The following is a 115,343-nucleotide window of genomic DNA, read 5'->3' as shown; positions in this document are numbered from 1 at the left end:
GCGGCAGCTCTCGGCGGTGAACAACACGCGCATCGGCGTGTTCTACATCGCCACCGCCATGCTCTTCTTCGTGCTGGCCGGCATCCTCGCGCTGATGATGCGCACGCAGCTCGCGGTGCCCGACAACCACCTGATCGACGCGGGCACCTACAACCAGCTCTTCACGATGCACGGCACCGTGATGATGTTCCTGTTCGCGGTACCCATCGTCGAGGCCGTGGCCATCTACCTGCTGCCGGGCATGCTGGGTGCGCGCGACCTGCCCTTTCCGCTGCTCTCGGCCTATGCGTTCTGGGCCTATGCCATCGGCGGCATCGCCTTCTTCTGCACGCTGTTCTTCGGCGTATCGCCCGATGGCGGCTGGTTCATGTATCCGCCGCTGACCGGCAAGGAGTTCTCGCCGGGGCGCGGCGCCGACTGGTGGCTGCTGGGCATCGGGTTCATCGAGATCTCGGCCATTGCGGGCGCCATCGAGCTGATCGTGGGCGTGCTGTTCACGCGCGCGCCCGGCATGACGCTGATGCGCATGCCGATCTTCGCCTGGGCCATGCTGGTCACCGCGCTGATGATCGTCATCGCGTTTCCCGCCGTGATCGCGGCCACCATGCTGCTGGAGCTGGAGCGCGCGTTCGACTGGCCCTTCTTCATTCCCGCGCGCGGCGGCGATCCGCTGCTGTGGCAGCACCTGTTCTGGTTCTTCGGCCACCCGGAGGTCTACATCATCTTCCTGCCCGCGGCCGGCATGGTGTCGATGATGGTCGCCACGCTCGCGGGCACCCCGCTGGTGGGCCACCGCGCGGTGGTGCTGGCGCTCATCGGCGTGGGGGTGGTGAGCTTCGCGCTGTGGGTGCACCACATGTTCACCGCGGGCCTTGGCAACCTCTCGCTGCTGGTGGTGTCGGCCGCGAGCTTCATCGTGGCCATACCGAGCGGCGTGCAGGTGTTCGCATGGATTGCCACCTTCTGGCGCGGCCGCGTCGCGCTCAATGCGCCGACGCTGTTCCTGCTCGGCTTTCATTTCATCTTCGTGCTGGGCGGCCTCACCGGCGTGATGGTGGCGGTGCTGCCCTTCGACTGGCAGGCGCACGACAGCTACTTCATCGTCGCGCACCTGCACTACGTGCTCATCGGCGGCATGGTGTTTCCGGTGTTCGCGGGCTTCTACTACTGGGCGCCGGTCTTCAACGGCCATCGGCTTTCCGAGCGCTGGGGCCGCTGGGTTTTCGGGCTGATGTTCGGCGGCTTCAATCTGGCGTTCTTCCCGATGCACATCGCGGGCATGCTCGGCATGCCGCGGCGCGTGTACACCTATGCCGGCGATCTGGGCTGGAACGCGCTCAACATGCTGTCGACCGTTGGCGCCTACACGCTCGCGGCCGGCGTGCTGCTCTTCATGGTGGACGCGGCGCGCATGCTGCGCCGGCCCCGGCAGGACCACGGCAATCCCTGGCGCGCGGGCACGCTCGAATGGCTGCCGCCGCGTGAATACGCCGTGCGCAGCATTCCGCAGGTGGATTCACGCTATCCGCTGTGGCGGCAACCCGCGCTGCCGCAAGAAGTGGAGGCCGGTCGCCACTGGCTGCCGGGCACGGTGTTCGGCGGCCGCGAGACGCTGGTGACCAGCCCGCGCGACGCGCGGCCGATGCACCTGCTGCGCCTTCCGACCGACAGCTGGTGGCCGCTGGCGGCGGCGGCCGGCACCGCAGGCTTCTTCCTGCTCCTCACGGTGTCGCAGACGCTGCCTGCGTTGACCTGCGGCGTGATCGCGGTCGCATGCATCCTGCGCTGGCTGTGGGACTCCGACCGTCCGCCGCCGGTGGCCACGGTCGACGTCGGCCATGGCGTGCACCTGCCGGTCGGTGCACATGGCCAGGCATCGCACTCGTGGTGGGCCATGGTCGTGCTCATTGCAGTGGACATGACGATCTTCGTGTCGCTGCTCTACACCCACGTGCACCTGTCGATGGCCAGCGACGTGTGCCCGCCGCCCGGCGCCGCGCTGCCGCCCCTGCGCTGGCCGCTGGGCGCGGCGCTCCTGCTTGCGGCCGGCTCGACCGCCATGGCACTGGCCGCACGCAGGCTGCACGCGGCCGATGTGCGCTGCCAGCGCGGGCTGCGCCTGCTTGCTGCGCTGGCCATGGCCTGCGCTGCCGGCGCGGCGGCGCTCGACATCGGCGGCCATCAGCTCGCCGGGCTCGATCCGCGCGCGCAGGGCTGGAGCGCATCGGTCGGCATGCTGCTGGGCTACCAGGCCTTCCACATCGCGGTGCTGATGCTGATGGGCGGCTATGTGCTGGTGCGTTCGTGGTCGGGCCGGCTGCAGCCTGCGGCTCGCGCGACCATCGACAACACCGCGCTGATGTGGCACTGCGTGACTGCGCAGGGAATCATCGGGGCGCTTGCGGTGCAGGGCGTGCCGCGGCTTTTGGGCTGAGCTGCCGCTACGCAGCCGGCGCCCGGGCACCGATCATCCAGCAGGCGGCGGTGAAGCGAACTTCGCTGCCGTGCACATAAGGCTCGAACGCCGCGCGCACGGCCTCGATGACCCGTGTGCGCGTTCGCTCGTCTGCATCCTGCAGAACCAGGCCGACCGGCCCGAGCCGCGTGAGATAGCCATGCAGCGCCTTCTCGGGCAATGTGCACGCCACATCGATCGGCCGGATGTCGATGCCGGCCCAGCCGCTCTCCTCCAGGATGGACACAACCCGATCGCGGTCCGCAAGGGAGAACTGTCCCGGCGCGCCCGGCTTGCGTGCCGGCAGGTTCGGCAGCAGCGGCGCGGCGGCGCGCTCGGCCGTGGTCATGAACGGGTTCTCCGCGGCGCTGCGCCATGCGATGGCCCGGAGCGCGGCGCCGTCCTTCGCGGCATGCCGCAGGTTGGCGAAAGCCTGCACCGGGCTGTCGAAGAACATCACGCCGAAGCGCGAAACGATCAGGTCGAAGCTTGCGGGCTCGAAGGCCTGCCTCTGCACGTCGCCGCAGATGAAGCTTGCCGGCGCGCCCGCCTGTTCGGCACGCGCGCGGGCCGCGGCGATCATCGGCTCGGAGATGTCGGCACCGACGCAATGCCCTGCCGCGCCGAGCACCCGTGCAATGGCCAGCGTGGTGGCGCCCGTACCGCAGCCGACGTCGAGCACCCGGCGCGCGGACGCGGCGCGCGCCTCGTCCACGAGCAGGTTCTCGAACGGCGCGAACAGCTGGTCGAGCGACTCCTGCGCGTCGACCCAGGCGCGGCCGCCGCGGCCATTCCAGAGGGCGGCTTGTTCGTTGTGTTGCTGTTGCGTGATGTCCATGATGGTTTGTCCTTGGCTTGTCTGTCCGGCGAAAGCTAGACTGTGCAACTTCAAGTCGACTTGAGGTCAAGAGGTGGCGGCACAACATTTGGACATCGCCCAAGTGGCACGGCAATCGGGCGTTCCCGCATCGACGCTGCGGTTCTACGAAGACAAGGGACTGATCGCCTCGAGCGGCCGGCGCGGCCTGCGCCGCCTGTTCGATGCCGGCGTGCTGGAACGCCTGGCGCTGATCGCCGTGGGACGCGCCGCGGGCTTCTCGCTCGACGAGATCGCGCGCATGTTCGCGCCCGAGGGCGGGCCGCGCATCGACCGGCAGATGCTCGCGGCCAAGGCGGACGAGCTCGACCGCACCATCCGCAAACTGAGCGCCATGCGCGACGGCCTGCGGCACGCGGCCGCCTGCCCCGCGCCCAGCCACATGGAATGCCCGACCTTCAGGCGCATCGTGCGCGCCGCGGCCTCCGGGGCCATTGGCGCACGCGAAAAGAAGGCGCGGCAGTTGCCGAATTAGGCGGCGCCTCACGCCGTGCGAGGTGCCAGACAGCCTCCTACAACACGACGGTCTCCCGGCCGATGCGGCAGAAATTTTCTAGATCGAAAGTTGCAATCCTGGGCACTGCAATCTATGCCGCCATTGCCCAGAAATGGCGGCCGGAGACTTTTCCATGGTGAGCGCCAATCCAGTTATTTCGTCAGAGCGTGTCGAGGGGACATCCGTCTACAACACATCGGGAGACAAGCTCGGCAGCATCGATGAACTCATGATCGACAAGATCTCGGGCCAGGTCCGCTATGCCGTGCTGGAGTTCGGCGGCTTCCTGGGCATGGGCACGGACCGCTATCCGATCCCCTGGTCCATGCTGAAGTACGACACCTCGCAGGACGGCTACGTGGTGCCGTTGACCAAGGCGCAGATCGAGGGTGCGCCGAAGTACGCGAGCGACCGCGTGCCCGAGTACGACGATGCGTACAGCGGGACGGTGGACAAGTACTACGGGCTTTGAAAGCACACGGCCGCAGGCGCCGGGCACGGCGGCCGCGGCCATCGCCGCCGCGCGATGATCATTCGCCGAACCAGAACACGAGCCAGGACGACAGTGCCGTCAAGGTGGTCATCAGGAGGAGCGCATCCTTCTGCCGCAACAGGCCGCGGCGGCACAGTTGGCTCAAGCGGAACATCATCTTGGTCTCCTCGCGGGTTTGGCCCTTTCCGGCAGTGTCGATCGCTGGGTTGATATTCGTCAATTAGGGCGATAGTTCAAAGGCCCGCGCTCGAAGGGCGAGGCGGCGGCCGGCCTAGCGAATCGGATTCGCAGGTCTCAATGCCGCCCAAGGTACGCGGCCGAACGCCTCTTCGAGCGGCACGGCGCCGCCCTGGATCCTGAGGGATTCTCCGCTCAGCAGGTTCTCCCACTCCGTGTCAGCGACACCCTCAGGCAGCACCACCCTCGACCCCCGCCACGCATCCGCATCGGGGAGCGCCGGCACACCATTCGCCCCGGCGCGCGCCACCCTGGCAAACAACCGCCCCGCCATCACCACCAGCGTCCCCCCTTCGTGCCTGCGCGCAAAGGCCACCACGTGCCGCGCCAGCGGCCCTTCGACCGCGAGCCCTTCATAGCTGCCTTCGCGGAACAGCTCCGCATGCTCGCGCCGCATCGACAGCAGCCGCCAGATGAACCAGAGCTTCGCGCGGCCATCGTGCGGCGCCTCGGCAAGCGCCTGCACACGCGTGGCCAGGTCAGGCCCATCGACCATCGCGTGGAGTTCGTCGAGCCGCCGGCTGCGCAGTTCATAGTCCACCGGGCGCCGGTTGTCGGGATCGACCAGGCTCAGGTCGATGAGCTCGCTGCCCTGATAGAGATCGGGCACGCCCGGCGAGGCGTACTTCAGCAGCGTGAGCGTCAAGCCGTTCCACGCGCCGAACCATGAGAGGCGATTGGCCATGCGCTGGATGTCCGCAAGGCAGGCGCCCTCCGACGAGTCCGACAGGATCCGTTGCACCAGGCCCTCGAGCGCCGCCTCGTACGGTGCGTCGGGCTGGGTCCAGCGCGTGTGGAGCTTGGCTTCGCGCGCGGCCTTCTGCATGTACTGCCACACGCGCGCGGCGTAGGCCGGCGCGGAGGCGGCATCCAGGCCGCCGAAGGGCAAGGTGCCGAGCAGGGTCTGGTAGAGCAGGTATTCGTCGGCGCGCGAAGGCGCCGCGTCCGCCGGCTCGCCGCCGCGGCACAGCGCGTGCCAGCGCGCGAGCGCATCGCGCCACTCGCCCGGCATTTCGGAGAGCACGTCGATGCGGTTGCGTACTTCCTCCGAACGCTTGTTGTCGTGCGTGGAGGTCGCGAGCATGGTGTGCGGCCAGTGCCGTGCACGGTCGGCGCTCAATGCATGGAACTCTGGCACGTCGAAACCGAATTGGTCGGGCTCGCCGCCGACCTCGTTGAGTGAACTGAGCGGAAAGTAGCGGTAGAACGAAGTGTCCTCCACGCCCTTGGCCGCGACCGGCGCGCTGAACTGCTGGAAGCGCATCGCGAACCGGCGCACGCGCTCGGCCAGCGCCGGTGGCGCATGCGCGGCCGCGGCCTCGCCGCGCAGCGAGCGGCGCACGAAGGCGAAGACGGAGCGGTCGGCATCGACGCTCTGGCGCTCGGCGGCCTCGGTGGCGGCGTCGATGAAATGCGCATCCTGCGCGGAAGGCCCGTCGACGATGTAGGTGCGGTAGACCGGCATGCAGGCCGCCACTTCCGCAAGCGCACGGCGCAGCGCGTTGAGCGTGTAGTCGCGCGTGCCGCGGTCGGCCCGCGCGATGCGCAGCAGTTCGGCGGAGAGCACGTTGAGTTCCGACGACAGCGCATTGCGCATGACCTCGCGCTTGCCCGAGCGGGCCACGGCGTCGAAGTCCTGCGTCTCGCCCGTGAAGCCGTGCCAGGCCTGCCGCAAGGCGTCGGCTGCGGCGGTGTCCACGAGCACGCCGTTGGCCACGTTGGCAAATCGGTAGCCGGTGGTGCCGTGCACATGCCATTCGACCGGCACCTCTTCTTCCGAGCCCGCGATCTTCTCGGCCACCACATACAGCGGGCGCGGCGGCCGGCCGTCGGGTCCGGCGGCCGGCAGCACAATGCCCGCGCGGCGCGCATAGCCCTCCTGCAGCTGCCGGAAGTAGCGTGCGGGGTCGTACAGGCCGTCGGGATGGTCGATGCGCAAGCCGTCCACCACGCCGGCCGCGGCAAGGTCGAGCGCGAAGGACTGCGTGGCCTCGAACACCTCGTCGCGCTCCATGCGCACCGCCGCCAGGTCGTTGATGTCGAAGAAGCGCCGGTAGTTGATTTCGTCGGCCGCCACGCGCCAGTAGGCGAGCCGGTAGGCCTGCAGGTCGATGAGCCGGTGCAGCCGGTCGCGCGCCTCGTCCGAGGCCAGGTTGAACTCCGCCACCGCTGCCAGCACGGCGCGTGCGAGCGACGGATGCGCCTCTGCCAGATGCGCGAGGCGGGCCTTGAACAGCTCCTTGTCGCGCACGCGCTCGGTGCATTCCGAAGGCGTCTGCGCGCGGCGGCCCGGCAGATGGCCGAAGGCCGCCGACAAGCTGGCGAGCTGCGCCGCGAGCGCGGGGTCCTTCAGATGCTGCAGCGCTTGCCCGAGAACCACGGGATAGCTTTCGGGCGCGAGCGGAAACCGGTGGTCGAAGTAGCGCAGCGCGAAGCTGCCCTGCACCGCTTCGAAGTGCAGCACCAGTTCTCCGCCAGTGAGCACCTCGCCGTAATGGCCGCCGAGCACCGGCAGCAGCACCTTGCCGGCCAGCTCCTTGTTGAGCGGCTGCCAGTCGATGTCGAAGTGATGCGCGAACAGCGAAGCCGGGCCGTTCTCCAGCACGTCCATCCACCAGGCGTTGTCGGCCCCGAGCACGCCCATGTGGTTGGGCACCATGTCGAGCAGCTGCCCGAGCCCGTGCGCCTGCAGCGCGGCGACGAAGCGCGCAAAGCCTTCGGCGCCGCCGAGCTCGGGGTTGACCTCGGCATGGGCCACCACGTCGTAGCCGTGTGTGCTGCCGGCGCGGGCGCGCTGGATCGGCGAGCAATACACGTGGCTCACGCCGAGCTGCGCGAGGTAGGGCAGCACGCGGATGGCATCGTCGAAGCCGAAGCCCTGGTGGAACTGCAGCCGGTAGGTGGCCCGCGGCACGCGCGCCTGCAGCAGCGTTGACGGCGCCGCTTCGGCGCCGAGGCTGCGACGCGGGCGAATCGCGCGCAGCTGTTCCGTGAGCCCCTGCATCGCCTCGCCCGCCGCCAGCTCCTGCACGGTGGGCGCCAGCTTGCGCCGCCAGTTGGGATGCGTGTCGGTGGTGCCGGGCATGTTGGCTTGCTCCACCTCGCCGGCCACGTCCTCGAGCTGGAACGCCATCAGGGCCGACGGGGCCGCGGCCAGGAACGCGTGGACCGCCTGCATGACGCGCGGCGAAGGCGTTGCGAGCGACAGCGCCTGTGCCGCCTCGTCCGGCGACAGCAGGCCCGCCTCGCGCACCGCCAGCATCAGCCGGATGCGTTCCTGCGCGCGGTCCAGCAGCTGCGCATCGAACAACCGGGGTTCGGGGAAGAGCCCGAGCGCCAGCCGCAGCCGCAGGTCGTGGCCCGACCACCAGCCCGCGAGCGTGGCGAGATCGTGCGTGCTGATGGCCACCAGCGCGGCCGCCGGATAGTCCGCGGGCGGCGTGAACCCGCCGCCCTGCCGCTTCTCGAAATAGAGCAGCCGGTAGGAGAGCACGTCGGCGCGTGCGAGCGCTTCGCGCATGGCGTCTTCCACCGTACCCAGGTCTTCGCCCACCACCATGCAGCGATGCCGGTGGCTCTCGACCGCCACGATGGCCAGCATCTCCTCGACCGGGTAGCGCACGTAGGCGCCGTCGTGCGGCGAGCGGCCCGGCGGAATCCAGAACAGGCGCATCAGCCCCATCACGTGGTCGATGCGCAGCGCGCCGGCGTGCCGCATGTTGGCGCGCAGCATCTGCACGAAGGGCTGGTAGTGGTGCGTGCGCAGGTGGTCGGGCCGCAGCGGCGGCAGGCCCCAGTTCTGCCCGGCCGGGTTGAACTCGTCGGGCGGCGCGCCGATGCTCGCGCCGACCGCAAAGCAGTGCCGCGCGGCCCAGGCGTCGGAGCCGCCGCGGTCCACCGAAACGGCCAGGTCCAGATAGAGCCCGATGCCCATGCCCAGGGCCTTGCAGCGTTCGCCCGCGCGCGCAAGCTGGCGTTCGGCCACCCATTGCAGGTACTGGTGGTATTGCAGCCGCTCGGCCTGCTCGGCCGCGAAGGCCTGCACCGCGGGCGAATCCGCCTGTCTGTAGGCTTCGGGCCAGGCGAGCCAGCCCCAGCATTGCGGATCGGCGGCGGCGAAGTGGGCTTGCAGTGTCTCGAACAAGGCGTGCTGGTGCAACGGCTCGCCCTGCGCCGAGACAAAGGCCAGGAAGGCCTCGCCGCGCGCATCGGGAGCGCCGGCCGGCGAAAGATGCCGCGCGCGGAAGTGCTCGAACAGCAGCTCCAGCACCTCGAACTTGGCGGCGGCCACGCCGGCATGGTCGACCAGCGGCGCGGCCCGCAGCGCCGCGAGCCGGCCCTGGAACCCGGGCGATTCGACGTGCCGGCGCGCGGCCTCGCAGGCCGCGAAGTCTTCGACCGCCTCGACGTCGACGTACAGCACGTTGATCCATTGCCGCGACGAGGGGCTGTAGGGGCTGGCGCGCGGCGGATCGGTCGGGAACAGCGCATGCAGCGGATTCAGGCCGATCAGGTCGGCGCCCTGCCCGGCCATGCGGTCGACGAGCGCCTCCAGGTCGCCGAAATCGCCGATGCCCCAGTTGCGTGCCGAGCGCAGCGCATAGAGCTGCAGCGCCGGCCCCCAGACGCGGCCGCCATCCTGCACGGCGGATGGGCGGTAGCAGCGGCCGGGGGAAGCGATGAGCATGGTCTCGCCGGCCAGCCCGTCGACCTGCAGCCAGTGATAGCCGGGCGCGAGCGGCTCGGCCAGCTGCAGCGTGCAGCTGCCGTGCGGCCACGGCTGCGCATCGGCTTCGCCCTGGCGCACAAGCCCCCGCTCGTCACGCAGCCGCCAGCGCAGGCTGCCTGAGCGCTGCGGCAGCTGCAGCGACCAGTGCGATGCATGCGCCTGCACCACCTGCGCCGGCGGCATGGCGGACGTGGAGGACGCATCGGCCTCTTCGCCGACTGCGGCACCGGGCTGCACGCCGAACTCGGCCAGCAGCGCGGCCAGGTTCTCGGGCGTTGCATGGCGCAGCGTTCCGAAGGCGTCGTGGTAGGCCGCCGAGATGCCGTAGTGCCGGCACAGGCGCTCCAGCGCATCGTGAGCCCAATGACCCGGATCAGCCACCGGCCATGTCCTCCAGCGTGGCATGCACGGCGCCGCGCTCGAGCCGCAGGCCCGCGGCAACGGCCGCGGCGCCCCGGCTGTGGAGCACCATGCCCGCAGGCGCGGCGGCTTCCACCGCAGGCTGCGCGCCAAGGTTCGCAAGCAGATGAAGACGCTTGCCCGAGAGCTTCCACTGAACCCGGATCAGCCCCTCTTCGCAGCCATGGCTTGCCGCGCCGTGCGTGCCGGCCAGGTGCGGCACCAGCAGGCGATGGCGCGCATCGAGCAATTGCTGCACCTCGCACAGCTGCGCGAAATGCGCCCGCGTGCCGCGCTCGCGCCAGCGCAGCTTCGAGGCCTGGAAGGTCTGCTCCGCATTGGGGTCGGGAATGCGCGCGCGTGCGGCTTCGTCGGCAAAGGCCGCGAAGCGACCGAACTCCGCGCGGCGCCCTTCGGCCACGGCCGAGGCCAGCTCGGGGCCGAAATCGCAGAAGTACAGGAATGGCGACGACGCCGCGAATTCGTCGCCCATGAAGAACATGGGCACATGCGGCGACAGCAGCACGCAGGCCAGCGCGGCGCGCACCAGCGCCGGATCGCCCAGCGCATGGATGCGCTCGCCGAACGCGCGGTTGCCGACCTGGTCGTGGGTCTGCAGGTAGGACACGAACGCCACCGGCGGCAGCTGCGTGCTGGGCTCGCCGCGCGGCTCCCCGCCGCGGAAGGCCGAGGGCTGCCCCTGGTAGATGAAGCCTTCGGCCAGCGCGCGCGCGAAGCGGGCCGCGGCGTCGTCTGCATAGTCGGCGTAGTAGCCGTCGCGCTCGCCGGTGGCCAGCACGTGCGCGGCGTGGTGCAGGTCGTCGTTCCACTGCGCCGTGCCCGCCACGGGCAGGCCGTTGCCGTCGCGCGCCAGCAGCGAGGCCTGGTTGGCGTCGTTCTCCAGCACCAGGTGCACCTGGCGCTCGCGTGCCGGCCCGGCGTTCAGCGCCTCGCGGATCTCCTGCACGATGTGCCTGGGCGATGAATCGCGAATGGCATGGATCGCATCCATGCGCAGGCCGTCGAAGTGGAACTCTTCCACCCAGTACAGCGCGTTGTGGATGAAGAAGTCGCGCACGGTGCGCGAGCCCGGTCCGTCGAAGTTGATGGCCGCGCCCCATGGCGTGTGCTCGCTCGCATCGAAGAACTCGGGACAGCATGCATGCAGGTAGTTGCCCTCCGGCCCGAAGTGGTTGTAGACCACGTCGAGCAGCATCATCAGGCCCAGCGCATGCGCAGCGTCGACAAGGGCCTTGAGCTCGTCGGGCGTGCCGTAGCTGGCATCGGGCGCGAACTGCAGCACGCCGTCGTAGCCCCAGTTGCGCGCACCGGGAAAATCCGCGAGCGGCATGAGCTCGACCGCGGTGATGCCCAGCTCCGCCAGCTCGCCGAGCCGTTCGCGCGCGGCCCGGAACGTGCCTTCCTCGGTGAAGGTGCCCACGTGCAGTTCGTAGACCACGGCCTCGTGCCACGGGCGGCCGCGCCAGGCGGTGTCGGCCCATGCGTAGCGGGCCGGATCGACCACCTGGCTCGGGCCGTGCACGTCCTGCGGATTGAAGCGCGAGGCCGGGTCGGGCATGGTGGTGCCGTCGGGCAGCCGATAGGCGTAGAGGTCGCCAGCGCGCGCTTCGGCGAGCGTGAGGCGGTGCCAGCCGTCCGCGTCCTGCGCCATGGCGTGCAGGGCCTCCTTCCCGCCGGCCGGCGTGTGCACCAGCGTGACGCCGTGCATGGCCGGCGCCCACAGCGCAAAGTCCACGCCGCCATCGGCGCGCAGCGTGGCGCCGAACGGCATGCGGTGGATGCGGCTGCACGTCATGGCCGCACGTCCGGCCGGCTCAGCACCACCAGCGAGCGGCACTGCAGCGGATAGGCGGGCTCGGACCAGGCGGGCGCGAGCGCGGCCACGTCCTCCGTGGCGGGCGGCGGGGTGCCGCTGGCGGTGTCGAGCAGCAGCCGCCATGCGCCGTAGGGTGCGGGCGGCAGGGTGAATGAAATCTCGTCGTGGTGCGCGTTGAACAGCACCAGGAAATCATCGTCGTGCAGCGCCTCGCCGCGCGGCCCGCGGTCGGCAATGCCGCCGCCGGACATGTACATCGCCAGGCAGCGCGCGTTGGCGTCGCTCCAGTCCTCGGGGCGCATTTCGGCGCCGTCGGGCCGGAGCCAGACCACGTCGGTCACGCTCTCGGCCTCCGAGGGCTTGCCGGCAAAGAAGCTGCGGCGCCGGAACGAAGGATGGGCGCGCCGGAGCGCGATGGTGCGCTCCACGAAGGTGATCAGCGCCTGCCGCTCGGGCGTGGGCGTCCAGTCGATCCAGCTGATGTCGTTGTCCTGGCAGTAGGCGTTGTTGTTGCCGTTCTGCGTGTGGCCGCGCTCGTCGCCGGCCAGGAGCATCGGCACGCCCTGCGAAAGCAGCAGCGTGGCCAGCAGGTTGCGCTTCTGGCGCTCGCGCAGCGCCGCGATCTCGGGGTCCTCCGCCGGCCCTTCGGCGCCGCAGTTCCAGGAGATGTTGTGGTTGCTGCCGTCGCGGTTGTCCTCGCCGTTGGCCTCGTTGTGCTTGTCGTTGTAGGAGACCAGGTCGTTGAGCGTGAAGCCGTCGTGCGCGGTGATGAAGTTGATGCTCGCGTTGGGCCGCTTGCCCGACCAGCCGTAGAGGTCTTCCGAGCCGGTGAGCCGCTTGCCGACCTCGCCGATCACGCCCGGATCGCCTTTCCAGAACCCGCGCATGCCGTCGCGGTACCGGTCGTTCCATTCGGCCCAGCCGAGCGGGAAGTTGCCCACCTGGTAGCCGCCGTGGCCCAGGTCCCAGGGCTCGGCGATCAGCTTGACGCGGTTGAGGGTCGGGTCCTGGCGGATGGCGTCGAAGAAGCCGCCCAGGTTCTCGACCTTGCCGGCCTCGCGCGCCAGCGCCGAGGCCAGGTCGAAGCGGAAGCCGTCGACATGCATTTCCTCGGCCCAGTAGCGCAGCGAATCCATCACCAGCTGCAGCGCATGCGGATGCTCCAGGTTGACGGTGTTGCCGCAGCCGGTGAAGTCGTCGTAGTAGCGCCGGTGCTCGGCGTTGATGATGTAGTAGGAGGCGTTGTCCACGCCGCGCATCGAGAGCGTGGGCCCGAGCTGGTTGCCCTCGCAGGTGTGGTTGTAGACCACGTCCAGGATCACCTCGATGCCGGCCGAGTGCAGCGTCTTCACCATGGTCTTGAATTCCTTCACCTTGCCCGAGGCGCTGTAGCGCGTCTCGGGGGCGAAGTAGGCCAGCGAGTTGTAGCCCCAGTAGTTCTGCAGGCCCTTCTCCGCCAGGTGCCGGTCGTTGAGGAAGCTGTGCACGGGCAGCAGCTCGATGGTGGTCACGCCCAGGCGCTTGAGGTAGTCGACCACGGGCGCGCAGCACAGGCCGCCGTAGGTGCCGCGCAGCTCGGCCGGCACGTCGGGGTGGCGCATGGTGAAGCCGCGCACGTGCAGTTCGTAGATCACCATGTCCTGCCAGGCCACCGAGGGCCGGCGGTCGTCGCCCCAGGTGAAGGCGGGCTCCAGCACGCGGCCCTTGGGCACGAGCGGCGCGCTGTCGCGGCGGTCGAAGGAGAGGTCTTCGCGCTTGCTGCCGACGGTGTAGCCGTAGAGCGCATCGCCCCAGCGCAACTCGCCCACCAGGTCTTTCGCGTAGGGATCGACCAGCAGCTTGTGCGGATTGAAGCGATGGCCCTCTTCCGGCTTGTAGGGGCCGTGCACGCGGTAGCCGTAGGCCTGGCCAGGGCGGGCCTCGGGCAGGTAGCAGTGCCACACGCCGTCGGTGCGCTCCCGGATCGGGATGCGCTGGATTTCATGGCGGCCCTTGTCGTCGAACAGGCACAGGTCCACCCCTTGTGCATGCTGGGAGAAAAGCGCGAAGTTCACGCCCTCCCCGTCCCAGTTGGCGCCCCTCGGATAGGGGCGCCCCGGCCAGACGGCAGAGATCGGATTGCGTTGGCTGCTGCGTGTCATCAAATGGGATGTGGGAGATAAAAATTTCAGCGCGGCGGGCGCTCGTCGAGCGGATTCGGTTTGGGCCTGGCCGCGCCGCTGTTGTTGTTGTCCTTCGGCAGGCGCGGCCACCAGCGCTCGATCTGCTCGGCCGCCCAGTCCTTGCCGGCCAGGCCGAAGGCCAGCGCCAGCGCGAACACCACGCCCGCCAGGATCACCAGGAAGCTTTCGCGCACGATGTCGCCGCCCACCTTGACCTGGTCCAGCGCGATCAGGATGACGAAGGCCATGACCGCATAGCGCGCGATCTGCCCCAGCAGCATGGCGTCGCGCATCTGCGCGCCCCGGAAGTAGCTCGACACCGCCTCTCCCACGAAGCGGGCAAAGTAAGAACCGAAGGCCAGCACCAGGAGGGCCACGAAGAGGTTCGGCACGAACCACACCACGCGCCCGAGCAGGTCGGCGATGTAGCTCAGGCCCATGCCGTTGAAGGCCAGCAGCAGCGCCGCAAAGATCACAAGCCAATAGGCCAGCACGCCGAAGAGGCTGCAGGTGTCGCCCGGCCATCCGCCCTGGCGCAGGAAGTTGTCCAGGCCCGCGCGCTCGGTCAGCACGTTGAAGTTGATCGCGCGCAGCGCCTTGGTGACCGCAAAGCGCGCGGTCTTGGCGATGAGCCAGCCGGCAAGCACCACCACCAATGCAATTGCGAGGCGGGGCACGAAGGCCCCGACCTGGTAAAGCATTGCGTTCAGCGGCTCCAGGTGAATGCCAAATCGGTCCATGTGTCTCTCCGGTAGGTGGTTGCGGTGGCGGACGAAGGCGGTGGATGCGGTGCAAGCATCAACCGGGCCGCTCCACCTGCAGCAGGGCGAGCACGCCGTTCAGCGGCACCTGCGCCCAGTCGATGCGGTTGTTAAGCTCGTAGCGCAGTTCGTACAGCGCCTTCTCGGTCTCGAACAGCGCGAGCAGGTCGGCGTCGATGCGGATGGCCTGCTCTCCCGCGCCGGCCTCCATGTAGCCGTCCAGGAAGGCCTGGCGTGCCGACTGCTCCCAGGCGGCCGCCGGCGGCCCCAGGTAGGTGGCCTCCTCCACGCTCTGCGCCACGCGCCGCAGCGCGGCCCAGCGCGCATAGTTGAACGAGCGCAGCATGCCGGCCACGTCGCGCAGCGGCGAGCCCTTGGCGCGGCGCTCATCGAAGCTGCGCGCGGGCTCGCCTTCGAAGTCGATGATGACAAAGTCGTTGTCCCGCAGCAGCACCTGCCCGAGGTGGAAGTCGCCATGGTAGCGGCTCTTGATGCCGCCCTGGGCCTGCGGCCGGCGCGCCGCGATGGCGCCCTGCAGCGCGTCCTCCATGGCGAGCAGGGCCTGGGCGTCGGGCTGCGCCGGTGTCGGCAGCTGGGCCAGCCTTTCGCGCAGCAGTGCCAGTGTGGCGGCGGCGTCGGCGCGGGCTTGCTCCGCGTAGCGCGCGATGTCGCTGTCCAGCAGCGGCTCGGGGTCGAAGGCGGCCGCGCCGGTGCGCAGCGCCAGCGCCTTGTGCAGCTCGGCGGTGCGCCGGCCCAGCGTGGCCATGAGCGCGAGAAAGCCGCCGTGCACGGCCATCGGGTCCGGCAGCGCGCCGTCGGTGGTGGCGAAGTCGCGCAGGAAGCGCTCCAGGTAGCCCAGCGTGTGGTCCCAGCCGTCGCCCTGGTTCGACACATAGGACTGCACCATGGCGAGCGTCATGGTGCGTCCGTCGTTGCCGGTGTATTCGAGCGCGCCCAGCACCGGAACGCAGTGCGGATATCTGGCCACCTCGGTCAGGAAGCGGCCCATCTCCAGTTCGGGGTTCAGGCCCTCGCGCAGGTGGCGGTAGCCCTTGAGGAACAGGGTCTCGTCGAGCGTGACCACGGTGTTGCTGCTCACGCCGCTGGGCCGGCCGACCGGCAGGCTCGCGATGTCGGCCTCCACCTCGGCGAAAGCGGCCGTCGCGCGGAACCTGAGCCGTCCCTGCGCGGTTTCCAGATCCAGGCCGCTGCGGATGGCCAGCACCAGCTCGCGGCAGAAGGCCTCGTCATAGAACGCATCGCCCATCAGGCCCACCTGCGCCTGCTGCCGCACCTTGGCGAGCGCGGCCTGCGCGACGCCGGCCATGCGCTCCTCGTCGCGTTCTTCCCAGGCCAATGCCAGCGGCATGAAGTAGGTGGCGCCGCCGGGCGGGCCGTCGAGCTCGAGCAACGGCAGCATCCAGCTGAGCGGGCCTGCCTCCCAGATGACGTGATCGGCCAGACGCGCGCGCTCGATAGCGGTGCCCTTCGATGCATACCAGCGCTGGATCTCGATGTGGCGCGGCAGCGTCTCCAGTTCGAACTGGTTGCGCATGCGCTCCGACATGCCGATGCGCCAGGGCATCACGCGGTCGCGGAAGAAGCTGGTCCAGCCGTCGAACAGCACCAGCGTGGGCCATTCCTGCAGCGCCACGCCCTCCTGGTGCCAGCTGGGCATCTCGGCATCGGAGGTGAGCCTGAACCAGTAGAAGCCATACGAGGCCAGCGTGAGCAGGTAGGGAAGCTCGCCGATCGGCGGGAACGGCGCGCGGCCCAGCATCTCGATGGGCACGCGGCCCTTGAAGGCCGAGAGGTCCAGCTCCACCGGCTGCGCGGCGCGCGACAGGTTGAACACCGTGAGGATGATGTCCTCGTCGTATTCGCTCAGGTAGGCCAGGATCTTGCGGTTGCCCGGCTTCAGGAAGCGCCGCTTGCCGCGGCCGAAGGCATGGCTGGTCTTGCGCACGGCCAGCATGCGCTTGGTCCAGTTGAGCAGCGAGCTGCTGTCGCGCGCCTGCGCCTCCACGTTGAGCGCCTCGTAGCCGAACATCGGGTCCATGATGGGCTGCAGGTACAGCCGCTGCGGGTCGGCGCGCGAGAAGCCGGCATTGCGGTCGGGGCTCCACTGCATGGGCGTGCGCACGCCGTTGCGGTCGCCCACGAACACGTTGTCGCCCATGCCGATCTCGTCGCCGTAGTAGATGATGGGCGAGCCCGGCATCGACAGCAGCATGCCGTTCATGAGCTTCACGCGGTCGATGTCGTTCTCCATCAGCGGCGCGAGGCGCCGGCGGATGCCCAGGTTGATGCGCGCGCGCAGGTCGGCCGCGTACATGGTGTACATGTAGTCGCGCTCCTTGCTGGTCACCATCTCGAGCGTGAGCTCGTCGTGGTTGCGCAGGAAAATGGCCCACTGGCAGCCCTCCGGGATGTCTGGCGTCTGCGCCATGATCTCGACGATGGGGTGCCGGTCCTCCTGCGCGATGGCCATGTACATGCGCGGCATCAGCGGAAAGTGGTACGCCATGTGGCACTCGTCGCCATCGCCGAAATACTCGCGCACGTCCTCGGGCCACATGTTGGCCTCGGCCAGCAGGAAGCGGTTCTTGTACTGCGCATCGATGGCGGCGCGCACCTTCTTGATCACCGCATGGGTCTCGGGCAGGTTCTCGTTGCTGGTGCCGTCGCGCTCCACCAGGTAGGGAATGGCGTCGAGCCGGAAGCCGTCCACGCCCATGTCGAGCCAGAAGCGCATCACCTTGAAGATGGCTTCGAGCACGGCCGGGTTGTCGAAGTTGAGGTCCGGCTGGTGGCTGAAGAAGCGGTGCCAGTAGTAGGCCTTGGCCACCGGGTCCCAGGCCCAGTTGGAAGTCTCGGTGTCGGTGAAGATGATGCGCGTGCCCTGGTAGAGCTGGTCGGTGTCGCTCCACACGTAGAAGTCGCGTTCGGGCGAGCCGGGCGGTGCGCGGCGCGCGGCCTGGAACCAGGGGTGGTCGCTCGAGGTGTGGTTGATGACCAGCTCGGTGATCACCCGCAGCCCGCGCTCGTGCGCGGCGTCGAGCATTTCGCGGAAGTCGTCCAGCGTGCCGTACTGCGGGTTCACGTCCTCGTAGGCCGAGATGTCGTAGCCGTCGTCGCGCAGCGGCGACGGATAGAAGGGCATCAGCCAGATGGTGTTGACGCCCAGCTCCTTCACGTAGTCGAGCTTGGCCGTCACGCCCTTGAAGTCCCCCATGCCGTCGTTGTTGGAGTCGAAGAACGCCTTGACGTTGAGCTGGTAGATCACCGCGTCGCGGTACCACAGCGGGTCGTCGCTGATGTCGATCTCTACCGTTTCGAGCGCGATGTGGGAGACAGGGGCGTTCATCGTTGCGGCCTCACAGGAAGTAGTCGAAGTCGCGCTCGTCGCCGTGGCGCCGCCGTACGACGAAGATGTGCGCGGGCACGCTGTGCGGATCGAGCTTGACGTAGTGCCAGCCGCCCTGCCAGATGAAGCGCTGCCCGCTCAGCAGGTCGTGCATCTGGAACGGGCGCGAACGGTCGACGCCCACGCTCTGGGGGTCGAGCTCGAGCCAGCCTGACTGCACGTTGTGCGGATCGAGATTGACCACCGTCACGACCACGTTGTCGCCGCCCTCCGAGACCTTGGCATAGGCCAGCAGCTGGTCGTTGTCGATGCGCAGGAAGCGCAGGCCGCGGTCCCGGTGCAGCGCCGGGTTCTCGCGGCGGATGTGGTTCACGCGGGTGATGAACGGCGCCAGGCTGCCCGGGTCGTCGTGGTTCCAGTGGCGCAGCTGGTATTTTTCGGAGTCCAGGTATTCCTCGCTGCCGGGCGAGCGCGGCCGGTGGTCGCGCAGTTCGTAGGCCGGCCCGTAGATGCCGTAGTTGGCCGCGAGCGTGGCGGCAAGCACCAGCCGCGCCATGTAGACCGAGGCCTCGCCGCCCTGCAGCTGCTCGTGCAGGATGTCGGGCGTGTTGGGCCACACGTTGGGCCGGAAGTAGTCCACGCCGGGCGGCGTGGAAAGCTCGGTGAAGTATTCGACCAGCTCCTGCTTGGTGTTGCGCCAGGTGAAGTAGGTGTAGGACTGCGAGAAGCCCAGCTTCGCAAGCCGGTGCATCACCTTGGGCCGCGTGAAGGCCTCGGCCAGGAAGATCACTTCCGGATGCTCGCGCCGGATCTCGCCGATCACCCACTCCCAGAATGCGAAGGCCTTGGTGTGCGGGTTGTCGACGCGGAAGATGCGCACGCCCTCGCCGATCCAGTGCTCGATCACGCTGCGCAGCTCGGCCCACAGGCCGCGCCAGTCCTCGCTCTCGAAATTGAAGGGATAGATGTCCTGGTACTTCTTGGGCGGGTTCTCCGCGTACTGCACGCTGCCGTCGGGGCGCCAGCGGAACCAGTCGGGATGCGCCTTCACGTAGGGATGGTCGGGCGCGCACTGAAAGGCGATGTCCAGCGCGATCTCCAGCCCGTGCGAGGCGGCCTCTGCGCAGAGGTGGCGAAAGTCTTCCGCCGTGCCCAGCGCCGGAAGAATGGACTTGTGGCCGCCCTCGGCCGCGCCAATGGCCCAGGGGCTGCCGACATCGTCGGGGCCGCTGGCCAGCGCGTTGTTGGGGCCCTTGCGCTGCAGGCGGCCGATCGGGTGGATCGGCGGAAAGTACAGCACGTCGAAGCCCATGGCCGCGATGGCGGGCAGCCGCGCCTCCACGTCCTTGAAGGTGCCGTGCACGCCGGGCGTGGTGCCGGCCGAGCGCGGGAACAGCTCGTACCAGGTGCTGAAGCGCGCACGCTCGCGCTCGGCCTCCAGCGGCAGCTCGAGGGAAAAGCGCACCTCGTGCCGGCGGTCGGGGTGCCGGCGCGCCAGCATGGCCAGCTCTTCGTCCAGCGCCAGCGCCTTGAGCGCCGACACGTCCGCGCCGGGGTCGGCTGCCACGGCATCGAGCTCGGTGGCCCAGTTGGCCAGCGCCTGCCGGTCCGCGCCCTCGGCCCGCTCGGCCGCGCCCGCCACCTCCAGCGCGCCCACCTGCGAGGCGATGCGCACGTCGTCGGGGTCCACGCGGCGCGTCATTTCATGGCGCCACGACTCGAAGGGATCGACCCAGGCCACCACGGTGTAGAAGTAGCGTCCGAGCGCGGGCGGCGCAAAGGACGCCTCCCACACGTCGTTGACGAGCGGCTTCATCGGCACCTCGCGGAACTCGGCCTTGCCCTGCGGACGCCAGCACAGTTGCACGCGCAGCACGTCGTGGCCATCGGTGAAGCAGTGCGCCTTCACCTGCACCCTTTCGCCGACGATGCACTTCACGGCGAAGCGGCCGTGGTCCACCGACGGCAGCACGGCATCGATGACCGCGCGGCGGTTGCCGTCGCGCACATCGGGCGCCACGGAAGCCGCGGGCGCCTGCGGGTTTGCGAACAGTTTCATCATGATGGCCGGTGTTCGAGAATCAGCGTGGACAGCGGCGGCAGGGTCATGCACACCGAGTGCATGCGGCCATGCGAACGCACGGGGGCGGCCTCGACGCCGCCAAGGTTGCCCCACCCCGAGCCGCCGAACTCGACGGCGTCGGTGTTGATGAGCTCGCTCCAGAAGCCGGGCAGCGGCACGCCCAGCAGGTAGTTGGTGCGCGGCACCGGCGTCATGTTGCTGACGACCAGCAGCGGCGGATGGCCGTCGCGCGGCTTGCGCAGGAAGGCGAACACGCTGGCGTCGGCATCGTCGGCCGCCACCCATTCGAAACCCGATGCGGAGAAATCCTGCTGGTAGAGCGCGGGCGCGCCGCGGTACACGCGGTTGAGCTGCGCCAACAGCCGCTGCAGGCCGCCATGGTCTTCGAGCTCGCAGACCCACCATTCGAGCTCGCCGTCGTGCGTCCACTCGCGCCGCTGCCCGAACTCGCCCCCCATGAACAGCAGCTTCTTGCCAGGATGCGCCCACATGAAGCCGAACAGCGCGCGCAGGTTGGCGAACTGCTGCCATTGGTCGCCGGGCATCTTGCCGAGCAGCGAACCCTTGCCGTGCACCACCTCGTCGTGCGACAGCGGCAGCACGAAGTTCTCGTGGAACGCATACACCAGCGAGAAGGTCATCTTGTGGTGGTGGTACTTGCGGTGGATGGGCTCTTGCTTCATGTAGGCGAGCACGTCGTGCATCCAGCCCATGTTCCATTTCTCGCCGAAGCCCAGCCCGTCCATGTCGGTCGGCCGCGAGACGCGAGGCCAGGCGGTGGATTCCTCGGCCACCGTGATCGCGTCGGGGAACTCGCGGTAGACCGCGCGGTTCAGCGTCCGCAGGAAGTCGATCGCCTCCAGATTCTCGCGGCCGCCATGGCGGTTGGGAATCCATTCGCCGTGCTGGCGCGCGTAGTCCAGGTAGAGCATGGACGCGACCGCATCGACGCGCAGCCCATCCACGTGGTACCGGTCGAGCCAGAACAGGCCCGACGACACCAGGAAGCTGCGCACCTCCGCGCGGCCGTAGTTGAAGATGCTGGAGTTCCACTCCGGGTGGAAGCCCTGGCGCGGATCGGCATGCTCGTAGAGGTGCGTGCCGTCGAAGAACGCAAGGCCGTGCTCGTCGGTCGGAAAGTGCGAAGGCACCCAGTCCAGCAGCACGCCGATGCCGTTCTGGTGCAGGTGATCGACCAGGTACATGAAGTCCTGCGGCGAGCCGTAGCGCGCCGTGGGCGCGAAGTAGCCGGTGGTCTGGTAGCCCCAGGAGCCGTAGAACGGATGCTCCGTCACGGGCATGAGCTCCACGTGCGTGAAGCCCATCTCCTTCACGTAGGCCGCGAGTTCATGCGCGATCTCGCGGTAGCCCATGAAGCGGCCTTCGCGGCGGCGCCACGAGCCCAGGTGCACCTCGTAGACCGACATCGGCGCATCGAGCGCATTGCGCGCGCCCCGCGTGGCCATCCAGTCGGCGTCCTTCCAGTCATAAGAAAGTTCGCAGATGCGCGAGGCCGTGGCGGGCGGCAGCTCTGCGCAGAACGCGACCGGGTCGGCCTTGTCGACCGTGTAGCCGCCGAAGCGCGAACGGATGCGGTACTTGTAGGCCTGCCCCGGCGCGGCATGGGGCGCGCGGCCCAGCCAGATGCCGGTGCCGTCCGCGGACGGCGCCAGCGGATCGGCGTCGCCGGACCAATGGTTCCAGTCGCCGACCACCGCCACCGATTCCGCGTTGGGCGCCCACACCGCGAAGCGCGCGCCGCCCTCCTTCAGAAGATGGCAACCCAGGAGGTCGTACAGGCGGGAATGCGTTCCTTCGCGGAACAGGTAGGCGTCTTGCGCCTCAGGCTCTGAAAGCAGTTGCGTCACTGGCACCGGTGTTCCTTGCTTGCATGAAGGCCAGCGACCGGGTGTCCAACGGAACACGCTTTCGGCATCTACAAGGCCTGATCACACAATTTGCAAAGAATCCGGGCGCAGCGGGTAAGGCTGAAACCTCCTTGCCGTGTCGGAGAGTTGCCCATCGCGCGATGGGGGTGAAAACCGGCCGCACAGCGGGCGCGGCGTTTTTCAGGCAGCGAGCGGCGTGGCCTGCGGTGCGGTTTGCGAGCCCCCGGACCGGGGAGAAAGGCGCCGCGGAAAATCGTCCACGGTCAGCACGATCGGCTGGTTCGGGTTGGCGCGGTAGCGCTTGAGCGCCGCGGCGCCAATGACATCGAAGTGCGCCTTGCAGGTTTCCAGCAGGCGGTCGCCCAGGTCCCTGGTGCCGAACACGTCGTGCAGGGTTTCCTCCGAAATCTGCCCGATGATGCGTGCACCATCATGGCCGTCCGGGTAGATCGCGAAGCGGACGGCCGCCGTGTCAAAGCAGTAGATGCCTTCGAAGTCCATGTCTGTCTCCTGATGAATTTCTCGCTTGCATGAGCGAATCGGATTCAGCGCGGAACCAGGCAGACGGCGGCATGGTTTTGCGCGCATGTTCAGGAAGGATGCGGCCTACAAACCCTGCGAGGGGCGCGAATCGCGGCTTCGCACCGGTAAGACTTGCTGCAATGCATGTCCGAAGCGCCTTGCGGCGAGCCAGTTCCTCCGGCCCCGGGAGCCGGTTTCATGCTGCGGCAGCTCGCCCGGGTAGCGGATCCGCGCGAGCTCCTCGCGTCCTTTCTCGGCGAGGGCCAGCACCTGCGCCGCGGGCTCGCTGCCCGCGAGCTTCAGAGGGTCGGCTGGCGCCGGAATCAGTGCAATCACGAGCCCCGCCTGGCGCAGGATCCTGACCTCGTCGATCTCCTTGGGCGTGCGGAAAGACACGGGCAGGCGGGATGCGGCAATCTGCTTGAGCAGGTCCATCGGCATGGCAAATCTCCTTCAGGTTTGGAATGACGATTGACGATTTCGACGAGGATCGATTTAGGTCCGCGCGGCGCACGTTCAAGAGGCCTCGGACCGGTTTTTTTCAATGGCGGCACCAGCCTTCATAGCACCCGGGCGATCGGGGTACCACCCCCCGGACATCCCCTCTTGAAAACCTGCCGCCAGCGCCTATTTCGCTGATCGGAAGCGCCTGGAGACACACGCTCCGGCGCGCCGTTCAACCTGTTCTTGAATGGAGGTTTTCGCCATGTACCGATCCTTGTTTCCGCGCGACATGTTCGCAGAGATGGATCGCCTGCAGCGCGAGATGCAGCAGGCCTTCGATCTGTCCCCCACCATCCGGGGCTTCGGCCGCAACGGCTTCCCGGCCCTGAACATCGGCGGCACGCCGAAGACCGTGGAGATCTACGCGTTCGCGCCCGGCGTCGACCCGTCCAGCCTCGAGGTGAACCTGGAGCGCGGCCTGCTCACCATTGCCGGCCAGCGCGCCAACAACCTGCCCGAATCCGATGCCAAGGCAGCCGTGCACATCAACGAGCGCTTCGAGGGTTCGTTCCGCCGCGTGCTCACCCTGCCCGACGATGCCGACCCCGACGCCGTGAGCGCCAAGTACCGCGACGGCGTGCTGCACATCACCGTGCAGCGCCAGGCCTCGTCGCAGCCGCGGCGCATCACCGTCCAGTGATGACGGTGAAGCAACCATGAAATGAAGAAAGGAGAGACGATCATGGACAACAGCAACACCCCCACCACTTCGTCCCGCGCGGCTGGATCGAAGGAGCTCGCGCGCAAGGAAGACAGCACGCGCTACAGCGACGCGGCGCTGACGCCGCCGGTGGACGTGGTCGAGGACAGCGGCGGCATCACGCTCTTTGCCGACCTGCCGGGCGTCTCGCGCGACAAGCTCAGCCTGCAGGTCGCGTCCGACACGCTGACCATCGAGGCCGAGTCGGGGCTCTCGGTGCCCGAGGGGCTGGAATCGAGCCATACGGAGGTGGGCCTGGGCCGCTTCCGCCGCGTCTTCACGCTCAGCAAGGAGCTCGACACCAACGCCATCTCGGCCGAGCTTTCGCAGGGCGTGCTGAAGCTGCGCATTCCCAAGGCCCAGCATGCGCAGCCGCGGCGCATCGAGATCCAGACGGCCTGAGCGAGGGGTGCCGCATGCCATGCTCCGGAGGTGAGAGAAAAGAGACGGCGAGCGGCACCGAGTGCCTGGCGCGCCTGCGCGCCGACGCCGCAGCCCTGAGCCCGCGCGCCGCGCACATCGCGCTGGCGCTCCTGCCCGCTGTCGATCACCTGCCGGATGCATGGAAGGCGGGCCTGCGCAAGACGCTGACCCACCGCGCCAGCGCGGCCGCGCCGCTCTCCCCCATCGAGTTCGACGCGATCCGCGTGACCGCGGCCAGCCTTCCGCATGCGTATCCGGAATGGGTGGTTAGCGACCCCGAGCATCCGAAGGCGCGGGCGCTGATCGTGAATGCATGGCGGGAGGCGCAGCGACATCGGCGGGGTGGGTTGGGGGCCGGCGCCTAACTGTGATGTTTCAGTAGGTTGTTCATAGCCGGGATGCGGCTCATGGGCGGCTGGTGGTTCAAGGCCAGCCTCCATTGCCGCCAATGGACACATAGGCCGAGCTGCATTGCGTCCTGTAGGGCGCCGATCTGCCGTCGCACTCGGCGGCGAACACCACGCGCGTCCAGCGTGGCGCGTTGCGGATCGCTTCGAGGGTGCGCACGCGGTCCAGCACGCCCACCGGCGGCGCAAAGACCATCAGCGACTCAGGTGCAAGGCCCTGCGCATAGGCAGGCTGCCATCCACCCAGAAGGTACGTTCGAGTTCCCACCGTTCTTTCTCTTGCTTCGGCGGCTCCGCCGCACGCCCCGGTGGCAGTGCACACCTACGCCAATGTGGGCATCGCCCTACAACATCCATGCGCCGGCAAAAATAAGGTGGCCGCAAGGACATTCGAGAAATGGCGTTCCAGTCTTTCAGAAACCGGCAGCAGGCGGGCCGGGCGCTCGCCCGGAGCTTGGCAAGCTATGCCAACCGGCCGGATGTGATCGTGCTGGCCCTGCCGCGCGGCGGGACGCCGGTGGCCTACGAAGTGGCCAAGGCATTGAACGCGCCGCTCGACGTGCTCGTGGTGCGCAAGCTCGGCGTGCCGGGGCACGAGGAGTACGCGATGGGTGCCATCGCGGGCGGCGGCGAGCGGGTGCTGGATGAAGACCTCGTGCGCGAACTCGGCATCGGCGCAAAGGAGGTCGACGAAGTCGTGCGCAACGAGCAATACGAACTCGAGCGGCGCGAGCGCGCCTACCGCGGCGACCGGCCCGCGCCCGACCTGCATGGCCGCACCGCCATCCTGGTGGACGATGGCCTGGCCACCGGCTCGACCATGCGCGTGGCCATTCGCGCGGTGCGCCGGCAGGCGCCGGCCCGCGTGGTGGTTGCAGCGCCCGTGGCGTCGCGCGAAGCCTGCGCGCTGCTGCTCGGCGAAGCGGATGACGTGGTCTGCGCCGAGACGCCGGAGCCCTTCCTCGGCGTGGGGCGCTGGTACCTCGACTTCTCGCAGACCAGCGACGAGGAGGTCTGCCACCTGATCGAAGACGCCAACCCTCATGGCGCGCTTCCTGCCTGAGGACCGTGGACGATGAATCCCTCACGCATTTCGGACGAGGCGCAGGCGCTGCGTGCCGTGGCGCACCCGATGGATGGATCTTCCAGCGACCATGACGCGCTGCTCGAACTGATCGGCGATGCGCACTACGTGCTGCTCGGCGAGGCTTCGCACGGCACGCACGAGTTCTATGCGGCGCGCGCGGACATCACGCGGCGCCTGCTGGCCGAAAAAGGCTTCAACGCCGTGGCCATCGAAGGCGACTGGCCCGATGCCTATCGCGTGAACCGCTACGTGAGGGGCGCCAGCGACGACGCCAATGCGCGCGATGCGCTCGCGGGCTTCCGGCGCTTTCCGACCTGGATGTGGCGCAACGAGGACGTCGCAAGCTTCGTCGAATGGCAGCGCGCCTTCAACGACGCAGGCCCGCCGCAGGGAAAGACCGGCTTCTACGGCCTGGACCTCTACAGCCTGCACGCCTCCATCGAAGCCGTGCTCGACTATTTCGACCGCACCGATCCGGTGGCGGCGCGCAGCGCCCGCGAACGCTACGGTTGCTTCGACCGCTTCGGCGACGGCGGACAGGTCTACGGCCTGATGGCCGGGCTCGGCAACACGCCCTCGTGCCAGCGCGAAGTGGTCGAGATGCTCGTCGAGATGCGCCGCGCCGCCGGCGACGCATGGCGCAGCGGCGGCGCAGCCAATGAGGAAGAAGCATTCGACGCCGAGCAGAACGCGCGCCTGATCAAGAACGCCGAGGCCTACTACCGCTCGATGTACCTGAGCGACGTGTCCTCCTGGAACCTGCGCGACCGGCACATGGTGGAGACGCTGGGCGAGATCGAGCGTCACCTGTGGCGCGCGAGCGATCGGCCGAAGCTCGTGGTGTGGGCGCACAACTCGCACCTGGGCGATGCGCGCGCCACCGAGATGGGCGAACGCCGCGGCGAGCTCAACGTCGGCCAGCTGGTGCGCGAACGCCAGGGCCGCGATGCGGTGCTGGTGGGCTTCACCACGCACGCCGGCAGCGTGATGGCAGCCTCCGACTGGGGCGCAGCGGCCGAGCGCAAGCAGGTACTTCCATCACGCGCGGACAGCTACGAGGGCCTCATGCACGAGACCGGGCTCGAGCGCTTCATGCTGCCGCTGCGCGGCGAGGGAAGCCATTTCTTCGCGCTGCGCGAGGCGCGGCTCGAACGCGCCATCGGCGTGATCTACCGGCCCGAGACCGAACGGCAGAGCCACTATTTCTTCGCGCGGCTGCCGGTGCAGTTCGATGCGCTGCTGCACTTCGACCGCAGCCGCGCGGTCGCGCCGCTGGAACGCGATGCGGTGGCCATGGACGCGGAAGTTCCCGAGACCTATCCCTCGGGCCAGTAGCCGCGCCTTTCATGCACCGTTTTTCGCGCACCGATCAGTGCGTGACGATCACGCCTTCGAGCGGCTGCAGCACCAGCTCGCCGGCCACCGCGCCGGTGCGGTCCGCTTGGGTGGAAGCCAGCACGACCACCTCCGCCGGCAGCAGGTCGGCGGCCACCCGGGTTTCGGTGGTGGCGAAGTTCAGCAGCACCACCAACCGCCTGTCCCCGGAGGTTCTGGCATAGGCCAGCACGTCGGCGCCGGCATCGAGCTGCTCATGGCTTCCTTCGTGCAGCGCGGGCTCGTTGCGCCGCAGCGCGATGAGCCGCTTGTAGAGCTGCAGCATCGAGGCCGGATCGGCCAGCTGCGACTCCACGTTGCGCATGCCCCAGTCACCGCCAAGGCGCAGCCATGGCGTGCCATCGGTGAAGCCGGCCGCATGTGCCCGGCTCCACTGCATGGGCGTGCGCTGCGGATCGCGCCCGAGGCCCTTGCCCGGCTCGTTCTTCTCGAACGGGTCCTGCACCTCATCGGGCGGAATGGGAACGTCGGTCAGGCCGATCTCGTCGCCGTAGTAGAGCGTGGGCGTGCCGCGCAGCGTCAGCAGCAGCATTGCCGCGAGCCGCGCCCGCTCCTGCCCCACGCGGCTCGCGATGCGCGGCTTGTCGTGGTTGCCGAGCACCCAGTTGGGCGCCGCGCCGTGCGGCAACGCCGCCTCGTAGTTGCGCACGATGCGGTCGATTTCGGCCGCATGCCAAGGCGCCGCGATGAGCTGGAAATTGAACGGCAGCTGCACGCCCTGCAACAGGCCTTCGGAGGTGCGCCCGTAGTAGGCCATGAGCCGCTCGAGCGGAAGATAGAGCTCGCCGATCAGCACCCGCGCCGAAGCCTCGTCGCTGAACGCGTCGACCACGCGGCGCATCTCGACCACGATGTCCTGCATCTCCGGCCGGTCCGTCGTGTAGAGCGCCAGCAGCCGGTGCGAGGGGTCCTGCCCCGGCTGGAACGACGGGTTGGGCGGGTTGTCGCGGAACTGGTCGTCCTTGACGAGGTGGTAGAGCACGTCGACGCGGAAACCGTCCACCCCGCGCCGCAGCCAGAAGCGCAGCACCTCGTACATCGCCTCGCGCACCTCGCGGTTGCGCCAGTTGAGGTCGGGCTGTTGCTTCAGGAAGGAGTGGCAGTAGTACTGGCCGCTGGCTTCGTCGAAGGTCCATGCCGGACCGCCGAAATTGCTGAGCCAGTTGTTGGGTGGGCCGCCATCAGGCGCAGGATCGCGCCACAGGTACCAGTCGCGCCTGGGGCTCGTTCGCGAGGCGCGGCTCTGCACGAACCAGGGGTGCTGATCGGAGGTGTGGTTGGGCACGAAGTCCAGCACCAGCTTGAGGCCGCGCGCCCTGCATTCCGCCGCGAGCGCATCGAAGTCCTCGAGCGTGCCGAAGCGCGGATCGATGTTGCAGTAGTCGGATATGTCGTACCCGAAGTCGGCCATTGGTGAGGGGTAGATCGGCGATATCCAGATGGCATCCACGCCGAGCTCGACCAGATAATCGAGCCGCTTGCGGATGCCTCGCAGGTCGCCGATGCCGTCTCCATCGCTGTCCTGGAATGAACGCGGATAAATCTGGTAGACGATTCCGTTCTTCCACCAAGCATCGGCCGACATCGGGTTTCCTTTCGTGTGTTCCGGGTTTGCGAGGTTCCGATCTTCAGGAGGTTCCCCGCCATGATCAACGACCTTTGGTACAAAAACGCCGTGGTGTATTGCCTCTCCGTGGGAACCTTCATGGACTCCAACGGCGATGGCTGCGGCGACTTCGAGGGGCTGACACGGCGGCTGGAGTACCTCCACGGCCTGGGTGTCACGACCCTGTGGCTGATGCCCTTCCATCCGTCGCCGAGGCAGGACGATGGCTACGATGTTTCTGACTTTTACAACGTCGATCCCCGGTTCGGCACGCTCGGCGATTTCGTCGAATTCACGCATTCGGCTTCGCGCCTCGGCATGCGCGTGCTGATGGACCTGGTGGTGAACCACACCTCGGACCAGCACCCGTGGTTCCAGCAGGCGCGCAGGGACCGCAAGTCAAAGTATCACAACTGGTATGTGTGGTCCGACAAGAAACCGCCTCGCTACACCGATGGTGTGGTCTTCGCCGGCGTGCAGAAATCGACCTGGACCTTCGACAAGCTCGCAAGGCGCTGGTACTTCCACCGCTTCTATGAATTCCAGCCCGACCTGAACACCGCCAACCCCGAGGTGCAGGCCGAGATCCTGAAGATCATGGGCTTCTGGACCCAGATGGGCGTGTCCGGCTTCCGCATGGACGCCGTGCCCTTCGTGATCGGCGCAAAGGGCCCGAGGGTCGTGCGCCCGACCGAGAAATTCGACATGCTGCGGCAGTTCCGCGAACTGCTCCAGTGGCGCCGGGGCGATGCGATCATCCTTGCCGAGGCCAACGTGCTGCCCAGCACCAACATGGCCTACTTCGGCGAGGAAGGCGAGCGGCTGCACATGATGTTCAACTTCCAGGTCAACCAGCACCTCTTCTATGCAATGGCCGCGGGCGACTCGCGGCCGCTGGCCAAGGCGCTGGAGGCGACCCGGGCGCGTCCCGCCACCTCGCAATGGGGCATCTTCCTGCGCAATCACGACGAGCTCGACCTGGGCCGCCTGCGGCCCGCGCAGCGCCAGCGCGTGTTCGCCGCCTTCGGCCCCGAAAAAGACATGCAGCTGTACGACCGCGGCATACGCCGCAGGCTGGCACCGATGCTCGGCGGCAACCGGCGGCGCCTCGAGCTGGCCTACAGCCTGATGCTCACCCTGCCCGGCACGCCGGTGATCCGCTACGGCGACGAGATCGGCATGGGCGACGACCTGAGCCTGCCGGAGCGCAACTGCGCGCGCACGCCGATGCAGTGGTCCACCGAACGCCAGGGCGGATTCACCACCTCCTCGAAGCCGGTGCTGCCCGTGATCACGGGCGGTGCCTATGGCTTCGAGCACGTGAACGTGGCGGCGCAGCGGCGCGATCCCGAGTCGCTGCTCAACTGGATGGAGCGCGTGTTCCGCATGCGAAAGGAAGTGCCCGAGATCGGCTGGGGCGATTTCGAGGTGATTCCGAACGAGGAGCGGGCGGTGCTCGTCATGCGCTACGAATGGCGCGGCAACGCGGCGGTCTTCGTGCACAACCTCAGCGAAAGCCCGCTGGAAATAAAGCTCGCAGCCACGGCGCTCGGCAGGCATGGCGGGCAGCTGGTCAACCTGCTCTCCAACGCGCACAGCCGCGCCGATTCGAGGGGAAAGCACTGCATGCTGCTGGAGCCCTACGGCTACCGCTGGTTCCGCGTCGGCCCGCTCGACTATCTTCTCAAGCGCGAGGAAATGTGAGGGTGCGGCGTGGGCGAGCGGCGTATGGGGGATTGCGCGCAGCGGCCCGGTTCCCGGTTCTGACACACTACGTGCAGGCGCAGCGCGGACCTCATCGCGGTGCACGTCCATGCCAATGAACTTACCCGGTCTTCGGAACATCCGCATCAGCCTGAACACACGCCTCGGCCTGGGCATTGCCGCGGTCGTCCTGGCGGCCACCCTCGCCATTGCGACGGTCGCCCTGCAGCTGGTCAAAACCAGCATAAAGGCCTCCATCGAAAGCGAAGCCTTCGCCCGCCTCTCGGCCATTGCGAACACCATCGACCAAAAGTTCATGAGCCGCCGCACGCTGCTGGAGACCTTCGCCGACAGCGTGGCACTCAGCGAGTTCCCCGACACGCCGGCGCTGCAGGCCTTCCTCGAAAAGCACCCGTCGCTTCGCAAGGCGTTCAGCAACGTCGCCTTCTTCACGGCCGAAGGCGCCCTGGTCGCGAGCCTGAGCGGCCCGCAGCAGCCCGGCAAGGTCAACATCAAGGACCGTGCGTACTTCCAGCAAACGCTCGCGGCCCGCGCCGGCGTGATCTCCGAGCCCTACCTCAACCGGCTCACCGGCCTGGCGCAGATCGCCATGACCGAGCCGGTGCTCGACGCCGCCGGCAACGTCAGATACGTGATCTCGGGCGCCATCAACCTGAAGGACCGGAACATCCTGGGCGAGCTCGCCGACGTGAAATTCGGCGAAACGGGCTACCTGTTCATCACCAGCACGGAAGGCGTGGTGATCGACCATCCGCGCACCGAGCGCATCATCAACCAGACAGGCCTGAAGGGGGTCGGCAATCCCGAGATCGAGCGCCCGGTCGAAGGCTACGAAGGCGCGACCGAAGGCTTCAACCATGCAGGCGTGCACGGCCTCTACGCCTTCAAGCGCATCCCGCAGACCAACTGGGTGCTCGGGTCTATGTACCCGAGCACGGAAGCCTTCGCCCGGGTCGACGCCATCGAGCGCTCGGCATGGATCGGCGCGGTGGTGCTCGCCATGCTCGCGGGTGCCGCGGTGCTGGGCTTCGTGCGCCAGCAGCTCACGCCGCTCAGGCACCTGCACCGGCACATGCTGGATGTGGACAACCCGGCCCTGCAGACGGCCGTGCCGCGCACCTACCGGCACGACGAGATCGGCGATCTCGCGCGCACCTTCGACACGCTGATGCAGCAGCGCAAATCGAGCGAGAAGTTCCTGCGCGACATCACCGACAACCTTCCCGCGCTGGTGTCGCACGTGGATGCGCAGGGCCGCTACACCTTCGTGAACGCCCCGCTGTGCAGGAAGTTCGACCGCGGCGCGGCCCAGCTGATCGGGCGCACGGCGCAGAACATCGGCGAGGACGAGACGGTGGATGCCGCCGTGCGGCGCGTGCTGGCCGGCGAGGCCGTCAGCTTCGAAAGCCGGGGCGAGGCGAAGCGCGGCGAGGAAGACCGCTACTTCCAGACCGAACTCATCCCCGACCGCGACCAGGCCGGCCAGGTCCGCGGCTACTACGCCATGACCTCCGACGTGACCGAGCGCAAGCGCATCGAATTCAGCCTTGCCCACAGCGAAGCGCAGGTCCGCGTCATTGCGGACAACATCCCCGCGCTGGTCTCGCACGTCGATTCCTCGCTGAGATACACCTTCGTCAATGCCCAGGTGAAGGCCCTGCACCAGGACCGAGCCATGGTGGGGCAATCGATGCCGGAGGTTCGCGGCCCGTCGGACTTTGCCATCGTGGCGCCGGCCTACGAGCGCGCGCTGGCCGGTGAAACGGTGGTGGTCGAGAAATCCGGCGATCCGGCGCTGGGCATCGGCGACCGCACCTTCAAGGCCCACTACATTCCCGACCGCGACGCGAGCGGCGTGGTGCAGGGCGTGTTCGCGATGACCTTCGACATCACCGACGAGGTGAACATACGCAAGGCCCTGACCGAACAGCAGAAGCGGCTGCGCGACGTGACCGACAGCATCCCGGCGCTGGTGGGCTATTTCGACAGCGCGGAGAACTGCCTCTTCGCCAACAGCCGCGCGCGGCAGATGGCGGGGCTGGGCAGCGGCCCGCTCGAGAACGTCACGCTGCGCTCGGCGCTGGGCAAGGCGGTGCACCGGCAGATCCGGCCCTACCTTCCGCTGGTGCGCGAGGGCAAGTCGGTGCGCTTTCCGGTGCAGGCGCCGCTGGGCGGGAAGGATGGCTTTTTCCAGGTCAACCTGGTGGCCGACATGGACCCGCAGGGCGGGCTCGTGGGTTTCTATCTCATGACTTTCAACATCACCGCGCTCAAGCGCGCGGAGCTGCGGCAAGCCGAAAGCGAAAGGCGCCTGCGCACCATCACCGACAACCTGCCGGCACTCATCACCTACATCGACCGCGAGGAGAAGATCACCTTCGCCAATGCCACCTACCGCGAATGGTTCGGCGTGGAGCCCGACGCCGTCCTGGGCCGCCACGTGAGCGACGTCGTGGGGCCCGACGTGTATCTTTCGCGCAAGCCCATGATCGCGCGCGCGCTGGCGGGCGAGCGCGTGGAGTTCGAGGCGCAGACCAGGACCACCGGCGCCGAGCGCACCACGCGCGTGAGCTACGTGCCCGACATCGGCCCCGACGGCTTCACGCGCGGCATCTTCTCGCTGAGCCTGGACATCAGTGCCCTGAAGGCGGTGGAGCGCAAGCTGATCGACCTGGCGCGCATCGACACGCTCACCGGCCTGGCGAACCGGCTCGCCTTCAACGAGTTCCTGCCCGGCGCCATCGCGCGCGCGCAGCGTTCGGGCAACGCGCTGGCGGTGCTGTTTCTCGACATCGACTACTTCAAGACCATCAACGACACGCTCGGCCATGCGACCGGCGACGGCGTGCTGGTGGAATATGCGCAGCGCCTGCTGGCCAGCGTGCGAAGCACCGACACCGTGGCGCGCCTGGCGGGCGACGAGTTCGTGGTCGTGCTGGAGAACGTGCACACGCGGGAAGCCGCGGTGGCGGTCGCGCGAAAGATCGTCGAGCGGGTAGGCACCGTCCCCTTCGAACTGGACGGCCGCAGCCTGAACGTCACGACCAGCATCGGCATCGCCTTCCACCAGGCCGCGGACGCCTCGGCCGGTGCCGCCGACCTGCTGGCACGCGCCGATGCCGCGCTCTATCGCGCCAAGGCCGCGGGACGCAACACCTTCGGCTTCTCCGATTGAGAACTTTGGTAGTGGTTGCGCATCACCCTTGCCGCTGGCGGGGGGCGCATTCCTGCTGACAAGCCCGCCCTGGCGGCCTCAGAATCCCCTTCACAGGAGAAACCATTTCATGTCCCCCACCGAAGTCGTCACGCCCGAGCAATTGCTGCACGCACTGGAAGTCCAGAGCCGCATGCCCATCCTGCGCATTGGCCAGGCCCTGATGGCGCTGGGCATGCTCACGGAAGAGCAGCTGCGCGCCGGCCTTGCGCAGCAGCAGCTCGACCGCAGCGTGCCGCTGGGCGAGACCCTGGTGCGCATGGGCGTGGTGACGCGGGCCCAGCTGCAGGCCGCGCTGGTGCGCAAGATGGGCTATCCGCTCGTGAACCTGCACGAGTTCCCGGTGGCCGTGGACGCCCTGCGCACCATCAGCCATGCCGTGGCCCGCCGCCTGCAGGTGATGCCGCTCATGATCCACGAGGGGCGCCTCATCCTGGCGCTCGACGATCCGGCCAGCCGCCACTCGGCCATCGACGAGGTGGAGTTCATCTCCCAGAGGAAGGTGGTGCCGGTGATCGGCGAATGCCTGGTGCTGGACACCGTGCTCTACAAGGCCTACGGCAAGATCGGCACCGATTCGGCCGACCCGACCATCGTGCACGATCCCTCGCGGCCGCTGGACTTCGACATGGGCGGCAGCGCGGGCCCCGGCAGCAGCGCCGGTCCCGGCACCAGCCTGGGCACCAGCGACCTCCTGGTCACGCTCGAGAAGGAGGGTCCCGCGCCGGCCGTCGAGGAGACGGCCATCGAGCAATCGGACAACTCGCTGGTGCGGATGATCAACAGCATGATCGTGGACGCGCACCGCGAAGGCGTGTCGGACATCCACATCGAGAGCTATCCGGGCAAGGAAAAGACCCGCATCCGGTTCCGCCGCGACGGCCGGCTGCACACGCACCTGGAGCTGCCGGCCAGCTACCGCAACGCGGTGGTCGCGCGCGTGAAGATCATGTGCGACCTGGACATCAGCGAAAAGCGCAAGCCCCAGGACGGCAAGATCAATTTCGCCAAGTACTCGCCGCAGCACCGCATCGAGCTGCGCGTGGCCACCATCCCCACGGCCAACGGCCTGGAAGACGTGGTGATGCGCATCCTGGCCTCGGCCAGGCCGATTGCGCTGGACAAGCTCGGGCTCTCGCCGCGCAACCTCTCCGAGCTCACCAAGGCGGTGGAGCGCCCCTACGGCATGGTGCTGTGCGTGGGGCCCACGGGCTCGGGCAAGACCACCACGCTGCACTCGGCCCTGATGCACATCAACACGCCGGAGCGAAAGATCTGGACCGCCGAAGACCCGATCGAGATCACCCAGCCCGGCCTGCGCCAGGTGCAGGTGAATCCGCGCATCGACTGGACCTTTGCCAAGGCGCTGCGGGCCTTCGTGCGCGCCGATCCGGACGTGATCATGGTCGGCGAGATCCGCGACGAGGAAACGGCCAAGACGGCGATCGAGGCCTCGCTCACGGGCCATCTGGTGCTTTCCACGCTGCACACCAACAGCGCGCCCGAAACCGTGACGCGGCTGCTGGACATGGGCATGGACCCCTTCAACTTCGCGGACTCGCTGCTCGCGGTGCTGGCGCAGCGCCTGGTGCGGCGCCTGTGCAGCCACTGCATCCAGAGCCGCCCCATGCGCCCCGATGAAACCGAGGAGCTGCTGGCCGACTACATGCACGCGTTCGCGGGAAAGGAGACACCGGACGAACGCGAAGCCGTACGCAGCGGCTGGCTCGGCCAGCACGGCCGCGACGGCCAGCTGCAGGCCTTTTCGAGCCCCGGATGCGTGCATTGCGACAACACCGGCTTCAGCGGCCGCGTCGGCATCCACGAGCTGATGGTGATCTCCAGGACGCTGCGCCGCCTGGTGCAAGGCGGCGCGCGCGCCGAGGAACTGCAGGAAGCCGCCCTGCGCGAGGGCATGCGCACGCTGCGCCAGGACGGCATCGGCAAGGTCCTGTCGGGGCAGACCACCATCGAGGAGGTCCGCGCCACCAGCAACGCCTGAGCTGGCTCTTCAGGCGGCGTCCCACGCCACGGCCGGCAACGTGGCGATGCCGGGCCTGGCGAACAGGTAGCCCTGGAACAGGTCCACGCCCAGCGCCCGCAGCGCGTGCACCTCTTGCGAAGCCTCGACGCCTTCGGCCACCACCCGGATGCCGAGTTCGCTGCAGGTGCCCACGAAGCCCTTCACGATGCTGAGCCGGACCGCGTCGTTGTGGATGTTGCGCACCAGGCCCATGTCGATCTTCACCACGTCGGGCTGGAAGCCCGCCAGCAGCTCGAAGCCCGCATAGGCGGCGCCGAAGTCGTCGATGGCGGAGGTGAAGCCATAGCCCTTGTAGGTGCGGAAGGTCGCCGCCAGCGCCGGCAGGTCCGCCACGCGTTCGCCTTCGGTGATCTCGAACATCAGGTGGTCCACCGGAAAATTGCAGCGCTGCGCGGCCACCATGGCGGTATGGAAGCACTCGTCCTGATGTCCCGCCACGTCGTTGGGCAGGATGTTGAGGCTCAGCCGCGTTTCCATGCCCAGCGCCGAGGCGGTCTCGATGGCCTTCACGCGGCAGGCCTCGTGGAACGCGAAGCGGTGCCGCGGGTTCACGCGCGAGAGCACTTCGAAGGCGCCCTCTCCCGAGATGCCGCGCACCAGGGCTTCGTGCGCGAACACTTCGCGCCGCTGGAAATCCACGATCGGCTGGAAAGCCATGACGAACCCGTCATCGAAGCCGGGAAAGCAGGCATCCGCCGTTGTTCCGATGGTCACTGGAGTGGATCTCGCGGGAAAGGGGACGCGTCGTTCAGGCGGCTTGATAGGTAGTTAAATGTAACCTCTTTGTTCACGGCCCCTCCTTCGATCAACCCGCGGGCAGGTCCAGCAGGGCCCAGACCGGCGCGTGGTCGCTCGCTCCGGGCCGCCCGCGCACCTCGCGGTCCACGTTCGCATCGGCCAGCAAGGGTGCGAGTTCGCGGTTGAGCAACAGGTGGTCGATGCGCAGGCCCGCATTGCGCGGCCAGCGGTTGCGCCAGTAATCCCAATAGGTGTAGATCGCCTCATCGGGATGGCGCGCGCGGATCGCGTCGGTCCATCCCTGCTTCAGCAGGCGGGCGAAGGCCGCGCGGCTTTCGGGCTGCAGCAGCGCATCGTCCTGCCAGGAAGCCGGGTTGTAGATGTCCGCATCGGTGGGCACCACATTGAAGTCGCCGGCCAGCACGGCCGGCATGCCGCAGCCATAGAGAAGGCGCGCATGGGCGTTGAGCCGCTCGAACCATTCGAGCTTGTAGTCGAACTTGGGGCCGGGCTGCGGATTGCCGTTGGGCAGGTACAGGCAGCCGACGATCACGCCGTTCACCACCGCTTCGAGATAGCGGCTCTGGCTGTCCTCGGCGTTGCCGTCGAGCCCGCGGCCGGTTTCGATCGGCTCCCTGCCGCGCGCCAGAATGGCCACGCCGTTCCACGCGCGCTGGCCATGGAACAGCACGCCGTAGCCCGCGTCGCGGATCGCCGCCGCCGGAAAATTCTCGTCCGGGGATTTCAGCTCCTGCAGGCAGGCCACGTCCGGACGGGCCTCGGCCAGCCATGCGAGCAGCAGCGCAAGCCGGCTGTTGATGCCATTGACGTTGAAGGTCGCGATCTTCATGGGCGCTGCGTCGAACACAAGCAGATGCGCCGGATCATGGCCCCAAAGCCCACCGGCCCATGTCGGAGAACACGCCCTGCGGACCGTCAGGCGGCCCGCACGCCTTTTTCGTACCAGCCCTGCGACCGGTTGACCACCGCCACCACCAGCAGCATCACCGGCACCTCGATCAGCACGCCCACCACCGTGGCCAGCGCGGCGCCCGACTGGAAGCCGAACAGGCTGATCGCCGTGGCCACCGCGAGCTCGAAGAAATTGCTCGCGCCGATCAGCGCCGACGGCCCGGCCACGCAGTGCGCCACGCCCAGTTTGCGATTGAGCACATAGGCCAGGCCCGAATTCAGGAACACCTGGATCAGGATCGGCACCGCGAGCAGCGCGATCACCAGCGGCTGCCGCAGGATGGCTTCGCCCTGGAAGGCGAACAGCAGCACCAGCGTCAGCAGCAGCGCCGAGATCGACCAGGGCCCGAGCCGCGCCGCCACCGCCTGGAAGTGCGCCGTTCCGCGCTTGAGCAGCTGCCTGCGCAGCAGTTGCGCAATGGCCACCGGCACCACGATGTACAGGCCCACCGAGGTCAAGAGCGTGTCCCAGGGCACCGTGATCGACGACAGCCCGAGCAGCAGCGCGACCACGGGCGCGAAGGCCACCACCATGATCGCGTCGTTCAGCGCCACCTGCGACAGCGTGAAGTACGGGTCGCCCCTGCACAGCTGGCTCCACACGAACACCATCGCCGTGCAGGGCGCCGCGGCCAAGAGGATCAAGCCCGCGATGTAGCTGTCGAGCTGCGAGGGCGGAAGCAGCGGCGCGAACACGTGGCGGATGAAGATCCAGCCCAAGAGCGCCATCGAGAACGGCTTCACGGCCCAGTTGATGAAGAGCGTGACGCCGATGCCGCGCCAGTGCGCCTTCACCTGCCCGAGCGCCGCGAAGTCGATCTTCAGCAGCATCGGGATGATCATCACCCAGATCAGCACGCCGACCGGCACGTTGACCCTGGCCACCTCCAGCGAGGCAATGCCGCGGAACACGCCCGGCAGCCACTGGCCCAGCGCAATGCCCGCCACGATGCACAGCGCGACCCACACCGTGAGGTAGCGCTCGAAGAAGCCGATGGCGGGCGGCGGTGCGGAAGACGCCACGGCGGCGGCGGTGTTGGAGCTCATGGAAAGATCAGCTTTCGGAAATCGCGGCCAGCGCCGCCTGGAGTTCGGCGTCCGCCATCGATTCGATCGGCAGCGCCAGCAGTTGCAGGAGACGGTAGGCCAGGGCCTGGCGCGTCAGCTCGAAGGCCACCCGCCGGCCTTCGTCGCCGCCGGGCGCGTTCGACGGGTCGGGGTAGCCCCAATGCACCTGCACCGGGCTGCCGGGCCAGTAGGGGCAGGCTTCCTGCGCGGCACTGTCGCACACGGTGATGACGATGCGCATGGCCGGCTTGCCTTCGCCCACGAACTCGTCCCAGCTCTTGCTGCGGAAGGCCGACACGTCGACGCCCGCATTGGCGAGCGCCTCGAGCGCGAAAGGGTTCAGCCGGCCGCTCGGCGCGCTGCCGGCGCTGTAGGCCAGCACGTCCCTGCCCGCCTTTTGCGCCAGGTGGTTGAGCATGCCTTCGGCGAGCACGCTGCGCGCCGAGTTGTGCGTGCACAGGATCAGCACGTTGACCGTCATCGCGCGGCCTGCTGGACCTTGCCGATGTCGTGGAGTCGCGGATGAATGGTCACGGCTTCGCTGCGCGGTGCGCAGCATGCGGTGCCCTGGCTCGCAACCGCCCTCGTCTCCCCATACACCGGCACATTGCCCAGCGTGTGGAAGTGCTCCCAGGCAATGCCCTGCGGATCGGTGATCCAGTGCTTTTCGCTGCGCGCGTAGCAGCAGGTGGTGGCGCCCTCGTCGAAGGTCTCGATCTCGGCCATCGCGGCGCGGGCCTTGAGTTCCGCGAGTTCTTCCTCGTTCTCGGCCTGCAGCCCCAGATGGTCGATGCCCGTCGCGCCGGCGCGCGTGGACACCGCAAAATTCACCGGCGGATCGTCGAGCATCCACTTGGCGTAGTCGCTTTCCACCCGCGCCGGCTCCGAGGCGAAAAGCCTGGAGTAGAAGGCGATGCTCGCCGGCAGATCCTGGACGTTCAGATGCACATGGAATCGCTTCATGGTTGTTTCTCCTTCAGCATGGACAAGCCTGCGCCGCCTGGGGCAGGCAAGCCTCGCCCTGGCAGCAGTTTTCGGTGAGGTAGCCGATGAGCGCGTTCATTTGCCCGAAGGCCGCGCGGTAGATCAGGTTGCGGCCGCTGCGCTCCTGCGTCACCAGCCCCGAATGGGTCAGCTCCTTCAGGTGGAACGAGAGGCTGGTGGCCGGCACGTCGAGCGCCTCCACCAGCGCACCGGGCGTGAGCCCCGCCGGGCCCGCCACCACCAGCGCGCGGAACACCTGCAGGCGCACCGGCTGGGCCAGCGCGGCCAGGGATCTGACGATGTCTTGTTCTTCCATATTTCAATAATAGTTGCATAATCGCAAGAATGCAATCGACCAGCCCCTCCATCACCATCTTTCACAACCCCGCGTGCGGCACCTCGCGCAACACGCTGGCGCTGATCCGCAACAGCGGCGAAGAGCCCCGCGTCATTGAATACCTGAAGACCCCGCCCACCAGGGAAACGCTGCGCGAGCTGCTCGCCGCCATGGCCATGGCGCCGCGCGCGCTGCTGCGCCGCAAGGGCACGCCCTGCGACGAACTCGGGCTCGACGATCCGAAGTGGTCGGACGAACAGCTGCTCGATTTCATGCTCGCGCATCCGATCCTCATCAACCGCCCGATCGTCGTCACGCCGCTCGGCACTCGGCTGTGCCGGCCTTCGGAAGAGGTGCTCGACATCCTGCCCTCGCCGCAAAAAGGCCCGTTCACCAAGGAAGACGGCGAGCAGGTCATCGATGCGGAGGGCCGCCGTGTCAGTCGCGCTGCCTGAGCTTCCGAACATCGACGCCGAGCTGTTCGACCGGCCCTCGCCCGAGCGTTTCTCCAGCGCCGCGCCGGCGCGCCACGCACCGCGCTTCCTGCTGCTGTACGGCTCGCTGCGCGAGCGCTCCTACAGCCGCCTGCTGACCGAGGAGGCCGCGCGGCTGCTGCAGGCCATGGGCGGCGAAACGCGCATCTTCGATCCGGCCGGCCTGCCGCTGCCCGACAGCGCGCCGGACGATCATCCGAAGGTGCAGGAACTGCGCGAACTCGCGCAATGGGCCGAAGGCATGGTGTGGTGCTCGCCCGAGCGCCACGGCGCCATGACCGGCATCATGAAGGCGCAGATCGACTGGATTCCGCTCAGCGTGGGCGCCGTGCGGCCCACGCAGGGCAAGACGCTGGCCGTCATGCAGGTGTCGGGCGGATCGCAGTCGTTCAACGCCGTGAACCAGCTGCGCGTGCTCGGGCGCTGGATGCGCATGCTGACCATTCCCAACCAGTCGTCGGTCGCCAAGGCCTTCCTGGAGTTCGACGAGGCCGGTCGGATGAAGCCCTCCGCCTATTACGAGCGGGTGGTCGACGTGATGGAGGAACTGATGAAGTTCACCCTGCTCACGCGCGATGCGGCCGCCTACCTGGTCGACCGCTACAGCGAGCGCAGGGAAAACGCCGAGCAGCTTTCCAGGCGCGTGAACCAGCGCGCGATCTGAAGCATTGCCGCGCGGCGTCCTACGCCCGCATGCAGGCTGTCCGACATCGGTGCGACGCGGCCGCGATAAGGTGATTCACGCAAGGAGATCAGCATGAGCCCATCCAGGTCGAAAGAAGGCCGCGCCCCGCGGCTGGTGCGACCCGCACCGAGCCGGCGCGTGCCGGCGACCCCAAAATCCGAAGGCCCCGTCGCCACGCCCAAGGTCAACGAGGGCGCATCGCTCGGCAAGTCCGCCAACTCCAGCGCCGGCGGCGCCGCGGGGCAGCTGACGCCCAAGGACTGAAGCGCGGCTGCGCGGCACGGGCCCGCCAATCTGGCCCGACAATCGGCGCCCATGAATGCCAAGCCTTCGACGACAACGGCCCCGCCGGGCCCAGCGCCGTCCCTGCCGCGCCCCATCCGCGTCGCGGCCTCCCTGATCCTGCTGCGCGACGGCGCCGACGGCATGGAAGTGCTGCTGCTGCGCCGCGCCGAGAAGGCCGACGACCAGAACAGCGGCGCCAGCGTCTTTCCGGGCGGCGTGGTCGATGCGCACGACCGCCGCCTGCACCTGATGTGCAAGGGCCTGGACGACGCCGCGGCCAGCGCGCGCCTGGGCCTGCCCGATGGCGGCCTCGACTACTACGCCGCCGCGGTGCGCGAATGCTTCGAGGAAGCGGGCGTCCTGTTCGCAAGCGACGCCGGCGACCGCCTGGCCGAACTCGACGGCCTGCCGCCGGGCCGGCTCGAATCCATGCGCCATGCCGCCGAGCAAGGCACCGATGCGCTGCTCGCCATGTGCGAGGCGCAGGGCTGGCGCCTGGCGATGGACCGGCTCGCCTATTTCAGCCACTGGCTCACGCCGCCCGGCATGCCGCGCCGCTTCGACACCCGCTTCTTCGTTGCGCAGATGCCGCCGGGCCAGGCCGTGAAGCCCGACGGCCGCGAGACCGTGGCGCACATGTGGCTCAAGCCCGCGGAGGCGGCGGACCCGCGCCGCGGCCTCAAGCTGATGAACGTGACGCGGCGCACGCTCGAAGAACTCGCAGGCTTCGGCAGCGCCGCCGACTGCATGGCGCATGCGCGGGCGCTGACGCGGATCGTGCTGAACATGCCTCGCCTGGCCGACGGGCCCGCGGGCCGCCGCGCGGTGAACATCGACGAAGCCGCCTACGAGGAGATCGGCCACCTCGATCCCGACGGCAAGGGCCATGCGCACTACGCGCTCGAGCCCGGCCTCGTCACGCGGCTGTCGGCGCGCGTCGTGCGCGTGGCGGGCGCAGCGGATTCGCACCACGGCTATTTCGTCGGCGGCGAAGATGGCCATTGGGCATTGATCGACCCCCTGCCGCACGGCCTCGCGCAGAACGCAGCGCCGGGCCGGGTGAAGTGGCTGCTCTGGACAGGGGCTGGTACGCAGCCCCCGGCCGCATCGCTCGAAGCGCTTCGATCCGCATGGCCCGATGCCGCCGCGCTGTGGCCGCAGCCCGGGGACACGCTGCGCCTTGCAGGCGCCACGCTGCATGTACAAGAGCCGGGCCCGGCCGGCCAGGGCGGGCCCGCGCGGCAATTCCTGCTGGCCGAGGAACGCATGCTCTTCACCGGCCGCGCCGCGGCGCACGCAGCGCACGCCACTGGCGAGGCCGAATGGATCGCGCCGGCCAGCGGTTTCATCTACCGCGCGCCACGCTAGCGCAAGCTCTCACAGCCGGCCGATGGCGGCCTTGAGTTCATCGAGCGAAGCGGGCTTCGGCAGGTGCGCGTTGAAGCCTGCCTCGAGCGCCCGGCGCGCATCGGCGCGGCGGCCGAAGCCGGACATCGCGATGGAAGGAAGCTCGCGCGTGGCCGGCCGCCGCCGCACCTCGGCAATGAACTGGTAGCCATCCATCTCGGGCATGCCGAGGTCCGACACCAGCAGGTCGTCCGCCCGCGGATGCGCCGATGCCGACGACCGGGAAGCCCAGCGCGCTGGGCGCAAGCTCGCCTTTGTCGGCGGCAGGTGACGGCGGGGGATTCGATGGGGGCATTGGAGTCAATGCGGGACCGGAGCCTCCGGTCCTGCGGTGCGCGGCGCGGTATCTTGCCGCGGCCGCTGGATGTAGTCTGCGCTGCCACCTCAGATGCGAAAGGTTCCTACGCAGCACCTTCGATTGCCATGCAGTACTTCTTCTCGCGCGGCCTGAACCATGCGGCCGGTGGCGCCGCTCAGCGATGCGGCGCTCGCGCGCAAGGCGCGCAAGGCGCGCAAGGCGGGATGGGCGTGCCCGCGCCCAAGGAGCATTCGCAATGAACACGCAGGACGCAGCCGCCGGAAGCGGCACCGAAGAACCGGGCATCGACTTCATCTACCGGGGCTGGCACTTCAAGTACGGTGCGCAGCGCACGGGCTCGGGCGTGTACCGCCCCGTGGTCGTGTGCCTTGGCCGGGGGCATGGCCCGGAGCAAAAAGAGACGCTGCCCAGCGACACCGACGAGATCGCCTATGCCACCGAGGCGGAGGCGCTGCGGCACGCAGAGCAGCAGGCGATGCGCTGGGTGCACGACCGCACCGGCGATGGCCAGGGTCAACTCTGACGCGGCGCGCCCGGCCTCCGCCCGAATCTTCTTCGACACCACGCCGGGCCGAGGTCGTTCCGCGAAACAGTGAAGGAACATCCATGACCGCATTGGACCTGTTGAACCTGGATGTACTGCTCGCGCGCAGCGTGCTGCTGCGCGCCGACTACGTACAGGTGCAGAGCCGCATCCGAGACGCGCTGTCGCGCCACCGGCTCGCTGCCGGCAGCGTCCCGGCGGACGAAGACTTCGGCGAGCTCATCCACGCCATGAGCCGCTCGCTCTCGGCCGACGCGCGCTACCTCTGCACGCTGTCGGCCATGGTGCGCGGCATCATCGAGCGGGCCAAGGCCGAGGCCTGAACGCCCGCCCGCTCCTGTTTTCTGCGACAGGAAGCCGAGCCGCCGTCCGACACTTCGCGCCGATCCACCGGCGCAGCGTTGCAAGCATGAAGCCCTCTAGACAAGTCAAGTCCGACGAACGCGACAACGCGCGCGTGTTCCGCTGGGGCATCGGCGCGGCCATCTTCGTTTTCATCCTGGCGCTGGCCTACAACTTCCTGACCCAGACGCGCGAGGAAGGGCCGGTCAAGCCGTCGACACCAACCCAGAGCGCGCCGCAGACGGCTCCGGCCAACCCGCCGCCGGGCAAATAGCGCATCGGCCGCCGCCGGCCCGCGCCTATCCCAGCCCGAGCTGCCCGCGCATGGCCCTCGTGCGCTCGATGGCCATGCCCAGCAGCTTCAGCGCCACCTGCGGGTGCTGCTCGCAGAGCCCGCGCATGGCCGCCACGGGAATCAGGTACACCGATGAAGCCTCGGCCGCCACCAGCGTGTGCTTCGCCTCGTAGCGGTCTTCGCTGAGCGAAGGGCCAAGGAAGAAGTCGTGCTGGCAGATCAGGTCGGTGACGACATCGGCGCCACCCGCGCGTCCGTGGCTCACCACCTGGAGCAGCCCGTTCGCCACGCAATAGACCCGGTCGGTCCACTCGCCCGAGGCAAGAACGGTTTCGTCGCACTGGTAGGAGCGCAGTTCGCTGGCCTCGTCCAATGCCGTGCGGTCCGGATGCGGCAGATCGGCGACCAGGGTATGCAAATACATGTCCGAATGGTCTCCGAAGGCACTGCAGAGTGCATACCCATGAATTGGGGATGCCGCGCCGCAAAGCCGCGGCGCCGCCTCAAGCCGTGGATCTGGCCCTGGCCGCACGCCGCAGGCAATCGATCAACTGCTGCGTGCTGGGCGTGCGCCGGCGCCCGCGCATGGTGATGAGGCCCACCGGCGGCAGCTCGATCGGCACCTTGAGCGCCAGCACCTTGAGCATGCCCTGCTGCTGGAAATGCCGCGCCACCGAACGCGCCATGAAGGCCACGGCATCGCGCTGCTGCAGGAAGCTGATCTGCGCGAGGAAGGAGGCCGATTCGATGATGTCCGCCGGCGGATGCACCCCATCGCGAAAGAACATCTGGTCGAGCTTCACGCGCAAGGAGGCCCAGGGCGGCGGCATCACGCAGCGCTCCTTCGCCAGGTCGGTCCAGCCCGGCCGGCGCTTCGCGGCCAGCGCATGCCCGGGCCGCACCACCACCTGCATGGGCTCGGCATGCAGCGCCTCGGTTTCGAGGTCGGGCGCCGCGTAGCCGGGCTCCAGCCGCCCCACGAACAGGTCGAGCTCGCCCAGGCGCAGCTTGGGCAAGAGGCGCGTGAGGTCGCCCTCCTCCACCAGCACCGTGGTCTGCGAGGAGTTGGCCTTGAGCATCTCGACCGCGCGCGCCAGCAGCACCGGCATGGCCACCACCATGGCGCCCACGCTGGTGCGGCCCGCAGCGCCGCTGGCCACGGCCGCGATCTCGTCGCGCGTGCGGTCGTAGTCGGCCAGCACCGAGCGCGCGAAGCGCACCACGCTCTCGCCATAGGGCGTGGGCTCGGTGCCGCGCGTGGAGCGCTCGAACAGCGCCAGGCCGAACATGCGTTCGATCTCCACCAGCGACTTGGACACCGCCGGCTGCGTGACCGACAGGAACTCGGCCGCACGGCCCAGGTGGCGGAACTGGTCGAGCGCCACCAGCATCTGCAGGTGGCGCAACTTGAGGTTGGAACGCAGGACGCGGTCGATCTGGCTCATCGTGGTGTGTGCGGCATTTTTCTCTTCATAACCTCCGGGCTATGAAGCGAGTCCGCTATTTCATTGGATTGCAATGATTGTCTACTGAAGAATGCGCCCAGCTTTCTCGAACAACAATCGTCGGAGACACACGCATGACATTGCATCGCACCCTGCAGCGGCGCCAATTGGTGCTGGGCGGCCTCGGCGCCGCCGCGCTCGCCACTGCCGCCGGCCGCGCCTTCGCGGCCGACTATCCGGAACGCCCCATCACCTTCATCTGCCCGTGGCCCGCGGGCGGCACCGCCGACCGCTCGATGCGCACCATCTGTCAGATTGCCGCGCGCGAACTCGGCCAGCCGATTGCGCTGGAGAACCGCGCGGGCGCCTCGGGAATGATCGGCACCAAGGCGCTGGCCTCGGCCCGGCCGGACGGCTACACCATCGGCCAGATCCCCATCTCGGTGACGCGCTTCGCGCAGATCGGCACCGTGCAGATCGATCCGCTCAAGGACCTGAGCTACCTGGCGCGCACCTCGGGCCAGACCTTCGGCATCGCGGTGCCGGCCAGCTCGCCCTTCAAGTCGCTGCGCGACATGGTGGCGCAGGCCAAGGCCAAGCCCGGCGTCGTCAGCTACGCCCATGCCGGCGTGGGCGGCGCCACCCACGTGGGCATGGAGCAGTTCGCGCAAGCGGCCGGCGTCAAGTTCAACGCCATTGCCTACAAGGGCGGTTCGGCCGCGCTGCAGGACGTGCTGGGCGAACAGGTCGACATGCTGGCCGACAGCAGCTCCTGGGCGCCGCACGTCGAAAGCGGCAAGCTGCGCCTGCTCGCCACCTGGGGCGAGGCGCGCACGCCGCGCTTCAAGGACACGCCCACGCTCAAGGAGCTGGGCTACGAAGTGGTGGTGGAAGCACCCAACGGCATCGGCGCGCCGCGCGGGCTGCCGCCGGCGGTGGAAAAGAAGCTGCGCGACGCGTTCCGCATGGCCGTCAACAGCGAAGAATTCAAGAAGGTGGCCGACAGCATCGACGCGCCGGTCATGTACCAGGACGGCCCCGACTACCGCAAGTACGTCGAAGCCGTCTACAGGCAGGAGACCGAGCTGATCCGCAAGCTCAATCTCAAGGAACTGATGGAGAAGGGTTGATGAACGACAGCCCCCTGCTTCGCCTGCACCCGCACGACAACGTGCTGGTTGCCAAGACGCCCATTGCCCTGGGCGAGACGATTGCCGAGTTCGGCGTGCGCGCACGCGCGCAGATTCCCGCGGGGCACAAGATCGCCTCGCGCGCCATTGCAGCCGGCGAGCAGGTGAAGAAGTACGACACCGTCATCGGCGTGGCCTCGCGCGACCTGGAGGCCGGCGACTACGTGCACAGCCACAACCTGACGCTGGTGGACTCCTACCGCGACCCCGCCTTCTGCCAGGACCTGCGGCCGGTGGCCTACGTGCCCGAGGCCGAGCGCGCCAGCTTCATGGGCTTTGTGCGGGCCGACGGCCGCGTGGGCACGCGCAACTTCATCGGCATCCTGTCGTCGGTCAACTGCTCGGCCACCGTCATCAAGCGCATTGCGGCGCACTTCACGCCCGAGCGGCTCGCGGCCTTTCCGAACGTGGACGGCGTGGCCGCCTTCGCGCAGACCAGCGGCTGCGGCATGTCTTCGCCGAGCGAGCATTTCGACGTGCTGCGCCGCACCCTGGCCGGCTATGCGCGCCATCCCAATCTGGCCGGCGTGCTGATCGTGGGCCTGGGCTGCGAGCGCAACCAGGTCGATGCGCTGGTCGACTCGCAGGGCCTGCAGCAGGGCCGCCTGATGCGCACGATGGTGATGCAGGAGGTGGGCGGCACGCGCCAGACCATCGAGGCCGGCATCCGCGCGGTGGAAGAAATGCTGCCCGAGGCCAACGCCGCGCAGCGCACCCGCGTGGGCGCCAACCACCTGAAGATCGGGCTGGAATGCGGCGGCTCCGACGGCTTCTCGGGCATCACCGCCAACCCGGCGCTGGGCGCGGCCATGGACGTGCTGGTGCGCCACGGCGGCACCGCCATCCTTTCCGAAACGCCCGAGATCCACGGCGTCGAGTTCATGCTCACGCGGCGCGCCGCGACGCCCGAGGTCGGCCAGAAGCTGCTCGACCGGCTGGCCTGGTGGGAGCGCTACACGGCCGGCCAGAACGCGCAGTTCAACGGCGTGGTCGGGCATGGCAACCAGGCCGGCGGGCTGGCCAACATCTTCGAGAAATCGCTCGGCTCGGCCATGAAGGGCGGCACCACGCCGTTGCAGGCCGTGTACGAATATGCGGAGCCCATCGACCAGGCCGGCTTCGTCTTCATGGATTCGCCGGGCTACGACCCGGTGGCGGTCACCGGGCAGATCGCGAGCGGCGCGCAGCTGATCTGCTTCACCACCGGACGCGGCTCGATGTTCGGCAGCAAGCCCGCGCCGACCATCAAGCTGGCCAGCAACACGCCGATGTTCAAGCGCCTCGAAGAGGACATGGACATCAACTGCGGCGTGGTGATCGACGGCGAACTCTCGGTGCCCGAACTCGGCCAGCGGATCTTCGAACAGATCCTGCGCCACGCCTCCGGCGAGCGCACGCGCAGCGAAGCGCTGGGCCTGGGAGACCACGAGTTCGTGCCGTGGCACCTCGGCATCGTAAGTTGACCATCTCCCCTTTTTGACGCCGACGGACATGCCCCTTACCCTCAACCGCCCCGAACTGCAGCGCACCGCCAACTTCATTGCCGGCGAATGGTGCAGCGCCGCCGACCGCACGCTGGACGTGACCGACCCGGCCACCGGCGCGCTCATCGCGCAGGTGCCCGACTCCGGCGCGGATGCAGCGCGTGCCGCCGCCGATGCCGCGCACGCCGCCTTCCCCGCCTGGCGCTGCACGCCAGCCAAGCAGCGCGCGCAGATCCTCAAGCGCTGGAACGACCTGGTGCTCGCGCATCAGGACGATCTGGGCCGCCTGATCTCGCGCGAACAGGGCAAGCCGCTGGCCGAAGGCATCGGCGAAGTGGCCTACGCCGCCAGCTACATCGAGTGGTTTGCCGAAGAGGCCACGCGCGCCAACGGCGACGTGATTCCCGCGCCCGTTCCCGGCCGGCGCATGTTCGCCATCAAGGAGCCGGTGGGCGTGGTGGCCGCCATCACGCCGTGGAACTTTCCGGCCGCGATGATCGCGCGCAAGATCGCGCCGGCGTTGGCCGCGGGCTGCACCGTGGTGTGCAAGCCGGCCGAGGACACGCCGCTGACCTCGCTCGCGCTCGTCAGGCTCGCGCAGGAGGCCGGCGTGCCCGCGGGCGTACTCAACATCGTGACGGCCTCGCGCGAGCGCACGCCCGAGGTGGTCGACGTGTGGCTCGACGATGCCCGCGTGCGCAAGATCACCTTCACCGGATCGACGCCGGTCGGCAAGCACCTCGCGCGCCGCTCGGCCGATACGCTCAAGAAACTCTCGCTCGAGCTCGGCGGCAATGCGCCCTTCATCGTGTTCGAGGATGCCGACCTGCACGCCGCGGTCGACGGCCTGATGGCGGCCAAGTTCCGCAACGGCGGCCAGACCTGTGTGTGCCCGAATCGCGTGTTCGTGCACGAGGCCGTGCATGACGAATTTGCCGAGCTGCTGGCCGCGCGCGTTGCGGCACTGCGCGTAGGCCCGGCCAGCGACTCCGCCTCGCAGATCGGCCCGATGATCAATGCGCGCGCCATCGAGAAGATCGAGCGCCATGTGCACGACGCCGTGGCGCGCGGCGCACGCGTGCTCACCGGCGGCACGCGGCTGCCCGCGCTCGGCCCGAACTACTTTGCGCCCACCGTGCTGGTGAATGCCGACGCCACCATGGCCTGCGCCTGCGAAGAAACTTTCGGCCCCGTCGTTCCGCTGACGCGCTTCGTGGATGAAGCCGAGGTGGTGGCCCAGGCCAACGACACGCCCTTCGGCCTGGCCGCGTACTTCTATTCGCGCGACGTGCGCCGCATCTGGCGCGTGGCGGATGCGCTCGAAGCCGGCATCGTCGGCATCAACGAAGGCGCCCTGGCCGCGGAGGCTGCGCCCTTCGGCGGCGTGAAGGATTCGGGCTACGGCCGCGAAGGCTCGGTCCACGGGCTGGACGACTACCTGCACACCAAATACGTCTGCCAGGGCCAGCTGGACTGACGCCACACGCCCACGCAACACCTTCAAGAGACCTCATGCCCGCCCTCAACCCCTTCAAGACAGCACTGGCCACCCAACAGCCGCAGATCGGCCTCTGGCTCTCGATGGCCGACCCGTACATGGCCGAGGTGAGCGCCACCGCCGGCTTCGACTGGCTGCTGATCGATGGCGAGCATGCGCCCAACGACCTGCGCTCGACGCTGGCCGCGTTGCAGGCCGTGGCGCCGCACCGCGCCCAGCCGGTGGTGCGCGCGGTGCAGGGCGACACGGCCCTCATCAAGCAGTTGCTCGACATCGGCGCAAAGAATCTGCTGGTGCCCATGGTCGACACGGCCGAACAGGCCCGCGCACTGGTGTCGGCCACGCGCTATCCGCCGCTGGGCATCCGTGGCGTCGGCAGCGCGGTGGGCCGCGCCTCGCAGTGGAGCGCGCGCACCGACTACCTCGACGTGGCCGATGCGGAAGTCTGCCTGCTGGTGCAGGCCGAAACCGTGGCGGCGCTCTCCAACCTGCCGCAGATCTGCGCGGTGGACGGCATCGACGGCGTCTTCATCGGCCCGGCCGACCTGGCCGCGTCGATGGGCCACCGCGGCCGGCCCGGCCACCCCGAGGTGCAGGCCGCGATCGAAGCCGCCATGCGCACCATCGTGGCCTCGGGCAAGGCCGCGGGCACGCTGACCTCGGATCCGAAGCTGGCCCGGCGCTACCTGGAACTGGGCTGCAGCTTTGTCGCGGTGGGTGTCGACGTGCTGCTGTATGCGGGCGCGGCCCGCAGGCTCGCGGCCGACTTCAGCGGCGCGCCGCCGGCCGAAGAGCCCGCGCCGCGCGCGGCCTACTGAACGAAGGCCTCGTCGCGAGACGAACCTAAGGAAGGTTCTCGCGAAAGATCACCTGGCTGCGGGTGGTTTCCACGCCGCTGAGCGCGTCGCGCCCGTCGCGCAGGTTGGCGAAGATGCGCACGCAGTTCATCAGCGTGGTGTGCGGGCTCTGCGTGATCACCGCATCCATGCTGCCGTCGATCAGCAGCGTGCGCGTGTCGGGCGTGAGCCCGTGCCCGATGAACACCACCTTCTGCTCGCGCCCCGCCTCCTTCAGCGCGCGCGCCACGCCGTCGGATGCGCCGCCGATGTTGTAGATGCCGCCCATGTCGGGGTACTGCTCCAGCAGCGCGCGCGTCTGCCGGTAGTTCTTGCCGGCGTCGTCCTGGCCTTCGCGCAGGCCCACCACTTCGAGCCGCGGGAACATCTCGTCGATCACGTGCAGGAAGCCGGCCTCGCGCTCCTCGTGGGCCTTGTAGCTCAGGCTGCCCGCGATGAGCGCCACCTTCGCGGCGCGCGCGCCGATGAAGCGGCCGATCAGGTAGCCCGCGGTGCGGCCGGCCGCGCGGTTGTCCAGCCCCACGAAGGCGGCGCGCTCGGAGTTCGACAGGTCGGAGATCAGCGTGACCACCGGCAGGCCGCGCGCCGCCAGCGCCGCCACCGCCTCGCGCACCGCCGGGTGCTCCAGCGCCATCATCGCGATGCCGTCGCAGCGCTGGCCGTGGCGGCGCAGCGCGTCCGCGAGCTCGCGCGGGTTGAAGCTCTCGATGAACACCGTGCGGCACTGCACGTTGAACGGCGCCCAGTGCTCCTGCGAATAGCCCACCATGTCGCCCAGCATGCGGATGAAGCGGTTGGTGCCGGCCGGCAGCAGGAACACCAGCCTGAGCGGCGGCGGCGTGAGCGCGGCATAGAGCTCGGGGCCCGGCAGGTAGTCGAGCTCGCCCGCGGCCTTGAGCACGCGCTGCACCGTGGCGTCGCGCACGCCGGGGCGGCGGTTGAGCACGCGGTCGACGGTAGCGGTCGACACCTGCGCGGCCCGTGCGATGTCGACCACGCGGGCGCGCCGCGCATCGGTTGAAGGGTTATCCCGCATACATCAAAAACCATCAAGATCGAGTTTGACCCGGATCATGCATCCTTTTATCTTCGCTGTGGCTCGAATCCAATGGTGCATCAGATTGCATCAACCGCATTCCGAAGATCCTGGAGACAAAACATGACCTTGCAGACCCGCCGCAGTGCCTTGCGCACGCTTTCCGCCCTCCCCGCCGCCGGCATCGTGTCGGCCGTGCCGCGCATCGCGCGCGCCGCGGAGTTCTCGTACAAGTACGGCAACAACCTGCCGCTCAGCCATCCGCTGAACATCCGCGCGCAGGAGGCGGCCGACCGCATTGCCAAGGAAAGCAAGGGCCGGGTCGAGATCAAGATCTTCCCCAACAACCAGCTCGGCGGCGACACCGACATGCTGGCGCAGGTGCGCTCGGGCGGCATCGAGTTCTTCACGCCGTCCGCGCTGGTGATTGCCACGCTGGTGCCGGTGGCCGCCATCAACGCGGTGGGCTTCGCGTTCAACGACTACAACCAGGTCTGGGCCGCCATGGACGGCAAGCTCGGCGCCCACGTGCGCGGCGCCATCGCCAAGTCGCGCCTCTACGCCTTCGAGAAGATGTGGGACAACGGCTTCCGCCAGACCACCAGCAGCAAGGCCGCGGTCACCAATGCCAAAGACATGGACGGCCTGAAGATCCGCGTGCCCGTGAGCCCGCTGTCGATCTCGATGTTCAAGGGCCTGGGCGCCGCGCCCGCGAGCCTGCAGTTCAGCGAGGTGTATTCCGCGCTGCAGACCAAGATCGTCGACGCGCAGGAAAACCCGCTGCCCATCATCCAGGTGGCCAAGCTGTTCGAGGTGCAGAAGTTCTGCTCCCTCACCAACCACATCTGGGACGGCTACTGGTTCATTGCCAACGGCCGCGCCTGGGACGCGCTGCCCGACGACCTCAAGACCATCGTGGCGCGCGCCATCAACGATGCCGGCATGCAGCAGCGCGAGGACATCAAGAAGCTCAACGAGTCGGTCGTCGGCGACCTGCAGGCCAAGGGCCTCACCATCAACCGCCCGGCCGCCGACAGCTTTCGCGCCAAGCTGCGCGAATCGGGCTTCTATGGCGAGTGGAAAGGCCGCTTCGGCCCCGAGGCGTGGGCGCTGCTCGAAGGCGCCGTCGGCAAGCTGGCCTGACCGGCCATGGTGCATGAATCCACTTTCGAGGCGGCGCCGTTCGTGGGCGCGGGGCCGTCCGCCAACGCGCTGAGCGGCCTGGCCGGGCGCGCCGACCGCGTGCTGGGCGGCCTGGTCGAGGCTGTGGCCGCGCTGCTGGTGCTGGCCGAGATCTGCGTGCTGTTCGCGGGCGTGGTGTCGCGCTATGTGTTCCATGCGCCGCTGGTGTGGTCGGACGAGCTCGCGTCCATCCTGTTCCTGTGGCTGTCGATGCTGGGCGCGGTGGTGGCGCTGCGGCGTGGCGAGCACATGCGCATGACGGCGCTGCTGCAGAAGGTGCAGCCATCGACGCGCGCCATGCTCGATGCCCTTGCCATCGCGGCCTCGATCGCATTCCTGGTGCTGATCATCTGGCCCTCGGTCGACTATGCGCACGAAGAGTCGTTCATCGTCACGCCCGCCCTGGAGATCAGCAACGCCTGGCGCGCCGCGGCCATTCCGGCGGGCATCGGCATCATGCTGGCGATGGCGTTGCTGCGCCTCGTGCGCGTGTGCACCGGCCGTCAGATCGCGGTCGCGATGCTCGGCACGGGCGCGCTGGTGGCGGCCTTCTGGCTTGCGGCGCCGCTGTTCGCGACGCTCGGCAAGTTCAACCTGGTGATCTTCTTCGTGGTGGTGGTGGCGGCCACCGTGCTCTCGGGCGTGCCCATCGCGTTCTCGTTCGCGCTGGCCACCTTCGGCTACCTGGCACTCACCACGCGCACGCCGCTCTTGGTGATGGTGGGCCGGCTCGACGAAGGCATGTCGCACCTGATCCTGCTCGCGGTGCCGCTCTTCATCTTCCTCGGCGCGCTGATCGAGATGACAGGCATGGCGCGCGCCATGATCCAGTTCCTTGCGAGCCTGCTGGGACACGTGCGCGGCGGCTTGTCGTATGTGCTGATCGGCGCGATGTACCTGGTGTCGGGCATCTCGGGCTCCAAGATCGCCGACATGGCGGCCATTGCGCCCGTGCTGTTCCCCGAGATGGTCAAGCGCGGCGCCAAGCCCGGCGACCTGGTCGCGCTGCTGTCGGCCACCGGCGCGCAGACCGAGACCATTCCGCCGTCGATCGTGCTCATCACCATCGGCTCGGTCACGGGCATTTCGATCGCGGCGCTGTTCACGGGCGGGCTGCTGCCGGCCGTGGTGCTGGGCGCCGCGCTGTGCGTGGTGGTGTGGTGGCGCTACCGGTGCGAAGACCTGAGCGGCGTTGCGCGCCACAGCAAGCGCGAGATCGGCAAGCTGCTGCTGGTCGCGCTGCCCGCGGTGCTGCTGCCCTTCGTGATCCGCGCCGCCGTGGTCGAGGGCGTGGCCACGGCCACCGAGGTGTCGACCATCGGCATCGTCTACTCGGCCATCGTCGGGCTCTTCGTGTACCGGCAGTTCGACTGGAAGCGGCTCAAGCCGATGCTGGTCGACACGGCCTCGCTCTCGGGCGCCATCATCTTCATCGTCGGCTGCGCCACGGCCATGGCCTGGGGCCTCACGCAGTCGGGCTTCTCGCAAGACCTGGCGCGCGTCATGGGCGCGCTGCCGGGCGGCGCCTACGGCTTCCTGGCCGTGTCGATCGTGGCCTTCATCGTGCTGGGCAGCGTGCTCGAGGGCATTCCGGCCATCGTGCTGTTCGGGCCGCTGCTGTTTCCCATTGCCAAGGCCGCGGGCGTGCACGAGGTGCACTACGCCATGGTGGTGATCTTCGCGATGGGCATCGGCCTGTTCGCGCCGCCCTTCGGCGTGGGCTACTACGGCGCCTGCGCCGTGAGCAAGGTCAACCCCGACGAGGGCATCAAGCACATCTGGGGCTACATCGCCGCGATGCTGGTGGGCCTGGTGATCGTGGCCGCGTTCCCGTGGTTCTCGACCGGTTTTCTCAAGTTCTGACCACAACAACACACTCACACCAACGGAGCCAACCGCAATGAGTCGATTCCTCGGCGAGATTCGCCAGCTGGGCTATGTCGTGCACGACATCGAGGCCGCCATGGACTACTGGAGCACCACGCTGGGCGTGGGCCCGTGGTTCTACAACCCCAAGGTGCCGATCAAGAACTACCGCTACAACGGCCAGGCGCACGAGCCCCACAACTCGGTGGCGCTGGCCAACTCGGGCTACGTGCAGGTCGAGCTGATCCAGACGCGCAACGACGTGCCCTCGATGTACCGCGACTTTCTCCAGGCCGGCCGCACCGGGTTGCAGCACGTTGCCTACTGGACGGCCGACTACGACGCCGACCTGGCGCGCCTCACCGCGCAGGGCTTCAAGCCGGTGATGAGCGGCGAAGTGGGCGAGCGCGGCCGCTTCATCTACTTCGACACCGAGTACCACCCGGGCACGGTGATCGAGCTGTCCGAAGTGGCGGGGCCCAAGGGCAAGATGTTCGACCTGATCCGCAGCGCCTCCGAGGGCTGGGACGGCAGCGAGCCGGTGCGGCCCTTCCCTGACCTGAGCAAGCTGTGAACGTGACCGAACGCATCCGCGCGCGCTACCTCATCGAAACGCCGCTGGAGCCGGCCGCCGTGGCCGAGGTGATGGCCGGCGAGCAGTCGTGCGGCACCTTCACGCGCGTCGAGGGCGAGACCGACGCGCTGCGCCAACGCGCGCGCGCCACCGTCGAGGCGATCACCGAGCTTGCGCCGGCCGAGGCGCCGAGCCTGCCCAACGCACTGCTCGAACGCAAGGGCACGCGCGGCCCATGGCGGCGTGCGCACATCGACATCTCGTTTCCCGCAGCGAACATCGGCGCCAACCTGCCGACGCTCGCGGCCACCGTGTCGGGCAACCTCTACGACCTGGGCGAAGTCACGGGCCTGCGGCTCGAATCGCTGCAGCTGCCTGCCGCCTACCGCGGGCAGTTCGAAATGCCGCGCGCCGGCATCGCGGGCACGCGGCGCGCCACCGGCGTGGCCAGCGGCGCGCTGGTCGGCACCATCATCAAGCCCAACGTGGGGCTGTCCGCCGGCGAGACCGCCGAGCTGGTCGCCAGGCTCTGCGCCGCGGGCGTCGACTTCATCAAGGACGACGAGGTCTGCGCCAACCCCGCGCATGCACCGCTTGCCGAGCGCGTGCCCGCCGTGATGGCCGCGGTGCGCGCACACCAGGAGCGCACCGGCAAGCACGTGATGGTGGCCTTCAACATCACCGACGAGACCGACGCGATGAAGCGGCATGCCGACCTCGTCGAGCGCGAAGGCGGATCGTGCGTCATGGCCAGCCTCAACTGGTGCGGCCATTCGGGCATGCAGACGCTGCGCCGCCACACCGGCCTGGCGCTGCACGGCCACCGCAACGGCTACGGTGCGCTGTCGCGGCATCCGCTGCTGGGCATTTCGTTCCAGGCCTACCAAACGCTCTGGCGGCTGGCCGGCGTCGACCACATGCACGTTCACGGCCTGCAGGGCAAGTTCTCGCAGCCCGACAGCGAGGTCATCGAATCGGCGCGCGACTGCTGCACCCCTTTGACCGATGCCGCCGACGACCGCGTGATGCCGGCCTTTTCGTCAGGCCAGTGGGCCGGCACCGTGCCCGCCACCTGGGCCGCCATCGGCAGCGACGACCTGCTCTTCATGGCCGGCGGCGGCATCCTCGCGCATCCCGACGGCGCGGCGGCCGGCGTCACCAGCATCCGCCAGGCCTGGTCGGCCGTATGCGCCGGCACCGCGCTGCAAGAAGCCGCCCGCGGCGCACCCGAGCTAGCGCGCGCGCTGGCCTTCTTCGGCAAGCCGTGATGCCCGCCACGCAAGCGCCGGCCATCGTCTACTACGGCGACGATTTCACCGGCGCCACCGACACCCTCGGCACCGCCGCGCGTGCCGGTCTGCGCACCCTGCTGTTCCTGAAGACGCCCGACGCCGCGCGGCTCGCGCAGGCCGGGCCGCTCGACGTGCTGGGCATCGCGGGCGCCGCCCGCGCCATGGCGCCCGAAGCCATGCAGGCCGAGCTCGCCCCGGTCGCCGCGCTGTTCCGCTCGCTCGGCGCGCGCGTGCTGCACTACAAGACCTGCTCCACCTTCGACAGCGCGCCGCACATCGGCTCCATTGGCGCAGCCGTGCGCGCGCTGCGCGGCGCCGTCGAACAGCCCTGGACCGCCATCGTCGGCGGCCAGCCCAACATCGGCCGGCACTGCCTGTTCGGCAACCTGTTCGCCGCGGCCGGCGCGGGCGGCGAGGTGTTCCGCATCGACCGCCATCCGACGATGAGCCGGCACCCGGTCACGCCGATGCATGAGGCCGACCTGAGGCTGCACCTGGCCAAGCAGGGCCTGGCCGGCGTGCGCTCCATTCCTTTCACGGCCGCCTCGCACGGGCCGCAGGCGCTTGGCGAGGCAGTGCAGCGCGCGCTGCGCCCGGATGCCGGCAACACCGAGGCCGTGCTGTTCGACGTGGCCGATGCCTCGCAGCTCGCGGCCATCGGCCAAGTGGTGTGGTCACAGGCCCAGCGCGCCACGCTGCTGGCCGTGGGCCCGAGCAGCGTGGTCGATGCGCTGGCCGGCGCACTCGGCACGCGAGCCGATGCGCAAGCCGACCAACGCCGTATGGGCCCAGCGCGCGGCCCGGTGCTGGTGCTTGCCGGCAGCCTCTCGCCCGTCACCGCGCGCCAGGTGGCGGCGGCACGCTCGTTCGACACCGTGTGGCTCGATGCGCCCCGGCTCGCGCAGCGCGACACGGCCACGCTGGAGCAGCATGCCCGCGACATCGCGCAAGGACTCGCGCGCGGCCGCAGCATGCTGGCCTGCACCCGGCCCGCCGAACCGGCGCCTGCCGAGGGCGACAACACGGTCGACGCCCAGGCCCTCTCGCGCGCCGGCGGAGACTTGCTCGCCAGGGTGCTGGCCATGGTGCCGCTGCAGCGCGTCGGCATTGCCGGCGGCGACACCTCAAGCCACGCCGTGCAGGCGCTCGATGCCTGGGGGCTCTCCTACGCGGCCGACATGGGCGCCGGCGCATCGCTCTGCCGCGTGCACAGCGACGACGCCGCGCTCGACGGCATGGAGATCATGCTCAAGGGTGGCCAGATGGGCGCCCACGACGTGTTCGAGCGGCTGCTGCATGGCGATGCGGACAGCGCCCCGCTCGCGTGAAAGCGCAAGGCGCGTTGTTCAGGCAAACGCGTACGGCCCCGCAAAGTTTCCAATCTGGCTCAGGTGGCTGACCATGCCGTACCGCGCGTCCCACAAATGCAGCATGCAGCCGCGCGGTCCCACGTGCGACTGCGGCGGCGCATCGGCGCGCAGCTGCAGGTCGATTTCCGTGGTGGTGCTCGGGCATGAACAGATCACCGTGCCGCCCCAGCGGCGCAGCATCGTGCGGTGCACGTGCCCGCACAGCACCAGCTCGACATTCGGCGCGCTTCGCACCACCTCTTCGAGCGGCTGCGCATCCACGCAGCCGTAGGCGTCCATGTAGGGAATGCCGCTCGTGAAGGGCGGATGGTGCAGCATCAGCAGCGTGGGCTTGGCCGTGTCCTTGGCCAGCGTGCGCGCAAGCCAGGCAAGGCCTTCGGCGTCGATGTGGCCGTGGTGCTTTCCCACCACGCATGAGTCGAGCCCGATGATGCGCACCGGGTGGTCATCCACGCACCAGTGCAGCGGCCCCGCCTCGGGCAGGTAGGCCTGGTCGCTGAACGCGGCGCGAAAGCGCTCGCGATGGTCGTGGTTGCCGGGTATCACCAGAAACGGAATGCGCGAGGCCGAGAGCAGCGTGCGCGCCATCGCGTATTCGTCGGCGCGGCCCTCGTCGACGAGGTCGCCGGTGAGCACCAGCAGATCGGGGCGACGATCGAGCGCGTGCACGTGCGCAAGCGCTTCGGCAAACATGCTGTTGGAGTCGACAACGCCCTGGTACAGCTCGCCTTCGGCGCGGATGTGCGGATCGGACAGCTGTGCGATGAGCATCGGGCTCCTTCAAATCAGGCGCGTCGTTGCGCAATTATTGAAACAAAACAATTCAATAGTAATAGCCGATTTACAGCAACCATGTTGCAGTTGTCAAACAATTTGAAATACGCGGCTAAAAGTTCTAATTTCCGACCGGGTTTCTGGCTGTAACGGCGAAACGGCCCCGCTTTGGCCGCCCGCCACCTGCTCCGCCTCCCCTGTTTTAGGTACTGTTTCCCTCTGTGAAGTGGTACCATCGGGCCGTTGACTGGAGTAACAATGCGCAATCGCCGGTTACTATCGGTTGTCGACGCTGTTGCTCACTTCCAAGCTTCAACTGAACGGGGAAAGAATTCATGAAACATAGTCACCTGATTGCAGCCATGGCGCTCGCAGCCCTGGCCTCCGCGCCTGCACTCGCCCAGACACTGCCTGTGCCTCCGACCAGCGCCGCTGATGCCGTTCGCGCAGCTGGCGGTGGTGGCCTGACCACGCAGCAAATCGGTACTGCTGTTGGCGGCGGCGTGCTGCTTGGTGCTCTGGTTGCCGGCGGTGGCGGTGGCGGTGGTGGCGGTTTCTTCCTCCCCGGCGGCCCAGGCGGCACCGGCACTGGTACCACCGGAACCACCGGCACCAGGTAATGATCGGAGCCCTCCGCAAGGGGGGGTTCCCAGCGAGATTCCAACGCACCGCCAGCGCGGTGCAAAAACTAGGATGTTGCGTACTCGCATCATCCTTTTTTTTGGGCGGATGCTCCTCGGGCTCCTCGGCAATGCTTGCCACGGCCCGGCACCTCTACAACAACAACGCCTCGCCGTCGGACTCCCACACATTCCGTCCGGAATTCAGCTATTTGCGTGCCACCTTCGAAGGCCGCACCGTGTTTCTCGTGCTCGGATACGTCGACCCCCATCCCGAAGGTCCTACAGAGGTCTGGTACAGCGCCTCGGGCGAAACGGTGCGCCTGCGCCACGGCCGCCTGGTGGCCACGGCCGGCCTCACGACCGACTGGCGCGCCGTGCGCCTTGCCAACGCACCTGCCTGGCCCTCCGCCACGGCCGCCGAGAGCACGACGACAGCAACAACGCGCTTCCAGCGCGAGCGCGACCTCATGCCCGGCTACCGCTCGGGCATACGCGACGAAATCGAGCAGCGGCAAATCCCGCCGCCCACCGACACCATGCTCGCCGGCCGGCCCGCGAGCTCGCTGCGCTGGTTCGAGGAGCGCAGCAGCACGCGCCCGGCCTCGGCTTCGCTGCCCCCGGCACGCTTCGGCCTCGCCCAGGTTGGCGACAAGCTCGAGGCGGTCTATTCCGAGCAGTGCCTTTCCCGCGATCTGTGCTTGAGCTTCGAGCGGTGGAATCCCTCTGTGCCAGCCAACGTTGCCTCGACAAGCGCAGCTGGTTCATGAGCCTCCCGCCCCCGTCCGGCCCCACCACCAACCCCTTCCGCCTCAGCCTGCTGGCCGCCGCGATCGTGTTGATGACTCCCTCCGCCCACGCCGCATCCACCGACCGCATGCTTGCGGGCGCCGCGGAAGTGCGCCCGGGCGAGCGGCTCAGCGACTGGCTGCTGCGCCAACCCGAAGATGCGGCCGGCCCCGGCCTTGCATGGCAGGTGCCGCAGGAACTGCTTGCGCAGCAATACCTGAAAGAGTCGCTACTGGTGCGGGTGGAAGCAGCCGTTCGATCGGCCTCGCCCGAAGAACGGGCTTCGCGCGAGCAGCTCCTGTCGGTGCTGCAGAGCCTTCCGGCCACCGGCCGCGTGGCGCTGGGCATCGTCGATCCGCGCTGGCTGCAGGCGAATCCCGGTCAAGACCCGGTGCTCCGCGAAGGCCAGCGGCTCGCGGTGCCGCCCGCCCCGCTGCGCTCGGTGACCGTGGTGCAGCCCGACGGCAGCTTTTGCCAGGTAGCACATGAAGGCGGACGCTCGCTGCTCGACTACCTGAGCGCCTGCGGCCTTGGCAGCGGCGCAGACTGGGCCTGGATCGCGCAGCCCGACGGCCGCACCACGCGCGCAGGCATTGGCGCCTGGAATGCCGAGCCTGCCGACGAACCCGCGCCCGGCGCCTGGATCTGGGCCCCGCCGCGCCGCATGGCCGCGCTGGCGGACCTGTCGGAAGGCCTCATCAAGTTTCTTGCCGTGCAAGGCCCCTCCCCGCAGGAACCCACCACCGCGCGCCCGGTCGCCAACGCGCCCGTGTTCGCGGCCCCCACCGTGGCCGCCGCGCTGCCCGAAGCCTTCGCCTCGCAGCCGCGCCCGCTCGAGATCAGCGGCAACGACTGGGGCGAAACCGGCCTGCTGCAAACGCCATCGGCCCGCATGGGCCTGGCCGGCGACGTGCGCGGCTCGTTCACGTCGATCTGGCCCTACACGCGGCTGAACTTCATGTTCCAGCCCTTTGACTGGATGGAAGCGGGATTTCGATACACCTCCATCTCCAACCGCGCGTACGAGGCCAGCACCACGGGCCAGTCGAACAAGGACAAGAGCATCGACATCAAGCTGCGCCTGCTCAAGGAAACCGCGCTGGTGCCCGAGCTCGCGCTGGGCTTTCGCGACCTGGGCGGTACCGGCCTGTTCTCCGGCGAATACCTGGTGGCAAGCAAGCGCTGGTACGACCTCGACTTCAGCCTTGGCATTGGCTGGGGCTACCTGGGCGCGAGCGGCAACATCAGCAACCCCTTCAAGCTCTTGGGCAGCCGCTTCGACACCCGCAGCGTGTCGAGCACCAACCAATCGAGGTTCGGCTCCTACTTTCGCGGCCCGGCTGCCCTGTTTGGGGGCGTGCAGTGGCGCACCCCGTGGGACCCGCTCACTCTCAAGCTCGAATACGACGGCAACAACTACCAGAACGAGCCGCAGAACAACAACCAGCGCCAGCGCTCGCCCATCAACATCGGCCTGGCCTACCGCGTGTCACCCAAGGTCACGCTGTCCGCCGGCTTCGAGCGCGGCGACAAGTTCATGATCGGCCTCACGCTGTCGAGCAACCTGGCCGCATCGCAAACGCCCAAGACGCTCGACCGGCCCCTGCCGGAATTCAGGCCGGAGGCGGCCCCGCGCTCACCCGGCTGGGCAACCACCGCGGCGGAGATCGAGGCGCAGACCGAATGGATCGTCGAGCGCATCGCTCCCAAGGACGACGTGCTGCATGTGTGGGTGACCGACAGCAACACCGTCTACCGCACCGCCCGCGTCGAAAAAGCCATTGCAGTGCTCCACCACGATGCGCCCGACGCCATCAAGAGCTTTGTCTTCCACTACGCCGAGCGTGGCCTTGCGGTCCATGCGCAGGCCATCGACCGCGCCGAATGGGTGGCCGCGCGCATCCAGGCCCTGCCGCCGCATGGCGCGCGGGCCGTGTCCAAGCGCGACTACGAGCCCGAGCTGGCCCGCCCCGCCGACAAGACCGGCCCCGCGCAGAACACCACCGCCGCCGCCGAAGCTGCCGCCACCGAAACCAACGCCCCATGGGTGCGCCCACGCGACAAGTTCACCTTTGGCATTGCGCCCAGCTACGGGCAGATCGTCGGCGGTCCTGACGCCTTCCTTCTCTACCAGCTTGGCATCCAGGCCACCGCCGAATACCGCTTTACCCAGCGCACCTGGCTCAGCGGCGCGGTCAACCTGCGGCTGGCCGACAACTACGACAAGTTCACCTACACCGCGCCCAGCGAGCTGCCGCGCGTGCGCACCTACCAGCGCGAGTACGTCACATCGCGGCGCTTCACCATTCCGTCGCTGCAGCTCACGCACGTGGGGCAGCTGTCGAGCAGCCAGTACTACAGCGTGTATGGCGGCCTGCTCGAGAGCATGTTTGCCGGCGTGGGCGCCGAATGGATGTACCGGCCGGCACGCTCGCCCGTGGCCTTTGGCGTGGACATCAACCGCGTGCGCCAGCGCGACTTCAACCAGGACTTCGGCCTGCGCGACTACAAGGTGAACACCGGCCACGCCACGCTCTACTGGGACACCGGCTGGAACGGCGTGCTGGCCAAGATCAGCGCGGGCCAGTACCTGGCGGGCGACCGCGGCGTCACGCTCGAAGTCATCCGCCGCTTCGACAACGGCCTGGTGCTGGGCGCCTATGCCACCAAGACCAACGTCTCTTCCAAGCAGTTTGGCGAAGGCGATTTCGACAAGGGCATCTATCTTTCGATTCCGCTCGACGCGCTGCTACCGCGCTCGACCAAGTTCGCCATAGGCTTTGCGTGGTCGCCGCTCACGCGCGACGGCGGCGCCCGCCTGGGCCGCAGCAACACCCTTTATGAACTGACCTCCGTGCGCGACCGGGGTGCCTTCAACTTTGCGCCGCCGGAAGACGCAAAGCCCCGCGCCGGAGACAACATCCTGAATTTCGATCGCAGCCCATGAGCTTTTTTTGTATGGAAGAAAGGCGGACACATTGAAATCCGTTCTTGTCGTTTGCATCGGCAACATCTGCCGAAGCCCGATGGCGCATGTCCTGCTGGCTGATGCGCTGCCGGAGATCACCGTGTCGTCGGCCGGCACGGGTGCATTGATCGGCCACCCTGCGGACCCCATCGCCCAGGAGCTGATGGCCGCGCGCGGGCTCGACCTGAGCGCGCACAGGGCGCGCCAGATCACCCAGTCCATGTGCGTGCAGGCCGACCTCATCCTCACCATGGACGACGGGCAGCGCCGACACATCGAAAACAACTACCCGCTTACGCGCGGCAGGGTCTTTCGGCTTGCCGAAACCGCCAAGCTGAACATCCCTGACCCCTACCGCATGGGCCAGGAAGCATTCGAGCACGCACTTCAACTCATCGACGCCGGCGTCAAGACATGGGCCGAGCGCATTCGGCAATTCAAATGAACACTCCTGTTGTGACCACTTCCAATGCTGTGCGGGGCGGCCAAGCTGCTGCGTCCTTGACTGCACGGCCGGACGATGACGATGTGATCAACCTGTCGGAGTGGATCGACATTCTGATCGACCGCAAGTGGCTGGTTGCAGCCGTCACTGTGCTGGCGCTAGTGCTCGGCGTGGCTTACGCGCTACTCTCCACCCCGGTCTACCAATCGAACCTACTGATTCAGGTTGAGGACGCTGCACCAGATGCCAAAGGCTTCCTTGGCGAGACCTCCAGTCTCTTCGACGTAAAGACGCCCGCTACAGGTGAGATCCAGGTCATTCGCTCGCGTATGGTGCTAGGTGCAGCCGTGGACCAGACACGTGCCTATATCGACGCCAAGCCGCGTTACCTGCCGGTAGTCGGACATTGGCTGGCGCGGCGGGCCGACGGGCTTTCGGAGCCCGGCTTTCTCGGCATCGGCGGCTACGTCAACGGCAAGGAACGAATCAGCGTCGCACGCCTCGATGTGCCGACGGACCTTGAAGACGAAGCGCCCTTCCTGGTCACCGCTCAGGGCGAAGGCAAATACACGGTGACGCACGCGGAACTGGGCCAGCCTCTGACCGGCACCGTTGGCCAGCCGCTGCATCATGCGCTCGAAGACGGCGCCATCGACCTGCTGATCGACAAGCTTGAAGGAAAACTCGGCGCGCAATTCGTCGTATCGCGCGCTTCGCAACTCAGCACTATCGAAGATCTACAAAAACGCCTGCAGCTCGGAGAACAAGGCAAGCAATCGAACGTGATCAGCGTGGCGCTGCAAGACAGCGATCGCGACCGGCTTTCCCGCATCCTCAATGCCATTGGCGAGCAGTACGTGCAGCAGAACGTCGAGCGCAAGGCAGCCGAGGCACAGAAGACACTGCAGTTCCTCGATGAGCAGTTGCCTGAATTCAAGCGCCAGCTTGAAGCCTCCGAAGATGCCTACACCCGCTTTCGGAACAAGAACGGCACCGTGGCCTTTGACGAAGAAGCCAAGGGCGTGCTGGCCCAGACCATCGAGTTGCAGACCAAGCTCCTCGAAACTCAGCAGCGCCGACGCGAGGTGGCGGCACGCTTCACCGACGCCAACTCGCGCGTGAAGATCATAGATGGGCAGATCGGCGCTATCGAGAAAGAGATCAGCGGCCTCAACGCGCGCGTAAGCCGCATGCCCACAATGCAGCAAGATGCGCTGCGCCTTGAGCGCGACGTGCGAGTGAATAGCGGGCTTTACCAGTCGCTGCAGAACAATGCACTGCAACTGCGCCTGGTGAAGGAGGGCAAGACCGGCAACGTGCGCCTGCTCGACAAGGCAGTGAAGCCAAAAGAACCAATCAAGCCACAAAAGTCGCTTGTCGTAGCGCTGGCATTGGTGCTGGGCCTCTTAGCCGGCGCAGTACTGGCCATTGTGCGCAGCAACTTTTTCGCAGGCATCAAGGATCCGCAGGAGATCGAGGCCCACACCGGCCTCTCGGTCTATTCGGTCGTGCCCTTCACGCCCGACCAAACGACGCTCGATCAAAGCGTTGCAGCGGGTGCCAGAGGCATTCAGCTTCTGGCAGTGACCCACCCGGAAAGCCCCCCCATCGAGGCACTGCGCAGCCTGCGCATTGCACTGCAATTCGCCACGATGGAGGCCGGCAACAACCGCGTGCTCATCACCGGCGCAACGCCAGGCATTGGCAAGAGCTTTGTTTCAGGCAACTTCGCCGCCATCATGGCCCACGCCGGCAAGCGGGTGCTGCTGATCGATGCCGACATGCGCAAGGGCCACCTGAACAAGCAGTTCGGTCTGCCACGCGAGGGCGGCCTCTCGGAACTGCTGGCTGGCGAGCTTTCAATGCAGCAAGCCATCCGCTCGCAAGTGCTGCCCAACCTTGACGTGCTGACCACCGGCAAGCTGCCGACCAATCCGGCCGACATGCTGATGTCGGAGACCTTCATCCGCCTGCTCGACGCGCTCTCCGCGCAGTACGAGCTGGTCGTCATCGACACGCCCCCGGTACTGGTGGCCGCTGACACGGCCGCCGTCGCACCGTACATGGGTGCAGTGCTGCTGGTGGCCCGCGCAGATCAGACCCAGCTTGGCGAACTCAATGAAAGCGCCAAGCGCCTCGCGCATGCTGGAAAGGCGGTCAGCGGCGTGATCTTCAACGGCATCGACCTGACGCGGCGCCACTACGGCAGCCATGGCTACCGCTACGGCGGCTACCGGTACACGGCGTACAAATACAACGAATAGACCCGCAGGTCAGGGGCGGGGGCAGTGCGGAGACGTCGCCCAGCGCCCCGATGTGAAATCAGACTGGGGCGAGTACCTGCGGTGGCACTGCAGCAGCAGGGGCGGTGCCATCCGGCGTTGCCGATACCAGCGCTGGCAGCGCCTCGTTCTGGCGTTCAAGCTCCATGTACACCCAGTCCACCACCTCCGCATGCGGGAGGTAGCCGCCCAGAAGCTCCTGGAGTTTGCATTTGATCGCAGGCACGTCATTGCGCTCGAGCAGTGCGCCTAGCTCGTCGATCTGCTGTGCCAGTTCTGCCCAGGGCGGGCACGCCTCATGCGCCTTCATCACGCGTGGATGGGCGGTGGGCATGGCGTTGTCACCAATCAGAAGTTCTTCATAGAGCTTTTCGCCCGGCCGCAAGCCGGTAATCAGCAGCTCGATATCGCCTTCGGGGTTGCGCGCGTCGCACACCGTTCGGCCCGACAGTTCCACCAGGCGGCGTGCCAGGTCGATGATGCGCACCGGCTCGCCCATCTCCAGCACAAACACGTCGCCGCCCTCGGCCATGGCGCCGGCCTGGATCACCAGTTGCGCCGCTTCGGGAATGGTCATGAAGTAGCGCGTGATGTCTTCATGCGTGAGCGTGATCGGTCCGCCCGCCTCGATCTGCTGGCGGAACAGAGGCACCACCGAGCCGCTGGAGCCCAGCACATTGCCAAAGCGCACCATCGAAAAGCAGGTGCTCGGCTTCTGTTGGGCCAGGCCCTGCAGCGTCATTTCGGCCAGGCGCTTACTCGCACCCATGATGTTGGTCGGCCGCACGGCCTTGTCGGTGCTGACCAGCACGAACTGGCCCACGCCATGGTCCCGCGCCGCCAATGCCGCCGTGAGCGTGCCCAGCGCGTTGTTGATCAAGCCCTCCACGGGGTTGTGCTCGACCAGCGGCACGTGCTTGTAGGCCGCGGCGTGATAGACGGTGCTGGGCCGCCACACGCCCATGATCTGCCGCATGCGCGCCGCATCGCACACGGAGGCCAGCAGCGGCACCACGCTCAGAGCGGGCGCCTTCTGCTCCAATTCGCGGTGAATGGCATAGAGCGCGTATTCGCTCCACTCCACCAGCAGCAGCACCGAAGGCTTCAACTGCGCGATCTGGCGGCACAGCTCGCTGCCAATAGAACCGCCCGCACCAGTCACCAGCACCACCTTGCCGCGCACATGGCGATGCAACAGATCTTCGTCCGGCGCCACCGGGTCCCGGCCCAGCAGGTCTTCGATGTCGACCTCCATCAGGTCCTTGACCTGCACTCGCCCCTGCGCCAGGTCCGCCATGCCGGGTAGCGTGCGCACATGCAGGTGCAACGACAAGAGTTCGTTCAGGATCTGCGCCCTGCGCCCTTGCGACACTGACGGCAACGCCAAAAGCACGTCGGTAATGCCCTGAGCGGCCGCGTTGGCCTTGAGCCAGGACGGCGGGTAAATGGGCAGACCGTTGAGGGTGCGGCCTTGTAGATGCGGCGAATCGTCGACGAACAGCCGCACCACCATCTCCGGGCTGTGCGACAGCGCTGCGGCCAACTGGCGCCCGGCCTTGCCAGCGCCGTAAATCACCACCTGCGGAAGCGTCTTGCCGCGCAGCACCTGTGTGTAGAGGCCGCCCAGCCAATAGCGCGCAAACAATCGAGAGGCGCCTACCGTCAACAGCAGCAGCGCGGGCACCAGCAGGCCCACTGTTCGCGGAACGCCGTCCACCCCGACCACAGTGAACATCAGGACATAGCCCACGCTGAAAACGAAGCACGCCCGCATGATGGCCATCAACGCCGCGCTGCCGGCGTACCGGAAGATCGCTCGGTACAAACCCGTGACCACGAACAGCGGCAGCGCCAACATGATCGCCGCGCCTACGGCCAGCCAATGCGCCCCTCTCAATTCGACCCACTGCTCGTAGCGCAGGCTGAGTGCGAGCCACACGCACAAGACACACAGGCCGGCATCCACCGCCAAAGCCAAGAGCCGCTTCATGGGACGCGGCAGTGCCAACATAGGCTGGGCCAAACGATCGATCATGTGGATTCCCTCGAGAAATTCTTATCAACAAGCCGGCGATGCCGTGAATCGGTCATTTCGCCCCCTCGCTCACGGGGCACCAGCGGTCCAGCAAGAACGCCAAACCTGCGCCCAGCAGCAACCCGACCGCATCAGCCAGAAAGTCAGCGGCTTCAACAAAACGATCAGGCGTGAACGCCTGAAGCAGTTCGATGGCCCCGCCATAGGCCAGCAGTGCAGGCAAGACAACGGCGGCGCGCCCGGGCCAGGCCCAGCAGCCCAGCAGCCCCAACACCGCAAATCCCAAGCTGTGGTTGCTCTTGTCCCAGCCGGTGGTGGGCATGGATACAGTGATCGGTGCAAGCGACATCACCAGAATTCCAATGGCGCAGAACCAGAAGCCATAGCGCCAAATATTCTTGCGAACGATCGGAAGCTTGATCATTCCGTCGCTCCATGAGCGACTGCCTGAACGCAATGACTCGTCTCCTGATCGACGGACATCGCCTCACCTGCGCGCAACACCGCTCTTGCAGGCAACTCAACGCCATAGCCCAAAGAGGCACCAACCTGCATCCATGCGCCTCGACCGAGGACCGCGCCACCGGCCATGCTGGCGTTGCCTCCCAAGTGGGCAAAGTCCTCAACTACGCAATCATGGTCGACCACCGCTCCGCAATTGATGATCACACCTTCGCCAAGCTGAGCCTCAGTGCCCACAATAGCGCCAGCCATGATGACCCCTCCCGCTCCTATGGAGGCGCGGGGCGACACCACAGCGGTTGGATGCATGACTGTGGCTAGCGACAGCCCCGCGGCATGCACGCGCCGATGCAATGCCTCGCGCAAAGTGTTGTTGCCAATAGCAACTACCACTGCGTCCACTCTTCCTCTGCACTCGGGAAGCATGGCTGTCGTGCCCCACACGGGCCAATCCCATACATGCTGATGTGGCTTGGCCGCATCATCGAGAAAAGCAGTGAGTTCGAAGCACTGCTCCTGCCGTTGCTTCGACAGGAGCACAGCTTCTGCCACGGAGCGTCCATGGCCGCCTCCTCCGATGATCAGCAAACGTTTCATGATTCCCTCGTTGTTTAATGAGCAACGCCGTCACGGCGCATCACCTTGACAAAGGTGAGCCAGAGAATGCGAATGTCGAAAACCAAAGAACGTCGATGCAGGTATTCCGCATCGAGCTTGACCTTGTCGGGAATCGGCAACTCATCTCGTCCGTTGACCTGCGCCCACCCAGTGAGCCCCGGTACCAGCGCATGCACACCCTGCTCGGTGCGCAATGCGATGAGGTCTTCTTGATTGAACAGTGCGGGCCGCGGCCCCACAAAGCTCATGTCGCCCCGCAAGATGCTCCATAACTGCGGCAACTCGTCGAGACTAGACTTGCGCAAGAAGGAGCCAATGGGCGTGAGATAGACCTTGGGATCTGCGAGCAAATGGGTGGCCACAGCCGGCGTCCCCACTCGCATGCTGCGAAACTTCGGCATTCTGAAGATCACGTTATGCCGCCCTACTCGGTCCGACCAGTAGAGCGCCGGACCGCGTGAGGTCAGCCGTACCAGCAGCGCAACGAACAAGATAGGGCCCGCAAGAAAAAGCGAGGCCAGCAGCGCCAACAACAGATCAGAACACCGCTTCACGTCGCACTCCTCACAGCCCTGCGCAACGCTTCATCCAAGCCCACTGGCGGACGCCATCCAAGCAATTCGCAGGTCTTGGAAATATCCACCTGCAACGAACCGCACAAGCGTTGGGCCACAGTCCGTTTGCCCAGCACCGCTGCAGCCAACTCCAACCAAGACATGGGCACTGGCAGCAGTCGTGCACGGCGCCCCAGCGCCTCTGCGGTACGGCGCAGCAGTTCGGTCGTAGATACGTCTTCTCCGTCCGACACCATGAAGGTTTGCCCAGCCGCATTGGGATGAACCAATGCCACCGCTACAAGGTCAACCAAGTTGTCGAGTGCCACCAAGCTGCGCTGATTGACGATGGCTCCCAATGGCAACGGCACGCCCCTCTTGAGCCAGCGCGCCATCGAAGCAAAGTTGGCCTTCACGCCTGGGCCGTAAACCAACGGCGGACGAATGACGACGATCTCCATCGATGTTGTTTGCGACAGTTCTCGCAAGCCCTGTTCGGCTTCCATCTTTGAAATGCCATAGGCGTCCTGCGGCGCTGGTACCTGCTCTGCCGTGAAAGGCAAGCCAGCTTGAGTCGACTCACCGTTTACCTTCACCGAACTGATAAACACAAAGCGCCGCACTCCGGCAGCAGCCGCTTGCCTGGCTAACGTTAATGTGCCCTGCACGTTGGTGCGACGGAATTCGGCCAACGGGTCGACCGCACCTTCATTCATCACATGCACACGGGCAGCGCAGTGCACCACCGCATCCACATCAGCAAGTGCATCGCCCCAACGGTCGAAGGTGGCAAGGTCAAGAACCAGCAGTGGTCTTACACGTTCTTCGCCCCATACCGTCTCGCGCCTGGCTGGCGCCACGACCCGTCGGGACGGGTCGGCCAAGATCCGACGCATGACTGCCCGGCCGACAAATCCTGTAGCACCCGTGATCAACGTCAGGCCTCTTGCGCGGACGGGTCCTGCACCCAATTCAATTCCGGCTTCCATGCTAGGCCCGCGCCTTCAAATCCGAGTAGATCCGCAGATGAGCACGGGCCACATGCGCAACGTCGTACTCCCTCTCGGCGAGAACACGCCCAGCGTCGCCCATCCGCTTGCACTTGGCCGGATCGCCCAACAATTCCTCGATAGCGTTAGCTAACGCAGCGCTGTCACGGCACGGCACCACCACGCCCGTAACGCCAACCTCGATCGCTTCACGGCATCCTGGTACATCCGTCGTCACGACGGGCCGCGCGCAAGCGGCGGCCTCAATCAGAATCTTCGGAATACCTTCGCTGTAGGAGGGCAACACCACCAGATTGGCTGCAGCCAATACCGATTCCATGTCGGATCGCTGGCCCCACCATTCAATGACACCCTCGTCCACCCATTCTTCGATCTGACGCTCTGGAACACTGGTAGGGCTTGCTGCGTCTGGAGTACCCACCAACACAAATCTCGAGCTCACTCCACCCTGCCTGACCAACCGTGCAGCGCTTACGAACTCTTGGATTCCTTTGTTCCAAAGCAGTCGAGAAGCGAGGACCACGATCGGAACACCCTCCGGCAACGGCTGAGGTGTAAACCGAGTCAAGTCAGCACCCGATCCCCGGATTAGCACCACATCAGAGCGAGCAAGCCCGGTCATTGACAGCACGGTGTCCTGATCGCCCGTGTTCTGAAAAATGACTTTCTGATTCCTGTGTTTCAAGGCCATTCGATAGCCGGCGCGAACTAGTAGACGCTTCAAGCCGGCAACTAGCCCGTCAGCAACGAAAACCGAACCCAAGCCCGGCACAGCCGATACGAGCGACGGCACCTTTGCCAATCGCGCCACCATCCCCCCAAGAAGCACGGGTTTGATGGTTACTGTGTGGATTACATGAGGCCGTACTCGGCGAACAATCCTCAACAACTGCCAAGCGGAACTTGCCGCATTGACTATGCCTACGCCGGCGCGCTCCAACTGAAGAGGATGCACCACCAGTCCATGACGTTCTAATTCTTGCCTCCGGTCGGTCAAGCCTGTAGCTATATGAACCTGCCATCCCTGACGAATCGCCTCAAGAGCGATCGGCAAGCGATGAGACAAGAAAAACCAATCGATATTGACGACAAATAACAATGCGCCACTACCCTCGACGCCATGCTTCTCCGTCACGTCAGTATCCTAGAATTCATTTTCCCCACTGCCGACTCCAAATTTCCGCACCTCTTTGAGGTGCCCTGAGGAAGCGAAAGAAACTCAGCGTTCGCATGCTTGCCTCGCGCCGGCCTTCACCAAAAGGTTTGCTAGTAGAGGGCCTGCTTGCTGGACGCAATATTCGGCCTCCACGCTCCGACGTCCCTCACGGCCCATGGATCGTCGAAGGTCAGCATCACGCAAAAGCTGCTCGAGCTTTCCCACCCAGGCATCCGCCGACGTCACCAAAAACCCATTGACCCCGTCGCGCACGATTTTCGTATTCACACCAATCGGTGAGGCCACGACGGGCAAACCGCACGCCATATATTGAATAAGCTTGTACCCACACTTGCCGCGCTCCCACGGTGAGTCGTTTAAGGGCATAACACCTATGTCGCACTCAGCGATCGATTGCACTTCCGACTCCTCAGTCCACGGTACGCACTCGACGTCAACCCCCGTCATCTTCAGACTGCCGCCTATCACGCGCAGCTTGAATGGGGAACGCGCAGCCAGAGCGGCCAGCGGCGCTTCAAGTGCGGCCAGATATTTGACCGTGGATGGCGAACCGATCCATACGATGTATGGGATATCGACCCGCCGCTGGTTCGGAGGCTTGGCGGCATATCGCTCCAAATCAACCACTGTAGGCAGCACTTCTACCCAGCGTGCCCCGGCTTTTCGCGCCCGTTGAGCCAAGTAATCATTACCCGCAATTACCAACCGAGCATCCGCCATCAAACGGTCAATGCGCCGCCCCAACAGCCACCGAACCCACACCGAACGATGTTGATCGTATTTATGAAAGATTGCATCGTCATAGTCGAGCACGTACGGCACGCCACTGAGCAGCACCCTTTCGCATAGCGCCGGCGTCCAAGGCAACGCCTCCTTTTCAATCCAAATCAAATCAAAATGATGCCGGTGAAGCAGCTGCGCCACGCGATTTCCGTATGCCTTAAGGACGGCACCTGCGCTGTATTGCCTTCTTTTGTACTTATTAATCAACATTGCATCCCCAAAAAGGGGGGAAATCAAACCATCCATTCCCGCCGTTTTAAGAAGCGGCAAAAATTGCATAGTACGCAGGCGAGAAGAAGCTCCTAAACGTCCATATCGGGTGAGCGCAAGAATCTTCATTTCCGTGAACTCTTAAAGATATTTGGAATATCCTGCCACAGCATCCCATAACCTCGCAACGTATTACGCAAATCTTCAACTCCACCACGCAGCAGGGAAAATATTGCACGTGATGCAGGCTCAATAAACAAGGTTATCCCTGTGAGGGCCCAAGCTGCAGCACGAGAGAAGTGTTTGAAGGCGTAAAGCAAGCGACTGCGTAGGGAGTAAAAAAGTCGATGGGCTTTAATTTGCCCCGAGGTTCCACCCCCCGCATGAAACGCTTGCGCCTCCGTTAGATAGATGCTGCGCCATCCGGCCTGCTTGGCACGATAGGAAATATCTACTTCCTCAAAATAAACAAAAAATCTTTCATCAAATCCTCCAAGCCCCTCAAAAACGGCACGACGGATAAAGAAAAATGCACCAATCACTTGGTCAACTTCGCGGTCAGCAGAATGATCCCATTCATTCATATGCGTGCTCCAAGAGTGCAACCAAGGTAATTTATTCAATCCAAGGGCCTGAGCTAGCAGCAATGGCGTTGTAGGAAAGCGAGAACAACTACGCGACACTCGTCCGACCGAATCAATTAATTGAATGCCAGAGATGCCAACATTAGAATTGTTGCCTCTTTGCATATAATTCAAGGGAACCAACAGCGATCCAGGAAACAATCTGGCATCTGGGTTCAAAAAAAGAATAAACTCACTCTCACACAACCTTGCGCCCCGATTACAAGCCGCCCCAAAACCCAAATTCTCCTTATTGAAGACCAACTGCAAAACGATCCCACAATCACCGACATCAATGCTCTTCATTGAATCGTCCGATGAATCGTTATCAACCACGACGATCTTGCCAACTACATTTTCGTGATTATTTACGATACTGCTTACAGCCTCGCCAAGCTGAAGACCCGAGTTCCAATTCACCAAAACAATATCAATCATAATAACGCCCTCCGTGTTGAACCATGAACTCGAAAACCATCAGCGCCGGGATGCACTCAATCCTCAATAGATAGGGTTTTGACCCCAATCTCATGCAACCAAATACAAAAAAATACTCGACGGCCAAAAACTCAATACCCAAGCTCGCTTGCAAAGAAATCCAAGACAAAATAGAGGTATACCGACAAAAGAACGGAGGCGAGAACAAAAAAAACTATTCCAGCTCTTATTTTTTTTCCGGCAAAAGGAAATTGAGCGACAAATACAATCCAAAGCACGGAAAATAATTCACGTCCGCGAACCGCCACCACCCCCAGATCAATAAATCCATAAAATACAGCAAACCCAAAAACCTCAATCGCCAATACCTTCTTCATTACCCCAGAAAGATCTCTCCAGCATACGAAGGACAACGCAATCAAAAAGAATTCAGGAAAAAAGACAGGAGAAAAGGCCGCATCGCGTCTTGATTCGATCCCAGCATTTATATACATTTCAAAGACGACAATGCGATCCGCCAAAAAACCTACTAAGTAGTCCGAAATAAGATAGCAAGAGACATATACGATAAGGGCGGCAAGAACAATTCTCCCCCGTGTTAACGCAGCCATTGGAGTCAAAAAAAATGGCAACACCAATCCTGCCGAATTATGAAATGCAATGGCAATCAAAGAAATCGACAGCGCAATCCAATAGCGTTCAATTGAATAATAATAAAACACCACCACCAAGAGAGACGCCGCCATCGCAGCACGAAGTTGAGTCAACTCGTGAAGTGGGAAAAACTTAAAAAAATAGAACACCAAAAATATCCAAGCATAATTTTTGGCGGAAAATCTCCCCGCGAAATACACCTTCAACCCAATTGCTATCAGGACAAAAAAACCATAAACGTGGACGTTTTCTCGAAATATCTGCGTCAGCAGATAGCTGAGATGCAAAAATCCAAGCTCGAACCTCGACTCCCTTAATTGGGAGAGATAATCCGAGCGCAATTGATCAAAAAAGTAGCTATATTGCGGATAATCAGGGCTATAACCAAACGGTTGCAACACAGAAACCAGTGCTGCAGCCGCTCCAATTGCCAGCGTTAAAACTTTGGATCTGGATACGCGCATCATCGGCACTCAAACAACCCGATGAACCGCTGCGAGACATTTTTCCAATAAAAAAAGTCGATGGCCGCCGCAGCCAGATCTAGTTTTTTCAAAACGTCAACCCGAGACGATGCAGAAATTTCAAGCACGGAAGAGACGATAGATTCGGAGTCCTCAGTCGGCACAATCCAGGAATTTTCTTTGTTTGCCGGCAAATACCCCGTGGTGATGACAGGGGTTCCGCAACTCATAGCCTCCAAGACCGGATAATGGCATGCCCCAAGTTGGACCGTTCCAGGTGCAATAAGTATGTCGATGGATCGATAAAAATCTGATAGCTCGCGGTCATTAGAAGGCACAATGATTTCCGCCCTATCATGCGTCCAATTGTCTGGCAAATTACCATATGCCACTTTCAATTGGATTTTTGAATCTATAAGCGCCAGCTTTTCAAAAGCCTCAAGAACATATTTAGTCCCCTTAGAGGCTTCCTTCCTGCCAATGGTCCCAATTTTCAATGTTTTACCAACACCAAGATCCGGAGGTGAACTGCGACGGTGAAATATCGACTCATCAACCCCCGGAGGAATCCATTGCTCAGCCTTTATATCGCGATACCCAAGATAAATAGGTGCGTTTGCGATTTGCCTCAAATTCAATCGATAGCTAAATTTTGAAAGCTTTTCAAGTACTCTAGCTTTTCGACTCTTACTAAGAGAGTAATATTCCGGCTCATAGGCCTGAACGTAATAGTACTTAGATGCCTTCCCGCCTCTGGCAAATGCCACGGGAAATGCGGTAAGTGAGTGGTTCGCTAAAACCACGTCATACTTTGCACCAATTTTCCCTAATGCACGCCACATCCCAAAATAAATCGAGGCCGCATTTCCCTTCGAAGAAAACTCTTTTCTCAGCATGTCGCCGTGATGGTCAATCAATCGCCCAAATTTATCGAAACGATGAATTCTTGCGCGAGTGGGAAAATAGGGATCCGGGGATCTTTCGTCAACGAGAAAGTCGACCTGATGACCGTCCATCGTCCAATGGTTAGCCAACTCGGAGAGGACTCTGTAGCCGCCAGCGTGGCCAAAACCAGTTATGGGGATAAGTATTTTCATAGAATATGTGTGCGATCCACCAATAGCATCAACGCCTTCTCCTTTGCATTGGCATTTTTTTTATGACTTTAGCGTATAAACGCCCGGCAGCAGTTTCAGTTGCATCAATGCTTGAAAACTGAGCTGCGGCAAGCCCCGCCAACCCCATTGCTCCCGCGAGGCCGAATATTGCACCAGCAAGGGGATCCCATTCAGCTAATAGCTTCACGAACACGCACAACCCCAAGACCGCTCCAAACTGGCGCCAAATCTTCGCAGACCATTGAAATTTTGTTTTCTTATGAGCAAGCCAATACACCATTGGTAGATAAACTGCGTACATACCGATAAATGCTATCCCAGTGGCTCGAATTCCTAGCAACGGCAAAAAAAATGCAGTCAAAATCACGAAGAAACCAAATCCTATGGTTTCGGTAATGAGATATGCTCGACCATTTCCTGCCGCTAACAAAATGAAACCAAGCGGCCAACTTAATATCTTTAGCAGATCTCCAATGATCTGCCAACGCAACACGTCTTGAGCTTCCTGAAATTCATTGGAATATAACAATCCGATGATCCAAGGTGCCAGCCCCATCATTGCTAGCAAAACTGGCCCTCCTAATATTAGAGCTACTTCTGTTTGCTCATTTACCATACGATTGGTGGCTATGTAGTCATCAATACATGCGGTTAGGCGTGGGTAGTAGTCCGTCCCCATGGCCGAAAGGACAAACCCTAGATAGGTCATAGAAATCTGCCAAGACGCCTGAAAAACGCCCAATCCGCTTGCCCCCAAATTTTTTTGAACTATCGTGCGTACTAACAATTGCGCCAATGTGGCCACCACGCCAGCCAACATAAACGCGGCACCCAGCTTCGCTAATGTTCGCCATTGAGCAACTATTAGCGGCCAAGGAGTAGTGATCGAATTTTCCCTTGGCAACCTGAGAACGAAGACGTAGCCCAATAAAAATGTGCACAGTGGCGCAATTAATACAAAAGCCACGACTCCCGTTTGCCCCCACCAAAGTAGTACACAAATTCCCACTACTGTAGACAGCAATGCAGAGAACACACTCGCGAGAGCAATGTCGCCTATCCGGCGTAACCCATTAAGCAGCGCAGTTTGTGCGCTTGCTCCCACGGTCACCGCAACCCCTATCGCCAGCCACTGAATCTGAGTTCCGGACTCTGCATCTCCAAGCACTATTACGGCCAAAATATTTCGCAAGGCCCAAAAAATCCCGGCGCCAATCAATGCCAGCAGCAAAGTACCCCAAGCCAATGCCCGGCGTGCGACCGCCACAGCGCGATCATCGTCTCGCCCGGCGGCTTCAGCAATTTGCCGGGTACCGACGTTGCCAAATCCCAAACCAACCACCGTAGACGCCACAGCAATCAGGTTCTGAAAAAGACCGATCACACCCACGCCAGCAGGTCCCAATAACACGGCCGCCACTTTAATGCGAGCCAAGCCGATCAGAATATTTATGACGGATGCTCCGCCGATAATGACCGACGAGCGCAGGATTTTCCGGTATGACTTAGCGTCAGTCATCGGCAGTGACGTTGGCACGAAGCGAAACGACCACTTGCTGCCTTTGATTCTCGGACAGATGAGGTCCCATTGGGAGGCTTAGTACCTCGTCAGCCATTTGATTTGCAAGCGGAAACTCATTAACTTGCCACCCCGCGTCGGCGTAGGCTTCTTGCCTATGCGGCGGAATTGGATAGTGAATCAAAGTGCTCACTCCCGATGCCGCTAGACGCTGATGCAACGCATCGCGCTTTGCACAGCGGACCACGAACAAATGCCAGACGGGGTCTGCCCAATCTGGTACGTAGGGCAAAACCACGCCGCTACCAATAAGATCTTTTAGGTATTGCGCCGCCGCCAACTTGCGTCGCTCGTTCCACTTGTCCAAATGAGCCAGCTTGACTCGTAAAATGGCCGCCTGCAAAGGGTCCAAGCGACTGTTATACCCCTGCATTTCATTCACATACTTCACGCGAGACCCATAGTTACGCAATACCCGCAATCGGTCGGCCAACTGCGTATCATTAGTAGTCACGGCTCCGCCGTCTCCCATCGCACCCAGGTTTTTCCCCGGATAGAAGCTCCACGCAACAGCATCGCCATGTGCGCCCAGACGCTCACCCTTGTAGCGTGCGCCATGCGCCTGAGCCCCGTCTTCGAGTACGCGTAGCCCATGCTTGCGAGCAATAAGAAGAACATGGTCTAAATCGGCTGGTTGACCATACAAATGCACGGGCAGAATTACTTTGGTGCGTGGAGTGATAGCTGCTTCAAGCAGGGCTGGGTTAATGTTGAAAGTCCGTTCATCCGGCTCTACCGGCACAGGGATAGCTCCACATTGCGTCACCGCTAGCCAAGTGGCGATATAGGTGTTGCTAGGTACGATGACTTCATCGCCCGCTCCAACATCCATGGCGCGCAGCGCTAGGTGCAAGGCATCCAAGCCGTTGGCGACGCCTATTGCGTGGGCCGCGCCACAGTACGACGCATATTCCACCTCGAATTGATCTACTTCTTCACCACCGATGAACCAACCAGAACTAACTACCCGAGCGATGGCATCATCCAGCTCTTGCTTTAGCTCAAAGTAAGGAGTTTTTAGGTCAAGAAACGGAATCACGCTGAAGCTCCGACAAGTTTACGAAACTCAGAATAGTCTCGAATGTAGTCAGCGCTATCGTAATAATGCGAAGCGAAGACCAATAAAACCGCATCCGCAGAGTATTTATACTGAATGCCCCATACCATAGGCGGCACATGTATACCAATATCAGGCCGATCCAATATGAATTCCTGACGGTTCGCCCCATCATCTGCCACTACGGCACAACTGCCACGCACGCAAACTAGAAATTGGTGACATTCGTGATGCGCATGCTCTCCGCGCGTTTCCCTGCTCGGCACGTCAAACACCATGAAATATCGCTTTGCGGAAAATGGAATACTGCGATCGAATTCACCGACCGTTAGGCTCCCGCGAATATCAGCAACGCGGTGCATTCGGTACAGCTTGACGCCCGCCACTCGCGTAACAGATTCGCTCATTCCGGCCTCAGGCACAGTCGTATCGAACAAGTCGCTACGTTCAGCGCCAGCGTAGCCAACAATCTTGGCAGGGTTGCCTACCACCACGGCATTGGGAGGCACAGACCGAGTGACGACAGCACCTGCAGCGACCATCGCCTTACTGCCGATCGAAATGCCAGGCAAGATCACAGCCCCAGCGCCGATTGAAGCGCCATCATGAATGGTGGTTACCAGAAATTTCTCTGGCGTTTGCTTGCTCCGAGGAAATCTGTCATTTGTAAATGAGACATTAGGGCCGACAAATACATCATCCCCCAATCGCAGGCCGTTCCAAAGTTGAACACCGCTCTTGACCGTGACGCGGTCACCAATTACTACATCGCTTTCGATCAAACAGTGTGAACAAATGTTGCAATCACGTCCGATTTGAGCCCCGGATAGCACAACAACGTACTGCCAAACTCGCGACCCTTCACCAATCGAAATGGACCGGACGTCCGATAGAGGATGAATAAACTGCTGCTTCATGACTTGGTTGCGGAATTGGTTTTAAAGTCCTCGGCGGGCTAAAAGGCTTGAAGTTATCCTGCGCCAAGTTCGGACTGAGTGCTTCTGGTGTTGTCGATGATGCTTTTCAAAAAAGCACATCATCAATATCTCTGCTTGATGTACCAAGGCATCGCGAGAGTCAGTCCCTCGCCGATGCGATGAGTGGGCGTGTATCCCAGCAGGCGCTCCGCCTTGCCTATATCGGCCAAGCTATGTCGCACGTCTCCGGCACGGAAGTCCCTGTGTACAGGTTGGGCCTCGTCCAGATGTGGGTAATGGGGCAGCAGCTTGCTTCGCAAGTGGGCATACAACTCGTTCAGACTGGTGCGGTCTCCCAGTGCCACGTTGTAGACCTGGTTGACGGCTTCAGTCTCCTTTACGACTGCGGCAAGCAAGTTCGCTTGAACAACATTGGCGATGAAGCAGAAGTCGCGGCTGGTTTCGCCGTCGCCATTGATGTAGACCGGTTCGCCCTGCATCAAGCTGGCAATCCACTTGGGAATGACGGCGGCGTAGGCACCGTTTGGGTCTTGCCGGGGTCCAAACACGTTGAAGTAACGCAGCCCGATAGTGTTGAAGCCGTAGCAGCGGGCAAACACGTCGGCATACAGCTCATTCACATATTTGGTGACGGCGTAGGGACTAAGTGGCTTTCCGATGGTGTGCTCGACCTTGGGCAGCGCTGGATGGTCTCCATATGTGCTGCTGCTCGCTGCATACGTAAAGCTCTTGACCCCGGCGTCACGCGACGCCACCAGCATGTTCAGGAAGCCGCTGATATTGACGGCGTTGGAGGTGACCGGGTCAGCCAAGCTGCGGGGAACGCTACCAAGGGCTGCTTCATGAAGAACGTACTCCACGGCTGCCCCGCTCTCTCTCAATGAAGTATCGGCACTGGGAAAAATCATCGCTCGATGGCAGTCCTCGAGGTTGCGGATATCGCCTTCGATGAAGTGGAAGTTGGCCCACTGCTCTGGAGTGACCAAGGTTTGAACCTCGGCCAAGTTGCGCCGGTGTCCGGTGGCGAAGTTGTCGAGCCCCACCACTTGCTGGTTGAGCTTGAGCAAGGTCTCCAGCAGATTGCTGCCAATGAAGCCAGCCACGCCAGTGACAAGCCATGTGTGAGGCTCGGCGACAAGGCGCCCCCTGAGCTTGTCGTATGCCGTCGGATTTGAATTGGATTGGCTCATGATGGCTCGGCTCCGCTTAAAGCCGACCGTCTGCGGCCCCCAAGGGCAGCAGGCTTTTCACATCGAACAGCACGGCGTTCGGTTGACCAAGGGCTTTGATGCCCGCTTCGCCCAGCGTGACGAACTGGTGGTGGCCAACGGCCAGCACAACGGCAGCGTATTCACCGGCGGTCGGCATCTCGCTCAAGCAGCGCAGGCCGTATTCGTGCTCGGCCTCGGCCACGTCGATCCACGGATCGAACACGTCGACATGGGTGTTGTAGCCCCGCAGGGTGTGCACAATGTCCACGACCTTGGTATTGCGCACATCGGGGCAGTTTTCCTTGAACGCCAGGCCCAGCACCAGCACTTTGCTGCCCAGCACCGGCACGTTCTTGCGCAGCATCAGCTTGATGACTTCATCGGCAACGTGGCTGGCCATGTTGTCGTTGATACGGCGGCCAGCAAGGATCACCTCGGGGTGATAGCCGACTTCCACCGCCTTGTGGGTGAGGTAGTACGGGTCCACGCCGATGCAATGCCCACCCACGAGGCCCGGACGAAAGGGCAGGAAATTCCACTTGGTGCCAGCCGCTTGCAAAACTTCCAATGTGTCGATGCCGAGCCTGTGAAAAATCAGGCTGAGTTCATTCATCAGCGCAATGTTCACGTCGCGCTGGGTGTTCTCGATCACCTTTGCGGCTTCCGCCACTTTGATGCTGCTTGCCTTGTGGGTGCCGGCGGTGATGATCTCGCGATATAGCTGGTCAACCACTTCCGCAACCTCGGGCGTGCTGCCGCTGGTCACTTTCTTGATAGTCGGCAGGCGATGCTCCTTATCGCCCGGGTTGATGCGCTCCGGGCTGTAGCCGCAGAAGAAGTCGACGTTGAACTTCTTGCCGCTAAATTTTTCGAGCACAGGCACGCAGACCTCTTCGGTTGCCCCTGGGTATACCGTCGACTCGAAGATCACGATCGCGCCAGTTGGCATCACCTTGCCAACGGTCTCGCTGGCCTTGATGAGAGGCGTCAGGTCGGGTCGGTTGGCGTTGTCGATGGGCGTGGGAACCGTCACGATGAAAACAGCGCTGTCGCGCAGGTCATCGGCGTGCGACGTAAAAGCCAGCTGAGCAGCGGCCTTCAGCTCTTCCGGCGTGGTTTCGAGGGTATGGTCACGTCCGGCTTGCAGTTCGGCTATGCGCTTGGCGTTGATGTCAAAGCCGATCACTTGGCGCTTCTTGCCAAACTCCACGGCCAGCGGAAGGCCCACGTAGCCTAAGCCAATGACGGCAATCGGTCGATTTGAATGGATGGCTTGCATGTTGATTACCGGAAGAAAAAATCGGCGGCACGACCCCTGACCGCCGCCCTACGTTCGCGGTTGTTCTTTTTTTGAGGCAAGTCCCTGTGCTGCTAACCGCGAATGCAGCGTGGGACTTTTTGGCCTCGACTAGCGGTGCCTGACGTACGTCTCGCTGGCGCTGTTCACCACTTGCGCAGACGGAAGAATCAAGCTGACGACGCGGTTCCACTTCACGAGCGGAACCGGGTCGATGTAGACCACGTCCTGCGGCTCCAGGCTGAACTGCCTGGCCAGCACCATGGCGGCCGGGTTCCTGGCGTCCAGGTGGAAGATCGCGGGCAAGCCGGTGGCACCTTGGCGAATCACGTAGATCTGGCCGGGGTTGGAGGTGGTGAGCACCGGCCCGCCCGCTTCGCCCAGCGCTTCGTTCAGGTTGAGGCGGCCGTTGCTGCGTACCGTCAGTGCTGACGGAACGAGGACTTCGCCCATCACGTACACCTTGGCGTCTTCGCGGTGGCCAATGCGGATGGTGTCGCTGTTCCTCAGGGGAATGTCGTTGCCGTCGCGGCCGGCTTCGCGCAGGCGCGTGAGGTCGATGTCGATGGACTTGCCGTCGCGCACCAGGGTGACGGCCGCGCGGTTGCCGTTTGCGGTGATGCCGCCGGCGCGGTTGATCGCTTCGGTGAGCGTCATGGGCACGTCGGTCACGATCTGGGAGCCTGGCGTGCGTACTTCGCCCTCGACGTAGACACGGCGGCTGCGGAAGGACTGGATGCGCACGGTCACTTCTGGCTCGCGCACCTGCGTGACGATGAGCTTGGAGATCAGGTCGCCGGCCTCGGCCTCGGTGAGGCCCGCAACCCGGACGCGGCCGACGTACGGAAAGGCGATTTCGCCGGACGAATCGACGATGAAGCCCGGCGCCACGCTCACGCCCGTCGGGTCGGCCTGCTGGGAGATGACGGCGCCGGCGTTGGGCAGCAGCTCGGGGTGGTCATACACGATGACGCCCACCACGTCTCCAGGGCCGATGGTGTAGCGCTGCGGCTTGCCGAACAGCGCCTGCACCTCGGGCGGCACGTTCTTGGGCGCGGCTTTGGCCAGCGTGCGCACCAGGGCCGGCGTGATGGGGGTGATGCGGTCTTCGGGTGCCGCATCAGGCAGGTACTGGAATTTGGGGGGCAGCTCTTCGGCGACCTGGTACGGCTCGACGGTACCCATGCCCGGAGCCACGGCGCAGCCTTGAAGCACGGCTACGCCCAACATTGCAGCGGCAATCCATGCCGTTGCGTTCACTTCTCGTCTCAAAACAGTCCCCTGGTTGTTGCGGTGAAGGCCGGCTCCGGCCCCACAGGGACTAGCTGTTGCTGAATACTCCTCCCTGTACGTATATTTTATCTTTTGTTGCTAAACGTTTGTATTCAGTAAGTGATGCGGATCACTTTTTCAGGGATATCTCACGCATATTACTTTTTGCAACCCATCTTCTGCGAAAAATGTGATGGATGTCCTTGTCGGAATAACACTGTTACTTGAGCGAAGTTGCGCACGGTAGAGCGAAGAAACCGGGAACTTGTCATCACTCGTATTGGGGAGGTCGAATCGCTTTTTTAAGCGCGCCAGGGGATTGACAGCGGCACTCAGCGGGCGGTCAGGTGCGACATGTCCAATGCTCCAAAAAGAGCTTTTCGGGAGGGCATTTGTCGTTTTTACCCATGTATACCTTCGCAATCGGCACCGGGATCTTCGTAGCTGGCGCTTTCGTGGGCGTCCTGTTCATGTGCCTGCTCCACGTTTCAAGGTCCGACGACTGAGGCCGGCAGCCTTGACCTGCTCGGGGTGGGGCGGGTAACTGTTGTTTCTTCGCATCATTGCGGGATGCCCCTCATGACGGCACGCTCAGCCGCTGTCAGGCCTTTTCCCCACGGAAATCCGTGACGGAGTTGGCAAAACTGCTTTTAAAATGTGAGCACCCGTCTGTGACAACAGGTACTTCGGGCTACATTTTGTAAGTCAGAAGTGACATTGGTCCCAGCGGAACAGGCGTCGGCACTCGAAAACGATTGCCGGCCCTGCCTGTGCCGATTGCTTCTGCACACCCCGCCTTCTGGGCGGGTTTGACAGCCAGAAGGAATGCGGCACGTACCGGAGCTCTTGCCCCTGTACCGAGGCGCCTTCGAGCCAAAACATCCATTTGCCAAGCGGCGGGGTAGCGCCTGCGTCGGCAGATTGGGTACCCCCCGGGAAACCTCAAAGCGTGTCACCACCGCGCGACGACTTGGAGCGCGTCAGTTGACTTTTTGAAACTAAAGTATCAATAATTCCATTCTGAGAACTATTTTGTTACTTTGCCACGGCAAGTTCCGCGTTTCTCAACCCCCTCTTCCAACATTTTTTTAACCAGTCGGCGTTCACCATGAAAAAACTCTCCCTCATCGTTGCAGCCACCCTTGCAGTCACCACCAGCGCTGTCCTGGCAGCCACGAGCCCGGCCACGGCCACGTTCCAGGTTCTGATCACTGTCGCCAAGGCCTGCTCGGTTGTGGCGGGCGCCGGCTCGAAGATCGACTTCGGTACGGTCGATTCCTCTGCCACCAACCTGAGCGGCAACAGCAACATCAGCGTGACCTGCTCCAAGACCACGCCTTACAACATCGGCCTGCTGCCTTCGAACAACAGCACCACCGGCGCCGGCGTGATGAGCCCCGCGACCGGTTCGGACACGGTGGCCTACCAGCTCCGCTCGGTGAGCGCCACCGGCGCCGTCTGGGGCAGCACGGCCACTTCCACGGCAGTGGGCAACGGCGTGGCCGGCACCGGCACCGGCGCGGCGCAGACGATTCCCGTGTACGCCACGGTGGCCAGCGCCAACGTGACGCCTGGCGCCTACTCGGACACGGTGACGGTCCAGGTCAACTACTGATCGATTGATCGATCGATTGCCCATGCGCCGCCTGCTTCGCCATACCGCTGTTCTCGCGCTTGCCCTGGTGCAGGCGGTTGCATCGGCCAGCGGGCTGCAGGTGTCTCCGGTCACGCTGACGCTGCAGGCCACGCAAAACGCCGAAGGCCTTTGGCTCAGCAACACGGGCGATACGGTGGTGCACGCGCAGGTGCGCGTCTATCACTGGGCGCAGGAGAACGGCACCGAGAAGCTGACGCCCTCGCGCGAACTGCTGGTCAGTCCGCCGATGGTGCAGCTGGCCGCGTCGGACCGGCAGCTGATCCGCGTGATTCGCACGGGCGTTCCGACCGGCACGGTCGAAGGCTCGTACCGGGTCGTGATCGACGAGCTGCCGGTGGAGATGAAGGAAAAGAAGGGCCTGCAGCTGGTGCTGCGCTATTCGGTGCCGATCTTCATTGCAGCGGCGGGTGCGCAGTCGTCCGAGCCGCAGCTTGCATGGTCGCTGCGCCGCGAAGAAGGCCAGGCCGTGCTCGAAGTGGCCAACACCGGCGGCGTGCATGCGCAGCTTGCCGATGTGGAATTTCTCGATACGGTGGGCCGCCGCACGCCGGTGCATGCCGGCCTGCTGGGCTATGTTTTGCCGGGTGCTCGCATGCGTTGGCCACTGAAGACTTCCGCGGAGGCTTTTGCCCTCGGCGGCATCCTGGAAACGAAGATCAATGGCAACGCGACGCAGGAAAAAATCCCGCCGCTCCCACGCGCCCGCTGAGCGCCTGCTGCCACTGCTGCTTCTTTCCGGCCTGATGTCTTTTGCCGCCCAGGCTGAGAATGCCGCAGCCGGCTCGAGCGCATCTTTGGTCGCGCCCGCGGAGGGCGAGCTGGCCGGCCCCACCGGCAGCGACCTCTATCTGGACCTGAGCCTCAACGGCAACCCGCAGGGGCTGGTGCACTTTGGCCTGCGCGGCCAGGAGCTGTGGGCCAGTGCCGCCACGCTGCGGCAGCTGGGCTTCGTGCTGCCGCCGGGCGTGTCGGATCCGGTACGGCTCAAGAGCCTTCCGGGGTTGCAGATCAAGTACGACGCCGCAACGCAGAGCGTTGAAATCAATGCCTCGGCCGAGGTGCTGCGCCTGCCCACCACGGTGGTCGACACGTCGGCGGTGGTCGTACCCAAGGCCAGTGCTTCGCCCGGCCTGCTGCTCAACTACGACCTGTATGGCACGCAGGGGCGCGGCAATACGTCGAGCCTGAACGCGCTGACCGAGCTGCGCGCGTTCACCGGAAGCACGGTGCTCAGCAACACGATGATGTCGCGCTCGGCCCGCCTTCCGGGCGAGGGCTGGACGCACGACTCGGTGCGGCTGGACACCACGCTGAGCACCTCGTTCCCCGAAGACATGCTGACGCTTCGCGTGGGCGACACCACCACGGCCTCGCTGCCGTGGTCGCGCTCCACGCGCATCGGCGGCATCCAGCTGTCGCGCAACTTTGCGCTGCAGCCCTATCGCACGACCACGCCGCTGCCGGCCTTCCTGGGGGCGGCGGCGCTGCCTTCGCAGGTGGAGCTGTACATCAACGGCTTGCGGCAGTACACGGGCCAGGTGCCGGCCGGGCCGTTCCAGCTGAAGACGGTGCCGAGCATCAACGGTGCAGGCAATGCGCAGGTGGTATTGACCGATGCCTTCGGGCGCGCGACGACGCTCGATTTTTCTTTGTACGACACGCAGCGGCTGCTGGAGGCGGGCCTGTCGGACTGGTCGGTGGACCTGGGCATGGTGCGCAAGGACTACGGCCTGCGCTCGTTCCAATATGGCAGCGATCCGGCGGCCAGCGGCACCTGGCGCTATGGCGTGAACAACAGCTTCACGATGGAAGCGCATGGCGAAGCCACCAAGGGACTGGTCAAGGCCGGCGTGGGCGGTGCCTGGCTGCTCGGCCAGAGCGGCGTGCTGGCGGGCGCGGTGGCGCGCAGCAGCTACCGCTCGGAGCAAGGTTCGCTGGTCAACCTGGGCTACAGCTGGCGCGACAACCACTTCAACTTTGCGGTCGAGGGCACGCGCACTCATGGCGAGTACCGCGACGTGGCGTCGCTGTACGGCAGTGCGCCGCCGCGCGGATCGGGCCGCGCATCGATCGGCTACACCACGGGGAGCTTCGGCAGCTTTGGCCTCAGCTACCTGTATCTGCGCTATCCGGCGCAGCAGCCGACGCGGCTGGCCAGCGTCTACTGGTTCAGCGCGATTGGCCGTGGCGCCTCGGTGAACGTGAGCCTCAACCAGAACCTGGACAACCGGCGCGAACGCAGCCTGTACGTGGGCTTCACCTGGGCGCTGGACGGCAAGATCACGGCCAGCACCGGCGTGCAGCGCGACGGCGACCGCACCACTTTCTCGGCCGACGCGCAAAGCTCGATTCCGGGCGAAGGCGGCATCGGCTGGCGCGCGGGCCTGCGCCAGGGCGGCGGCCAGAACGGCGGCCAGGCCGAGATCGACTACCTGGGCCGCTACGGCCGCGCGATGGCGGGCATCAGCGTGCTGGGCGACAGCCGCTATGCCTACGCGGGCGCCACCGGCTCGATCGCTTTCATGGGCGGCCAGCCCTTTGCGGCGCGGCGCATCGATGATGCCTTTGCGGTGGTCTCCACCGACGGCATTGCCGGCGTGCCGGTGCGGCTGGAGAACCGCGACATCGGCACCACGGACGGCCACGGCATGCTGCTGGTGGCGCCGCTGCGCGCCTACCAGAACAACCAGCTGTCGATCGACCCGATGCAGCTGCCGGCCGACGTGCGGATCGAGCGCGTGAAGACGGTGGCCACGCCGAGCGACCGCGCCGGCACGCTGGTGCGCTTTGGCATCACGCCCGTGAATGCGGCGGCGCTGCTGCTGGCGGACGAGGCGGGCAAGCCGCTGCCGCTGGGCAGCCGGGTGCGCGTGAACGGCGGCACCGGCGAGCCGGCGCTGGTGGGTTTTGACGGCGCGGTGTACTTGGAGTCGCTGCAGCCGCGCAACACGCTCGAGGTGCAGACGCCGGGCGGTGGCCGCTGCCGCGCGAGCTTCGACTATCGCAAGGATGGCGCCGGGATTCCGCAGATCGGGCCGCTGCGCTGCATCAGGGAGGCCAAGACGCCATGAGCTTTTTGACTCGCACCTTGGGGGCGCTGCGCCTGCCGCTGTTCTGCATGTTGCTGTGGTGGCTGCCGGTGGGCAGCGCGCAGGCGCAAGTCAGCTGCACCGCGAGCATGTCGAACGTGGCCTTTGGCACGGTCGAGCTGGTCGACGGGAGCACGCCCCCATCCACCACCGCCACGCTGGACTACACCTGCACCAACAGCGGCAACAACACCGTGTTCGTCAGGGCCTGCTTCAACATTGGCGACGGCGACGAGGGCCTGACGAACTTCAATCCGCGCGTGATGAAGAGCGGCACAAACAGCTTGAAGTTCCAGCTCTACCAGGGGACCAGCAACACGATCTGGGGTTCGAACGGCAATGCGTTGGTGCCGAGTCCCTTTGTGGCGACGCTCACCATTGCCCGCCGGTCGAGCGTGCCGGGAAGCGCCACCATGCGCGGCGAACTGCTTGCGCTCCAGGGCACGGTCCCTCCAGGCTCCTACCAGGACAGCTTTGGCGGGATCCACACCTCGATCACGCTCTCGTCGAGCACGAACTCCATGCCGACGAACTGCAACACCGGGGCGTCGGACAACTTTCCCTTCGTGGTCAGCGCAACCATTCCCAAGAGCTGCCTGGTCACGGCCGACCCGCTGAACTTCGGCAGCATCGACGGCCTGCCGGGCGCAGCCAACGCCGACCAGACAAGCACGGTCAACGTCACCTGCACGACGGCGACCGCCTACAAGGTCGCGCTGTCGCCATCCAACGGATCGACGACGGGCGCCGGGGCGATGACGCCGACGGGGGGTGTGCCGGGCAACACGGACACGGTGCCCTACCGGCTCTACAGCAATGCGGCCCGCACGGCGCCATGGGGCAACGTGATAGACACCAACACCGTCGCGAGCACCGGCAACGGCTTGGCCCAGGCGCTGACCGTGTATGGCCGGGTCCTTGGCAGCAGCCTCAACGTGCGGCCGGACAGCTACCGGGACACCGTGACGGTCACCGTGACCTACTGAGCCCGCGCGGGGGGCCAGCGGGCATCGTCGATAAATTGCGCGACGGCTCTTAATTTTCCGGCTACTCTGCCGATAACCCAGGTTGGGGCATCGATGCGATGCCCTCCACCGAGGTTGCGACGAGAGGAGGTCCCATGTCCGGAAACATGTTGTCCCGTGCGGGTTCGGCCGGCCCGCCGCTTCCACCGCGCGCGGCCCGCGCGGCGGCCGCCGTCGGCATGATGCTGCTGTTGCCGCTGCGGCTCGGCTCCGCAGAGCCGACGCACAGCCCGCACGGCGCCACGGCGCGGTTCAACGTGACGATGATCGTCCTCCCGACCTTCAAGGTGCTCCAGGTCACGCCGGTCAATGGCGGCCACGAATACCGCGTCTGGACCAACATGAAGTCGGTGCTCATCAAGGGCCGCGAGTACCAGTTCGACAAGATCGGCGAGACCACCTTCACGGTAGCCGGCACCACCGCCGACGGCCTCGACAGCCTCGACCCCACCTGGCGCAGCGCCACCGGCGCCATGGCCGCCATCGCGGCCCGCGCCGCGCCGCGGACGGCTGCCGCTGCTGCTGCGGATGGCGACGGGAGCAATTCGACGAGGGTGACGGTGATTTACTGAGCGCTTATTGAAGCGTTCGTCGCAACGCGCGCAGCGGCGCGGTAAGACGCCACGATTTCGACGTTTGGTGCGCCTTCAGTTGGTCGCGAGCGGCATTCAGGGCGCGTTCAACTTCCGCTACCCGGGCGTTTGCCGCTTCCAGTCCCAAGGTTTTCGCCTGGACTTCGACTTTCAGCTTTGCCACGCGCTCGCTGAGGTCAGGCATTGGCGGAGTCAAGCCATCTTGTACCCGCTTCCAGCTGTCGGCAATGGCTTCAGGGTCGGTCGAGGGGCGTAGAAATACCGAGAACTCAAGCGAGTTGCACGGGGTGTCGCAAAACCCGGCGCACTCGAAATCCAGCAGCCCATACCGGGCCGCCTCGATCATCAAGGCCGCACAGCTTTGCGGCGTGAACACCCAACAGTGAACGTCGTGATAGTTCTCCGTGGTCAACGCGTCCTGCACCATGCTCATGGCTGCCTCGAACGAATGACAGTGTTCGAGCTGTGATGGATCGAGCGGCCCGTTCCATGCCTCGTTGACATCCACATGCCGCGCATACGTCACGTGATCGAAGATGTTGGCCGGCAGCGGTCTTCTGGCACGGCGCGCATATGCATCGATCAGATCCTGCAATGCGGTTTCCCGGCGCACGTAGTCAAAGGTAAACCTTTTGTCCGGGACGACAAGGCGGATCTGGCCTCCAGGCTTGAGCACCGCCCGAAGTTCCTTCAGCCAGGTAATGAGATCGGGAACGTGCTCCACGACGTGCGAAGCAATTACGTAGTCGACCTGGCGCCCTGCGCATTCGAGCAAGGTATTGGCGCCCCAAACCGCATCCACTTCCACGATCTGATTCACGTCGATGCCGTGCCCAACCCGATACTTTTCTCGTAGCGCCTCGGTATCGACGTGATCAACATAGACGACGTCCGCTTCTGACTTACGGAAAAAGGGGCTGCACAGAGCTCCTATTTCAAGGACGGTTGAACCGGGCGTGGGGATACCCGCTCGCACGATGTCTCGAATATTCAAAGCAGTGCCCTCGCCAAGATAGTCGAGCTGCGATTTTGGCGCGGTTGGCTCGACCGAGCGCCGCGCGTTTCGACTTCTCACATCCCCCGTATGCGTCAGACCACGCGGCGGGCACCGATCGAGCAGCAAGGCCTGCCCGCCACGACCTGAGCCGAAGGCGATAAGGTATTTATCGACTACACGCCCTTGGCCTCGGGAACGGGTGATGTCCCGTCGGCGGCGATGCTCGAATTCGACGCTCGATCCACCGGTGAACAACCTGCAGAGCTGCACCCCGTTGAAGGCAAATGCGGCATAAAGCGGGGATGAGCGGCCCCCTGGACAGCCGCTCAGATCATCCTGCCTTGCCAGGCACAGGCGTGTTGAGCAGCTGCTGCTCCCAAAGGTAGGCGATGCCGCTGCCGCTGAAGTGCTGGATGAGAATCTCGGTCAGCTCCTCGACATGCTCGGTGCGCGCCCAATCGCGTTGCCATTCGCCAGCGAGCGCCATCACGGTCATCACGTTCGCGCCGGCAGCGATCATTCGCTGGATGGCAACTTCGTGAGACTCCTTCGAAATCCCGCCCGATGCGTCGGTGATCACGGTCACGTCCCAGCCTTCGCCGGCGGCCTGGATGACAGGCATGGCGACGCAAACCTCGGTCCACAGGCCGGCAATGATCAGCTGCTTGCGGCCGGTCGCCTTGACGACCTTCACCACATTCTCGTCCTGCCAGGTGTTCACCCAGGTGCGATCGATGACTTCCTGGTCCGGAAATACGTCGGTGATCTGTCTGAAGAGAAGTCCACCGCGTGCCGCGATCACGCTGGTGAGGATGGTCGGAACATTGAAGGCTTTTGCCAGCTTCGCCAGCGCGGTCGTGTTGTTGACCACAGCTTGCGGATCGTGGCTGTTCAGGTTCGCGAGCTGATAGGGCTGGTGGTCGATGAGAACGAGTACCGAGTCTTCGGGACGAAGAAGCGAAGCAAGGCCGTTGCGAAAAGTCATTGATAAATCCTTTGTTGCTGTTGAGAGCGGGACGTTGTCCCGAAGCAGGATTCTGTTGTTCCGGCTTTTGATGCGGTAGTACCATTTCGCGGCGAGCTGTGTCGCGGAATGGGGAACACCAAGTTGGACATCGAAGAGCTGCAGACATTCGTGGAAGTTGCCGACGCCGGGGGGATTTCGTCGGCGGCGCTGCGGCTCGGCGTGTCCAAGTCGATCGTCAGCCGCCGTCTCTTCCGGTTGGAAGCCGAACTGGGTGTCCAGCTGCTTGCGCGATCCACCCGCGGGGCTGCTCTCACTGAAGCCGGGGCCACGTTCCGGGACCATGCAGCCAGGGTCTGCGCCGAGATCGACGTGGCCAGGGAAGCGATCCTGCCCGCCGGCGACCTTCGCGGCCGCTTGCGCGTTGCTGCGCCGTTCTCCTTGGGCCCGACTCACTTCGCGCCCATGCTTGCGGAAATGGCGCGACGGCACCCTCGGCTTCACATCCAGACCTGCTACAGCGACCGCTTCGTCGATCTCATCGCGGAGGGTTACGACTGCGCGATACGGGTTGGTTATCTACAGGACTCCAACCTGATCGCAAGACGCATCGGCGCGGTCCACGGGAAGCTCGTCGCGAGTCCGGACTATGTCAAGGCGCATGGGTCGCCCGAGACACCGGAGGAGCTCCTTGCCCATCAGGCCCTCATGCAGGGAACCGAAGCCTGGCAGCTCACGGACGGCGGCAAGATCATCACGGTTCGTCCGCAGGGGCGCTTCAAGGCCGACAACGGCACGGCCCTGGTCGCCGCCGCTGTCGCAGGACTCGGAATCGCCTACCTGCCCGATTGGCTCACCCATGAACACGTGGCCTCCGGGGCACTGGTGCCGGTCATGACGCGCCATCCACCACCCCCGGCCGGGGCGTATGTCGTGCGGCCGCCGGGCCAGCATCCCGCACGGAAGATACGGGTCCTCACCGAACTCCTGATCGAGTATTGCGACCGGACTCCGCATCCTGCGGGAGCTGCCCCTGCCTGAGAGGTGCATCGCCATGCAAAGCCCACCCGCCTCCCCCGCAAGCGCAACCCTCCTGGAGGACGCGGCACCGATCGTCGAGCAGCTGCCCGCCGGTATCTTTCGCAAGGACACCGAGGGGCGCTTCACCTTCGTCAATGCCCGGTTCTGTCAACTCAAGGGCATGCCTGCAGAACGGATTCTGGGCCGCACGCCCGCGGAGATCGCCTCCGAGGAGGCGGCTTCCTGCCAGCTGATCGAGTCGCCGGTGCTGGGGCCTGACGGAACGGTCATCGGCAGCCAGGGGCTCTTGCTCGAGGTGCCCGAGCGCAATCAAGAAGACGCCATGCTGGCCAACGAGCGTGAGCTGCTTCGCGCGCTGCTGGACAACTCTCCGGATCACATCTACTTCAAGGACGCGCAGTCCCGTTTCATCAAGACCAGCACGGCCCAGGCCCTGGAGTTCGGAATGTCCACGCCCGAAGGGCTGGTGGGAAAGTCGGACTTCGACGTCTTTTCCGAAGCGCACGCTCGCCCGGCGTTCGAGGACGAGCAGGAAATCATCCGCACGGGTTTGCCGATGATCGGCAAGGTCGAAAGAGAAACCTGGATCGACGGGCGGCCCGACACCTGGGCCTTGACCACAAAGATGCCTCTGCGAAACCGTGCGGGGCAGATTGTCGGAACCTTCGGCATCACCAAGAACATCTCCGACCTGAAGGAGGCCGAGCGCCAGATCGCCGAGGTGCACAAGCAGCTGGTCGAGGCCTCGCACCTGGCCGGCATGGCCAGGATCGCCACCAATGTGCTGCACAACGTCGGCAATGTGCTCAACAGCGTGAACGTGTCTGCGGCGCTCATTCTTTCGCGCGTTCGCGCCTCCAAGGTGGCGGGGCTTGCGCGGGCCGTCCAGCTGATGGAGGAGCACGCGGACGACCTGGGTGCGTTCCTCGCTTCGGACCCCAAGGGCAAGGTGCTACCCGGCTATTTGCGCCAGCTGGCTTCCGCGCTGGTGGCGGAGCAGGAGGCCGCCATCAGGGAGCTGGCGGCACTGGGCAAGAACGTGGAACACATCAAGGAGATCATCGCCGCGCAGCAGGCCTACGCCGGAGCGTCCAGGCTCCTGGAAAAAGTGCAGATCCGGGAGCTGGTGGACGATGCCTTGCGCATCAACGCAGTGGCGCTGGCGCGGCGCCGGATGGTGGTGGAAAAGGAGATTGCGCCTGTGCCCGAGTTGCTGCTGGACCAGGGACGGCTACTGCAGATCCTGGTGAACCTGATCAGCAACGCCGAGCAGGCCATGGACGGCGTGACCGACCGCGAACCCAGGCTCATGTTGCGCGTGGAGCTGACGCCCGGCCAGCGGCTGCGCATCTGCGTCGAGGACAACGGCGTGGGCATTGCGACGCAGGTCCTGCCCCAGGTGTTCGTGCACGGGTTCACGACAAAAAAGACCGGCCATGGATTCGGCCTGCACAGCGCCGTGATTGCGGCGCATGAAATGGGCGGGACCCTCACGGCCCACAGCGACGGGCCGGGCACCGGCGCGGCATTCACGCTCGAGCTGCCGGTCGAAACAGAAGGCAGCCCACACCCGGCGGCACCTCTCAATACCGTCGGGTGAGGAATTCGCGCACCCTGTCCGCCCGATCGCCCACGACAGCGACCGCATTTCGCAGCTCCTGCTCGCTCACGCCGAGTGCGTGGGTCCAGTCTCTGATCTCGCAGGCTTCATCGAGATTGATGCGATGGGCGTGCTGGACGCTCGCGTGGGTCTTGCCGCCTGCCAAGTTGTCTTGTTCCTTGAGCCAATCTGCGGGATCGGGCTGCCAGCGCCGCTCCTCGGCGGACAGCTCCTGAATCAACTTCAACCGGGGAATTGACCGCTCCATGCAGGCAATTGGCGCATGTTGCTGGCAGCCTCCTTGTAGGAAGGTGGGATGCTTGGTGACGACCGCGCACCTACAAAGACAAGGCACCGGCCCCATGAAGTTTTCTCGACGTCGCGGACCCAGGAGGCATATAGTGGCCTTCGAGCCTTCGAAGCACGAGCTGCTGGCGTGCCCCGCTGCTTCGTGCCCTGACCAAGGAGGTCTTCATGCACCGCTTCCTTTTCCACAATCGGGACGAACTGATTGCGAGGTGCAAGGCGAAAGTTGCACAACGCCCCCTTCGGGCGGCGACCGACAAGCAACTGGCCCATGGCGTGCCCATGTTCCTGGACCAGCTCACGAGAACGCTCGCCGCGGAAGACGACGACGAATTGGATTTGAGCATCGCCATCTCGGGCCCCTCGGGGGGCGATGCGCTCGCCCTGTCGGAAATCGGCGTGAGCGCCACCGCGCACGGCAAGGAACTGCTCAATCTCGGCTATACCGTGGATCAGGTCGTTCATGACTACGGCGATCTCTGCCAGGCGATCACGGACCTCGCCTTCGAGCGGGACGCGCCCTTTGCCGTGGTCGAGTTCCGCACGCTGAACCGCTGCCTGGACAACGCCATCGCGGACGCCGTCACCGAATTCAGCGCTCAACGCGACGCACAGATGTCGGTGCAGCAGCTCGCAGGCGAAAAGCAACGGCTGGGATTTTTGGTTCACGAACTGCGCAACTCGCTCGGAACGGCCACCCTTGCGGTGCGGGCGCTCGAACTGGGCAACATGGCCATCAGCGGCGCCACGGGCGCGGTCCTGAAGCGAAGCCTTTCCACGCTGGGACTGTTGATCAGCAGGGCTACGGCCGAAGTGAGGGGCGAAGGGGCAGATCAACGCCAGCTCTTCTCGGTGGCATCCTTCATTGCGGACGTCGACCTTGTCGCCCGGCTCGATGTGGCGCGCAAAGGCGCCGTGTTCGAGGTGCGAGCCGTCGACCCCTCGCTGGCAATCCTGGCGAATCGGGATCTGCTGCATGCGGCGCTGGCCAACCTGCTGCAGAACGCCTTCAAATACACCCAGGAGAACTCCATGGTGACCCTGAGCGCTTACGCCTCGGGCGAACAGGTCCTCATCGATGTCGAAGACCATTGCGGAGGCCTGCCGCCAGGCGGAGCCGCAAAGATGTTCATCCCTTTCAGGCCCAACAATGACATCAGGGCCGGTCTGGGGCTCGGGCTCTCGATCGCTCGCCAAAGCATTGAAGCGGACAACGGAACATTGACGGTCCGGGACGTTCCAGGCTCAGGCTGCGTCTTCACCATCAGCCTGCCGCTTCACGCTCTTGAGTAGGCCGAGTGAGAGGGCAACCGGGGAAATCGGAGGCTCTGCTTTCCCCAGCACGACGACTGCACCATCGATTTGCGCTGCGTCAATGAAAACCAATTGCCTATTTATTCTCGGCCACGGCGGCACGACATGGCTTTATCCCTCAGACTGGGTGCAACGGCGGCATTCTGGCCGAGCACGTTCGATGAAGGAAACTTCGATGAAACAGAAACCCTCGCTTCCCCTCCGCACGCTGGGGGCCGCGACGCTCGCCTTGTTGGCTGTACTGCCCCTGCAACCCGCGCAAGCCGCGGCGGCGACCGCCACATTCCAGGTGACGGCCACAGTGCTGAAGGCCTGCCTCGTCTCGACGCCCGCCACGCTGGCCTTTGGCAGCTACGCCCCGTCGACCGGTACTGTGGCCACCGGCACCACGGCGTTCAATGTCACCTGCACTTTCGGCACGACGTACTCGGTGGGCCTGAATCCCGGCGCCAGCTCGGGTGCGACGGTGACCACGCGCAAGATGACGAGCCCGTCAGCTCCCGCGGGCAACGAAACGCTGTCGTACGCTCTTTTCAAGGAAAGCGCGATGACCACCAACTGGGACAACAGCACGACCGGCACGGGCTACACAGCCACCGGCCTGCCGCAGCCGTACACCATCTACGGTGCGATCCCCATCGGCCAATACACCGCCTCCCCTCAGGTGGACTATGCCGACACCATCACGCTCACGTTGACCTATTGAGGTCGACGACATCGCGCCGAATGGCTCCACTGCTCCCGCGCATAGCGGCTTTGCTGGCCTGGGCGCTGGCGGCCCTGGGAGCAGCGTCCGGTGCAGTCCAGGCAGCGAGCCTCTATGTCGCACCGGTGCGCGTGGTGCTGACACCATCGCGTCCCGTTGCGTCCCTCACGCTGGGCAGCGGCGAAGAAGAGGCCGAAGTCGCGGTCCAGGCGGAGGTGATGGCCTGGTCGCAGGAGAACGGGCAGGACATCTATCAGCCCACGCGTGAGGTGCTGGTCAACCCCTCGATCTTTCGCCTGTCCCCCGGCGCGCAGCAGATCGTGCGGCTCGGCCTGCAGGTTCCGGCGGCCGACACCGAGCGCAGCTACCGCATCTTCTTCCAGCAGCTGCCGCGTGACCAGGCGCTCCCGCGGGACGGAAAGGGCGGCGCGCAATTGCAGACGCTGCTGCGTCTTGCCGTGCCGATCTTCGTACCGCCCGCAGGCGCATCGCGCCAGGACGCGCAATGGCGCCTGCAGCGTGCGTCCCCTTCCTCGGCCACACCCGGAGGTCATGGCCATGTCCTGACCATCGACAACCGCGGCACGGATCATTTGCAGCTGACGCAGATCCTGGTGCGGCGCGAAGGTGACAGCGAGTTGCTGCGAAAGAGCATGTCCCGCTACGTGCTGCCTGGCCAATCGGCCGACATCGCGTTGGACCTGCCGCCGCTGGCACCGGGTAGCCCCCTCCGGATCGATGCCACCAGCGATGCGCCCACTGAGTTGCCGATGGCCATCGTGCACATTCCCCGTGCCGACACCCCGTCCCGCCAGTGACGAGACCTCCGGGTTGCAACTGCTGCGTGTGTCTTGTCACCCCGCTCGGGGCAGGCTGAGCCTTCCTGTTCGCCCATCGGCCACACTCGGCCTCTGCGTGTGCTGCAGTTGCTTCGCTGTTCAGGCCGCCACTGCGCAGACCGTTGCCCCGAATCCCGCGGAAGATGCACAGCCCGTGATCCTGGACGTGCGCATCAACGGCCAGCCGCAGGAGGCGATGCGCCCCATCCGCCGGCGTGGCGCGCAATTGCTGTTCGGGCGCGCGGACCTCGAGGCCTGGCACCTGGTCATACCGGCTGCGCCCGCCGCACGGATCGATGGCATCGACTATTACGACTTGCGCAGTGTCTCGGGCGTCAGGGTGATGCTGGACGAGGGCACCCAGACCGCGAACCTGCAAGTGCCGCCCGAGGCCTTCGTTGCCGGCGCGACAGGGGCACGCACCACGCCGCGCGTGCCCCTGTCCGAGGCCGCCCTGGGTGCATTCCTCAACTATGACGTCGCGTTGCAGCACGACCGCAAGGGCACCCGCGCCTCGGGGTACTTTGATGCAGCGGTCTCGGGCGCATGGGGGGTCATGGCCAGCAACTTCGTGGCCGGCCAGTCTTCGCTCGGCGGCAGCCATGGAGCGACCCGGCTCGACACCTACTACCGGTACGACGACCCCGACCGCCTGACCCGGCTGACCGTGGGCGACTCGATCACGCAAGGCGCCGCATGGTCCACGCCGTTTCGCTTCGGCGGCGTGCAGTTCGGCACCCGGTTCAGCCTGCAGCCGGGCTACATCAGCTATCCGACGCCGACACTCCGCGGCGGCTCGGCCGTTCCTTCGGCCGTGGAGGTGTACGTCAACGACACGCTGCGCTACCAGGACAAGGTGAATGCCGGCCCGTTTGCGATCAGCGATGTGCCGGTGCTGACGGGCGCAGGCGAGATGCGTTTTGCCGTGACCGATGCGCTCGGCGTGCGCCGCACGGTCACGACGCCGTACTACGTGAGCTCGAGCCTGCTGCGCCCGGGCCTCTCGGACTACTCGATCGCGCTCGGCTGGAATCGCCTGCGCTATGGAGAACGCAGCTTCGACTACGGACGCCCATTCGTATCCGGCAACTGGCGCAAGGGGCTGGATGACACGGCCACCGCCGAATTGCATGGCGAGGCCGATGCGCGCGGCCAGACCGCCGGTGGCGGCCTGCAGTGGGTGTGGGCCCCGATCGGCGAATTCGGCCTGCACGGCGCGGCCAGCCGCTCGTCGGATGGCAGGCACGGCACGCTGGCGCGCGCCTCTTTCACGCGCACGAGCAACGACTGGAACTTCTCCGCCAGCCGCCAGGTGGCGAGCCGGGACTTCACGCAGATCGGCTGGCAGGACAGCAAGGTGCACGTCAGCGGCCAAAGCCAGGTCTTTGCGGGACGCTCGCTGGGAAAGTTCGGAACGCTCGGTGCGAGCCATACGCTGCTGCGCTACAACTCGGGCGAGCGCGTCGGCGTGTTGACGGCCAGCTGGTCGTTCGCCGTCGCCGGCGATGCATTTCTGAGCACCTACGCAGCGCGCACCAGCCAGAATGCCACGCGCCCGGCCACGACCGTCGGCATGACGCTGATCGTGCCGCTGGGCGAACGCCGCAACCTCTCGGTCTCGACGCAGCGTGGCGAAGGACGCAACACGACCACCGCCGAAGTCAACCAGTCGCCGCCCAGCGATGCCGGCTACGGCTATCGGCTGCTGGTGTCGCGCGGCGAACTCCGGCGGACGGAAGCGAGCGTCGACTGGCTCGGCCGCTACGGCATCGTCACAGCCGAAGCCGCAAGCCTCGGCGGCGAAACGGGTCTGCGGCTGCGCGCCAGCGGCGCAGTGGGCTATACGCAAGGGCTTGCGTTCGCAACCCGCCAGTCCGACGACGCCTTCGCGCTGGTCACCGTGCCGGGCGCGCCGGGCACCAAGGTCTACCGCGAGAACCAGCCCTGGACCACCACCGATGCAGAGGGACGGGCCATCGTGACCGGCTTGCGCGCCTATGAATCGAACCGCATCGGCATCGACAGCACCGACCTTCCCATCGAGGCACAGGTACGCAGCGACACGCTCCAGATAGTGCCGCGCTACAAGGGCGTTGCGATCGCGGCCTTCGATGTTTCCCACGACACCCAGGTGCTCGCGACCGTCCGCCTGCCCGACGGGCAGCCGTTGCCGCCTGGCATCGACATCTGGAGCAGCACCCGCGCGGCATCGCTCATTTCCGGCTACGGGGGGGCGGTGTCCATCGAGCGGCCGCAGGCTGGCGAACAGTTCGAAGCGCGCTGGCGTGGCGGACAATGCCGCTTCACGTTGGGCCCCGTGCTCCCGAAGAGCATCCTCTCCGGCCTTGGACCCTACCCATGCGAACCGATCGCCACGTCCCCTTCGTCGCGCTGAAGCACGGCATCCGCAACATGGCGCTGGCGGCATCCGTGCTGGCGGTGGCCGGCACGGCGCAGGCCGGGACCGGGCAGAACTGCAATCTTGTTCTGTGCGTGACCGTCATTGCAGGCGACCTTGCCTTCGGCAACTACGCGCCACTGAGCGCGCTGGTGACCGACAGCACATCGACGATCGCGATACAAGCGCGCCTGATCGCCGGGTTGCTGCCGACCGCGGTCAGCTACACCATCGGCCTGGGGCCGGGTGCGGGAACGATCGCCCAGCGCAAGATGACCTCAGGGGCCAACGGGCTGAACTACAACCTGTACACCGATGCTGCGCATGACACGGTCTGGGGCGCGAGCAGCATCTCGGGGAGCACGAGCCCCATCACCGGCAACGCTTCGCACACCGTCTACGGGCGCATTCCGGCCAACCAGACCACGGTGGTGCCCGGCATCTACGCAGACACTATCGTCGTGACCGTCACCTTTTGAGCGGCCTGTTCTTGGCGTACGCCTCCGGACGCTATTCGCCCAGTTCGGGCACCGGGATCGAGACCGTGAGGAAGTAGGAAGTAGGAAGTAGGAAGTAGGAAGTAGGAAGTAGGAAGTAGCGGACATAGAGCGCCACCGTTTCGATCAGGATGTTCTGGTCGCGCTCCAGCCGGTTGAACTGGCGCGAGAGCCGGTCCAGGCGCTTGGCGATCGCTGCCTCGCGCTGGTCGCCGCCATCGGGCGACAGGAACGACGCCAGCGCAGCAGCGATCACGGCGGATTTCGACACGCCCTTGGGCACCGCCAATCGGTCCAGCCGCTTGGCGTGCTCCGGCGCGATGAAGATGTTGAGGCGAGCCCGGCTCACAGCGCGATTGCGTCGTCAGGGTCCGGCGCCGCGAGACGCGCCGCACGCGTGAGCTGACGGTCCACGTCGCGCGCCCGCAGCAGCACGTCGTCCTCGTCATCGAGCACCAGCAGCCCGTCGCCGTCGGGCAGTGCCAGCGCGTCCCGCACGGGGTCCATTCGGGCTTAAGTTGGCAGCCGCCCTCGTCGGCAAAGCCATCCGCATCGGCTGACGACAAAGACCCGGGAGCGACCAGCGGCGCCAGTCCGCTCCAGTCGCCGGCCCGTGCCGCAGGACGGTCGACGTGAAAGCCCGCAGCCAGCACCGGTGGTGCCAGTACGCGCCGTGTGAAGTTGCGGTTCTGGTAACAGCGCAGCTTCCTGGCCTTGATCGGTGGATGACCCAAGACCCTCACCCCCGCCTCGTCGGGCGGCAAGCCGAATGTGAAGTCCGCATCGAGCTCCTCGCGTTTCAGCGCTGCAGCAAATTCTGCGGCCCGCGTGTCGACCAGGTTCAGACGGACCCCTGCGGCGCGACCGTATGCCACTTCGCGAGGCGTTCCGACAACCTGGGTTGAGCGATGCCATCGGCCTTTTCCGGGCGGGACCGTCGAATACGTCGACTTGGCTGAATCCATCGCACCCCATGTGCGAAGCCAGACGAGATGACGTCGGCGGCGAAGCCTAGTGGTACCTGCGCTGCATATGCCCTGTCACTTCCAACAGTTGACAGTGAGGAAAACAGGCTCGGTAGCCTTAACCCCGCAGCGTGAAGATGACCGACAGGTATGAGAGCGGCGCTTCAAGGATCGCTTCCACACCATGAAGCACGCTGGACTCGAAAAGAAGTGAGTCGCCCTCGCCGACGTTCACGACCTTGCCGCCGTACCGGTACTGCGCGCGTCCCGAGATCACGTACAGGAACTTGATCCCGGGGTGCTGAAAACTACTGTAGGGCTCGGCCTGCGGCAGGAGCGTCACCAGATAGGGCTCCACGAACAAGTTCCCGGACAGCAGGTGCCCGAGCAACTCGTAGCGGTAGTCCTTTAGCGCGCCCATGCGATTGACCATGACGCCGCGACCGGCCGGCACAAATGACCAGTCCGTGCGACGTGCCTGGTCGCAGAAGAATCGCGAGAGCGGAACGTTCAAACCGACAGCGATGCGGTTGAGCGTCTCTACGGAAGGAGACACGAGACCACGCTCGACGCGGGAAAGCAGCGAACCGGAGACCCCGCAACTGTGGGCCAGTTCGTTGCCCGAGATCCCGGCGGCCATCCGAAGCGCTTTGATCTGACGCCCCAGTTGCGCTGTGGACTCGCTCCGCGGAGGATGGGGAGGACGGCCGCGCGGGCGCGACAGCGCGACCGGGACGCGAAGTTTCCCTGCCGTTGGGAAGGGGGAGGCAGGAGCCAGCTTCCTCATGATAGCCAACACACCCGGCGGGCAGGACGACGCGTCCGCGCATCCAGAGGGAGATTGGCGACTGTATACGGCATTGAGCGAGCCCTCGAATCGTCCAAAAGTGATGATTAGTCTACATGATATGTGACGATAAGTCCGTGGTCAATTGGTCTACAAAGAAGCCCAATCGCGGCCGTGATTTCACTGTCCGTTCGATTCGGGAAACGTCTGCGGGAACTCCGCAAAGAACGCGGCCTTTCGCAAGAAGACTTCGCAGCGCGTTGCGGGCTCGACCGTACCTACGTCAGTGGCATGGAGCGCGGCGTGCGAAACCCCTCCCTAGCGGTGATCGATACGCTGGCAGTCGCCTTGGGAATCCGCCTCGAGGAGTTGTTCAAAGGACTGTAGCGTCAATGGTGCCGCCGTCTTCCAATGAGCGCACAGCCATTCTTGATTTACCTCATCCGCTTTTGGGCCATGACCAAGCACGGGCTCCAGCACGATCTAGGTTGCGCCACAAATGAACGATCGCGAAAACTATCGGCTGAATCGAGTTGGAGGCAGCCAACTTCAGATCGAAAGTCCGCGCTGCAGGGCCACCCCCCCAAGTCACCGACGAGCCTGCATCATCGCGGAGACCTGCTGCCCTGGGTTGGGCGATGCCGTCTGCAACGCCAATGCGAAGCGGCGCACGTCGAAGTACGGAAACAGGTCTTTTTCCAGATTGCGTTTCTCGCGTGTCGCGTAGTGACCGCTCCAGCGCGCGTGGTGCTTGTCGAACCATTCGAGAGCCGTCTCTCGAAAGGTATCGCCGCTGTTCACGGGCGCCCTGAGCTTGACCACCTGGCGCGCCTGTATGGGATTGATCCCGGAAGCCTTCTTGGCCCTGGCGGCGTCACGCGCCTTGCGCGCCGCCGCAAGGCTCGCGTGTTAGCGCCGATGTAAAACCAACCCACTGCTGGAGTGAACCCCTGCGGCTGGACCACGGGGAGTCACCGGATTTCAGTGTATGCCCCCGGATCCGATTCGCCCAGTTCCCAATGAAAAAGGGCGTCCGGTGGATAAAACCGGACGCCCTTGGACGTTTTGTTGGTCGTGTGAAACCGATCTAAAGATGTCCCGCAGCCCGTATGAATATTAGCTTTCCCCAATTCGAAAAACGTTTTGTACCCCCTTTTGTACCCCCTATCAGAGCCCCGTTTCTTACGTTGCTTCTCCGCATCAGTTCCTGCCGCCCGGATTAACGCCCGCAACAGCACCGCTGCAGCATCCAGCATTGGCAGCGCAGTGCGCAGTGGCACCGTCGCGAAGGCATCAAAGATGGAAGCCGGAGGGTTGAAACGCTATCGGTGCTCGATGCGCGTCACCACAGCCGCGGCCCGATTTTCCGGGAGATCGATGTCGCAGTGATACGCAATCATCCTCAGGAGGTCATGCGAAAGGCATACGGCGCGGGACGCTCGCCTTCGGGCATCTCCAGCGAAGATCGCAGATATTGCACGTCTCTTCCTTCGGTTTGGCGCCCGGCAATGGCCAAGTCGACGTCGACGCGCACTGGATAATCTCCATTGCGGTCTGATGAAAACGAGTCAACGCGTCTTGCACACGTTGCGGCGTGAAAACGACTTCGTGCACGGCACGCGCCGGCCGCTTGCCACTCTTAACATTGTCTTCGGAGAGTTCGTTCAGGAAGTACAAGACTGCCTTGGATGGATACGCACCGGAGCGAGCCTTGTAAAGCTCAGCATAGACGCACATCTGCCATTCGTACTCCTGCATCTCCATGTCAGTAGCCGCCGGCCGCCGGGAGCCCTTGTAGTCCCAAATTTCACGCGTTGACGCAGTGCCAATAGTACCGGGCCGGTCAACAAGGACGTCTACCACGCCACGCAAAACATAGTCGGCGCGGTCCTGCTCCAACCTGAATTCAGTGTCATGGATGAGGGGATAGAGCGTCGGGCCTTCTACGGCATTGAAAAACCTGATGATCTCCAGAGCGCGCACAGCAACGCTCTCGCTGACGGCCCGGATGCCATGTGATTTCAAGGCGGTCCTGACTTCGTTGAAGAACCCCTCGATGTCCGTGTCAGTTGGCAGTGTGCCCTTCGGCACGCCCGGACTCATTCCAGCGAAATGGCGATGGCATCGGTCGAGAACCTGGTGCACCACCGTTCCAAAGAATGCCTGCGCCGATTGAGCCGGCACAAAACCATCGTGTGCGAAGTGCCCATACTGATAGCTGCAGTGACGGTACGAAAGGATGTCGCTGGTCAGGCTCAGGCGAGGTCGAGCACCCGAATGGGACAACGCAGGGACCTGAACGTTCTGGTAGATCTTCGCAAACAAGGCATCTCCTAGAGGTTGATCAAACGCTGCGAGAGCCAGCCCTTCTTAGGACCGCAAGGCACGGCATTGCCAGTGGCATTGGCAACATGCGTTTTCGTGCCTACCAGGATCAGTGCGTACTGCGCGCGCGAATACGCCACGTAGAACTGGCGGATGCGGTCGAGTTCCGCGCGCACTTCGGGCTGTGCCAGTTGGAAGACGCGGTGTGGATTGCCCGGAAAGGCTGCCATTTGCGACTCGAGGTTATGCGCGTCTCCGACGGTCGGCTTTTCGCTCAGATGGCCTACAAACACGAACGGAAACTCCAGTCCCTTGGCCTGGTGGATCGTCATCACAGGCACATACCCAGGTGGGCAGATCACTTCGTCATCGCCGACCTCGTCCATCCCTGACCTGGCCAGGTAGCCGAAGAATAGATGGTAGAAGGTTCTGACCCAACCGGCCACGATGGCGTACGGTGCCTGGTCATCGACCTTCATGCGTCCTCGCTGCACGTTCAGGTTTCCCAGCACCGGCATGGACGCATACGACTCCAACAGCGCTGTCAGGCGTGCCAAGCGAACACGGCGTACAGGATCGCTGTGCCATTGGTCAAATGGGGGACAACTCAACACTAGGTACGCGATCTCCTGCAGGCTGGTGTCGACAAACTGGTCCTTGTGTGCCGCGATGTTCTTCACGCACTTCTGGATGTAATCGCCCAGTTTGGGATGAGCGCCGGCAAGCGCAGCATAGGTGGCGCGGCAATCGACAATGAACTGGCTCAGATCGTTGGAGGTCGGAATATGCTGGCCACTGGGGTCCAGCATGGCCAGAAGCGCGCCCAGGAATCCCTGCACTTCTTCTTGTTGCAAGAACGCTTTGTTTCTCGGGTTGTAGACCTTCAGCCCTGCCTGGCGCAGTGCTTCCACATAGGGACCCGCATTTCGAGGACTCTCCTTGGTGCTATTGAGCAGCAGACAGCACTGTGACGGGTCCTTGACAATACTGTGCTTCACCAGGTCGGCCACAGCGCTGGCGAACTTGCCTGCAGCATCCGCGATGGTCTTGCCCTCTAGAATTCCCACCGCGGCATAGTCACCGACAATGCCTGAGTTCGCCGTCATCGCCTTCTTTCCGGACACGCGAGCTCCGGGTTGGTTCATTGAAGGGAACGCAGTGATGTACTCATTGAAGAAATCCACAATGCGCGGGTGCGAGCGAAAGTTGCCGGCAAGCGGAAACTTCCCGACTTGGGCCGGCGCCATATTGAGATATACCCGGCACGCGTCATCAAAGGTCACCATGCACTCGACCGAACCGCCGCGGAACCGGTACATCGCCTGATCGTCGTCGCCCACCACGACCAGGTTGTGATGGTGATGGCCTGCCATCTCGAAATAGATTGCCTCTTGCACGAGGTTGGTATCCTGGTACTCGTCGACCAAGACCCATTTGATGCCTCCACGAGCGCCGGGCGTTCCTTTCAAGAAGGACGTCCCCAGAGGCGTCTTCAGGAACGACAAGAAGTGCGACTGGAGTTCGGAGAAATCGCAGCGGTGGTTGTTCTTGAGATGCTGGCGGTACTCGTCGTAGAGATCCGCAATTCGCCTCCAGTGCCCGTCCGCCTTGTACATAGCTGCCACGTCCACACGATCTTCGGCGATCCGATTGAACAGCTTGACCAGCGCCGTTGTTCGCAGCCATTTGCTGGGCAAGTTCTGGTAACTGGGCTGCCAATCCCTGGGGATGAACAGGTAGTCGAAAGCTGACCACAGCGCAACGTCGGCGGGATCATCACTTTTTACGGCACTTAGGTGCTCGTAGACGAACATCGCCTGCTCAAACGCGTCCATGAGCCGAACGTTCTGGTATGAGGCCGCACGATGCTCTTGAAGGATATCGTTGCACAGCGCGTGCAACGTTCCCACCTTCAACTCCGAAGTGTCGATGACGCCTAGCGTCGGATACGCGGCTACGAGGATTGCTCGATACCTTCCGATCCGATCTTCCAAATTCTTGGCTGCCTTTTCGGTAAAGGTCGTGATCAGGATGGAGTGCGGGGCTACAGGCTCCTTTTGAAAGGGCTCGTGGCCGACGTACATCAGCCGTAAGGCAAAGAGCGCCAGGACCTCGGTCTTTCCGGAACCCGGGCCTGCCAGCACCCAAGCCGGACCACTGGGATGACGAAGGATCGCAAGTTGCTCCGGCGTGGGCGTCTTTGACGAGGTCGGGGGGAACAATGCGGCAATGAGTTCAGTCAGCGATATCACCTTCCATCCTCTCGTGCTTTTAGTTACATCTATTGTCGCACCTGAGGTCAGGGCGTGCCGGCCCTTTGCACACTTTCTGCAACGTTTCGCCCTGGCCCTTTCGGTGTCGCCCGCAGACGTGCAGCGGCATCGTCCGCGCGGGATCAGGTGCTGGATAGGAAACTGCACATCTGCGATACTGCCGTAATTACAGTTTCTCAGGCATGGTTGTTCTCTCTTCTTGCAGTTTCACGAAGCGTGTCCTCGTCAACCCACAGTTGACGGTTTCAACGATTCGAGCGCGCCGTCTAGCCCCCTTCGCGCAAGAATGGGCGAGGCGTATTACCGCCGCTCCCTCAGTCGCGCGTGCAGGCGATCTATACGGAGGCCCGGGCGTCTCGTCAGCATTAGCGGCCGCGCGTCGGCTAGGCTGCCCGTCCTACTTTGTTTCCGCAGGGCTCTCTCTCGTTTCGGCGCACCGCTGGGTGCCGTCCTATGACCTGAGCGTCTCGCAGGCAGCCTCCTGCCCGCCTGCGGTGGCCAACGGCGAAGCATCCGCGGCTGACTGGTGGGAGACCCTCAACAGTGAGTTTGGTCGAAGCCAGCCGATCGCCTCCTTGGTACGGCGCTCAGATGGCCCAGTTCTCATCGCGCTGCCCGAACCCTACGTTCGCATGGTGTCGCGGGACCTGATCTCGCTGAGTACCAGTCAGCAGTCCAAATTGCGGCTGATCGTTGCGCGCAACACCCGGGTTCCGAATGAACTGCAGCCATGCGTTCTGCGCTATGACGAGCGCTTGGCAGGACTGGCCACTGCACCCGGCGGTGCGAATTCGTACTTCCCCCAGCGGGCTCTGGGACACTTCGCAGAACTCTTGTCCCGACACCGGCATGGCGATGTGGACATCGCCACTCACAGGCGTTGGGTTGAAGCCGATCTCGCCAGGGCGAAGCCTATCGAAGTGCCTAAGCGAAGTGTTCAGACCGACCTTGAGGTCTTTCGCTGGATCAAGAACGTCGACCCCTTGTCCACACGATCTGTCACAGCGTTGTTGCGCGCGTTCCGGGAGGCCGGCCGGGCCTGCGAACAAAACAGATTTCGTCGGCTCGTCGAACATAGCAGGAGACCCGTCTGATGGAACCCAGTACCAAGCGCACGCTAAAGCCCGCAGTTACCAAGACGCGTTCCGCGTCGATGACTTTGAACGCGTTGCGTTTTCGACAAGGCGAGGCCACGGTCTACAGTTTCGTTCTTCCTGGCGACAAGATCTCGCAGATCGCAGACATGAGCCGCGTAAAGCGGGAAGGTCGCAGCAACACGCTCGTCGGATTCCAGCGATCGGAGATCCAAACCCATGTGCGACAGATTGGGGAATACCTCGACAAGGGCCCGGGTTTGTTTCCGAACGCCGTCATTTTGGCTATCACTCCGAGTGTGACCTTTCAGGCCAAGCGCGGTCCCAAAGTGGATCGTGTGAGCGTCGAAGGTGTCGAGGCTGGAAGGCTTACGATCCCCGGCCGCCCCGACGGCGAGAAGGTAGCCTGGATCGTCGATGGTCAGCAACGCTCTCTTGCGCTCTCAAAGTCAAAGAACGGGGGGCTTCTTGTGCCCGTCGTGGCATTCGAATCCCAATCCATAGAGACGCATCGCGAGCAGTTCATCCTTGTGAATCGCGCGCGCCCTCTCAAGCAACGTCTCATCGACGAACTTCTACCCGCGACCGACGACACGCTCTTGCCTCGCGACCTGGCGGCCAACCGAGTCCCTAGTGAACTTTGCAACCTGCTCAACTCGAAGCCGCAGTCGCCGTTCTACAAGCGCATCGCCCGCACGTCACTGAAGCCAGAGCGGCCGGACGTCTTCATCGACTCGGCCATTGTTCGCATGATCCGCGACCGCGTGAACGGTACCAGCGGCGCGCTCCTTCATCTTAAGGCGAGTGGCGAGCGCGGGCCCGACCTGGCCGAGATGTATCGCCTGCTCAGCGCCTATTGGAGCGCAGTCGCCGAGACGTTCCCCCAAGCCTGGAACCTGCCGCCAGACAAAAGTCGGCTGACCTCCGCCGTTGGCATCACCGTCATGGGTGTCATGATGGACCGGATTTGCGCGCGGGTCGGCTTCTCGCACAAGAACCCGCAGGCAATCTACACGACCGAACTCAAGAAGATCGCGGGAGAATGCGCTTGGCACTCTGGCTCATGGCAGGGACTTGGCATGCCCTGGAACGCACTGGAAATGACCAGCAAGAGTTCAACGCGGGTCATTCAACTGCTTAGCGCAGCCTACGTTCGAGCGAGCGCGCTATGAAGTTTATCTATGCAGATTCCATCGACCAGATTGACCCCGAGTACGACTTTCTCCGGGACAAACACTCGGCTGGTCGCCGCCCGTATTGGTCCGACTCCTACCCTCACGAATACTTTGCACCGCCGCCCTACGACGGGGTACTCGTGTCCCGGGGCATCGTCGGCGACAGCCGCGTCAAGGGGAAGTACAGCGACGCACATGCAATGCGCTTCCGCAGAGAGGGCGCCCGGGCGTTCCTGCGCATGGACACCCCTCAGTTAAAGAACCTCCCAATCTTCGGAGACTGCGGGGCGTTTACGTACGTGAAGGAAAAAGTGCCGCCTTACTCCGCTGAAGAGATGGCACGGTTTTACTCCGACGGCCAGTTCACCCACGGCTGCTCCGTTGACCACATCATCTTTGCATTCAGGCCGCAGAGTCAGGGCATGGAGGGCGCAGAAGGCGATGATCGCGATCGCTTCGACATCACTCTAGAGAACGCTCGCGTATTCCGGAAGGCGACGCGAAGCATTCCCGGATTCACACCCCTGGGCGCCATACAGGGTTGGTCGCCCGACAGCATGGCCGAGGCCGCACGCCAGCTTGAGAAGATGGGCTATGACTACCTTGCGGTCGGAGGCATGGTCCCACTGTCTGCAAACGAGGTCCACATCGCACTGCGAGCGATCCGCAGCAAACTCAAGCCCTCAACTCGCCTACACATACTCGGCTTTGCGAAGGCGGAGCAGATCAGCGAGTTCTACGACTACGGCATCGAGAGCTTCGACACAACGTCGCCGTTGTACAGGGCCTTTATGGACGCCAAAGCCAACTACTACGTACCGACTGCCGGCATTGGCCTGGACTACTACACAGCCATTCGCGTTCCGCTAGCGGTGGAGGATCCAGCCCTGACTAGAGCGAGCCTGAGGGGAGAACTTCGGCAAGAGGAGGCCACCAAGGCAGAGCAAGGCGCTCTCGCTGCCTTGCGAGCTTTCGACTCTGGGAAGCTCAAGCTAGAAGCGGCAGTTGAAGCAGTCATGGTCTATCAGCGCATGTACCAGACTGCAAAGGTGAAAACCGAGAAGGCGCTGCAGAAGACCCTCGCTGACACCGAAGAGCGAGTTCGCAGAACTTTGAGTGCCTCCCCTTGGAAAACCTGTCCTTGCCGGGTGTGCAGGGAGTCTGGTGTCGAGGTCATCATCTTCCGCTCATCCAATCGCAACAAGCGGCGAGGCTTTCACAACCTGTACGTCTACTCAGAGCACGTTGCGCGCATCTCGGGAGAAGTCAAGGAACGGAACACAGAATATGTCAAAGAAAAAGCTTAGGTTTGAGGGGTTTCTGGCCGCACAGGGCAGCGAGCGGAACGTGGTGATGATCCGGGCCACGGCGTCCGAGATCGCGGAGATCGCTGCCATCGAGCGATTGGCACGCGACAGTAACGGACGGGCCGTGGGATTCCAGCGCCCCCAGGTTTCAGGGCATATCAGCGAGATCAGGACCTATCTTGAGCAAGACGACGCTGTACTGCCGAACGCCCTCGTCTTGGCTTTCGTAGAGAACGCGCGCGTAATTCCCGGCAAAGGCGCCCAGTGTGTCCTCGAAGTGACGGCGTCAAATGGCCCACCTGGTTTTGTCGTCGACGGACAGCAGCGCTTGACAGCCCTCAGTCAAACAGGCCGCGGTGACTTCCAGGTGTTTGCCTCGTGCCTTCTGTGCAAGGACATGGAAGAACTTCGGCGCCAGTTCATTCTCATCAACAACACTCGCCCTCTTCCGAAGTCGCTCATCTACGAATTGCTTCCGGGGGTTGATGAGTTGCCTGAGCGCCTGACTTCACGAGCGTTGGCCGCAGCCTTGACGGAGAGACTGAACTTTGCTGAGGGGAGTTCCCTTCGCCACCAGGTGAAGATGCAAACTAACCCTGCCGGGATCATCAAGGACACGGCGCTTCAGAAGGCGATTCTGAACTCCGAAGCAGCTGGAGCCATCCAGGTTCTGATGTCTGGCAAGGATGGGTTGAGCGAATCTCAAGGGCTCCTCAACAACTACTTCGCGGCCGTCCAGGAAGTCTTTCCGCAGGCATGGGCTCAGCGTAAGCCGACCACCTCTCGCCTCGTTCACGGCGCGGGCGTTGTCGCCATGGGTTTTGTGATGGACGAGATCTACGCACGGTCCCACTCCGCCTCCGTCGACTCGTTCGTCGCTGGCCTGCAGCCGCTTGTCGGCGCGACAGCTTGGACTGAAGGGCACTGGCATTTTGGTGATGGCGAGCAGATTCCCTGGAACCACATCGAATTCACGCCGCGGCAAATTCAGCAATTGGCTGAGCACCTCGTTTCGCTGGTGCGGCATACGAAGCAACCCAAGCGAGCAACGAGGTCAACACGATGAGTGAACGCAAAGCGCTGGTCCTCCTTTCGGGCGGACAGGATTCGACGACATGTTTGGCGTGGGCTCTGGAGCGGTACGCGTACGTCGAGACGGTTGCCTTCGACTATCGGCAGAGGCACTCCATTGAGCTCCAGCAACGGCTTGCCGTGCGGACCGCGCTCAAGACGCTGCGCGTCGACTGGGCGCCTAGGCTTGGCGAGGACCACCTCCTCGACCTGGCAGTTCTTGGCGAGATCAGCAGTACTGCGTTGACGGACGACCGTGCTATTGAGATGCAGGCTAACGGCCTGCCCAACACGTTCGTTCCTGGCCGGAACTTGCTCTTCCTGACCTTGGCTGCTGCTCTCGCCTACCGGCGAGGTCTCAGCGTCCTCGTAGGCGGTATGTGCGAGACCGACTTCTCCGGCTATCCGGACTGCAGAGACAGCACCATCAAGTCGCAGCAGGTGACGTTGACGCTTGGCCTGGACATGCCGATCACCATCGAGACCCCGCTCATGTGGCTGGACAAGGCAGCAACGTGGGGCCTTGCAGCGGAGTTGGGCGGCAAGGAATTGGTACATCTCGTCGTCGAGCACACCCACACTTGTTACCTTGGAGAGAGAGGTGCCCGTCACGCCTGGGGCTATGGCTGTGGCAGTTGCCCCGCTTGCCAACTGCGTCGCAATGGCTGGGAGCGCTATGCGGAACTCGAGGTGGAGAAGTGACCTACAGCATCAAGGAAATTTTCTATACCCTGCAAGGCGAGGGAGCGAATGCTGGGCGACCAGCAGTCTTCTGCCGCTTTGCGGGGTGCAATCTCTGGTCGGGACGCGAAGAGGACCGCGCTACCGCTGTCTGCAAGTTCTGCGACACAGACTTCGTGGGAACCGACGGCACGTTCGGCGGCAAATATAGATCGGCTGATCAACTCGCGGATCGCGTGGCCTCTCTTTGGTCCGCGCAAACTGGGAAACGCTTTGTGGTTTTGACAGGCGGTGAGCCGATGCTCCAGGTCGATGCGGAGTTGCTAAGGGAGCTTCACGCGCGCGACTTCGAGATCGCCGTCGAGACAAACGGAACGCTGGACGTCCCCGATGCAGTTGACTGGATTTGCGTGAGCCCGAAGGCCGGTGCTCCGCTACGCCAACTTTCGGGTAACGAACTCAAGGTGGTTGTTCCTCAGGATGGTCAGAACCTGGATGCACTCGTCGAACTCTCCTTTGACTTGCACCTTCTTCAGCCCATGGATGGCCCATTGCGGCGGGAGAACACGCAGCGGGCCATCGAGGTCTGTCTTCGCGACCCGCGCTGGCGGCTGAGCACGCAGACTCACAAGACCCTGGGGATCCGATGAAGTTTGAACTCACCCAGCGCTTCTACTTCGAGGCCGCTCACACGCTGGAGCGGCGATATGATGCCGAGCCAAGCAGGCGCATCCACGGCCATACATACCACGCGGCAGTCACCGTGTCGGGCCCGCGCAGTCAAGAAACCGGCATGATCGTTGATTTGGCGCTTCTCCGCCGCGTGATCGAAGACGCGCGACAGAAACTGGATCATCGCCTGCTGGATGAAGTCGCTGAACTAGGATCTCCGACGATTGAGAACCTCTGCTCTTTCATATTTAACGCCATGACGCATAGATCTTGGACCGTCGAGCGCGTTGAAGTCAGCCGCCCGACAAGCGGAGACTCGTGCTCCCTTATCGCATAGTTAGCTCAAAACCGCAGCCAAAATGCCAGGAAAGCAGCCGTACACGATCCGGGGTGACCTGCCGCGATTTCGCCCGACATCGCCCGGAGAGGATCTCTGGTTGGCTCTGCGGGATATGTACGTGTCCGACAGTGAGTCAGCCTATCCAACGCTTGAACTCGTTGACCTTCCCAGATGGCTAGAGCCACCTGGGCCGTTCGCGGAACGTCATATTGACGTGGCCGTAACCACGACCGCCTACCGGTTACTGAAGACTGCCAAACGGGTCCAGAAGGAAGCCGCACTGGACGGTGAGGCGACACGGAGTTCTGCAGGGCAGAGTCTGGTGGAAGACCACGTCTGGAGACACATGGTTGAACACATGGAGTTCGCCGCCCTGGATCCCAGACCGCGCAGAGTCTTGCCCTACCTTGTCTACCGGTCACTTCTCGCGGGTAACGCTGACATTGGAACGCAAGCACGCGCGACCACCCTCCATGAGGCGCAGGACCCGATCGACAGCCAAGTTCGTTGCTACTGCTGCGGCGACACGCTCTGGTCGCCAGACTTCGAAACGCCTCTCCGTGAAATTTCGCTCGATCACATTTGGCCTCGGACACTGGGCGGCATCAGCACGCCCGACAACCTTTTGCCGATCTGCGCCCCCTGCAATGGCGCCAAGGAAGATCGCGCATCTTGGAGCGTATTCGGCGTAGTCTTTGACCACGCGCTGTCCGAGCGAGGCGGTCATGATGAAGAGCGATTGCTCGGACTGGCACTTCACAGACGCGCCGCGGGCGCCCTCGCAACATCCGAGTATCTGACGCTGAAGGAGGCGTTTGTCAAACTCGGACCGCGCACAGACGTCGAGTTGATTGACGAGGCCGTTGATCGGCACTTCTTCAACTTCCGTGCTCATGACGCCGAGAAATTCTCTTTCACCGAGTGACGACATGCCGCAATACAACTACCCTGCCATCATCTACAAGCAACGAGGCACAGCGGAAGCTCTGTTCTGCATTTGCACGGTCGTCGTCGGAGAACTCCGGCTATGGGCCCGCGTGGACCGCCTGACGCCGGAAAATCAGCAGGGGGTACAGCGGGCACGCAAAGATGCAAGGGTCGATGCCATCGAAGACTTTCTGAAAGTCGACGAGCGCAACACCATTCCCACGTCAATCATCGTCGCACTTCCGGTGGCCGCAGCCACCTTCGGTGCCTTGGACTTGCAAACTGTCGGAACGGCACCTCAAGCGGTGACCCTCACGATTACGACCAATGAAGCGCAACCCCAACCCGGGCTCATCATCGACGGCCAGCATCGCACTGACGGCATCGCGCAGTTTGATGCGAACATGCCTGTCAATCTCGTCACCATCATCGGGCCATCCGACGACGAGATTGCTTTCCAGTTTGTCGTCATCAACAACAAGGTAAGCAAGGTCGCAGCGGAGCACATAAAAGCTCTGAAGATTGGCTACTCCTCGGCGAACCTTGATGCACGCTTGCGCAAATCCGCGCGCATGAAGTCAAGCGGCGAGCCCGCCTACCTGGATCAAATTGATACGCAAGATGACAGTCCGTTTAGGGGACGGCTGAAGTGGCCTAGAAACGAGGAAGACCCGGCACGCGCCATCCCTGTGAACGCGTTCGAAATGGCGATGGCATACATCTCGCGCCAACGCATCGACCAGACCGCATCCTCGGACCCTAACCCGGACTTTGTTGTCCGCTTCTTCATCGAAGTCTGGAAGGTAGTCGCCGAAAAGTGGGCGGATGCGTGGGCAGACCCAGCGGGGAAGCTAACCACCAAGGTGGGGGTCATCTGTATGACCGAGTTTCTTGTGGAGGCGATGGTGAGTTGGTCGACGACCCCGGGGCAAGCCATCGACTTGACTGATCTCAACCAGGTGCGCGATCTCACGTCGGCTGCTTTGGATCAACTCGAGCCTGGACTCTGGACCTCCGAGTGGAACGCGGCGAGCTTGGATACGTCGTCCGGTCGTGGCAAGATCGTTGAGACCCTAAAGTCAATCCAGCGCAACAAGCTAAAGGGGTTGCCTTGGAACCTAAAAGTCCCCTTGGTCGATTCCACCATCTAGTCGGAAGGCAACGCCGCGATGCGTCGCGGTCTCGCGTGGCGTCCTCAAAGTACGATGCCCGGGGACTTCTGCTGGAACTCCTCGTCCTTCTTCACGTAGTGTCGATGCAGCCTCACCAGCGCGATTAGAACGACCGGCGTGAGCAGATACGGAAGTGCTCGCGCAAGCTGAAAGTTGGCCAGCGGCAGAGAAAAACCGGGGATGACACGTTCGACAAAGTGATAGCACAAGACAAGGGCACCCACCGCGCCGGACAGCCAGAATTGGATCTCGAAGTGCTGCGCATACTTGCCTGGCGCTCGATGCTTGCCAAAGAAGGGATGGACAAGCTTCAGGTCATCTGAGTTCAGGAACAGACGCTCGATGTTTGTAATGATCGCAAGATTCCTGTTGAACCAATGTATGCGGTCAATTAACCACGCCCTTGTTGAGTGAACGATGAGCTGTGAGGCTACGTGTCCATGTAGAGCAACATGGACATGTAGAGATGACAGA

The 115,343-nt window shown here is 64.7% G+C and carries 103 protein-coding genes and 1 pseudogene (1 of these 104 running past the window's edge); 54 read left to right on the top strand and 50 right to left on the bottom strand.

The features are described 5' to 3' along the window. On the top strand, positions 1–2,434 hold the 3' portion of the coding sequence (locus FB547_RS14035; protein WP_145743194.1) for a cytochrome c oxidase subunit I. Its footprint begins 101 nt before the window's first position; 2,434 of the gene's 2,535 nt are visible here — the last part of the coding sequence; its start codon lies beyond the left edge, outside the window; it ends in the stop codon at positions 2,432–2,434. Between the two features lie 7 nt (positions 2,435–2,441). On the opposite strand, the gene FB547_RS14030 is transcribed toward FB547_RS14035, so the two are convergent. Then, positions 2,442–3,293 (bottom strand): class I SAM-dependent methyltransferase, encoded by an 852-nt coding sequence (locus FB547_RS14030; RefSeq protein ID WP_145743192.1) that lies wholly within the window; start codon positions 3,291–3,293, stop codon positions 2,442–2,444. 73 nt (positions 3,294–3,366) lie between these two features. On the opposite strand from FB547_RS14030, the gene FB547_RS14025 reads away from it, so the two are divergent. Continuing rightward, positions 3,367–3,807: a helix-turn-helix domain-containing protein gene (locus tag FB547_RS14025; RefSeq protein WP_145743191.1), complete on the top strand. Its 441-nt coding sequence runs from the start codon at positions 3,367–3,369 to the stop codon at positions 3,805–3,807. A gap of 154 nt (positions 3,808–3,961) precedes the next feature. Then, a complete protein-coding gene (locus tag FB547_RS14020; RefSeq protein WP_145743189.1) occupies positions 3,962–4,300 on the top strand; it encodes a PRC-barrel domain-containing protein in 339 nt (112 codons plus the stop codon). 58 nt (positions 4,301–4,358) lie between these two features. Here the strand turns inward: FB547_RS14020 and FB547_RS14015 are convergent, their stop codons facing one another. From FB547_RS14015 to FB547_RS13970, 10 genes are all read right to left on the bottom strand, one after another. Continuing rightward, on the bottom strand, positions 4,359–4,541 hold the full coding sequence (locus FB547_RS14015) for a hypothetical protein (protein ID WP_145743187.1): 183 nt from the start codon (positions 4,539–4,541) through the stop codon (positions 4,359–4,361). 51 nt (positions 4,542–4,592) lie between these two features. Then, positions 4,593–9,668, bottom strand: coding sequence for a malto-oligosyltrehalose synthase (locus FB547_RS14010; RefSeq protein ID WP_261380278.1), 5,076 nt, complete (start codon positions 9,666–9,668; stop codon positions 4,593–4,595). Beyond that, positions 9,661–11,502, bottom strand: coding sequence for a malto-oligosyltrehalose trehalohydrolase (gene treZ, locus FB547_RS14005; protein WP_145743183.1), 1,842 nt, complete (start codon positions 11,500–11,502; stop codon positions 9,661–9,663). The genes FB547_RS14010 and treZ overlap by 8 nt, the downstream gene beginning before the upstream one ends. Continuing rightward, entirely contained in the window at positions 11,499–13,664 is a 2,166-nt protein-coding gene (gene glgX / locus FB547_RS14000; RefSeq protein WP_145743181.1) for a glycogen debranching protein GlgX, read from the bottom strand. Before glgX ends, treZ begins: the two co-directional genes overlap by 4 nt. 26 nt (positions 13,665–13,690) lie before the next feature. After that, complete coding sequence (locus FB547_RS13995) at positions 13,691–14,425, bottom strand: mechanosensitive ion channel family protein (RefSeq protein WP_145743179.1); 735 nt, start codon at positions 14,423–14,425, stop codon at positions 13,691–13,693. Between the two features lie 58 nt (positions 14,426–14,483). Continuing rightward, the gene (treS, locus tag FB547_RS13990; RefSeq protein ID WP_145743177.1) at positions 14,484–17,813 is read right to left on the bottom strand and encodes a maltose alpha-D-glucosyltransferase; all 3,330 of its coding nucleotides are present in this window, start codon (positions 17,811–17,813) and stop codon (positions 14,484–14,486) included. Positions 17,814–17,823: 10 nt separating this feature from the next. Next, positions 17,824–19,875: an alpha-1,4-glucan--maltose-1-phosphate maltosyltransferase gene (locus FB547_RS13985; protein ID WP_145743175.1), complete on the bottom strand. Its 2,052-nt coding sequence runs from the start codon at positions 19,873–19,875 to the stop codon at positions 17,824–17,826. Then, positions 19,872–21,770 (bottom strand): 1,4-alpha-glucan branching protein GlgB, encoded by a 1,899-nt coding sequence (glgB, locus tag FB547_RS13980; protein ID WP_145743173.1) that lies wholly within the window; start codon positions 21,768–21,770, stop codon positions 19,872–19,874. The genes FB547_RS13985 and glgB overlap by 4 nt, the downstream gene beginning before the upstream one ends. 195 nt (positions 21,771–21,965) lie before the next feature. Continuing rightward, entirely contained in the window at positions 21,966–22,286 is a 321-nt protein-coding gene (locus tag FB547_RS13975; RefSeq protein WP_145743171.1) for a hypothetical protein, read from the bottom strand. A gap of 105 nt (positions 22,287–22,391) precedes the next feature. After that, the gene (locus tag FB547_RS13970) at positions 22,392–22,748 is read right to left on the bottom strand and encodes a hypothetical protein (protein ID WP_145743169.1); all 357 of its coding nucleotides are present in this window, start codon (positions 22,746–22,748) and stop codon (positions 22,392–22,394) included. A gap of 265 nt (positions 22,749–23,013) precedes the next feature. On the opposite strand from FB547_RS13970, the gene FB547_RS13965 reads away from it, so the two are divergent. Genes FB547_RS13965 through FB547_RS13955 form a run of 3 tightly spaced genes read left to right on the top strand, consistent with a single transcriptional unit; the run spans position 23,014 to position 24,299 of the window. After that, positions 23,014–23,451, top strand: a complete 438-nt coding sequence (locus FB547_RS13965) for an Hsp20/alpha crystallin family protein (RefSeq protein WP_145743167.1) — start codon at positions 23,014–23,016, stop codon at positions 23,449–23,451. 42 nt (positions 23,452–23,493) lie between these two features. Then, positions 23,494–23,913: an Hsp20/alpha crystallin family protein gene (locus tag FB547_RS13960; protein ID WP_145743164.1), complete on the top strand. Its 420-nt coding sequence runs from the start codon at positions 23,494–23,496 to the stop codon at positions 23,911–23,913. 14 nt (positions 23,914–23,927) lie between these two features. Beyond that, positions 23,928–24,299, top strand: coding sequence for a hypothetical protein (locus tag FB547_RS13955; RefSeq protein WP_145743162.1), 372 nt, complete (start codon positions 23,928–23,930; stop codon positions 24,297–24,299). Between the two features lie 58 nt (positions 24,300–24,357). On the opposite strand, the gene FB547_RS13950 is transcribed toward FB547_RS13955, so the two are convergent. Beyond that, positions 24,358–24,609 (bottom strand): hypothetical protein, encoded by a 252-nt coding sequence (locus tag FB547_RS13950; RefSeq protein ID WP_145743160.1) that lies wholly within the window; start codon positions 24,607–24,609, stop codon positions 24,358–24,360. A 129-nt stretch (positions 24,610–24,738) separates the two neighbouring features. On the opposite strand from FB547_RS13950, the gene FB547_RS13945 reads away from it, so the two are divergent. Both FB547_RS13945 and FB547_RS13940 read left to right on the top strand, forming a co-directional pair. Next, complete coding sequence (locus FB547_RS13945; RefSeq protein ID WP_145743158.1) at positions 24,739–25,404, top strand: phosphoribosyltransferase; 666 nt, start codon at positions 24,739–24,741, stop codon at positions 25,402–25,404. Positions 25,405–25,416: 12 nt separating this feature from the next. Then, positions 25,417–26,763 carry an erythromycin esterase family protein gene (locus FB547_RS13940; RefSeq protein WP_145743156.1) on the top strand — a complete coding sequence of 449 codons (1,347 nt, stop codon included), beginning with the start codon at positions 25,417–25,419 and terminating at the stop codon, positions 26,761–26,763. A 34-nt stretch (positions 26,764–26,797) separates the two neighbouring features. Here FB547_RS13940 and FB547_RS13935 read toward each other — a convergent pair whose 3' ends face one another. Next, positions 26,798–28,408 carry an alpha-amylase family glycosyl hydrolase gene (locus FB547_RS13935; RefSeq protein ID WP_145743154.1) on the bottom strand — a complete coding sequence of 537 codons (1,611 nt, stop codon included), beginning with the start codon at positions 28,406–28,408 and terminating at the stop codon, positions 26,798–26,800. Positions 28,409–28,468: 60 nt separating this feature from the next. On the opposite strand from FB547_RS13935, the gene FB547_RS13930 reads away from it, so the two are divergent. From FB547_RS13930 to FB547_RS13920, 3 genes are all read left to right on the top strand, one after another. After that, a complete protein-coding gene (locus FB547_RS13930) occupies positions 28,469–30,133 on the top strand; it encodes an alpha-amylase family protein (RefSeq protein WP_145743152.1) in 1,665 nt (554 codons plus the stop codon). Between the two features lie 109 nt (positions 30,134–30,242). After that, on the top strand, positions 30,243–33,329 hold the full coding sequence (locus FB547_RS13925; protein ID WP_261380277.1) for a PAS domain-containing protein: 3,087 nt from the start codon (positions 30,243–30,245) through the stop codon (positions 33,327–33,329). Between the two features lie 109 nt (positions 33,330–33,438). Next, the gene (locus FB547_RS13920; protein ID WP_145743150.1) at positions 33,439–35,370 is read left to right on the top strand and encodes a GspE/PulE family protein; all 1,932 of its coding nucleotides are present in this window, start codon (positions 33,439–33,441) and stop codon (positions 35,368–35,370) included. Positions 35,371–35,379: 9 nt separating this feature from the next. On the opposite strand, the gene FB547_RS13915 is transcribed toward FB547_RS13920, so the two are convergent. The 6 genes from FB547_RS13915 to FB547_RS13890 form a co-directional block, all read right to left on the bottom strand. After that, positions 35,380–36,126 carry an EAL domain-containing protein gene (locus tag FB547_RS13915; RefSeq protein WP_145743148.1) on the bottom strand — a complete coding sequence of 249 codons (747 nt, stop codon included), beginning with the start codon at positions 36,124–36,126 and terminating at the stop codon, positions 35,380–35,382. Positions 36,127–36,217: 91 nt separating this feature from the next. Continuing rightward, a complete protein-coding gene (locus FB547_RS13910; RefSeq protein WP_145743146.1) occupies positions 36,218–37,000 on the bottom strand; it encodes an exodeoxyribonuclease III in 783 nt (260 codons plus the stop codon). Positions 37,001–37,086: 86 nt separating this feature from the next. Next, the gene (gene arsB / locus FB547_RS13905; RefSeq protein ID WP_145743144.1) at positions 37,087–38,169 is read right to left on the bottom strand and encodes an ACR3 family arsenite efflux transporter; all 1,083 of its coding nucleotides are present in this window, start codon (positions 38,167–38,169) and stop codon (positions 37,087–37,089) included. A 7-nt stretch (positions 38,170–38,176) separates the two neighbouring features. Then, the gene (locus FB547_RS13900; RefSeq protein ID WP_145743142.1) at positions 38,177–38,671 is read right to left on the bottom strand and encodes an arsenate reductase ArsC; all 495 of its coding nucleotides are present in this window, start codon (positions 38,669–38,671) and stop codon (positions 38,177–38,179) included. Next, the gene (locus FB547_RS13895; RefSeq protein WP_145743140.1) at positions 38,668–39,153 is read right to left on the bottom strand and encodes an ArsI/CadI family heavy metal resistance metalloenzyme; all 486 of its coding nucleotides are present in this window, start codon (positions 39,151–39,153) and stop codon (positions 38,668–38,670) included. Before FB547_RS13895 ends, FB547_RS13900 begins: the two co-directional genes overlap by 4 nt. 13 nt (positions 39,154–39,166) lie before the next feature. After that, a complete protein-coding gene (locus tag FB547_RS13890; RefSeq protein WP_125964921.1) occupies positions 39,167–39,490 on the bottom strand; it encodes an ArsR/SmtB family transcription factor in 324 nt (107 codons plus the stop codon). Between the two features lie 29 nt (positions 39,491–39,519). Between FB547_RS13890 and arsC the strand changes: the two genes are divergently transcribed. The 4 genes from arsC to FB547_RS13870 all read left to right on the top strand — a co-directional run bounded on the left by arsC (position 39,520) and on the right by FB547_RS13870 (position 42,343). After that, on the top strand, positions 39,520–39,966 hold the full coding sequence (gene arsC / locus FB547_RS13885; protein WP_145743138.1) for an arsenate reductase (glutaredoxin): 447 nt from the start codon (positions 39,520–39,522) through the stop codon (positions 39,964–39,966). Continuing rightward, the gene (gene arsH / locus FB547_RS13880; RefSeq protein ID WP_307697473.1) at positions 39,932–40,669 is read left to right on the top strand and encodes an arsenical resistance protein ArsH; all 738 of its coding nucleotides are present in this window, start codon (positions 39,932–39,934) and stop codon (positions 40,667–40,669) included. Before arsC ends, arsH begins: the two co-directional genes overlap by 35 nt. Before the next feature lie 93 nt (positions 40,670–40,762). Continuing rightward, the gene (locus FB547_RS13875) at positions 40,763–40,954 is read left to right on the top strand and encodes a hypothetical protein (protein WP_145743136.1); all 192 of its coding nucleotides are present in this window, start codon (positions 40,763–40,765) and stop codon (positions 40,952–40,954) included. 51 nt (positions 40,955–41,005) lie between these two features. After that, positions 41,006–42,343, top strand: coding sequence for an NUDIX hydrolase (locus FB547_RS13870; protein ID WP_261380276.1), 1,338 nt, complete (start codon positions 41,006–41,008; stop codon positions 42,341–42,343). A gap of 9 nt (positions 42,344–42,352) precedes the next feature. Here FB547_RS13870 and FB547_RS13865 read toward each other — a convergent pair whose 3' ends face one another. After that, positions 42,353–42,628 (bottom strand): response regulator, encoded by a 276-nt coding sequence (locus FB547_RS13865; protein ID WP_261380275.1) that lies wholly within the window; start codon positions 42,626–42,628, stop codon positions 42,353–42,355. 308 nt (positions 42,629–42,936) lie between these two features. On the opposite strand from FB547_RS13865, the gene FB547_RS13860 reads away from it, so the two are divergent. From FB547_RS13860 to FB547_RS13850, 3 genes are all read left to right on the top strand, one after another. Beyond that, on the top strand, positions 42,937–43,224 hold the full coding sequence (locus FB547_RS13860; protein ID WP_145743134.1) for a hypothetical protein: 288 nt from the start codon (positions 42,937–42,939) through the stop codon (positions 43,222–43,224). Between the two features lie 83 nt (positions 43,225–43,307). Beyond that, on the top strand, positions 43,308–43,568 hold the full coding sequence (locus FB547_RS13855; RefSeq protein WP_145743132.1) for a hypothetical protein: 261 nt from the start codon (positions 43,308–43,310) through the stop codon (positions 43,566–43,568). An 86-nt stretch (positions 43,569–43,654) separates the two neighbouring features. Then, positions 43,655–43,861, top strand: a complete 207-nt coding sequence (locus FB547_RS13850) for a hypothetical protein (RefSeq protein WP_145743130.1) — start codon at positions 43,655–43,657, stop codon at positions 43,859–43,861. Between the two features lie 25 nt (positions 43,862–43,886). Here the strand turns inward: FB547_RS13850 and FB547_RS13845 are convergent, their stop codons facing one another. Together FB547_RS13845 and FB547_RS13840 are read right to left on the bottom strand one after the other, a co-directional pair. After that, positions 43,887–44,306 carry a Crp/Fnr family transcriptional regulator gene (locus FB547_RS13845; protein WP_145743129.1) on the bottom strand — a complete coding sequence of 140 codons (420 nt, stop codon included), beginning with the start codon at positions 44,304–44,306 and terminating at the stop codon, positions 43,887–43,889. A gap of 79 nt (positions 44,307–44,385) precedes the next feature. After that, the gene (locus FB547_RS13840) at positions 44,386–45,327 is read right to left on the bottom strand and encodes a LysR substrate-binding domain-containing protein (protein WP_145743127.1); all 942 of its coding nucleotides are present in this window, start codon (positions 45,325–45,327) and stop codon (positions 44,386–44,388) included. A gap of 134 nt (positions 45,328–45,461) precedes the next feature. Here FB547_RS13840 and FB547_RS13835 point away from each other — a divergent pair, with 134 nt between their 5' ends. Genes FB547_RS13835 through hpaI form a run of 4 tightly spaced genes read left to right on the top strand, consistent with a single transcriptional unit; the run spans position 45,462 to position 50,317 of the window. Then, on the top strand, positions 45,462–46,457 hold the full coding sequence (locus tag FB547_RS13835) for a tripartite tricarboxylate transporter substrate binding protein (RefSeq protein WP_145743125.1): 996 nt from the start codon (positions 45,462–45,464) through the stop codon (positions 46,455–46,457). Beyond that, a complete protein-coding gene (locus FB547_RS13830) occupies positions 46,457–47,980 on the top strand; it encodes a UxaA family hydrolase (RefSeq protein WP_145743123.1) in 1,524 nt (507 codons plus the stop codon). The genes FB547_RS13835 and FB547_RS13830 overlap by 1 nt, the downstream gene beginning before the upstream one ends. Before the next feature lie 28 nt (positions 47,981–48,008). Then, the gene (locus FB547_RS13825; protein WP_145743122.1) at positions 48,009–49,478 is read left to right on the top strand and encodes an NAD-dependent succinate-semialdehyde dehydrogenase; all 1,470 of its coding nucleotides are present in this window, start codon (positions 48,009–48,011) and stop codon (positions 49,476–49,478) included. A 35-nt stretch (positions 49,479–49,513) separates the two neighbouring features. Continuing rightward, positions 49,514–50,317 (top strand): 4-hydroxy-2-oxoheptanedioate aldolase, encoded by an 804-nt coding sequence (gene hpaI, locus FB547_RS13820; RefSeq protein ID WP_145743120.1) that lies wholly within the window; start codon positions 49,514–49,516, stop codon positions 50,315–50,317. Between the two features lie 25 nt (positions 50,318–50,342). Here the strand turns inward: hpaI and FB547_RS13815 are convergent, their stop codons facing one another. Next, positions 50,343–51,392, bottom strand: a complete 1,050-nt coding sequence (locus FB547_RS13815) for a LacI family DNA-binding transcriptional regulator (RefSeq protein ID WP_145743118.1) — start codon at positions 51,390–51,392, stop codon at positions 50,343–50,345. A 123-nt stretch (positions 51,393–51,515) separates the two neighbouring features. On the opposite strand from FB547_RS13815, the gene FB547_RS13810 reads away from it, so the two are divergent. From FB547_RS13810 to FB547_RS13790, 5 genes are read left to right on the top strand one after another with little or no spacing between them, the layout of a single operon-like run. Continuing rightward, entirely contained in the window at positions 51,516–52,535 is a 1,020-nt protein-coding gene (locus tag FB547_RS13810) for a TRAP transporter substrate-binding protein (RefSeq protein WP_145743116.1), read from the top strand. A gap of 6 nt (positions 52,536–52,541) precedes the next feature. Beyond that, positions 52,542–54,437, top strand: coding sequence for a TRAP transporter large permease subunit (locus tag FB547_RS13805; RefSeq protein ID WP_145743114.1), 1,896 nt, complete (start codon positions 52,542–52,544; stop codon positions 54,435–54,437). Between the two features lie 37 nt (positions 54,438–54,474). Further along, the gene (locus FB547_RS13800) at positions 54,475–55,014 is read left to right on the top strand and encodes a VOC family protein (RefSeq protein ID WP_018902920.1); all 540 of its coding nucleotides are present in this window, start codon (positions 54,475–54,477) and stop codon (positions 55,012–55,014) included. Then, complete coding sequence (locus FB547_RS13795) at positions 55,011–56,282, top strand: ribulose-bisphosphate carboxylase large subunit family protein (RefSeq protein WP_145743113.1); 1,272 nt, start codon at positions 55,011–55,013, stop codon at positions 56,280–56,282. The genes FB547_RS13800 and FB547_RS13795 overlap by 4 nt, the downstream gene beginning before the upstream one ends. Further along, on the top strand, positions 56,282–57,634 hold the full coding sequence (locus FB547_RS13790; RefSeq protein ID WP_145743111.1) for a four-carbon acid sugar kinase family protein: 1,353 nt from the start codon (positions 56,282–56,284) through the stop codon (positions 57,632–57,634). The genes FB547_RS13795 and FB547_RS13790 overlap by 1 nt, the downstream gene beginning before the upstream one ends. An 18-nt stretch (positions 57,635–57,652) precedes the next feature. Here FB547_RS13790 and FB547_RS13785 read toward each other — a convergent pair whose 3' ends face one another. After that, the gene (locus tag FB547_RS13785) at positions 57,653–58,447 is read right to left on the bottom strand and encodes a phosphodiesterase (protein WP_145743110.1); all 795 of its coding nucleotides are present in this window, start codon (positions 58,445–58,447) and stop codon (positions 57,653–57,655) included. Between the two features lie 754 nt (positions 58,448–59,201). Here FB547_RS13785 and FB547_RS13775 point away from each other — a divergent pair. From FB547_RS13775 to FB547_RS13760, 4 genes are read left to right on the top strand one after another with little or no spacing between them, the layout of a single operon-like run. Then, on the top strand, positions 59,202–59,840 hold the full coding sequence (locus FB547_RS13775) for a YjbF family lipoprotein (RefSeq protein WP_145743106.1): 639 nt from the start codon (positions 59,202–59,204) through the stop codon (positions 59,838–59,840). Next, positions 59,837–62,806 carry a YjbH domain-containing protein gene (locus FB547_RS13770; RefSeq protein ID WP_145743104.1) on the top strand — a complete coding sequence of 990 codons (2,970 nt, stop codon included), beginning with the start codon at positions 59,837–59,839 and terminating at the stop codon, positions 62,804–62,806. The genes FB547_RS13775 and FB547_RS13770 overlap by 4 nt, the downstream gene beginning before the upstream one ends. 31 nt (positions 62,807–62,837) lie before the next feature. Further along, entirely contained in the window at positions 62,838–63,272 is a 435-nt protein-coding gene (locus FB547_RS13765) for a low molecular weight protein-tyrosine-phosphatase (RefSeq protein ID WP_145743102.1), read from the top strand. Then, positions 63,269–65,536 carry a polysaccharide biosynthesis tyrosine autokinase gene (locus FB547_RS13760; RefSeq protein ID WP_145743100.1) on the top strand — a complete coding sequence of 756 codons (2,268 nt, stop codon included), beginning with the start codon at positions 63,269–63,271 and terminating at the stop codon, positions 65,534–65,536. The genes FB547_RS13765 and FB547_RS13760 overlap by 4 nt, the downstream gene beginning before the upstream one ends. A 58-nt stretch (positions 65,537–65,594) precedes the next feature. Here FB547_RS13760 and FB547_RS13755 read toward each other — a convergent pair whose 3' ends face one another. The 16 genes from FB547_RS13755 to FB547_RS13680 form a co-directional block, all read right to left on the bottom strand. Next, positions 65,595–67,589, bottom strand: coding sequence for a polysaccharide biosynthesis protein (locus FB547_RS13755; protein WP_145743098.1), 1,995 nt, complete (start codon positions 67,587–67,589; stop codon positions 65,595–65,597). A gap of 52 nt (positions 67,590–67,641) precedes the next feature. After that, positions 67,642–68,013 carry a VanZ family protein gene (locus tag FB547_RS13750; protein ID WP_145743096.1) on the bottom strand — a complete coding sequence of 124 codons (372 nt, stop codon included), beginning with the start codon at positions 68,011–68,013 and terminating at the stop codon, positions 67,642–67,644. After that, on the bottom strand, positions 68,010–68,648 hold the full coding sequence (locus tag FB547_RS13745) for an acetyltransferase (RefSeq protein WP_145743094.1): 639 nt from the start codon (positions 68,646–68,648) through the stop codon (positions 68,010–68,012). The genes FB547_RS13750 and FB547_RS13745 overlap by 4 nt, the downstream gene beginning before the upstream one ends. 14 nt (positions 68,649–68,662) lie before the next feature. Further along, positions 68,663–69,223 (bottom strand): sugar transferase, encoded by a 561-nt coding sequence (locus tag FB547_RS13740; RefSeq protein ID WP_145743092.1) that lies wholly within the window; start codon positions 69,221–69,223, stop codon positions 68,663–68,665. Next, the gene (locus tag FB547_RS13735) at positions 69,220–70,212 is read right to left on the bottom strand and encodes a UDP-glucose 4-epimerase family protein (protein WP_145743090.1); all 993 of its coding nucleotides are present in this window, start codon (positions 70,210–70,212) and stop codon (positions 69,220–69,222) included. Before FB547_RS13735 ends, FB547_RS13740 begins: the two co-directional genes overlap by 4 nt. A gap of 1 nt (position 70,213) precedes the next feature. Continuing rightward, entirely contained in the window at positions 70,214–71,368 is a 1,155-nt protein-coding gene (locus FB547_RS13730) for a glycosyltransferase family 4 protein (protein WP_261380274.1), read from the bottom strand. Between the two features lie 84 nt (positions 71,369–71,452). Further along, a complete protein-coding gene (locus FB547_RS13725; protein WP_145743088.1) occupies positions 71,453–72,532 on the bottom strand; it encodes a glycosyltransferase family 4 protein in 1,080 nt (359 codons plus the stop codon). Continuing rightward, positions 72,529–73,464 (bottom strand): glycosyltransferase family 2 protein, encoded by a 936-nt coding sequence (locus FB547_RS13720; protein ID WP_145743086.1) that lies wholly within the window; start codon positions 73,462–73,464, stop codon positions 72,529–72,531. The genes FB547_RS13725 and FB547_RS13720 overlap by 4 nt, the downstream gene beginning before the upstream one ends. A gap of 131 nt (positions 73,465–73,595) precedes the next feature. Next, positions 73,596–74,585: an EpsG family protein gene (locus FB547_RS13715; protein WP_145743084.1), complete on the bottom strand. Its 990-nt coding sequence runs from the start codon at positions 74,583–74,585 to the stop codon at positions 73,596–73,598. Beyond that, positions 74,582–75,679: a glycosyltransferase family 4 protein gene (locus tag FB547_RS13710; RefSeq protein ID WP_145743082.1), complete on the bottom strand. Its 1,098-nt coding sequence runs from the start codon at positions 75,677–75,679 to the stop codon at positions 74,582–74,584. The genes FB547_RS13715 and FB547_RS13710 overlap by 4 nt, the downstream gene beginning before the upstream one ends. A gap of 28 nt (positions 75,680–75,707) precedes the next feature. Continuing rightward, positions 75,708–77,219: an O-antigen translocase gene (locus FB547_RS13705; protein ID WP_145743080.1), complete on the bottom strand. Its 1,512-nt coding sequence runs from the start codon at positions 77,217–77,219 to the stop codon at positions 75,708–75,710. After that, positions 77,212–78,318 (bottom strand): DegT/DnrJ/EryC1/StrS family aminotransferase, encoded by a 1,107-nt coding sequence (locus tag FB547_RS13700; RefSeq protein WP_145743078.1) that lies wholly within the window; start codon positions 78,316–78,318, stop codon positions 77,212–77,214. The genes FB547_RS13705 and FB547_RS13700 overlap by 8 nt, the downstream gene beginning before the upstream one ends. Continuing rightward, a complete protein-coding gene (locus FB547_RS13695) occupies positions 78,315–79,253 on the bottom strand; it encodes a WxcM-like domain-containing protein (protein ID WP_145743076.1) in 939 nt (312 codons plus the stop codon). Before FB547_RS13695 ends, FB547_RS13700 begins: the two co-directional genes overlap by 4 nt. A gap of 122 nt (positions 79,254–79,375) precedes the next feature. Continuing rightward, positions 79,376–80,464 carry an NAD-dependent epimerase/dehydratase family protein gene (locus FB547_RS13690; RefSeq protein WP_145743074.1) on the bottom strand — a complete coding sequence of 363 codons (1,089 nt, stop codon included), beginning with the start codon at positions 80,462–80,464 and terminating at the stop codon, positions 79,376–79,378. Positions 80,465–80,480: 16 nt separating this feature from the next. Then, positions 80,481–81,764: a Vi polysaccharide biosynthesis UDP-N-acetylglucosamine C-6 dehydrogenase TviB gene (gene tviB / locus FB547_RS13685; RefSeq protein ID WP_145743072.1), complete on the bottom strand. Its 1,284-nt coding sequence runs from the start codon at positions 81,762–81,764 to the stop codon at positions 80,481–80,483. Between the two features lie 129 nt (positions 81,765–81,893). Further along, on the bottom strand, positions 81,894–83,012 hold the full coding sequence (locus tag FB547_RS13680) for a polysaccharide biosynthesis/export family protein (protein WP_145743070.1): 1,119 nt from the start codon (positions 83,010–83,012) through the stop codon (positions 81,894–81,896). A gap of 449 nt (positions 83,013–83,461) precedes the next feature. Between FB547_RS13680 and FB547_RS33855 the strand changes: the two genes are divergently transcribed. The 6 genes from FB547_RS33855 to FB547_RS13650 all read left to right on the top strand — a co-directional run bounded on the left by FB547_RS33855 (position 83,462) and on the right by FB547_RS13650 (position 89,397). Then, positions 83,462–83,560, top strand: coding sequence for a DUF3789 domain-containing protein (locus FB547_RS33855; protein ID WP_145743067.1), 99 nt, complete (start codon positions 83,462–83,464; stop codon positions 83,558–83,560). Positions 83,561–84,162: 602 nt separating this feature from the next. Beyond that, a complete protein-coding gene (locus tag FB547_RS13670; RefSeq protein WP_145743065.1) occupies positions 84,163–84,669 on the top strand; it encodes a spore coat U domain-containing protein in 507 nt (168 codons plus the stop codon). 22 nt (positions 84,670–84,691) lie between these two features. Further along, entirely contained in the window at positions 84,692–85,420 is a 729-nt protein-coding gene (locus FB547_RS13665; RefSeq protein WP_145743063.1) for a molecular chaperone, read from the top strand. A 34-nt stretch (positions 85,421–85,454) separates the two neighbouring features. Then, positions 85,455–87,782 carry a fimbria/pilus outer membrane usher protein gene (locus FB547_RS13660; RefSeq protein WP_145743061.1) on the top strand — a complete coding sequence of 776 codons (2,328 nt, stop codon included), beginning with the start codon at positions 85,455–85,457 and terminating at the stop codon, positions 87,780–87,782. Further along, positions 87,779–88,786: a spore coat protein U domain-containing protein gene (locus FB547_RS13655; RefSeq protein WP_145743059.1), complete on the top strand. Its 1,008-nt coding sequence runs from the start codon at positions 87,779–87,781 to the stop codon at positions 88,784–88,786. The genes FB547_RS13660 and FB547_RS13655 overlap by 4 nt, the downstream gene beginning before the upstream one ends. A gap of 134 nt (positions 88,787–88,920) precedes the next feature. After that, a complete protein-coding gene (locus FB547_RS13650; RefSeq protein ID WP_145743058.1) occupies positions 88,921–89,397 on the top strand; it encodes a hypothetical protein in 477 nt (158 codons plus the stop codon). 4 nt (positions 89,398–89,401) lie between these two features. Here FB547_RS13650 and FB547_RS13645 read toward each other — a convergent pair whose 3' ends face one another. Together FB547_RS13645 and FB547_RS13635 are read right to left on the bottom strand one after the other, a co-directional pair. Beyond that, positions 89,402–90,670 carry a methyltransferase domain-containing protein gene (locus FB547_RS13645; RefSeq protein WP_186454165.1) on the bottom strand — a complete coding sequence of 423 codons (1,269 nt, stop codon included), beginning with the start codon at positions 90,668–90,670 and terminating at the stop codon, positions 89,402–89,404. Between the two features lie 76 nt (positions 90,671–90,746). Next, the gene (locus FB547_RS13635; RefSeq protein WP_145743054.1) at positions 90,747–91,400 is read right to left on the bottom strand and encodes a hydrolase; all 654 of its coding nucleotides are present in this window, start codon (positions 91,398–91,400) and stop codon (positions 90,747–90,749) included. A gap of 123 nt (positions 91,401–91,523) precedes the next feature. Here FB547_RS13635 and FB547_RS13630 point away from each other — a divergent pair, with 123 nt between their 5' ends. Both FB547_RS13630 and FB547_RS13625 read left to right on the top strand, forming a co-directional pair. Further along, positions 91,524–92,420, top strand: a complete 897-nt coding sequence (locus tag FB547_RS13630; RefSeq protein ID WP_145743052.1) for a LysR family transcriptional regulator — start codon at positions 91,524–91,526, stop codon at positions 92,418–92,420. Between the two features lie 13 nt (positions 92,421–92,433). Beyond that, entirely contained in the window at positions 92,434–94,020 is a 1,587-nt protein-coding gene (locus FB547_RS13625) for a PAS domain-containing sensor histidine kinase (protein ID WP_145743050.1), read from the top strand. Here the strand turns inward: FB547_RS13625 and FB547_RS13620 are convergent. Further along, positions 94,004–94,288, bottom strand: a complete 285-nt coding sequence (locus FB547_RS13620; protein ID WP_145743048.1) for a DUF3606 domain-containing protein — start codon at positions 94,286–94,288, stop codon at positions 94,004–94,006. The genes FB547_RS13625 and FB547_RS13620 overlap by 17 nt on opposite strands. A 206-nt stretch (positions 94,289–94,494) precedes the next feature. On the opposite strand from FB547_RS13620, the gene FB547_RS13615 reads away from it, so the two are divergent. From FB547_RS13615 to FB547_RS13595, 5 genes are all read left to right on the top strand, one after another. Beyond that, a complete protein-coding gene (locus tag FB547_RS13615; protein WP_145743046.1) occupies positions 94,495–95,619 on the top strand; it encodes a sensor histidine kinase in 1,125 nt (374 codons plus the stop codon). A gap of 196 nt (positions 95,620–95,815) precedes the next feature. Continuing rightward, entirely contained in the window at positions 95,816–96,346 is a 531-nt protein-coding gene (locus tag FB547_RS13610) for a spore coat U domain-containing protein (protein WP_145743044.1), read from the top strand. A 20-nt stretch (positions 96,347–96,366) separates the two neighbouring features. After that, on the top strand, positions 96,367–97,164 hold the full coding sequence (locus FB547_RS13605; RefSeq protein WP_145743041.1) for a molecular chaperone: 798 nt from the start codon (positions 96,367–96,369) through the stop codon (positions 97,162–97,164). Positions 97,165–97,339: 175 nt separating this feature from the next. Beyond that, a complete protein-coding gene (locus FB547_RS13600) occupies positions 97,340–99,580 on the top strand; it encodes a fimbria/pilus outer membrane usher protein (protein ID WP_186454164.1) in 2,241 nt (746 codons plus the stop codon). Continuing rightward, positions 99,544–100,062, top strand: coding sequence for a spore coat U domain-containing protein (locus tag FB547_RS13595; protein WP_186454163.1), 519 nt, complete (start codon positions 99,544–99,546; stop codon positions 100,060–100,062). Before FB547_RS13600 ends, FB547_RS13595 begins: the two co-directional genes overlap by 37 nt. Before the next feature lie 43 nt (positions 100,063–100,105). Here FB547_RS13595 and FB547_RS13590 read toward each other — a convergent pair. From FB547_RS13590 to FB547_RS13585, 3 genes and pseudogenes are all read right to left on the bottom strand, one after another. Further along, positions 100,106–100,429, bottom strand: a pseudogene (locus FB547_RS13590) (hypothetical protein); the annotation flags it as partial. Further along, the gene (locus FB547_RS33310) at positions 100,426–100,587 is read right to left on the bottom strand and encodes a hypothetical protein (RefSeq protein WP_186454162.1); all 162 of its coding nucleotides are present in this window, start codon (positions 100,585–100,587) and stop codon (positions 100,426–100,428) included. The gene FB547_RS33310 and the pseudogene FB547_RS13590, both read right to left, overlap by 4 nt. A gap of 576 nt (positions 100,588–101,163) precedes the next feature. Then, positions 101,164–101,712 carry a helix-turn-helix domain-containing protein gene (locus tag FB547_RS13585; RefSeq protein WP_145743836.1) on the bottom strand — a complete coding sequence of 183 codons (549 nt, stop codon included), beginning with the start codon at positions 101,710–101,712 and terminating at the stop codon, positions 101,164–101,166. A gap of 294 nt (positions 101,713–102,006) precedes the next feature. Between FB547_RS13585 and FB547_RS13580 the strand changes: the two genes are divergently transcribed. Continuing rightward, positions 102,007–102,219, top strand: a complete 213-nt coding sequence (locus FB547_RS13580; protein WP_145743035.1) for a helix-turn-helix domain-containing protein — start codon at positions 102,007–102,009, stop codon at positions 102,217–102,219. A 201-nt stretch (positions 102,220–102,420) separates the two neighbouring features. Here FB547_RS13580 and FB547_RS13575 read toward each other — a convergent pair whose 3' ends face one another. The 3 genes from FB547_RS13575 to FB547_RS13565 form a co-directional block, all read right to left on the bottom strand. Then, positions 102,421–102,633, bottom strand: coding sequence for a hypothetical protein (locus FB547_RS13575; RefSeq protein WP_145743033.1), 213 nt, complete (start codon positions 102,631–102,633; stop codon positions 102,421–102,423). 609 nt (positions 102,634–103,242) lie between these two features. Further along, positions 103,243–104,157 carry a PD-(D/E)XK nuclease family protein gene (locus FB547_RS13570; protein WP_186454161.1) on the bottom strand — a complete coding sequence of 305 codons (915 nt, stop codon included), beginning with the start codon at positions 104,155–104,157 and terminating at the stop codon, positions 103,243–103,245. A gap of 8 nt (positions 104,158–104,165) precedes the next feature. Continuing rightward, entirely contained in the window at positions 104,166–106,409 is a 2,244-nt protein-coding gene (locus tag FB547_RS13565) for a UvrD-helicase domain-containing protein (RefSeq protein WP_145743029.1), read from the bottom strand. A 515-nt stretch (positions 106,410–106,924) separates the two neighbouring features. Here FB547_RS13565 and FB547_RS13560 point away from each other — a divergent pair. From FB547_RS13560 to FB547_RS13520, 9 genes are all read left to right on the top strand, one after another. Further along, a complete protein-coding gene (locus FB547_RS13560; RefSeq protein ID WP_145743027.1) occupies positions 106,925–107,524 on the top strand; it encodes a hypothetical protein in 600 nt (199 codons plus the stop codon). After that, the gene (gene dbpB / locus FB547_RS13555) at positions 107,524–108,696 is read left to right on the top strand and encodes a DGQHR domain-containing protein DpdB (RefSeq protein ID WP_145743025.1); all 1,173 of its coding nucleotides are present in this window, start codon (positions 107,524–107,526) and stop codon (positions 108,694–108,696) included. The genes FB547_RS13560 and dbpB (FB547_RS13555) overlap by 1 nt, the downstream gene beginning before the upstream one ends. Next, positions 108,693–110,006 carry a tRNA-guanine transglycosylase DpdA gene (dpdA, locus tag FB547_RS13550; protein ID WP_145743023.1) on the top strand — a complete coding sequence of 438 codons (1,314 nt, stop codon included), beginning with the start codon at positions 108,693–108,695 and terminating at the stop codon, positions 110,004–110,006. The genes dbpB (FB547_RS13555) and dpdA overlap by 4 nt, the downstream gene beginning before the upstream one ends. Next, entirely contained in the window at positions 109,987–111,072 is a 1,086-nt protein-coding gene (gene dbpB / locus FB547_RS13545; protein ID WP_145743021.1) for a DGQHR domain-containing protein DpdB, read from the top strand. The genes dpdA and dbpB (FB547_RS13545) overlap by 20 nt, the downstream gene beginning before the upstream one ends. Beyond that, the gene (queC, locus tag FB547_RS13540) at positions 111,069–111,779 is read left to right on the top strand and encodes a 7-cyano-7-deazaguanine synthase QueC (protein ID WP_145743018.1); all 711 of its coding nucleotides are present in this window, start codon (positions 111,069–111,071) and stop codon (positions 111,777–111,779) included. The genes dbpB (FB547_RS13545) and queC overlap by 4 nt, the downstream gene beginning before the upstream one ends. Further along, a complete protein-coding gene (gene queE, locus FB547_RS13535; RefSeq protein ID WP_145743016.1) occupies positions 111,776–112,408 on the top strand; it encodes a 7-carboxy-7-deazaguanine synthase in 633 nt (210 codons plus the stop codon). Before queC ends, queE begins: the two co-directional genes overlap by 4 nt. Further along, positions 112,405–112,767, top strand: a complete 363-nt coding sequence (locus tag FB547_RS13530; protein WP_145743015.1) for a 6-carboxytetrahydropterin synthase — start codon at positions 112,405–112,407, stop codon at positions 112,765–112,767. Before queE ends, FB547_RS13530 begins: the two co-directional genes overlap by 4 nt. A 349-nt stretch (positions 112,768–113,116) precedes the next feature. Continuing rightward, on the top strand, positions 113,117–113,695 hold the full coding sequence (locus FB547_RS33305; RefSeq protein ID WP_186454160.1) for an HNH endonuclease: 579 nt from the start codon (positions 113,117–113,119) through the stop codon (positions 113,693–113,695). A 4-nt stretch (positions 113,696–113,699) separates the two neighbouring features. After that, a complete protein-coding gene (locus tag FB547_RS13520) occupies positions 113,700–114,848 on the top strand; it encodes a DGQHR domain-containing protein (RefSeq protein ID WP_186454159.1) in 1,149 nt (382 codons plus the stop codon). A gap of 44 nt (positions 114,849–114,892) precedes the next feature. Here the strand turns inward: FB547_RS13520 and FB547_RS33300 are convergent. Then, positions 114,893–115,343: hypothetical protein (locus tag FB547_RS33300; RefSeq protein ID WP_186454158.1), on the bottom strand; the 451-nt coding region annotated here is incomplete at its 5' end.

Source organism: Variovorax beijingensis, assembly GCF_007828835.1.
Taxonomy (GTDB): domain Bacteria; phylum Pseudomonadota; class Gammaproteobacteria; order Burkholderiales; family Burkholderiaceae_C; genus Variovorax; species Variovorax beijingensis_A.
The sequence above is the reverse complement of the archived record's forward strand: the minus strand, read 5'-3'. Positions and strand labels throughout refer to the sequence as shown.

Bases quoted from the DNA above. Each gene is read 5' to 3' on its own strand.
- FB547_RS14030 (WP_145743192.1), bottom strand. From the start codon at position 3,293: ATGGACATCACGCAACAGCAACACAACGAACAAGCCGCCCTCTGGAAT.
- FB547_RS14020 (WP_145743189.1), top strand. From the start codon at position 3,962: ATGGTGAGCGCCAATCCAGTTATTTCGTCAGAGCGTGTCGAGGGGACA.
- treZ (WP_145743183.1), bottom strand. From the start codon at position 11,502: ATGACGTGCAGCCGCATCCACCGCATGCCGTTCGGCGCCACGCTGCGC.
- glgX (WP_145743181.1), bottom strand. From the start codon at position 13,664: ATGACACGCAGCAGCCAACGCAATCCGATCTCTGCCGTCTGGCCGGGG.
- FB547_RS13995 (WP_145743179.1), bottom strand. From the start codon at position 14,425: ATGGACCGATTTGGCATTCACCTGGAGCCGCTGAACGCAATGCTTTAC.
- treS (WP_145743177.1), bottom strand. From the start codon at position 17,813: ATGAACGCCCCTGTCTCCCACATCGCGCTCGAAACGGTAGAGATCGAC.
- FB547_RS13985 (WP_145743175.1), bottom strand. From the start codon at position 19,875: ATGATGAAACTGTTCGCAAACCCGCAGGCGCCCGCGGCTTCCGTGGCG.
- FB547_RS13975 (WP_145743171.1), bottom strand. From the start codon at position 22,286: ATGGACTTCGAAGGCATCTACTGCTTTGACACGGCGGCCGTCCGCTTC.
- FB547_RS13970 (WP_145743169.1), bottom strand. From the start codon at position 22,748: ATGCCGATGGACCTGCTCAAGCAGATTGCCGCATCCCGCCTGCCCGTG.
- FB547_RS13965 (WP_145743167.1), top strand. From the start codon at position 23,014: ATGTACCGATCCTTGTTTCCGCGCGACATGTTCGCAGAGATGGATCGC.
- FB547_RS13960 (WP_145743164.1), top strand. From the start codon at position 23,494: ATGGACAACAGCAACACCCCCACCACTTCGTCCCGCGCGGCTGGATCG.
- FB547_RS13955 (WP_145743162.1), top strand. From the start codon at position 23,928: ATGCCATGCTCCGGAGGTGAGAGAAAAGAGACGGCGAGCGGCACCGAG.
- FB547_RS13945 (WP_145743158.1), top strand. From the start codon at position 24,739: ATGGCGTTCCAGTCTTTCAGAAACCGGCAGCAGGCGGGCCGGGCGCTC.
- FB547_RS13940 (WP_145743156.1), top strand. From the start codon at position 25,417: ATGAATCCCTCACGCATTTCGGACGAGGCGCAGGCGCTGCGTGCCGTG.
- FB547_RS13935 (WP_145743154.1), bottom strand. From the start codon at position 28,408: ATGTCGGCCGATGCTTGGTGGAAGAACGGAATCGTCTACCAGATTTAT.
- FB547_RS13930 (WP_145743152.1), top strand. From the start codon at position 28,469: ATGATCAACGACCTTTGGTACAAAAACGCCGTGGTGTATTGCCTCTCC.
- FB547_RS13925 (WP_261380277.1), top strand. From the start codon at position 30,243: ATGCCAATGAACTTACCCGGTCTTCGGAACATCCGCATCAGCCTGAAC.
- FB547_RS13920 (WP_145743150.1), top strand. From the start codon at position 33,439: ATGTCCCCCACCGAAGTCGTCACGCCCGAGCAATTGCTGCACGCACTG.
- FB547_RS13910 (WP_145743146.1), bottom strand. From the start codon at position 37,000: ATGAAGATCGCGACCTTCAACGTCAATGGCATCAACAGCCGGCTTGCG.
- arsB (WP_145743144.1), bottom strand. From the start codon at position 38,169: ATGAGCTCCAACACCGCCGCCGCCGTGGCGTCTTCCGCACCGCCGCCC.
- FB547_RS13900 (WP_145743142.1), bottom strand. From the start codon at position 38,671: ATGACGGTCAACGTGCTGATCCTGTGCACGCACAACTCGGCGCGCAGC.
- FB547_RS13895 (WP_145743140.1), bottom strand. From the start codon at position 39,153: ATGAAGCGATTCCATGTGCATCTGAACGTCCAGGATCTGCCGGCGAGC.
- FB547_RS13890 (WP_125964921.1), bottom strand. From the start codon at position 39,490: ATGGAAGAACAAGACATCGTCAGATCCCTGGCCGCGCTGGCCCAGCCG.
- arsC (WP_145743138.1), top strand. From the start codon at position 39,520: ATGCAATCGACCAGCCCCTCCATCACCATCTTTCACAACCCCGCGTGC.
- arsH (WP_307697473.1), top strand. From the start codon at position 39,932: ATGCGGAGGGCCGCCGTGTCAGTCGCGCTGCCTGAGCTTCCGAACATC.
- FB547_RS13875 (WP_145743136.1), top strand. From the start codon at position 40,763: ATGAGCCCATCCAGGTCGAAAGAAGGCCGCGCCCCGCGGCTGGTGCGA.
- FB547_RS13870 (WP_261380276.1), top strand. From the start codon at position 41,006: ATGAATGCCAAGCCTTCGACGACAACGGCCCCGCCGGGCCCAGCGCCG.
- FB547_RS13860 (WP_145743134.1), top strand. From the start codon at position 42,937: ATGAACACGCAGGACGCAGCCGCCGGAAGCGGCACCGAAGAACCGGGC.
- FB547_RS13855 (WP_145743132.1), top strand. From the start codon at position 43,308: ATGACCGCATTGGACCTGTTGAACCTGGATGTACTGCTCGCGCGCAGC.
- FB547_RS13850 (WP_145743130.1), top strand. From the start codon at position 43,655: ATGAAGCCCTCTAGACAAGTCAAGTCCGACGAACGCGACAACGCGCGC.
- FB547_RS13845 (WP_145743129.1), bottom strand. From the start codon at position 44,306: ATGTATTTGCATACCCTGGTCGCCGATCTGCCGCATCCGGACCGCACG.
- FB547_RS13840 (WP_145743127.1), bottom strand. From the start codon at position 45,327: ATGAGCCAGATCGACCGCGTCCTGCGTTCCAACCTCAAGTTGCGCCAC.
- FB547_RS13835 (WP_145743125.1), top strand. From the start codon at position 45,462: ATGACATTGCATCGCACCCTGCAGCGGCGCCAATTGGTGCTGGGCGGC.
- FB547_RS13830 (WP_145743123.1), top strand. From the start codon at position 46,457: ATGAACGACAGCCCCCTGCTTCGCCTGCACCCGCACGACAACGTGCTG.
- FB547_RS13825 (WP_145743122.1), top strand. From the start codon at position 48,009: ATGCCCCTTACCCTCAACCGCCCCGAACTGCAGCGCACCGCCAACTTC.
- hpaI (WP_145743120.1), top strand. From the start codon at position 49,514: ATGCCCGCCCTCAACCCCTTCAAGACAGCACTGGCCACCCAACAGCCG.
- FB547_RS13815 (WP_145743118.1), bottom strand. From the start codon at position 51,392: ATGCGGGATAACCCTTCAACCGATGCGCGGCGCGCCCGCGTGGTCGAC.
- FB547_RS13810 (WP_145743116.1), top strand. From the start codon at position 51,516: ATGACCTTGCAGACCCGCCGCAGTGCCTTGCGCACGCTTTCCGCCCTC.
- FB547_RS13805 (WP_145743114.1), top strand. From the start codon at position 52,542: ATGGTGCATGAATCCACTTTCGAGGCGGCGCCGTTCGTGGGCGCGGGG.
- FB547_RS13800 (WP_018902920.1), top strand. From the start codon at position 54,475: ATGAGTCGATTCCTCGGCGAGATTCGCCAGCTGGGCTATGTCGTGCAC.
- FB547_RS13790 (WP_145743111.1), top strand. From the start codon at position 56,282: ATGCCCGCCACGCAAGCGCCGGCCATCGTCTACTACGGCGACGATTTC.
- FB547_RS13785 (WP_145743110.1), bottom strand. From the start codon at position 58,447: ATGCTCATCGCACAGCTGTCCGATCCGCACATCCGCGCCGAAGGCGAG.
- FB547_RS13775 (WP_145743106.1), top strand. From the start codon at position 59,202: ATGCTTGCCACGGCCCGGCACCTCTACAACAACAACGCCTCGCCGTCG.
- FB547_RS13770 (WP_145743104.1), top strand. From the start codon at position 59,837: ATGAGCCTCCCGCCCCCGTCCGGCCCCACCACCAACCCCTTCCGCCTC.
- FB547_RS13760 (WP_145743100.1), top strand. From the start codon at position 63,269: ATGAACACTCCTGTTGTGACCACTTCCAATGCTGTGCGGGGCGGCCAA.
- FB547_RS13755 (WP_145743098.1), bottom strand. From the start codon at position 67,589: ATGATCGATCGTTTGGCCCAGCCTATGTTGGCACTGCCGCGTCCCATG.
- FB547_RS13750 (WP_145743096.1), bottom strand. From the start codon at position 68,013: ATGATCAAGCTTCCGATCGTTCGCAAGAATATTTGGCGCTATGGCTTC.
- FB547_RS13745 (WP_145743094.1), bottom strand. From the start codon at position 68,648: ATGAAACGTTTGCTGATCATCGGAGGAGGCGGCCATGGACGCTCCGTG.
- FB547_RS13735 (WP_145743090.1), bottom strand. From the start codon at position 70,212: ATGGAAGCCGGAATTGAATTGGGTGCAGGACCCGTCCGCGCAAGAGGC.
- FB547_RS13725 (WP_145743088.1), bottom strand. From the start codon at position 72,532: ATGAAGATTCTTGCGCTCACCCGATATGGACGTTTAGGAGCTTCTTCT.
- FB547_RS13720 (WP_145743086.1), bottom strand. From the start codon at position 73,464: ATGATTGATATTGTTTTGGTGAATTGGAACTCGGGTCTTCAGCTTGGC.
- FB547_RS13715 (WP_145743084.1), bottom strand. From the start codon at position 74,585: ATGATGCGCGTATCCAGATCCAAAGTTTTAACGCTGGCAATTGGAGCG.
- FB547_RS13710 (WP_145743082.1), bottom strand. From the start codon at position 75,679: ATGAAAATACTTATCCCCATAACTGGTTTTGGCCACGCTGGCGGCTAC.
- FB547_RS13705 (WP_145743080.1), bottom strand. From the start codon at position 77,219: ATGACTGACGCTAAGTCATACCGGAAAATCCTGCGCTCGTCGGTCATT.
- FB547_RS13695 (WP_145743076.1), bottom strand. From the start codon at position 79,253: ATGAAGCAGCAGTTTATTCATCCTCTATCGGACGTCCGGTCCATTTCG.
- FB547_RS13690 (WP_145743074.1), bottom strand. From the start codon at position 80,464: ATGAGCCAATCCAATTCAAATCCGACGGCATACGACAAGCTCAGGGGG.
- tviB (WP_145743072.1), bottom strand. From the start codon at position 81,764: ATGCAAGCCATCCATTCAAATCGACCGATTGCCGTCATTGGCTTAGGC.
- FB547_RS13680 (WP_145743070.1), bottom strand. From the start codon at position 83,012: ATGTTGGGCGTAGCCGTGCTTCAAGGCTGCGCCGTGGCTCCGGGCATG.
- FB547_RS33855 (WP_145743067.1), top strand. From the start codon at position 83,462: ATGTATACCTTCGCAATCGGCACCGGGATCTTCGTAGCTGGCGCTTTC.
- FB547_RS13670 (WP_145743065.1), top strand. From the start codon at position 84,163: ATGAAAAAACTCTCCCTCATCGTTGCAGCCACCCTTGCAGTCACCACC.
- FB547_RS13665 (WP_145743063.1), top strand. From the start codon at position 84,692: ATGCGCCGCCTGCTTCGCCATACCGCTGTTCTCGCGCTTGCCCTGGTG.
- FB547_RS13660 (WP_145743061.1), top strand. From the start codon at position 85,455: ATGTCTTTTGCCGCCCAGGCTGAGAATGCCGCAGCCGGCTCGAGCGCA.
- FB547_RS13655 (WP_145743059.1), top strand. From the start codon at position 87,779: ATGAGCTTTTTGACTCGCACCTTGGGGGCGCTGCGCCTGCCGCTGTTC.
- FB547_RS13650 (WP_145743058.1), top strand. From the start codon at position 88,921: ATGTCCGGAAACATGTTGTCCCGTGCGGGTTCGGCCGGCCCGCCGCTT.
- FB547_RS13635 (WP_145743054.1), bottom strand. From the start codon at position 91,400: ATGACTTTTCGCAACGGCCTTGCTTCGCTTCTTCGTCCCGAAGACTCG.
- FB547_RS13625 (WP_145743050.1), top strand. From the start codon at position 92,434: ATGCAAAGCCCACCCGCCTCCCCCGCAAGCGCAACCCTCCTGGAGGAC.
- FB547_RS13620 (WP_145743048.1), bottom strand. From the start codon at position 94,288: ATGGAGCGGTCAATTCCCCGGTTGAAGTTGATTCAGGAGCTGTCCGCC.
- FB547_RS13615 (WP_145743046.1), top strand. From the start codon at position 94,495: ATGCACCGCTTCCTTTTCCACAATCGGGACGAACTGATTGCGAGGTGC.
- FB547_RS13610 (WP_145743044.1), top strand. From the start codon at position 95,816: ATGAAACAGAAACCCTCGCTTCCCCTCCGCACGCTGGGGGCCGCGACG.
- FB547_RS13605 (WP_145743041.1), top strand. From the start codon at position 96,367: ATGGCTCCACTGCTCCCGCGCATAGCGGCTTTGCTGGCCTGGGCGCTG.
- FB547_RS13595 (WP_186454163.1), top strand. From the start codon at position 99,544: ATGCGAACCGATCGCCACGTCCCCTTCGTCGCGCTGAAGCACGGCATC.
- FB547_RS33310 (WP_186454162.1), bottom strand. From the start codon at position 100,587: ATGGACCCCGTGCGGGACGCGCTGGCACTGCCCGACGGCGACGGGCTG.
- dbpB (WP_145743025.1), top strand. From the start codon at position 107,524: ATGGAACCCAGTACCAAGCGCACGCTAAAGCCCGCAGTTACCAAGACG.
- dpdA (WP_145743023.1), top strand. From the start codon at position 108,693: ATGAAGTTTATCTATGCAGATTCCATCGACCAGATTGACCCCGAGTAC.
- dbpB (WP_145743021.1), top strand. From the start codon at position 109,987: ATGTCAAAGAAAAAGCTTAGGTTTGAGGGGTTTCTGGCCGCACAGGGC.
- queC (WP_145743018.1), top strand. From the start codon at position 111,069: ATGAGTGAACGCAAAGCGCTGGTCCTCCTTTCGGGCGGACAGGATTCG.
- FB547_RS13530 (WP_145743015.1), top strand. From the start codon at position 112,405: ATGAAGTTTGAACTCACCCAGCGCTTCTACTTCGAGGCCGCTCACACG.
- FB547_RS33305 (WP_186454160.1), top strand. From the start codon at position 113,117: ATGGTTGAACACATGGAGTTCGCCGCCCTGGATCCCAGACCGCGCAGA.
- FB547_RS13520 (WP_186454159.1), top strand. From the start codon at position 113,700: ATGCCGCAATACAACTACCCTGCCATCATCTACAAGCAACGAGGCACA.